Raw genomic sequence first — 112,600 nt, forward strand, 5'->3', positions numbered from 1 at the left:
CGTGGTCTCGTGCGCTTCCGCTTCCGCCATCGGGTGGATGAACTTGTGACCACCGACGGCCGCGTGACGGGTGCGCGCGGTGCGCTGCTCAAGGACGATCCGGTCGGGCGCGGTGAGCGCAGCTCCCGCGACATCGTCGGCGATTTCGAGATTTCGGCGGGCGCGATCGTCGTCACGTCAGGCGGTATCGGCGGAAACCATGATCTGGTGCGCCGCAACTGGCCGCGCAAGCGGCTCGGCCAGCCGCCGGCGACGATGGTTGCGGGCGTGCCCCACCATGTCGACGGGCGCATGCTGGAGATCGCCAGCCAGGCGCGCGGCGCGGTCATCAATGCGGATCGCATGTGGCACTATACGGAGGGGTTGAAGAACTTCGATCCGATCTGGCCGGACCATGGCATCCGCATCCTTCCGGGCCCTTCGTCCTTCTGGTGCGACGCCGACGGCAACCGTTTTCCGGCGCCGGCCATGCCCGGCTTCGATACGCTCGGCACGTTGAAGGCGATCCGCGACAGCGGTCATGATTACAGCTGGTTCGTGCTGACGCGGGCGATCATCAAAAAGGAGTTCGCGCTTTCCGGTTCGGAGCAGAATCCCGATCTCACCGGCAAGAGCATCGCCCTTCTGTTAAAGCGGCTCGGCAAGAACCCGCCGGGGCCGGTCCAGGCGTTCATGGACAAGGGCGAGGATTTCATCGTGCGCGACCGTCTCGAAGACCTGGTGCCGGCGATGAATGCGCTGACCGGTGAGAACCGGCTGTCGCTGGAGCACTTGCGGCAGCAGATCGTGGCGCGCGACCGGGAAATTACCAACGCATTCTCCAAGGACGCGCAGGTGACCGCGATCCGCGGTGCGCGCGCCTATCGCGGCGACCGGCTGCTGCGCACGGCCAAACCGCATCGGCTGCTCGATCCCAAGGCCGGCCCACTGATTGCCGTTCGGCTGCATATCCTGACGCGCAAGACGCTGGGCGGGCTTCAAACCAACCTGTCAGGCCAGGTGTTGGAGCAATCGGGCGAGCCGGTGCCCGGTCTCTACGCTGCCGGCGAAGTCGCCGGCTTCGGCGGGGGCGGCATGCATGGCTACAACGCACTCGAAGGCACGTTCCTCGGCGGCTGCATCTTTTCCGGCCGGGCCGCGGGGCGGGGTGCTGCCGGGGTGTGATGGCTCCTTGCCGCGTATTTGCCCCTCATCCTAGCCCTCTTCTCGTCAAGCGGGGAGGTGACGGTCGATTGTGCAACGATACCCTCACGTGTAATCGCCGCCGAGGCGGCGCGGTACATCGAGGTTCAGGCAACCGAGTAACATCGTATGTGCTGGCGCATACGCACGGACCGCGCCACAAGTCCCTTCTCCCCGCCTGCGGGGAGAAGGTGGCGGCAGTCGGATGAGGGGCCCCGCTCGTTCTGATCGTCAATCCATCTGCACATTGGCGTCACGAACGACCGGCGTCCACTTCGCCAATTCGGCTTTCACATGGGCTTCCAGCTCTTCCGGCGTCGAGCCGACAATCGTGGCGCTGAATTCCTTCATGCGCTCGACGACAGCGGGATCCTTCAGCGCCTTGTTGGCCGCCTCGTTGAGGCGGGCGACGACCGGCTGAGGCGTGTTGGCCGGGGCGAAGAGCGCGTTCCAGGTGTAGGTCTCGTAGCCCGGAATGCCGGCCTCGGCGACTGTCGGCACATCCGGGAAGGACGGTGCCCGTTCCGCCGTGGTCACCGCAAGCGCCCTCAGCGTTCCCGCCTTGATGTGGCTGGAGGAGGAGGGGAGGTTGTCGAACATGATCGGCACCTGGTTGCCGATGACATCGTTCAGCGCCGGGCCTGCGCCCTTGTAGGGGATGTGCTGCATGCTGACGCCGGCCATCTTCTTGAAGAGTTCGCCGGAGAGGTGCAGCGGCGTGCCGTTGCCGGAAGACGCATAGCTGTACTCGTCGGGCTTGGCCTTCAGGAGTGCCAGCAGTTCCGCAACGTCCTTGGCCGGGAGTTCCGGATTGACGACGAGCACGTTGGGCACGACGACGAGCAGGGAGATCGGCGCGAAATCCTTTTCGGGGTCGTAGGGCTTGGTCTTCAGGATCAGCGGATTGAGCGCGTGGGTGGCGACCGTGCCCATCAGGATCGTATAGCCGTCCGGATCGGCGCGGGCGACATTGTCTGCGCCGAGATTGCCACCGGCGCCGGCAACGTTCTGGACGATCACCTGTTGGCCGAGGTCCTCCGACATTTTCTGCGCGACGATGCGGGCAACCACGTCGGTGGAACCGCCGGCGGCAAAGGGAACGACGAGCGTTATCGGCCGGTCGGGGAAGTCCTGGGCCAGTGCCGTCGAGCCAAGGGGCAGCGCCGTCAGCGCCATCAGGCCCAGCGCCAGAGCGGCACGCCGGGTCAGGTGCGAAAATGCCATGCGGTAGTCCTCCCGATCAATTCAGCAGAAAGCGATGCCGGCCTCCTCGGCCGGCCCCCTAACAATAGGGCTCGGCCTCCCGTCGGCAACCGCTTTACGGCAAATCGGAGGACGCTTTTCGCGCCGTGCGGTGCGTTTAGCTCTGCACGTTGACGAACAGGGCCTCTGCGCCATGGTTGAACTGCAGCCGCGCAAGCTTGGCGTAAAGCCCGCCCTGGCGGATGAGGGAGGCGTGGGTTCCTTCCTCGACAATACGGCCATGATCCAGCACCAGGATACGATCGGCCTTCAGCACGGTCGCCAGCCGATGGGCGATGATGATGGTCGAACGCTCGTGCAGCAGGCCGTCGAGCGCCTTTTGAACCAGCGTCTCGCTCTCGGCGTCGAGGGCCGAGGTTGCTTCGTCGAGAAGCAGCACCGGCGCGTTCTTGAGGATGGCGCGGGCGATGGCGATGCGCTGGCGCTGGCCGCCGGAAAGTGTAACGCCACGTTCGCCGACATAGGTGTCGTAACCCTTGTCGAGCCTGTTGATGAACTCGTCCGCCTGCGCGGCGACGGCGGCGGCACGCACCGCCTCGCGGCTGGCATTCGGCATGCCGAAGGCGATGTTGTCATGCACGGACGAGGCGAACATCGTCACATCCTGCGGCACGATCGCAATGCGGTCGCGCAGATCCTTCGGATCGACGGTGCGAATGTCGACGCCATCAACGCGCACTGCGCCCTTGGCAGGGTCGTAGAAGCGAAGCAGCATGGAGAACACAGTGCTCTTGCCGGCGCCGGACGGTCCGACGATCGCAACAGTCTCGCCGGGCGCGATGTTGAAGCTGAGGCCGTTGAGGCTCTTGTAGTCGGGTCGCGACGGGTAGGCGAAATGAACGTCGTCGAAGGCGATGGCGCCGGTCGCCGGGACCGGCATGGCGACGGGATTTTCCGGAGCCTGGATCTCGGGAATTTCGGTCAGAAGCTCGTTCAGCCGCTCGGCAGCACCCGCTGCCTGCGAGAGTTCGCCCCAGACTTCCGAGAGCGAACCGAGGCTGCCCGCGGCAAAGACCGAATAGAGCAGGAACTGGCTGAGCGTGCCGGCGGAGAGATTACCTGACAGTACGTCGTGCGCGCCAAACCAGAGCACGGCGACGACGCTGCCGAACACCATGGTGATGGCGAAAGCGGTCAGCACCGAGCGCGCCTTGATCGCGGCGCGCGCCGCGCCATAGGCATCCTCGACGGCGGCTCCGAAGTGGCTGTTGGCAAGCCCTTCGCCATTGAAGGCCTGGACTGTGCGCGATGCGGCAATCGCCTCGCCGGCATAGGCCGAGGCGGCAGCGAGCGTGTCCTGCGCCTGGCGCGAGCGGCGGCGGACGGAACGGCCGAAGCCGACGAGCGGGAAGACGATGATCGGGATCGCGATCAGCACCAGGCTCGACAGCTTGGGGCTGGTATAGACCATCATGCCGATGGCCCCGAGACACAGGATCAGGTTGCGCAACGCGACCGACGCGGTGGCTCCGACAGCAGACTTCACCTGGGTGGTGTCGGCGGTCAGTCGCGAGACGATCTCGCCGGACTGGTTGACGTCGAAGAAGGAGGCGGAAAGGCGGGTGACGCGATCGAAGACATTGCGCCTCAAGTCGGCAACGATGCGCTCGCCGAGCGTGATGACGAAGTAGTAGCGCGCCGCACTCGCCAGCGCCAGCACGATGGCGAGCATCATCAGCATCGAGAAGTAGGTGTTGATGAAGCCGCTGTCGGGACTGGAGAAACCGTTGTCGACCATCCGCCTAACAGCGAGCGGCAGCGCCAGCGTGGTCACGGCAGCGAGGATCAGCGAAATGCCGGCGCCGACGACCAGATGTCGGTAGCGGGCGAGATAGGGGAGGAGCGTGGCGAGCGGGCGGATGGACTTGCGCGCAGGCGCCTGGTTTTCTCTTGACGACACTTGACCCCTTTCGCCAGACACGGAGGAAGGGATTGCCCATGAGTCTTCCGTGCGGCACTTGTTATCGCGCAGACCTTGATGTATAGGCACGGCATCGAATTGGGAAGCCGTGGCCGTTCAGCCGGTGCGCGGCTTCATTTACGTGTTCGGTCTCGAAGTCGCAATGCCTTGCGACAATTGGACCCTGGAACTCTAGGAAGATCGTTATGAAGGCAGACATCCATCCCGATTACCACGTCATCAAGGTAGTCATGACCGACGGCACCGAATACGAAACCCGCTCGACCTGGGGTTCTGAAGGCGCCACCATGAACCTGGAAATCGACCCCAAGTCGCACCCGGCCTGGACCGGCGGCAACCAGCAGCTCATGGACCGCGGCGGCCGCGTCTCCAAGTTCAAGAAGCGCTTCGAAGGCCTCGGCCTCTAATCGAGCGCCTCTTCGGCAGATTCAAAAAGCCCGGGTCATTTGGCCCGGGCTTTTTCTGTCTTGGTTCTGGGGGTAGGCCGGGCGAGGCGGTGACATGGCGCCGTGCCATGGACGCGCTGTGGCCACTGGCGCTCCGTCGCTGTTCCAGGCAAGGAGCAGGATGACGGCGTTATGTCGCGGTTCCTGACCCGACCAGCCGGCGCTTTTCGCAAGCAGCAACGCCTCTTCCGTCAGGAGATCGAGATGCCCTTGTGTGGCGTCGATCGGATAGGCGCCCTCGGTGAGGTTTCTCCAGGAGTTTTCGCAGTCGAGGCCAAGGCGCGCCAGTGCCGCCATGTGCTGCCGGTCGCAACGAAAAACCCGCCGGCAAATGCTGTTGCGGCGGGTTTGATTTCTCAGGTCTATTTTCTGCGCGGCGTCAGTTGGTTCCGAAGGCCGTCTGCAGCAGCTTGATCTGCGCCTTGACGCCGTTCTGGTTGTCCGGGACGATCGCGGCCGCTTCGTTAGGGCGATAGATCTCGCGGTCGAGCAGGGCGACGCGGTTCTGCAGGCGCAGCGAGCGCTCGATCAGGTCGCGGAAGGATTCCGGCAGTTCGGCCCAGCCGGGAGCCGCCTTGTCGACGTTGAAGCTGTCGAGGCGAACCTTGCTCTTTTCCGACATCACCTGATCGCGGCTCATCTCGCCGTTGTTGACGGCGCGCTGCAGGAGCAGCCAGGAAGCCATCTGCATCAGGCGGGTGGTGAGCCGCATGGATTCGGCTGCATAGAGAACCGATGCCATGCGCGGCAGGACCTTGGAAGCGGCGCGGCCCGGTCCGTCGAGATAGGTGGCCGTTTCCTCGACCAGTCCCATGCCTTCCGAATAGAGGGTCTTGAATTGTGCCGAGGACGCCGCGTGTCCTGCGAAACTGACCGTATTCAATCCTCTCTCGGACATGACCTGTTTTCCCTGGTTCAAACGCATCACGACAGTCAGGTAGTGGACGGTTATGGGAAATAAATCCTTGCCCGTCTCTATGCTTGAAGAATGATCCGATAGCGCATTTCGCGCAAGGGCATTCTTAAGAAAGGGTTAATCTCCACAGTTCTTTGGATAAACCTATGCCAAAACAAAAAAAGAGCCGCGGAAAGCGGCTCTCAAGGTAAAACAGGGAGAAAAATCAGACCCATTCGCCAGTCGGTGAAATTGTCTGAAACCGGAAAGCTCCGGATGCCCTGACAATCGCAGATAATGCTTAATGCCGCGTTAAACGCGCTTCGTTTTGCTGCGGTGCGACCTTACGCCGCCGGATCAGCGAAACAGGTTCTCGGCGGCCGAGCGGCTGGCGGACTTGCGTGTCCGCTCCGCCTCCAGCCGTGCAATCTCCTCGGTCAGAAGGGTGATGCGTTGCGTCAACTCGTCAACCGACAGCAGCGCGAGATCGCTGCCAATTTCATGGGCCACCTTCTTTTGCGGCCGATCATCGTCAAACAGGCTCATCGGACTGATCCTCCCATTCCGGACCTTTGTCTGGCTCGTTGCGTGTCTCGTCAAACGGCGCCGCGCGCGGCGAAAGCTGCAGGCTTTCCGGCGTCGTCGGCGTGCCGGCGTTGACCGGCGAGAAGGCGTCGCGGTCGGAGACCGGGACCGGTGCGCGCATCCGGCTGCGGATGATGGCGTAGGCGGTGATCAGGATATGGGCGCAGGCGGTGATCATGAACAGGCCGTAGGGGCCCGCCGCCGTCATGACCGGGCCGCCGATCGTCGGGCCGATGATGGTGCCGATTCCGTAGAGCAGCAGCAGGCCGCCGGAGACCTTGACGAAGTCCTCGGCCGTCGCGAAGTCGTTGGCGTGCGACACGGCGATCGGATAGAGCGCGTTGGCCGCCGCACCGTAGATCGCAATCAGCGTCAGCACGATCCAGACCTGGGTCGGCTCGACCAGGAAGATCAGCAAGCCTGCGAGAGCGCCGACCCCGGCAAGCGCTGCCAGGACGTAGCGCCGGTCGATGCGGTCGGATAGCCGCCCGGCCGGCAACTGCATGACGGCGCCGGCAAAGATCGCCACGCTCATCATGGCGGCGACGGTGCTGTCGGAAAGGCCCGCCTGGCGGCCAAAGACGGCGCCGAGCGTGCCGAACGCGCCGTTGGCAATACCGACGAGCAGGATGCCGAGGAAGGAAACCGGCGAGTTGCGGTAAAGGCCGCGCAGGTCGAGGCTCACCTTCTTCAGCGGTTGCGGCGAGGCAGCCTTGGACAGAAGCGTCGGCAGCATGGCGACGCAGTAGAGGATGCCGCAGATCATGAATAAGATGGTGGTGGAGGTATCGCCGAAGGGGATCATCATCTGGCCGCCGACGACGCCGAAGAGCGTGATGGCAATATAGAGCGAGAAGATGACGCCGCGGCTCTCGTTGGTGGCGCGCTCGTTCAGCCAGCTTTCGATGATCATCGAGGTGCCGGCGGTGGAGAAGCCTGTCAGCGCCCTGAGGATCAGCCACCAGGTCGGATCGATCAGGATGCCGGTCAGTAGCGCGACGATGGCGATGAGCGAGGCAAAGACGCTGAAGGCGCGCACGTGGCCGATGCGCTTGACGACCGTGGGCGCAAAGAAGCAGCCGAGAACGAAGCCAGCAGCCCAGGATGTGCCGATCAGCCCGAGGATGGTGGTGGGATAACCTTCAGCGGTGCCGCGCACGGGAAGAAGAAGCCCCTGCAGACCATTGCCCAGAAAGAGAAACAGCGTGCCGAGCAGGAGGGCGGCGACCGGGAGCAGGTTCTTTCTCATCATTCATCCGAAATTCGTTCTGCCGTCAGCAAGTTAGGGCGGTGCCTGGTGAATTGCCAGCCGGTTTCTGATTGCAGCGTCTGGCAGTGCCGCAGGTTTTGTCCTTCGATGGGAGACGAATGACGCAACATGCGGCGGCCGGTCATTGCAAATCGCCCGCGGAAACACTAGCCCTTTTTGCCAAGCGCAACGTATCGCTAGTCCTCGGGGGAGGCGGTGCTGCGTGCGACGAAGAGTGCCGGTGTTGCGAACGCTTCACCGGTCGAGGCGGCCTCCCGGTAGACGAGGGCAACATGCAGAAGGCGATCGCCCTTTTTCTGCTTCTGATCATGGCCATTCAGCTCCTCTGGCCGATCGGCATTCCGGGGCTGCGCCGCCGTCGCGATTTCTGGAAGATCGCGGTCTTCGCCATCGTGATGATGATGGTGACGGTGTTGATCCGTCCCTGACCCGGCCGCCCCGCCGCAACTCCCCGTTACCTTTGGAACTCCATCGCCTCCGGCTCGCCGCTACCTTGGTTGCGAAACCTGTCGTTTCAACCAGAAAAGGGCGCAGGACAGATGGGAAAGAAAGCGCTAAAGTGCGAACCTCATTCGGGAGATGACTTCGAGGGTTTCTTGGAACGCCGGCTTGCTGCCATTCTCGCTGCCGATGTCGTGGGGTACAGTCGCCTGATCGGCGCTGACGAAACCGGCACGCTGGCCGCCATGAAACGGCACAAGAGCGAACTCGTCGATCCGAAGATCACCCGTCACAAGGGACGCATCGTCAAGCTCACCGGCGACGGCATCCTGGTCGAGTTCGCAAGCGTCGTGCACGCGGTCGCCTGCGCCGTCGATATCCAGCGCGGCATGCTGCTGCGCAACGAAAGCGTGTCGCCGCTGAAGCGCATCGAGCTCAGGATCGGCGTGCACCTCGGCGACATCATCGTCGAGGATGGCGACATCTTCGGGGACGGCGTCAATGTCGCGGCGCGTCTCGAAGGCCTCGCAGAGCCGTCGGGCATCGCCGTCTCGGCTTCCGTGCGCGATCATGTCGGGTCGCGCCTGGATGTCGGCTTCGTCGACAAGGGCGAACACACGCTGAAGAACATCGCCGCCGGCGTTCACGTCTATTCGGTGGCGCTCGGCGCCCCGACGAAGGTCGCGTCGGCACCGAACGGATCGTGCCCGGTGGTGCTCGACGATGGCTACGGGCTCTCGGTCGGCGTGCTTCCCTTCACCAATATGAGCCACGATCCGGAGCAGGAATACTTCTCCGACGGCATCACCGAAGACATCATCACCGACCTCTCGAAGATCTCGAAGCTGCACGTCGTCGCCCGCAACACCGTGTTCACCTACAAGGGGCGGTCGGTGAAGGTGAAGCAGGTGGCCCAGGAATTGGGCGTCCGCTACATCCTCGAGGGCAGCGTGCGCAAGGCGGGCGCGCGGGTGCGCATCACCGGCCAGTTGATCGATGCGCTGACCGGCACGCATCTCTGGGCCGACCGCTACGACCGGGACCTGACTGATATCTTCGCGATCCAGGACGAAATCACCCATGCGATCGTCGACCAGTTGAAGATCAAGCTGCTGCCGGCGGAGAGGCGGGCGATCGAAAGCGACCCGACGACAAGCGTCGAGGCCTATACCTACTATCTGCGTGGCCGGCAGTTTTCCCACGCCTGGACGCGCTCCTATCTCCTGCTCGCGCGGCGCATGTTCATGAAGGCGGTGGAGCTCGATCCGGATTTTGCCCGCGCTTATGCCGGCATTGCCGACTGCGAGTCGGCGCTTCGCGATTGGCACGAGGATGAATTTCCGCTGCAAGGCATCCTGTCCATGACCGACAAGGCGCTGGCGCTCGACCCAGACCTCGCGGAGGCCCATGCGTCTCGCGGTCTCGTGCTGCATCAGGACGGCCAATGCGACGAAGCCGTTGCTGCCTTCGAGCAGGCGCTTGCGCTGGATGCCGGGCTCTACGAGGCGAATTTCCATTATGGCCGCTTCCTGTTCATGCAGGGCGCGTTCGAAATGGCGATTCAGTTCTTCAAGCGTGCCGCCGATATCCGGCCGGACGACTACCTGTCACCGATCCACCTGATGAGCGCCTATCGCACGCTCGGCCGGGATACTGAACGCAAGCAGTGGGCGCGCATCGGCATCGCCCGGGCAGAGCGGGCGCTGGAGCTCAACCCGGAAAACTCGGGCCCGGCCCACCGCGGCGCGCTGGCGCTTGCCCATATGGGCGAGGCCGACCGTGCGCGCGAATGGGCAGCGCGGGCGCTGGCAATCGATCCCGATGACGTGGTCGCCCGCTACAACACGGCCTGCGTCTTTTGCATCCTTGGCGATATCGACGCGGCCCTCGATCTTCTCGAAACCTTGCTGCCGCAGAGCTCCTGCTACCAGTTGCTCTGGTTCAAGCAGGATTCCGACCTCGACGCGGTGCGCCACCATGTTCGCTTCCAGGCGATGGTCGAGGCGATCGCGAAATGCGAAGCGGGATTGCGCTGACCGCCGGACAGTCGTTTCCATCCGGCGGCTCGAAGCTTGCTGTTAGTGGTGGCCCGCCTGGCGGGATCCCTGAGGGGCGCTGACGCGCCCAGCCGTCAGCCACCAAATGGCCGCCCCGGTCACGAACAGCATTGCTGTTGCCACCATCACGACCGCGGTAAACGCTCCTTCGAAGGCGAGGCGGGCACGGCTCACCAGTTCGCTCGCCACTTCCGCCGGCAGCTTCTCGGCGAGGAGCAGGGCTTCATCGAGGCTGTCGCGCGCCATCGGCGGGATTGCAGCCCCCTCCGGCAGGACGAGGAAGGCGGTGTAGACGACCGACATGATGGTGCCGAGCACGGCAATGCCGATCGCGCCGCCAAGCTCGAACGAGACCTCCTCGATCGATGCTGCCATGCCGGCCCGTTCCGGCGGGGCGTTGAACATGATGGCGCTGGAGGCGGCGGTCATGGACGCACCGATGCCGAGGCCGAGGACGACGAGGGTGACGATCTGGGCGAGCGCGCCGGTTTCATGGACGAGCAGATAGCCGCCAAGACCGAGAGCCGCCAGGATGAGGCCCGAGCGCAGCACCACTTCGGCGCCCAGGCGCGGCAGCAGGGTGCCGGTCAGCGGGCCGGCGACGAAAGCCGCAAGCGGGATCGGCAGAATGAAGACACCGGCCTCGAGCGGCGAAAAGCCCTCGACCAGCTGCAGCTGCTGGCTCAGCACCAGTTCGATGCCGACGATCGAGGCGGATGCCACGAGCGCTGCGGCAACGCCGGAGGAAAACACCGCATTGCGGAAGAGGCTGAAGTCGATCAGCGGATGCGGGCTGCGGCGCTGGCGGCGCACGAAGAGAAAGAGCGCGATCGCGCCGATCACGGCGGCAGCGAGACCCGCTTCCAACGACGGCTCGCGCTTGCTCGTTTCCTTGACGGCATAGGCAAGGCCGATGAGGCCGACCATGATCTGCAGCGAACCGATCGCGTCCCAGGGGTGTTTCGGATTGCCAGCGTTGTTCGGCAGCACGACGAGGCCGAGCACGAGGGCCATCGCGACGACCGGCACGTTGATGAGGAAGACCGAGCCCCACCAGAAGTATTCGAGCAGGAAACCGCCGAGCACCGGGCCGATCGCGGCACCGCCCGAAGCGATCGCTGCCCAAACGCCGATCGCCAGCGCGCGTTCGCGTTCGTCGGTGAAAGTGAGCCGGATGATCGACAGCGTCGCCGGCATCATGAGGGCAGCGCCGACGGCGAGCAGGACGCGACCACCGATCAGGATCGCCGGTGTCGGCGCATAGGCGGCGATCAGCGAGGCGATGCCGAAGACGGCAAGGCCGACGATGAAGGGCTTCTTTTGGCCGAGCCGGTCGCCGAGCGTGCCGAGGCCGGGTAGAAGACCAGCGACGACGAGAGCATAGGCGTTGACGATCCAGAGCTTCTCCGACGCGGTGGCGCCGAGATCATGGGTCAGGCGGGGCAGGGCGGTATAGAGCACCGTCATGTCGACGACGATCAGAAAGAGCGCGCTCGATACTATGGCCAGAATGAGCCAGCGATTTTGCGGAAGCATGGTACACCTCGGTGGCCGCCACTGGGAAATGGGCGCTGGGCCTTGTTTAAATCAGGGTCGTTGGTTATTTGAATACGTACGTATGGATTTGAAATAGGAAGTCAAGATGGGACGGCGACGAACAATCGATCGGGACAAGGTTCTGGACGCGGCGGAGGCGGTGGTGAATTCCGTCGGCGCGGCCGGCCTGACGATCGATGCCGTCGCCAAGGCTTCCGGCATCACCAAGGGCGGCGTGCAATATTGCTTCGGCAACAAGGACGGCCTGATCGACGCGATGATGCAGCGTTGGTTCGACGAGTTCGATGCCGCGGTAACGGCGGAAGGCGGCGACGACCCTGATCCGATCAAGGCAATGCGCGCCCATGCGGCGGTGACCGCCCGGATGAACACGGCTGACAATGCCCGCACTTCCGGCATGATGGCCGCACTGCTGCAGCGGGAAGAGCACATGGCGAAGAATCGCGCCTGGTACCGCACCCGCCTCGATGGTCTCGACCTCTCGACGGAGGAGGGGCGCAGGGCGCGGATGGTGTTTCTGGCAACGGAAGGCGTCTTCCTGCTGCGCGGCTTCGGTTTCCTCGAGATGGAAGACGCCGAATGGCAGGATATGTTTGCCGATATCTTGAAGCTTCTGCCCGAGCGCGACCGCGCCTGAGGCGTTAAAAAACCGCTAGAGCTCGATCAGCCCGCGCATGGCGCTGACGCACTGGCCGGAAAGGCTGACCTTGCGAACGACACCACCCTGCTTTCGGACATGCGCGCCGATGAGGCTGCGGCGCCCCATCTCCACACCCTGCTCGATGATGATCTCGACATCGATATCCTGCTCCGGGACGAGCGAGACGAGATGGGCGGAAAGTGCTGCCGAGGCGCTGCCGGTTGCCGGGTCCTCGTTGACATTGTCGAGCGGCGCGAACATGCGCGCCCGGATCTGCCATGGCGCCTCTGCCGAGCGAGCGTAGAGGAACAGGCTGAAACTGTCTTCCTCGGGTTTGTAGCGCGCGTTGGCCGCCTGGAAGGCGGTGACATTGGGTTGGGCGGACGACAGCGTCGCGACATCCTTGATTTCGGCGACGGCGAAGGGCAGCCCGACGGAAAGCCGGGTCGGCGCATGCACGCGTCTGCTGACGGCTTCAGGCGCGAGCGACGCGCAGGCGGCGATGGTGTCGGCGTCGATTTCGGGGCCGACGGTCAGGCTGCGCGGTACGACGATGGTGGCGCCCACCACTACACCGCCTTCCCGCAGCAATGTGGCCTCGACAAGGCCGGCCTTTTCCTCGAACCGCAGGATTTCACCGGGCGCGCGGCCGAAGATTTCCTTTTGCCCGCCGAGCACGAAGGCCGTGCCGACATTGGGATGACCGGCAAAGGGAATTTCGGTCGTCGGCGTGAAGATCCGGACCTCGGCGGTGTTGGCCGGGTCGCGGGGCGGCAGCACGAAGGTCGCTTCCGAATAGCCGAACTCGGTCGCGATCGCCTGCATCTGACGATCGCTCAAGCCGCGAGCGTCGGACATGACAGCCAACTGGTTGCCGGCGAAGCGCTCGTCGGTGAAGACGTCGACGGTGACATAGGCAACGGATTTCGGCGCGGTTTCAGAGGTCATGGTCCTGGCTTTCGCTGGTTGGGCGCCGTTGGCGCTCATCGTGTCGGCTCTGAAGCCAAGGCTTAAGGCAGCCGACACACCGCACAAAGACGCGAACTTGTCCGGGTGACAAGTTCCCCGACGACGACGAAGCCGTCACCTCGCAGGCGCGCCAACCCTTTGGCAAAAAAAAGGGGCCGGCGGACGGCCCCTTCTCATCCGGTAGACCTGGCTTAGGCAGCCTTCTCGAGTTCCTTCTTCCACGTACCCTTGGCGGCAAGGCTGCACATCTCGGCGCGATGCGAGAAGGCGCGCTGGCCGGCGCCGATGTTGTCGGCCTTGCCGTGCCAAGCATTGAGCGCCTCCTGCTGCAGCGCGCGGCCATAGGAGAAGGTGAGCTTCCAGGGCAGGGCGTGGCTGGCATTCATTGCCGAGAGGTGGGCGGTCGCTTCCTCGGTCGACTGGCCGCCCGAGAGGAAGGCGATGCCCGGTACCGCCGAAGGCACCGTGCGCTTCAGCACCCGGATGGTGCGCTCGGCCACTTCGGCGACGGAGGCATTGCGGGCCTTCTTGCCGTCGATCACCATGCTCGGTTTCAGGATCATGCCTTCGAGCTTGACGCGCATGGCCGCCAATTCTTCGAAGGTTGTCCGCAGCGTCCACTCGGTCACCTGTTCGGAGCGATCGATCGAGTGATCGCCCGGCGCGCCGTCCATCAGCACTTCCGGCTCGACGATCGGGACGATGCCGGCGTCCTGGCACAGGGCGGCGTAGCGGGCGAGCGCATGGGCATTGGCGCGAACCGCACCGGCGGTGGGCAGCGTATCGGAGATGGAGATCACGCCGCGCCACTTGGCAAAGCGTGCGCCGGCCTCGTGATATCTCGCCAGCCGCTGGGCAAGGCCGTCGAGGCCTTCGGTGATTGTCTCGGCCGGGAAGTTCGTCATCGGCTTGGCGCCCGCATCGACCTTGATGCCGGGGATCGAGCCGGCCGCCCGGATGATGTCGACGAGCTGGGTGCCGTCGACCGCATGCTGGAACAGGGTTTCTTCGTAGAGGATGACGCCGGAGATGTATTTGCGCATCGCCTTTTCGGCGCGCAGCAGCATCTCGCGGTAATCGCGCCTGGAGGTTTCGGTGGATTCGAGACCGATCGTATCGAAGCGCTTCTTGATCGTTGCCGTGGACTCGTCAGCGGCAAGCAGTCCGCGGCCATTGGCGACCATGGCGACGGCGATGTCTTCCAGTTTTTCCGTCATGCTTTTTCTCTCCCTAGACAGCGCCGATCATCAGGATCAGGCGAACACTGAAACAGTTGCAGGGCCGACGGTGCACGGGGCAACCGCCACGCTCCCAACAGGAGCGCGAGTAACAGGTGAAATTGTCCAGGAAAATGGCGGGAAAATCGACTGAAACGATTTAAAATTTTTTAATCGTTTGAATAAATGATGTTTTTTCTTGATGGCCGGCGCGTGAGAGTGCTTCCCACGCGCCGGTTGTATGACTTACTTCTGCTTCAGGATGTCGACGCCCGGAAGCGGCTTGCCTTCCATCCACTCCAGGAATGCGCCGCCGGCGGTCGAGACGTAGCTGAAATCGTCGGCGACTTCGGCATGGTTCAGCGCCGCGACGGTATCACCACCGCCGGCAACCGAGACCAGCGAGCCCTGACGGGTGCGGGCAGCCGCATGCTTGGCAACGGCAACGGTGGCCTTGTCGAAAGGCGCGATTTCGAAGGCGCCGAGCGGACCGTTCCAGACCAGCGTTTCGGCCTTGGAGATCCAGTCATTGACGGCCGCGATCGACTTCGGGCCGACGTCGAGAACCATGGCATCGGCGGGAATGGCGTTGATGTCGACGACTTCGTTGTCGGCGCCGGCCTTGAACTCACGGGCGATCACGCCGTCTTCCGGCAGCACGATGGCGCAGCCGGCTTTGTCGGCAGCGGCGATGATCGCCTTGGCGGTGTCGGCGAGGTCATGCTCGCACAGCGACTTGCCGACATTGATGCCCTTGGCAGCGATGAAGGTGTTGGCCATGCCGCCGCCGATAACGAGCGCATCGACCTTGGTCACGAGGTTCTGCAACAGGTCGATCTTGGTCGAGACCTTGGCGCCGCCGACGATGGCGACGACCGGGCGCTTCGGCTGGCCGAGACCCTTTTCGAGCGCTTCGAGTTCGGCCTGCATGGTGCGGCCAGCATAGGCCGGCAGGTGATGGGCAAGGCCTTCCGTCGAAGCATGGGCGCGGTGCGCTGCCGAGAAGGCGTCGTTGACGTAGATGTCGCCATTGGCGGCGAGCGCCTTGACGAATTCGGCCTCGTTCTTTTCCTCGCCCTTGTGGAAGCGGGTGTTTTCCAAGAGCAGCACGTCGCCGTCGCTCATTTCGGCGATCGCGTTCTTGGCCTTGTCGCCGATGCAGTCGGCGCCGAAATGAACGCGCTGGTCGAGCACGTCTTCGACGGCCGGAGCGATCGTCTTCAGCGACATGTCGGCGACCGGCTCACCCTTCGGACGGCCGAAATGGGCGAGCAGGATGACCTTGGCGCCCTTCTCGGACAATTCGCGGATGGTCGGCGCGACGCGCTCGATGCGGGTCGCGTCGGTGACCACGCCGTCCTTGACCGGCACGTTGAGATCGACGCGCACCAGAACGCGCTTGCCGGCGATGTCGGTCAGATCGTCGAGGGTCTTGAAAGTCATCAGATAGTCTCCGGTGATAGTCTTTGGAAAAGGGTGGGGTAGTCGATGACGAGGCCGTCCTCGTCTACGGGCAGTTCCGCGGCAAAACTGCGGTCCTCGGCCTCGTAGCGATAGAGCCTGAAATCATCGAGGCAGGTGTAGTGCTGGCCGTCCACAACAGGCTGAAACGTGTCGAACGGCACATAGAGCATCTTCAGTCTGGCGGTGCCGGACTGGCTCACAAGGCCGAGGCGGCGGATCGGCAGCGTGTTGGTGAAGGGCGTTCCCGCGAGGTCGATATCGATACAGCCGTCGAATTCGGGGAGGGGCGTGCCGCGTGCCGTCGCCCATTCGCCCGGAACGTCCGAGCGGAGATGCAGGCTGCGGCCATCGGTGGTGTCGACCATCAATTTGCGAACGTGCCAGCTGTCGTCGCAGTCGATCCGGTAGCGCGCGCCATAGGGCGTGCCGCCGCGGCTGCCGATCAGAACGCCGACGGCGCGGATGACCGCGCCGTCGGTGGTGTCGATTTTTGTCAGCGTCAGGTGTTCGAGCCCTTCCCCTTCCAGCGGACGCCAGCGGACCGTCGTTGAGGAGAGGGCGCGAAACATCTGTCTTAGATGAGCTTGGCGAACGCGACCGCCGTGTCGGCCATGCGGTTCGAGAAGCCCCACTCGTTGTCGTACCAGGTGAGGATACGCACGAAGTTGCCTTCGACGACCTTGGTCTGGTCGATCGCGAAGATCGAGGAGTGGCTGTCATGGTTGAAGTCGCGCGAAACGAGCGGCTCTTCCGTGTAGCCGAGAACGCCCTTGAGCGCGCCATTGGAGGCGGCCTTGATGGCGTTGGTGATTTCCTCGACCGAGGTGTTGCGCTTGGCGACGAACTTGAAGTCGACGACGGAGACGTTCGGGGTCGGGACGCGGATCGACGTGCCGTCGAGCTTGCCCTTCAGTTCCGGCAGAACCAGGCCAACGGCCTTGGCGGCACCGGTCGAGGTCGGGATCATCGACAGAGCGGCAGCGCGGGCACGGTACAGATCCTTGTGCATCTGGTCGAGCGACGGCTGGTCGTTGGTGTAGGAGTGGATCGTGGTCATGAAGCCGTGGCTGATGCCGATGGTATCGTTCAGGACCTTGACGACCGGAACCAGGCAGTTCGTCGTGCAGGATGCGTTGGAGATGACCAGGTGGTCCTTGGTCAGCTGGTCGTGGTTGACGCCGTAGACGACCGTCAGGTCGGCGCCGTCGGCCGGAGCCGAGACGATGACGCGCTTGGCGCCGGCAGTCAGGTGGGCTGCAGCCTTGTCGCGGGCGGTGAAGATGCCGGTGCACTCCATCGCGATGTCGATACCGAGTTCCTTGTGCGGCAGCGTTGCCGGATCCTTGATCGCGGTCACCTTGATCGGCTTGCCGCCGTTGATGGTGATCGTGTCGCCTTCGACCTTGACCTCGGCCGGGAAACGACCGTGGATCGAGTCATAGCGCAGCAGGTGAGCGTTGGTCTCAACGGGGCCAAGGTCGTTGATCGCAACGACTTCGATGTCGGTGCGGCCGGATTCGACGATCGCGCGGAGCACGTTGCGGCCGATGCGGCCAAAACCGTTGATGGCGACTTTCACTGTCATGGGTCTCTCCCTGTCTGACTGACGTGGTACGAAAAAAAGCGGGGCGCACCTTTCGGCGCGCCCCGCAGATTGATCAGGCGAGCTTCGTTTCCGCGGCGGCGACCACCGCCTCGGGCGTGATGCCGAAGTGCTTGTAAAGCTCCTTGTAGGGGCCGGAAGCGCCGAAGCTCGACATGCCGATGAAGGTGCCATCGCTGCCGATGAAGTGATCCCAGCCCTGACGGATGCCGGCTTCGACGGCGATCTTGACCGGCGAGTTGCCGATGATCGCCTGCTGGTAGTCTTCGCTCTGCTCGGCGAAAAGCTCGAAGCAGGGAACGGAGACGACACGGGTCGAGATGCCCTTGGCGGTCAGCGTCTGGCAGGCCTTGACGGCGATTTCGACTTCCGAGCCGGTGGCGAAGATCGTGACCTTGGCGTCGGCGGCCGAGATCAGGTCATAGGCGCCGCGGGCGCAGAGGTTTTCTTCCTCATACTCGGTGCGAACGGCCATCAGGTTCTGGCGCGTCAGCGCGATGCCGGACGGACGGTTGTGGCTTTCGAGCGCCAGCTGCCAGCACTCGGCCGTTTCCGTGGCGTCGGCCGGGCGGAACATCAGGAGGTTCGGGATGGCGCGCAGGGCTGCCATATGCTCGACCGGCTGGTGCGTCGGGCCGTCTTCGCCAAGGCCGATGGAATCGTGCGTCAGCACGTGGATGACGCGGATGCCCATCAGAGCGGCAAGGCGGATCGACGGACGGCAATAGTCCGAGAAGATCAGGAAGCCGCCGGAATAGGGGATGACGCCGCCATGCAGCGCCATGCCGTTCATGGCAGCGGCCATGCCGTGCTCGCGAACGCCCCAATGGATGTAGCGGCCGGAGAAGTCGTCAGGGGTGATCGACTTGGTCTGGCTCGTCTTGGTGTTGTTCGAGCCGGTCAGGTCGGCCGAGCCGCCGATGGTTTCGGCCAGAACGCCGTTGATGACTTCGAGCGCGTCTTCGGAAGCCTTGCGGGTTGCCGGTGACGGCTTGGTTTCGGCGAGCTTCTTCTTGTAGTCGTCGATGGCGGAGGACAGACGGCCTTCGAGCTCGCCGGAGAAGCGGCGAACGAACTGGGCCTTCTTCTCGGCCTCGCTCTTTTCAAGACGGTCTTCCCACTCCTTGCGCGCCTTGGTCGAGCGCAGGCCGGCCAGACGCCAGGCGTCGAGAACGTCCGAGGGAACGACGAAAGCTTCGGCTTCCCAGCCGAGTGCCTTGCGGGTGGCGGCGATTTCCTCGGCGCCGAGCGGCGAGCCGTGAACCTTGTGGGTGCCGGCCTTGTTCGGTGCGCCGAAACCGATCGTCGTCTTGCAGGCGATCATCGTCGGCTTGTCGGACTTCTGCGCCTGGTCGATCGCGGCGGCGATCGCTTCCGGATCATGGCCGTCGACGGCAATGGTGTTCCAGTTGGAGGCGCGGAAGCGGGCGTGCTGGTCGGTCGAGTCGGCGATCGAGATCGGGCCGTCGATCGAGATGTTGTTGTCGTCCCAGAAGACGACCAGCTTGTTGAGCTTCAGGTGGCCGGCGAGCGAAATCGCTTCCTGGCTGATGCCTTCCATGAGGCAGCCGTCACCGGCGAGCACGTAGGTGTAGTGCTCCATCAGGTCGGAGCCGAATTCGTCGCGCAGCTTGCGCTCGGCGATCGCCATGCCGACGGCATTGGCAATGCCCTGGCCGAGCGGACCGGTGGTCGTCTCGATGCCGGCGGCGTGGCCGTATTCCGGGTGGCCGGCGGTGCGGGCGCCGAGCTGGCGGAAGTTCTTGATCTCGTCGATGGAGATGTCTTCGTAGCCCGTCAAATAGAGCAGCGAGTAGAGCAGCATCGAGCCGTGGCCGGCCGACAGCACGAAGCGGTCGCGGTTCGGCCAGGAGGGGTTCTTGGGGTCAAAGCTCAGATAGCGCGTGAAGAGGACTGTCGCTATGTCGGCTGCACCCATGGGCAGGCCAGGGTGGCCGGAATTTGCCTTCTCGACGGCATCCATGGAGAGGAAACGGATCGCATTTGCCATCCGGTCGTGTTTTTCGCGAGAGATCATGACTGTTCCGTTTGCGTTCGGTGGTCAGGGAACGGTCTCTATCCTCCAAAGACCGCGCAAGAAGCGGCTGACACATAGCAGGTGCGCCGTGCGAGTCAATAAATACGGGGCTTCCGCGGCCATTTGACGGCAGCTTGCTTCGGTCCCTGCCCGAGTGCTTGTTCCGCAATGCAATAAGCCTGCTGCACTGCCGTTGAAGAAAGCCGGCTACGCAATCCATCCACAGCTTCCGCTGTTGTTTGCTGTACTTGGCATTGTTGAGACTTACGTAATAGGTTTAAAAAAGATCGAGCCGAAGCGGCGGACGGGATTCGGGCGATTCGGCCTCATGGGCGAGGTATTCGGAACACATGCCGGCAAAGACTGTCAAAGCGGCGATCGACGAACTGCGAAACGCAGTGCAATCCCTGGAGAATGCGATCGACGGTCGGTTTGACAGGGAGCGGGACTTCAGCGAGTTCGAGGGCGAGGTGCGACGCGTCAACACCGACCGGTCGCGGCTGGCGCAGGAACTCGATCAGTCGCAGTTCCGGGCAAACCGGCTCGAGGAGGTCAACCGTGAGGTTTCCCGTCGCCTCGTGACGGCGATGGAAACCATTCGGGCGGTGCTCGACCGCTAGGAACAAGCGACATGGCGCAGGTGACAGTTTCGATCGATGGCAAGGCCTATCGCATGGCCTGCGAGGAAGGGCAGGAAGATCATCTGATCGAGCTTGCCACCAATTTCGATCAGTATGTCGGACACCTCAAGACCCAGTTTGGCGAGATCGGCGATCTGCGCCTGACCGTCATGGCCGGCATCATGGTCATGGACGAGCTCAGCGAGGTCAATCGCCGGCTGAAGAACCTCGAAGCCGAGGTCGGCAACCTGACCAACGGGCGCGACGCCGCGCTTTCGGATCAGCTGAAGAACGAGGAGGCGCTGGCCTCGGCACTCAGCGAAGTGACCCAGCAGATCCACGGTATCGCCGCCAAGCTGAACGGCCGCCCCACGACGCCGTCGAGCTGACAAGGTTTCGTCGGCGAGCCACTGGCGCGAAGCACCGAGACACTTTATATATCGAATGCGGTCTGCGCTCCCCGACAGGAACCACAATCCCCGGGGCCATACTCGATCCTAAGGGAGCTGTCCCTGTCCGGACCCGTGGGTTCGGACACATGGCGCCCACCTACTTTGTAGGCACCCGGGATCGTAAAATATCCATCGGTTGTGTGGATCGCACTTCTCCCTCTTTCCGTTGCTCATTCACTCCCCGGCAAAGGCCCGGCGGATGGCGTCGGCCATGGCCTCGACGATCCGGTCCTTGCCGTTTCCGGCCTTTGAAATCCGCAGCACGACATTCGAGTGATCGATCACGGTGTAGCCGTCATCGGCGGTCAGTTCGCGGCAGCCGGCCGGAATGCTGCTGCGGGCAAGCGGCGCGATGGCGAGGCCGGATACCACCGCCGCCATCAGGCCGCCGCTGGTGCGGCTGACATAGGCGACGCGGTTGTCGATGCGGCATTTCCTCAAGTTGCGCTGAGCGAGGTCGTCGCACCAACCGCCTTCGAGATAGGTATAGGTCGCGATCGGTACCGGGCGGCGCTCGTCGGTCCGGTGCTGCTCCGACGTCACCCAGACGGTCGGATCCATCATCAGCACTTCGTTTCTCGTCTTTCCGCCGGGCTCGAAGACGACGGCAAGGTCGATCTCGCCCGCTTCCAGCGCTGCGACATTGGTCATCGACGCGCCCTGCTGCACGGTCACTTCGACGCCCGGGTGGATGGCGGCGAAACTGCCAAGCGCCTTCGGCAAGGTCGAGTTGATGTATTCCTCCGGCAATCCGATCCGGACCGCGCCGTCGAGCGCGGGTTGGCGGAGCGCGGCGGCCGTGTCGTCGAGCAGGGTAACGATGCGCCTGGCATTGTCGACGAGCCGCAGTCCCTGCGGCGTCAGCACCACACCGCGCGAATGGCGCTCGAACAGGGCGTCGCCGAGCACATCCTCGAGCTTCCTGATCTGCATGCTGACCGCCGACTGGGTGCGCCCGACGATGTCTGCGGCGCGCGTGACGCTGCTGGTATCGACAACCGCAAGAAAGGTTCTGAGCAGATCGCTATCGAGGGGAAGGGGCATGGCTTCAACCATCAGATTTTCTGATGACAGTCATGCTTGCAATTCGTTTGTCAGATGTCAATGCGAGGACGAAGATCGTCCCGTCAGATCATCTTGCGCCCGAGTCCTTGCCATGAGCGTGCTTGCCGTTCTCGCCTTTTCTGAAACGTTCGTTACCGCCCGACGCAGGGCAAGGCAATGGACTGTCGATTTGCTGTTTGTCGAGGCGCCCGTCGAGGTGCCGGCAGACAAGCCGTTGCTGCTGCGTGACGTCGGGATCTCGGCAGGCGACCCCGACCTTCGGCAGCGGGAGCGGATCTTGGGGCAGGCGGTCTATCGGTCGCACTGGATGCTCTAGCCCGTCCCCGCGCCAATCCTTACGAGATGAGATCGAGCCTTGCGGCACGAAAGACGGCTTCGGCCAGATTGCCGGCCTGCAGCTTGCGCATGGCGTCTTCCAGCGCGCGGTCGATCCGGTCGAGCGGAATGTCGGTTTCGCGCATCATGTCCTGGCGCGTGCGGCCGCGGGCTGCAAGTGTCAGGCAACGCAGTTCCAACGGTTCGAGTTCTTTCATTTGGTCCTTCATGGACGTCGGCTTTTCCACTGCTGCCTGCAGGAGCGCGTCCATACATCGAACACGGGCATTAGTTCCTGCTAATTATTTGAAATCGCGTCTTTATTTGCATGCGCTCGCCAATGCGCGAAAGCGGAACCGTCGTCCATGATGAACGGAACGCTAATGCTGTGCCGAACCGGGAAGGCGCTGGCAGTGCTGTCGCAAACCGCGGCAAAAGCGGCGATGCGGGTGAATGTGCACGGGCGACATCGGGTATATAGGCTGGTGATTGAGCCGGGAATCGGCGAGAAAGTGACGGGTTGTGCCATTTCGGGAGGAGAATTCGTCCGCGACGATGGCATGAGGCAGGAGAGGGCACGATGTCACCGAAAGACCTGAAGGCGGCGCTGCGCAACGAGCGGCTGGCATTGCGCGATGCGATGCCCGCGGAGATACGGATCGAGGCGAGCCTGACCATGGCCGACCATGCCGGCGACGTCATTGCGCTCGATCCGGGCCACATCGTTTCCGGCTTCTGGCCCATCCGCTCCGAGGTCGATATCCGGCCGCTGATGGCGCGGCTGAAGAGTCGCGGCGCCCGGCTCTGCCTGCCTGTGATCATGGACAAGAAGACGATCGTCTTTCGCGAACTGCTCGATGGCGTCGACATCATCTCAACCGGCTTCGGCACGACGGGGCCTGGCCCGGATGCTCCGGTGCTCGACCCGGATATCATGCTCGTGCCGCTTTCTGCCTTTGACGCGACCGGTCACCGGATCGGCTACGGTGCCGGTTATTACGACCGGGCCATCGACCGGTTGCGCAACAAGGGGCATCTGCCGAAACTGATCGGCATCGCGTTCGACTGCCAGGAGGTGGCTGCCGTGCCGGCCGAACCGCACGATGTGGCGCTGGATGCCGTTCTCACCGAGAGCGGATTCCGGCATTTCTAGGTCATTGACGAAGCCGAGCGACGGCCCGGCGCGTTGAAATCGCGCGGGCCGAGGCGGAAGATTGGTTCGCGATCCCACGCGGAATCGATCTTGGGCGTTTCCTGTCGGCCCAGGATCGTGTAGACGCTCTACCTCTTTGTTTTACGCAGGTCCGGCCGCCACAACCGCTGACGCGCTTCCGCCGGAACTGCCCTGGTGGGATTTGAGCGAGCATGAGGCTTCTGTTTCTGGGAGATATGGTGGGCAAGACGGGCCGCACGGCGGTCTGGGAGCGGCTTCCGGGACTGATCGGCGACCTTAAGCTCGATTTCGTCATCGTCAACGGCGAGAACGCCGCGGGCGGCTTCGGGATCACCGAAGACATCTTCCTCGAGACGATCAACGCCGGCGCCGACGTGGTGACCACCGGCAACCACGTCTGGGACCAGAAGGAAGCGGTGGTCTTCTGCGAGCGGCACGACCAGTTCCTGCGCCCGGCCAACTATCCGGCCGGCACGCCCGGCCGCGGATCCAACCTGTTCTTTGCCCGCAATGGCGCGCGCGTGCTGGTCGCCAACGTCATGGGCCGCGTCTTCATGCATCCCGAACTCGACGACCCCTTCAAGTCGGCCGAGGCCATCCTCGATGCCTGCCCGCTCGGCGAGCAGGCGGATGCGATCGTGTTCGACTTCCATGCGGAGGCGACCAGCGAGAAGCAGTGCTTCGGCCATTTCGTCGACGGTCGCGCCAGCCTCGTCGTCGGAACGCATACGCACGTGCCGACCGCCGACCACCAGATCCTCAACGGCGGCACCGCCTATATGAGCGATGCCGGCATGTGCGGCGACTACGATTCCTCGCTCGGCATGGACAAGGAGGAGCCGCTCAACCGCTTCATCTCGAAGATGCCGAAGGGGCGCTTCGAGGCGGCCTCGGGTCCGGCCACCATCTGCGGTCTCGGGGTCGAGATCTCCGATCGCACCGGGCTCGCCGAGAAGATCGCGCCGCTGCGACTTGGGCCGAGACTGGCGGAAACGATCCCGGATTTCTGGTCTTAAGGCCAAGTCAGGCGGCATTCTGAACGCAGCGCGAAGCTGCGCGCGGGCACCTTTGGTTGTCCCGTATCGCCTTATTGGAATTGATTTTTTTCAAGGTGACAACCCCATCAAATGATGGCAGGTTATCGCGAAATCACGCCGGGCCGGGGCGTGATGTATTCGTGGGTTTTTGCAGAATGAATGGTGTGCGCAGTCCTGGATTGCGGGCATGTGCTGTTGTCGCTGCGCCACGGGCAATTGCTCGCTGCCCAGCGAATTTGACCTGACAGCGTTCGCGGGCCGAAGGGCGCAAGGCCGCTGTATCATTTGATTGCTTGTGTGACTTTGCCTCTCGGATCGCTGCCGATCCGAGGATTTGTGCGGAGCGGGACGGGTAATGCGGCTGTTTTGCGCACAGGCCCCGCTCTGAAATATTCAAAGCGATCGCGGTGGTCTGGTCGATTGGCTGCCCCTCGTGATCCAAGTGCATTCGGAGGGCATGCATGTTGTCTCAGTGGCATTTGCCGATGTTCGTCGGCGCTTCTCTTTCCCTTCTATCCGCAATCGGTGCCCAGGCGCAGGACGCGCAACTGCCCGTGGTGACCGTCGCCAAGCCGGTCGTGCGGGACGTCATCGACAGCGACGAGTTCATCGGCCGTTTCGAGCCCGTCGACGAGGTGCAGGTTCGCGCCCGCATCGGCGGCTATCTCGACGAGGTCAATTTCACCGATGGCGCCCTGGTGAAGAAGGGCGACAAGCTCTTCGTCATCGACCAGCGGCCCTATCGTACGGCTCTCTCCCAGGCCGAATCGACGCTGGAATCGGCGCGCTCGTCGCTGGAATTCGCCGAGGCCCAGTTCAAGCGGACGCAATCGCTGACGGGCACCGGCACGCTTTCGGTCTCGACGCTCGACGATCATCGCCGCGAACTCCTGTCGGCGCAGGCGCTGGTGCGCGGCGCGGAAGCGGCGGTCGAGCGTGCCAAGCTCGACCTTGACTACACCACCATCACCGCGCCGCTCAGCGGCCGCGTCGACCGGCGCCTGCTGTCGACGGGCAATCTCGTCCAGGCTGACCAGACGGTGCTGACGACGATCGTGTCGCTCGACCCGATCGATTTCTACTTCGATGTCGACGAACGGCGGCTGCTTTCCTATGCACGGGTCGCACGCGAGCGCGGCAGTGCGCTGCAGGAAGGCGGCGGCTCGCTCGAAGTGCTGGTCACCATCGCCGACTCGCAAGAGGAGCCGTTCAAGGGCAAGCTCGACTTCGCCGAAAACCGCGTCGATCCGCAGAGCGGTACGATGCGCGTCCGCGCCCGTCTCGATAACCCAAGCCTCGTGCTGCAGCCCGGTCTCTTCGGCCGTGTGCAGATCGAAGGCTCGAACACCTACAAGGCCGTCCTCATTCCGGACGAAGCGATCGGCGCCGACCAGAACGAGCGCATCGTCTACGAGGTGACTGCCGACGGAACCGTGGTGACCAAGCCCGTGCGTCTCGGCCCGAAGCTCCATGGCTACCGTGTCATCCGCTCCGGCATGACCGGCGACGAGACCATTGTCGTCAACGGTCTGATGCGGGCGCGGCCCGGCACCAAGGTGAAGCCTGAGACGGTCCAGCTTCCTCCTGAAGCGCAAGCAGCGGGGGCGGCGCAATGAGGTTTGCTCACTTCTTCGTCGACCGGCCGATCTTCGCGTCGGTGCTGTCGATCGTGCTGCTGATCGTCGGCAGTATCGCCTATTTTCAGCTTCCCGTGGCGCAGTACCCGGAAATCGCCCCGCCGACCATCGTCGTTCGCGCCGCCTATCCGGGTGCTGACGCCGATACCGTTGCCAACACCGTCGCGACGCCGCTCGAACAGGAAATCAACGGCGTCGAGAACATGCTCTATATGTCCTCCTATTCGACCGCCGACGGCTCGATGGCGCTGACGATCACCTTCAAGCTCGGCATCGACCTCGACCAGGCACAAGTGCTGGTACAGAACCGCGTGTCGATCGCGGAGCCCCGGCTGCCGGAAGAAGTCCGGCGTATCGGCATCACCACGGCCAAGAGTTCGCCCGACCTGATGATGGTCGTGCATCTCCTGTCGCCGACCGAACGCTATGACCAACTCTACGTCTCGAACTATGCGCGCACTCGTATCCGCGACCTGCTTGTCCGGCTCGATGGCGTCGGCGACGTCATCCTGTTCGGCGAGCGCGAATATGCGCTGCGTGTCTGGCTCGATCCGGAGAAGCTGTCGGCCTATGGCATGACGGCCGGTGACGTGGTGCAGGCTTTGCGCGAGCAGAACGTGCAGGTCTCCGGCGGTTCGATCGGTGGTCCGCCGGCGCCGGGCGACAGCGCGTTCCAGTACACGGTCACGACGGACGGCCGCTTCAGCGACGCGCGGCAGTTCCGCTATGTCATCGTCAAGGCGACGGAAAGCGGTCGCCTCGTGCAGCTGCAGGACGTCGCGCGTGTCGAGCTCGGTGCTCGCGAATACGTCAACAACAGCTATCTCGACGGCAGCCCGGCGGTGGCGCTCGGCATCTTCTCGCGGCCGGGCACCAATGCGCTCGACGCCGCCGAGCAGATCCAGAAGGTGATGACCGACGTTTCCAAGGACTTCCCTGACGGGCTCGAATACCGCATCGTCTACAACCCGACAGAGTTCATCTCGGAATCGATCAACGAGGTCTACAAGACGATCGCCGAGGCGGCCATTCTCGTTGCCATCGTCGTTCTCGTCTTCCTGCAATCGTGGCGCACGGCGATCATCCCGATCGTCGCAATCCCCGTGTCACTCGTCGGCACCTTCGCCTTCCTCTATGCCTTCGGTTTCTCACTGAACATGCTGACGCTGTTCGGCCTGGTGCTGGCGATCGGTATCGTCGTCGACGATGCGATCGTGGTGGTCGAGAATGTCGAGCGAAATCTCGCGCGAGGGATGACCCCGCGCGAGGCGTCGCATGTGACCATGGACGAGGTGGGGGCGGCCGTCATCGCGATCTCGCTGGTGTTGACCGCGGTGTTCGTGCCGACGGCCTTCATCCCCGGTATCGCCGGCCAGTTCTACCTGCAGTTCGCCGTGACGATCTCGGTCGCAACGGTGATTTCCGCCTTCAACTCGCTGACACTGTCACCGGCGCTGGCGGCTATCCTGTTGAAGCCGCACGAGAACGGCCATCATGAAAGCCGCAATCCGCTGACGCGCTTCGGCAAGGCCTTGGCGAACGGCTTCAACAACGGTTTCGACCGGATGGCGTCGGGCTATGCATGGGTCGTGCGCAAGCTCGTCTCGACGAAGGTGGCGCTGGCCGCGGCCCTTCTCGTCTTCGTCGGGCTGCTGGGGGCCACCTGGTACATGGCGCAGATCGTGCCGCGCGGCTTCGTGCCGACCATGGACCAGGGCTATGCGATCGTCGTCATCCAGCTGCCGGACGGCGCCTCGCTCGACCGGACGGACGCCGTCGTCAAGCGGGCCTCGAAGATCATCCAGGACGTGCCGGGCGTGAAAAGTGCTGTCGCCTTTGCCGGCTTCAACGGTGCGACCTTTACCAACGCGTCCAATTCGGGCGTGGTCTTCGCCTCCTTCGAAAGCTTCGAAGAGCGGCTGAAGAACGGGCAGGGGGCCAACCAGATCATCGGCCAGCTCTATGGCAGCCTGCAGAGCATCCAGGAAGCCTTCATCATCGCCGTGCCGCCGCCCTCGGTGCGCGGCATCGGTAACTCCGGCGGCTTCAAGATGCAGATCATGGACCGGCAGAGCTCCGACATGCGCCGCGCGCTCGGGCTTGCCTACCAGATGATGGGCGCTGCCAACCAGACGGAAGGGTTGACCGGGGTCTTCACCACCTTCTCGGCCTCCAGTCCGCAATACTTCCTGGCGATCGACCGCGACAAGGCGCGCACACTCAACGTGCCGATCCCCAACATCTTCGAGGCGCTGTCGATCAACCTCGGTACGTCCTACGTCAACGACTTCAACGCCTTTGGCCGCGTCTACCAGGTGCGGGCGCAGGCCGACCAGCAGTACCGCGTCGAGCGCGACAACATCCTGGCGCTGAAGGTGCGCTCGGCAACCGGTGCGCTGGTGCCGATGGGTACGCTTGTCGAGATCCAGGATACGGCCGGTCCGACGCTGGTGCAGCGCTACAACATGTACGTCTCGGTGCCGATCCAGGGTAACCCTGCGGTCGGTGTCTCGACCGGTACGGCTCTCGACAAGATGGAGGCGCTCGCCGCCCAGATCCTGCCGCAGGGCACGACCTTCGAGTGGACGGAACTCGCCTACCAGGAGCGCCAGACAGGCAACACCGCGGTGTTCATCTTCGCACTGTCGGTCGTCTTCGTGTTCCTGGCGCTGTCGGCCCAGTACGAAAGCTGGGTTCTGCCGCTGGCGATCATCCTGATCGTGCCGCTCGGCGTGCTGGCCGCATTGGTCGGCGTGTTCATCCGCGGGCTCGACAACAACGTGCTGACCCAGATCGGGCTCATCGTTCTGATCGGTCTTGCAGCCAAGAACGCGATCCTGATCGTCGAGTTCGCTCGGCAGGGCGAAGACGAGGGCAAGACGCCGATCGAGGCGGCGGTGGAAGCGAGCCAGCTGCGCCTGCGCCCGATCCTGATGACCGCCTTTGCCTTCATCCTCGGCGTGGTGCCGCTGATGATCGCGACCGGCCCGGGTGCCGAAATGCGCCAGTCGCTCGGCACGGCGGTGTTTTCGGGCATGCTCGGGGTAACATTCCTCGGCCTGTTCCTGACGCCGGTGTTCTACGTCGCGCTCCGGTCGTTCCGGCGACGCAAGGCGGCGGTGAGCGAACCGGCGCCGCACCCGGCCGAATAGGGCAGGCCCGACGATAATCTGACGAATGCCCCGGCAGCAATGCCGGGGCATTCGGCTTTGACGAGGCTATCGTTACCTTATCGGCCTCAGGGTCGGTGACGTAAACGTGAGCACCGCCTGCCCTTTGTAACTGGACGTGGCCGGGCCCTTGAACAATTCTTTCCGCGCCCCGTGACGCCACCGTTCGGTCGAGCGAAGGCAAAGGCTTCCATTCGCTGTTCAATACCTGCCTGCCGCGTGCCCCCAAGGCCCGAGGTCAGGCGGCAAGTGAGAGAGGTGAAGGCTGATGCTCCGGTACTTTGTCTACACATTCGCCGCCATATGGTTCATCCACGCGTTCTGGCCATCGGTCGCCCATGCGCAGCAACAGCCGCGCCCTGTCAGCCAATGCCAGGCGATCGCCGAAACGCTCCCCCAGGCGACCTTTGCCAGTTTCACGCCCGCGGCTGCCACCAAGGGGCAGACGACGGCCGGCGAGGTGACGATCAGCTATCTCGGCCATTCCACCTTCCTGATCGAGACGCCCGGCGGCGTCTCGATCGCAACCGACTATAGCGGCTGGTATGCACCGTCGATGCCGCCGATGGTCGCGACCATGAACAAGGCGCATTCGAGCCACTACACGCTGACGCCGGATCCGGCGATCAAGACCGTGCTGCATGGCTGGAGCGATAGCGGCCAACCGGCGCGCCACGATCTCGTGGTCGGCGACGCCCACATCCGCAACGTGACGACCGACATCCGCGCCGGCGGCGGCGCCATGGAGCACGACGGGAACTCGATCTTCATCTTCGAGGTGGCGGATCTCTGCATCGGCCATCTGGGCCATCTGCACCATGAACTCGACGACAGCCACTACAGCCAGATTGGCCGGCTGGACGTGCTCATGGTGCCTGTCGATGGCGGCCTGACCATGGGTGCCGAGAGCATGAGCCGGGTGGTCAGCCGGCTGCGCGCCTCGCTGATCCTGCCGATGCACCGCCGTGGCCCGCCGATCGACGCCTTTCTGGACATGTTCGGCGACGACTACGACAAGCGTTACGCCGACAGCGCCAGTATCAAAGTATCCCTGCGTTCCTTGCCAAGCAAACCACTGATTTATATCCTCAAGGGCGTTTGAACATCCTGGGATCGCCCGATGAAGTTGCTCGTGGTTGGCGTATCGTTCTTTCTCTCCTTCTCGACTCTTGCCGAGGCCGGTGGCGCGCCGCCGCCGCGCATGCCGTCTCCCGAGGGGCAACAGCCGCAAAGCCAGCCGGAGACCACGGTCCGACCGGCGGGTGAGCCGGAGATCTTCGCGATGCCCTCGGGCAATATCGGCTGTATCTACACGCCGGCTGGCGGCACGTCCGTCTATCAGCCCGCCGATGGCGGTCCGGAGCTGGCCTGCGATATCGTCGCGCCGCGTTATGTCAGGGCGACCCTTGGCCGGGCGGGAGCCGCCACGCTCAATCACGCCGTCGGCGATCCCAGCTGCTGTTCGACTGGGACTGTGCTCGACTATGGGCAAAGCTGGTCGCGAGGGCCGTTCTCCTGCGTGTCGGAACGCACTGGCCTTTCCTGCCGCCGTGACGACGGACACAGCTTCCTCTTGAGCCGCGCGCAGGTCTCGGCCAACTGAAAAACCGCCCCCCGGCTGGACGGAAAGCGGCAATAAAACTATAAGGCGCCCCATTCCATTCAAATTAATGCATGCAGAGGGTGCCATGGCTGGCCATTCACAGTTCAAGAACATCATGCACCGCAAGGGCCGTCAGGATGCGGTGCGCTCGAAAATGTTTTCCAAGCTCGCGCGCGAAATCACGGTTGCCGCCAAGTCGGGCATGCCCGATCCCGCGATGAACGCGCGCCTGCGCCTGGCGATCCAGAACGCCAAGGCGCAGTCGATGCCGAAGGACAACATCGAACGGGCGATCAAGAAGGCCTCTGGCGGCGACGCGGAGAACTACGAAGAAGTCCGCTACGAGGGTTATGGCCCGGGCGGCGTTGCCGTCATCGTCGAAGCCTTGACCGACAACCGCAACCGCACCGCCTCGAACGTGCGCTCGACCTTCACCAAGGCCGGCGGCGCGCTCGGCGAAACCGGCTCGGTTTCCTTCTCCTTCGATCGCGTCGGCGAGATCACCTACAAGCTCTCCGTCGGTGACGCCGACAAGGTGATGGATGCGGCGATCGAAGCGGGTGCCGACGACGTCACCACCGACGAGGACGGCCACACGATCATCTGCGGTTTCGAAGCGATCGGCGAAGTGTCCAAGGCGCTCGAAGACACGCTCGGCGAAGCCGAAACGGTCAAGGCGATCTGGAAGGCACAGAACACCGTTCCGGTCGATGAAGAAAAGGCGCAGTCGCTGATGAAGCTCATCGACATCCTTGAAGACGACGACGACGTCCAGAACGTCTATTCGAACTTCGAAGTCTCGGACGAGATCCTGGCGAAGCTGTCGGCCTGATTGGGACGACCGTCGCTCGCAGAATTTTCACCCGCGTCCGAAAGGCCGCGGGTTTTTCTTTGGATGGCTCGATGACCTATGAATTCGCGATCTTCGATTTCGACGGCACGCTTGCCGATACGGCGGCGAGTTTCATGACGGCGTGCAACGCGGCTGCACGGCGCTACGGCTTCCGCGAACTCTCGGTCGAGGAGTTCCAGTCGTTGCGCACCATGGGCAGCCGCGAGATCATCGCGCATCTCGGCGTGCCCGTTTGGAAACTGCCGCAGATCGCCACCTTCATGCGCCGTGCTATGGCGACTGAAGCGGCAAGCGTCCGGCTGTTTCCGGGCGCCGCTGAGCTTCTCTGGAAATTGAAGGCGGCGGGCATCGGCATTGCGATCGTGAGTTCGAACGCGGAGCAGGGTATTCGCGCCGCACTCGGCGAAGCGGCAGCGACGATTGATCTCTTCGAATGCGGTGCCGCGCTTTTCGGCAAGGCACAGCACTTCAAGCGTGCGATCCGGCACTCCGGCCTCGATGCGGCTCGCATCCTGGCGATCGGCGACGAGGCGCGCGATATCGATGCGGCGCGAAAGGCGGGCGTGGCGGCCGGTGCGGTTGCCTGGGGCTATGCCGACCCGGTCTTCCTGCAAGGGCTCGGGCCGGATCGGTTCTTTGCCAATCTGGAAGAGATCGCACCCGCTTTCGGGGCGATCTGATCGGCCGGCTTTACGCCGCCTTGGCGAGATCGCGCTGGGCGTCGGCGAAGAGGCGAAGCGAATTCAGCCGCGCCTGCATGTCGAAGATCGGCATGGAGATGATCAGTTCGTCGGCCTTTGTCTGCTCGAGGAACGCCCCGATCTTGCGCCGGATCGTCTCTGGCCCTCCGACCACCGCATACATCATCGAATGGTCGACGAAGATCTTCTCGTCATAGCTCCAAAGCCCATCCATCGACTGGACCGGCGGCGGAAACTGCCCGCGCGCGTTGCGGCGCAGGGCCACGAAGGATTGCTGCATGGAGGTGAAGAGGTAGTTCGCCTCCTCGTCCGTATCGGCGGCAACCCCCATGACGCCGACCATCACCTGCGGCTTGGCAAGGGTCTCGGAGGGGGTAAAGCGCTCGCGGTAGATCTCCAGCGCCGAGAGCAGCATGTCCGGCGCGAAATGCGAGGCGAAGGCGAAGGGCAGGCCGAGCATGCCGGCGAGATGGGCGCTGAAATGGCTTGAGCCGAGCAGCCAGATCGGCACATTGGTGTCGGCGCCGGGCACGGCGATGATCTTCTGGTCCTCGGCGACGGGGCCGAGCAGTGCCTGCAGTTCGACGACGTCGTTCGGGAAGTTGTTGCCGCTCGCCTCCATGTTGCGTCGGAGGGCCTGGGCGGTGCGCATGTCGGTTCCGGGCGCACGGCCGAGGCCGAGGTCGATGCGGCCGGGGTAGAGGGCGGCGAGCGTTCCGAACTGTTCGGCGATGACAAGCGGCGAGTGGTTCGGCAGCATGATGCCGCCGGAGCCGACACGGATCGTCTTCGTCGCTGCCGCCACGTGCGAGATCACGATCGAGGTCGCCGCACTGGCGATGCCCTTCATGCCGTGATGTTCGGCCAGCCAGAAGCGGGTGTAGCCGTTCTCCTCGGCCGCCTGGGCCAGACGGCGCGAATTCTCCAGCGATTGGGCGACGCTGCCGCCTTCAGTGATCGGGGAAAGATCGAGGACGGAGAAAGTCGCCATGGTAAAGGCCTTTATTGAGAGAAATTGATGCAAGGCTATGTAAGCTCAATTTTCCTCAATCCAAGGGCGGTGCCGAAGAAAACCTGAGGCCGCGCCTCAACTGTGCGTATGTTTTTGTTTTGTTCACTTTTTGCTGGCAGCGTCCGGACTGACATCATAGGGTGAAATTCATGCAGACCACGATTCGCATCATCGGCATCGATCCGGGGCTCCGTCGTACCGGCTGGGGCATCATCGAGACGCTCGGCAATTCGTTGCGTTTCGTCGCCTCGGGCACGGTGACGTCGGATGGCGACATGGACCTCGCCTCCAGACTTTGCCAGCTGCATGACGGCCTTGCCGAGGTGGTGCACAGCTATCAGCCACACGAGGCGGCGGTGGAGCAGACCTTCGTCAACAAGGACGCGACAGCGACGCTGAAACTCGGCCAGGCGCGCGGCATCGCCATGCTGGTACCGGCACGCGCAGGCCTCAGGGTCGCCGAATATGCGCCGAACGCGGTCAAGAAGGCGGTGATCGGTGTCGGCCATGGCGAGAAGCAGCAGATCCACATGATGCTGAAGGTTCTGATGCCGAAGGCCGAGTTCAAGGGCAACGATGCGGCGGACGCACTGGCGATCGCTATCTGCCATGCCCACAACCGGCAATCGGTGACGAGCCGGCTTGCCGCATTGATGGCGTAGTTGCGCCCGACACGATAATTTCCGATGGTCCGATGACCATCCAGAACCCACCGCGAGAGACGCCACATGATCGGCAAATTGAAGGGTACCATCGACGAGATCGCCGAGGATCACGTCGTGCTCGATGTGCATGGCGTCGGCTACGTTGCCTTTTGTTCGGCGCGCACGCTGTCCAGGCTCGGATCGGCGGGCGAGGCGGCGGTGCTCTTCATCGAGACGTATGTGCGCGAAGACCAGTTGAAGCTGTTCGGCTTCCTGACGGCGCTGGAGCGGGAATGGTTCCGGCTGTTGCAGAGCGTGCAGGGGGTCGGCTCGAAAGTGGCGCTGGCCGTGCTTTCCACCCTGACGCCGGGGGAATTGGCCAATGCGATCGCGCTGCAGGACAAGACCTCCGTCTCCCGTGCGCCCGGTGTCGGGCCCAAGGTGGCGGTGCGCATCGTCACGGAACTGAAGAACAAGGCGCCGTCCTTCGCCGGCGAGATGTCGGCCTCGATCGGCCTCAAGCAGGAGCTTGGCGAAGGCGTCGCCTCCGCGCCGGTTTCCGATGCGGTTTCGGCGCTCACCAATCTCGGCTACTCGCGCGACCAGGCGGCCAATGCCGTTGCGGCGGCCTTGAAGAACGGCGGCGAAGGCGGCGACAGCGCCAAGCTCATTCGCCTTGGCCTGAAAGAACTGGCGCGATGAACGCTTGCCTTGGCTGGGCACAGAAGGCAGAACGCATCGTGCCCGGCATGATGACGGGTTGCAGCGCTCAGCTGCCCGACCGAATGGAACGAACGCATGACTGACGCCGCACGCCTGATAACGCCGGAAAAGCGCGGTGAAGACCTCGATGCGACCATGCGCCCGCAGACGCTGGATGACTTCACCGGCCAGGCGGAAGCGCGCGCCAACCTGAAGATCTTCATCGAGGCGGCAAAAAATCGCGGCGAGGCGCTGGACCACGTGCTCTTCGTCGGCCCTCCCGGGCTCGGCAAGACGACGCTGGCGCAGATCATGGCCAAGGAGCTCGGCGTCAATTTCCGCTCGACCTCCGGCCCTGTGATCGCCAAGGCCGGCGATCTCGCGGCCCTGCTCACCAATCTCGAAGAGCGCGACGTGCTCTTCATCGACGAAATCCACCGGCTCAATCCGGCCGTCGAGGAAATCCTCTATCCTGCGATGGAGGACTTCCAGCTCGACCTCATCATCGGCGAAGGCCCGGCGGCGCGGTCGGTGAAGATCGACCTGTCGAAGTTCACGCTGGTGGCGGCAACCACCCGCCTCGGGCTTCTGACGACGCCGCTTCGCGACCGTTTCGGCATTCCGGTGCGGCTCAATTTCTACACGGTCGAAGAGCTGGAATCGATCGTCCGGCGTGGCGCCCGGCTGATGGGCCTCGGCATGACCGACGACGGCGCCCGCGAGATCGCCCGCCGCGCCCGCGGTACGCCGCGCATCGCCGGCCGGCTGTTGCGCCGGGTGCGCGACTTCGCCGAAGTGGCGCGTGCCGAAGCCGTGACCAAGGAGCTCGCGGACGAGGCGCTGACGCGGCTGCTCGTCGACAATATGGGCCTCGACCAGCTCGACCGGCGCTACCTCTTCATGATCGCGCAGAACTTCGGCGGCGGTCCCGTCGGCATCGAAACCATAGCTGCGGGCCTTTCGGAGCCGCGTGATGCGATTGAAGACATCATCGAGCCTTATCTGATCCAGCAGGGCTTCATCCAACGCACGCCGCGCGGCCGTATTTTGACCGCCAATGCCTGGAAACATATCGGCCTTAATCCCCCCAAGGAGATGGAGGCGACCCAGTTTCGCCTGACATTAGAGGACGACGACTAGATGATCAGCCGCCGCGGATTGTTGAAACTGATCGGCGGCGGTATCGTCAGCATGGCGGCACTGGGCGGCTACGCCTTTGCCGTCGAACCTCTGGCCCGGCTGAACGTCACCCGATACAAATTGACGCCACCCAATTGGACACCGGGCCTCAAGCTGCGCGCCGTCGTGCTCACCGACATCCACGCGTGCGAGCCCTGGATGCCGGCAAGCCGTATCGCTTCGATCTGCCGGCAGGCCAACAGCCTTGGCGGCGATATCACGCTGCTGCTCGGCGACTATGTGGCCGGCATGAACCTCGTCACCAGCTATGTGCATTCCAGCGAATGGTCGAAGGCGCTGGCCACACTCGAGGCGCCGCTCGGCGTCCACGCGGTCATGGGCAATCATGACTGGTGGGAAGACCGGACCGCGCAGAAGAACGGCGGCGGGCCGACCTTCGGGCATAAGGCGCTGCAGGACGTCGGCATCAACGTCTATAGCAACCGGGCGGTGAGACTGGAGAAGGAGGGGCAGGGCTTCTGGATCGCTGGCCTCGAAGATCAGCTTGCCTTGGTGCCCGGCAAGAAGTGGCAACGCAAGCGCATGAGCGGTCTCGACGATCTCGACGGTACGCTCGCCCAGGTGAGCGATACTGATCCGGTCATCCTCATGGCGCATGAGCCGGATGTGTTCCCGCGTGTTCCGTCGCGTGTCGCGCTGACACTGTCGGGCCATACCCATGGCGGCCAGGTGCGGTTTCTCGGCTATGCGCCGGTCGTGCCCTCGCGTTTCGGCGAGCGTTACGCCTACGGCCATGTGACCGAGAACGATTGCAATCTGATCGTTTCCGGCGGTCTCGGCTGCTCGCTTGCGCCGGTTCGCTTCGGCATGCCGCCGGAGATCGTGGTGATCGATCTCGGCTGAGCGACAAATTCCGGGTTCGTCCGGTCTTGCGCTGAAAGAGCCTGGCATCGAGACGACGCCAGGCCTGTTTGCTTCCGCCCGCCCGCTCTGTTGAGCCGAGCAGCGCCCGTTTGTCACGGTGCGTCAGGCGGCCCTGATGGCTCCGCTTCGCACTGCGCCCCGCAGGCCGGACGCCACCTCATAGGTGCCGGTGACCAGTAGCAGGCCGTCCGCGCACTGGTACCATTCCCCCTCGCTCATGCTCTTTATCGACGCACTGAGTGTTGCCAGTTCAACAGAGCCGGGCGGTGTGCTGATGATCCGTTCGGCGACCCAGCTATCGAGCCAGGCCTGGTTTGCCGGCGAAACGGCCTCGAGCGCGATTTGCGGGTGCTGGTCGAAGTAGGTCTGGACGGCCAGGTTGGTTGGCGCGATGACGATCTGGTCAAGATTGCTGTCGCCGAGCGCATCGATCACACGAGAGTTTTCCAGCGCTGCCAGGAAGGTGTCGGTCTTGCCGTCCCGACCGGTCGAAGAGGCGAGGGAGCGCAATGTCTCCAGTATCGTCGGCAGCGGCGGAATAACCTCGATGTCGCTGGTGCCCGTCCTGGTAAGGGACTGGTAGACGAGATCGATCTCGGGCGTGAACGACCGCTTGCGAATGCCGCGGGTCCAATTGAACTCGAAGTCCACTTCGAAGCGCCCTTTGAAGTTGGGCGTCGCGCCTTGCGGGACCTCGATGATCGCGGCCGCATTCCAGATGTAACCGGCATAGGACGGGCGACCGGGATTTGCCGGCACTCCCGCCGAAACCCAGCCGACATGGGGCAATCTCGCCTGCCACTCGATCGATTGCGTTGCGGGGCGTGCCGCAAACGAAACCTCGGAGGCCGTGAAGCTGACACCGACATTGGCGCTGAGCGAGGCGCCGCCCTTCGGGCCTTCCTTGCTGTATTCGGCGCTGAGCTCGCCGCCGATCGAGAAACTGATCGTCGCTTGCTCGACGGTGCTGTTCGGCCCGAACGTTACGAGCCGCGCCTGCTGCGAGTTCGTCTCGAGGCGCAGCTTCATGTGATTGGCGTAAAAGCCGACCGATACCCAGTTGGACGACGGAGTGGATGGCGAACCCTGGATGCCGTGATAGACATCCCCGACGACGAGGTAGTAGTCGCGCGTCAGATTCTGGTTGCCGCGCATCAGTTTGTAGACCGAAAGCAAGGCGTTTGCAGTCAAGGTTTGCGATGAGGTCTTGACCGTGCCCCAGCCGAAATCCTTGCCGCCATTCGTTTTCCATTCACCGTTCAAAGTGCCGACAAGCTTCCAGACTTCAGGATTCAACGTCTCGATAGGCATGATTGATTTCCTTCGAAGCGCCGTCGATCGACGGGAGGGTTGAGCTTTTTGCACGGACCGGAACCGTTCCGCGCAGCCAACATAGCTCGGAATTTCGGCGGCAACCTTGGGTATTAAATTGTAAATTAATACTCCTTAAAGGAGTCCTTGATCGACACAGAACGGCTCTACGCAGCGTCTCAGCCGAGCAGCTTTTCGATCGTCTCGTGCAGCCGCGGGAGCCCGCCCGGCGTCCAGCCGAGCGCGCGCAGACGGCCACAGTCCATCGCGTTGAATTCGGTCAATGCGGCCGGTTCGGGCAGGTCGTTCATACAACCGGTGATTTGGCGAACGATTTCCAGAATGATGCTGTTGTCGACGAGGATATCGGAGACGTTGAAGACCGAAACCGGTGAGCGGCGCGTTTCCGCTTCGAGCACGAGGCGCACGGCGGCTGCGACATCGTCGCCATGCACTTCCGTGCCGGCCCGCGGTGCAACCGGGCGGCCCTGCAGATAGTCGTCGAACAGGGCCTGCCATTTGTGCGACGCCCCGTTGCCCGGTGCTCCGTAGACGCCGGTGACGCGTAGGCTTGCTGTCCTGAAGTCGTCCGTGCCCAGCAGTTCTAATTGCCGCTCCGCCGCAAGCTTGAGCGCGCCATAGAGGCTCTCGGGATGGCAGGTCGATCCCTCCGACAGCACGGCGCCTGCTGGGTGCGTTCCGTAGACCGCGCGGCTCGACAGGAAGATGCAGCGACCTACGCCCTGTTCGCGTGCCGTTTCGAAAAGCCGGACCGAACCATCGAGATTGGCGCGGCGGAAGCTCTCGGGATCATCGCCTTCGCCGCCTCGATATCGGCCAGGGATGTGCTGGAAGGCGGCATGGACGAAACACTGGACATTGCCGAAGGCCGCGCTGTGATCGATCGTCGGATCGAGCGACAGGGGCACGAAACCAACAGGCCCGCTGAAGAAGGTGTTTGGGGCCCGCGTGCGACCGCCGATCACAACCTCGTACCCCGCCAGAAGCAGATGCTCGACGATGAAGCGGCCGACGAAGCCCGTGCCGCCGGAGACAAGCGCGCGGGTCATCGGCGGACCGGGTTGGTGAGCGATGCGATGTCCGGAATATCGTCTCCTGTCAGGTAGCCATGCCAGAGATCGATAAGCGGCTGCAGGGTCTCCCGGCGCGGATGATCCGTCTCCCAGGGCTTTTCATACTGGTAATGCAGCACGCCGATTGAGCCCCAGTCCCAGAGTTCGGGCAGGTTGAACCAGACATATTGCAGCATGTTCATCGTCACTGGCAGACCGTGCCAGTCCGGGAAGAAGGCTTGCAGGAAGGTCTGGTCGGTGCGCGGCCAGAAGGCGTCCGGCGCATCAAGCTGGGTGATCATCCTGTCGAAGGTCGCCATTGACGGTTCGGCGACGAAGACGCCGGAATTCAGCCGATGAAAGTCCGCAAGGCTTTCGTAGACATTGGGGGCAGCGGAGAATTCCGGATAGGCAAACAGCCGGTCGATGTTCCGGAGCACGACCGCATCGGCGTCGATGAAGACGCAGCGCCGATATTCGGTAAGCTGCCAGAGCCGGAGCTTGCAGAAGTTGTCGAGCGGCGAGTGGAAGTCGGGCTTTCGGCCTTTCGTGAAGGGCGCCTTATCATGCACGTTCCGGCGCTGGTGGCGCGCGTTGAAGGCGTCGGAAAGCGGCAGAAGGTCGGTCTCCACCAGCCGGCAGCCGAATTCGGCAAGCGGCGCCAGTACATCGACAGAAACGCCGCCCGTGTGCAGCACGACGATATCGGCCCTCGTGCCCGTCCGTGTTATGGAGCGCGCCAGTGCGCGGGCGCCAAGCGCATAATCGGCATTGGTGACGAGCGTCACATAGGCATGGTCGGCTTGGGGAGGCGAGGAGGGGCGGAGCCCCTCCGAAGGATCGTTCGATGTCATGAAACGGATTTCAGCCGCTTGCCCTCTGGGTCGTGGTTGATCAGCGGCGCGATGTCCTTGGTCCAGGCGGAGACGGCGGGCACGCGCGTTCTGTCGACACGATAGGCGAATTTCTTGGCGACATCGACGATTTCCGAAAGCAATCCGTCCTGCAGCCGCGTCGGGTTGAGACCGAGGCTCAGGAATTTCTCGTTGTGCACGACGAGTTCGTTCTCGGCAGCTTCCTTGCGCGGGTTCGGCAACCGGGCGATCTCAGCCCCCGATATCGAGGCGATCATTTCGGCGAGATCGCGCACCCGGTGGGTCTCGGTCATCTGGTTGAAGATCTCGACACGGCTGCCGCGCGCCGGTGGGTTCGTGAGCGCCAGCTCGATGCATCGCACCGAATCCTGGATGTGAATGAAGGCGCGGGTCTGGCCGCCGGTGCCGTGCACGGTCAGCGGATAACCGATTGCCGCCTGGATGAGGAAACGATTGAGCACGGTGCCATAGTCGCCGTCATAGTCGAAGCGGTTGATGAGCTGGGCGTGGCGGCGCGTCTGCTCGGTATGCGTACCCCAGACGATGCCCTGGTGCAGGTCGGTGATCCGAAGCCCGTCGTTCTTGGCATAGAACTGGAAGAGCAACTGATCCAGGCACTTGGTCATGTGGTAGATCGAGCCGGGATTGGAGGGGTAGAGGATCTCCTGGCTGACGGTCTCGCCGCCCATCGTTTCGATGCCGACAGGCAGATAGCCCTCGGGGATCGCCGCGCCGATGGTGGAGTAGCCGTAGACGCCCATGGTGCCGAGATGCACGAGGTGGGCGTCGAGGCTGAGTTCGACCAGCGCGTTCAGAAGATTGTGCGTGGCGTTGACGTTGTTGTTGACCGTGTAGTTCTTGTGGCGGTCGCTCTTCATCGAATAGGGCGCGGCACGCTGTTCGGCAAAATGCACGATGGCGTCAGGGCGATGGTCGGCGAGCCAGTTCTTCAGGAGTTCGTAGTCGCGGGCGAGATCGATCAGGTTGAAATGGATGCGCCGGCCGGTTTCGGCATGCCAGATACGCGTGCGTTCCTGGATCGAATCCATCGGCGTCAGCGATTGTACGCCCAGTTCCGTGTCGATCCAGCGGCGGGAGAGATTGTCGAGGATATGAACGTCGTGACCGGCATCGGACAAATGAAGGGCCGTGGGCCAACCGACGAAACCGTCGCCGCCGAGAATCGCAATCTTCATGCACGTTCTCCTGATCGCAAAGGAAGTCCGTCACGTGATAGGATAGGATTGTGACAAGGCTGCAATGCTTGCAAACGGCTTTTTGTTCCTGCACAGGAAACGGGAAATTCTTTCGGAGAAAAGTATGTCCCTGATTTCGCTCGCAGGCGAACTGACCGAAAACGGCCATCAGCTGATCCAGCGCGTCTATTACGAAGACACCGACTTTTCCGGCGTCGTCTATCACGCCCGCTACCTGCATTTCATGGAGCGCGCCCGCACCGATTTCCTGCGGCTGCTCGGCGTCGAGCAGGCAACGCTGGCGATCGAGGGCGACAGCGAAGGCCTCGTCTTCGTCGTCCATCGCATGGAGATCGATTTCAAGCTGCCGGCGCGCATGGATGACATCCTGACGATTACCACCGTCACCGAGAAGGCCGGCGGCGCCAAGATGGTGCTGCAGCAGGAGATCCGCCGCGGCGAGCAGTTGCTGATCGCCGCCAAGGTGATCATCGCCGTGATCAACGGCCAGGGTCGGCCACGGCGGCTGCCCGAGGCGCTCGCCTACAGATTCCATCATGCGAAGGAGAGCGCGAGCTAGGGCTCTCCTTCGGTCGAACGGAGACACGGCGCCCCTTCCAGGGGCGTTTTTCGTTGGTGGACGCGCGCTTTCACTGCATTCGATTCAGTGCATTGACAATAATACGTACGTACGTATTATTTCGCCATGTCCAGAAAATCGATACGTGAAAATCTTCTGAAGGCGGGCGATCAGCTCGTATGGAACACAGGCTACGCCGGGACCGGCGTACGCGACATCGTCGAGGCTGCGGGCGCCCGTCCTGGGTCCTTCACCAATCACTTCACGTCCAAGGAAGACTTCGTCATCGAGGTGCTCGATCGCTACTTCGCCTATGTCTCGGGCCTCGTGGAAGAGGCGCTTGGCGACAGAAGCGTGCGCCCCGTCGACCGGTTGCGTCGCTACATCGACCTCATCACCGGCAAGCTGGCTGACGCCGACTACAGCCGCGGCTGCATGATCGGCAATCTCAGCCTCGAAGCCTCCTTCGACAATGAACGGCTCAGGGCGCATCTGTCGAAACTCTTTGCGACGTGGCGCGGTCCCTTCGAGGCCTGCATCGCCGAAGGGCTGGAGAAGGGCGAAATCGCTCCGCTCGGCTCGGCGGCCGAGCTTGCCGACTTCCTGCTCAGCGCCTGGCAGGGGGCCATGCTGCGCATGAAGGTCGATCGCAGCCCGGCGCCGCTTGCAACGTTCAGGACGATCGTTTTTTCAACCGTGTTTGATGGAGGGAAGCATGCGTGAAGAGGCATTCGCAGCGGGCAAGTCATTCGTCGACATTTTCGGATCGTCGATGGCCTATATCGAAAAAGGCACGGGACCGACGGTCCTGTTTCTCCACGGCAACCCGACGTCGTCCTATATCTGGCGGAACATCTTGCCGCATGTGACACCGGTCGGGCGCTGCGTTGCACCGGATCTGATCGGCTATGGCCAATCCGACAAGCCCGACATCGACTACACCTTCCTCGACCAGTTCCGCTATCTCGAAGCCTTCATCGAAAAGGTGGTCCCCGGTCCACTTTTCCTGGTCGCGCAGGATTGGGGAACAGCGCTTGCCTTCCACTTTGCCGCACTCAATCGGGAGAAGGTGCTCGGCCTCGCCTTCATGGAATATATCCGTCCGGCTGAAACTTATGAGGCGTTTCATCAAAAGCCGCAGGCCCGCGAACTGTTCAGGGCGTTCCGAACTGAAGGCGTCGGCGAGCGGCTGATCCTGGAGGAAAACGTCTTCATCGAACGGGTCGTACCGAACGCGATCCTGCGTCAATTGAACGACGAGGAAATGACTGCTTATCGGGCACCGTTTCCGAATCCATCTTCCCGCCGCCCCGTGCTGCGCCTGCCGCGTGAACTGCCGATCGAGGGCGCGCCTTCTGAGTTCTACGCTATCAGTACGGCAGATCACGCCACGCTTCGCGCCTCAGGATATCCCAAGCTGTTGTTCTCGGGCGACCCTGGTGCGCTCATCTCGCCGGCGGAGGCGGAAGCTTATGCCGACGAGCTTGCGAATTGCCGCCTGGTGAAACTCGGCGCGGGCGCGCACTACCTGCAGGAGGATCATCCGCACGCGATCGGGACGGCATTGCGCTCGTGGATCGAGGGATTGCGCGGGGCGTCGGCGGCCTAGTCCGCCTCGTTCACGCCGATCTTGCCCAGGATCGTCTTGGTCAGGGATTGCCTGATCTTGGCCACATCCTGCCAGGGGTCTGCGCCATTTTCGATCCGCTCGAGGATGTCCGGGATGTGGAAGCTGTTGGCCGACTTGAGATCGTCCAGTTCATCCCAGTTGATGGGCGTCGCCACCGGTCCGTCAGCGCGCGCCCGGGTCGAGTAGGGGGCAATGGCGGTCGCGCCGCGCTCATTCCTCAGCCAGTCGATGAAGATGCGTCCTTTGCGCTTTTCCTTCGACATGGTGGCGATGAACCGGTCCGGTTCGCGATCGGCGAAACCTTGAGCAAAGGTCTTGGCGAAGGCCTTGGCTTCCGGCCAGCTGGCGCGGGCCGTCAGCGGCACGATGACATGGACGCCCTTGCCCCCCGTGACCATCGGAGCCGATTTCAGCCCGATCTCGCCGAGCGCATCGCGCAAGGCCACGGCCGCACCTTTGACCATCTCGAAGTCGAGACCCTCGTCAGGATCAAGGTCGAAGACCAGTCGATCGGGGATCTCCAGCTTGTCGACATGCGATCCCCAGATATGGAACTCCAGCGTGCCCATCTGGACCGCAGCGACCAGCCCCTTGGCGTCGCGCACATACATGTAGTTTTCCGTTTCGCCGGAGCTTTCCTCGACGGGGACTTCCTTGATCTCGTCGGGAAAACCGTCGCTCGCATGTTTCTGGTAGAAGCGCGGACCCTTCACGCCCTGCGGCGCACGCACGAGCGAGAGGAGACGCTCGGCCGCATGGGGCAATATGCGATCGGCGACGACGGCGTAGTAGCGGGCGAGATCGAGCTTGCTGATGCCCTGGTCGGCAAACAGGACGCGATCCGGATGGGTGATGCGCACCCCAAGCACGGTTTCGTCCGATATGGCTTGCTTCGCCTTTGCCGGCTTTGCTGCTTTGTCCTTGGGCTTCGTTGCGGTTTTGGATGTTTTGACTGTCACGGCCTTCGCCTCCTTGTCCTCCCCCTTGGAGGTCCAGACATGCTTCTTGCGTTCGCCCTTCCCATCGGCAATCTCGGCCATGGTGCGGCCGGTGCTGACGCTCGTCAGATGGTCCTCCAGCAGAACGTCGCCATCCTCGGCGGCAATTTCGTCACCCTCCTTGATCAGCAGCCAGTTCTCGCGCTTTTCGCCGGGGCGTGACCGCATCCGCACCAATGCCCACCCGCCTTGCATCCGCTGACCGTGAAGATGGAATGTCAGCTTGCCGTTGCGCAAGCCCTCGTCCGGATCGTTTTCCGGCTCCCACCAGCCGCTGTCCCATAACATGACGGTGCCGCCGCCATATTGCTTTTCGGGGATTGTGCCTTCGAAATCGCCATAGGCCAGCGGATGATCCTCGGTTCTCACGGCAAGTCGTCTGTCTTCCGGATTGAGGCTTGGTCCGCGGGTGACCGCCCAGCTCTTCAAGACACCGTCCCATTCCAGCCGCAAGTCGTAGTGGAGCCGGGTGGCGTCATGCTTCTGCACGAGAAAGCGCATGCGGCCGGACCGGCCGCGACCAAGCTTGCCCTTTGGTTCGCGCGTCTCGCCGAAGTTGCGGCGTTTGTTGTATTCGGCAAGCGGGCTGCGAAGGGACGCCATCACCCGCCTCCACGGAGACCCCGGAGGGTCGGCGCGTCCTTAGCCAGAATTGCGGACCGGGCCGCATCGAGGGCGAGGACCCGTTCGATGCGAACAATGTCCTCCTCGGTCACCACGGGAACCGGATCGGAGATGATGGCCTGGAGGATTTCCAGCGATACGACGCCGTGGGCGAGTGCGTCCTCCAGGGCGGCGCGGGTTTCCCGCTCGGCCTTGAGCTCGGCGTAAAGGGCGAGGATCAATCGGTCCCGGGGATCAAAGTCCGGTGAGGACTTTCCTTCGCTTCGTTGTCCTGTCGTTCGTTGGGCCATCCCTAGGAACGTACTCGGCAACGCTAAGTTCCGACTGCCGGGTGATACTGCAAAGACACACGACGGTAACGGTCTCTTAACCATAATGGTGTCTTAATCATCGCATCAGGATTTGTGCAGTGCACGTCATCCTTTGACCAAAATTGACGGCAAGAAGGCAACCTAAAGCTAATTAAGGTCGCGATGGTGCGATCTGCGGCGGTGCCGGGCACTCTTGCAAACAGGACGTTTGGGCTACCCGGTCACGAGCATGAACCGCTCTTGCCGGGTGTTTGGATTCGGGGACTGAAGACGATGGAACAGGTTGGATTGGCCGCGGCAACACACGATGTGAGCCTTTGGTCGCTATTCATGCAAGCGGGCTTCGTCGTGAAGCTGGTCATGCTGGGGCTCGTCGCAGCCTCCGTCTGGACCTGGGCGATCGTCGTCGACAAGACGCTGAACTACGGCCGCGTCCGCCGCCAGCTCGACAGCTTCGAGCAGGTGTTCTGGTCCGGCCAGTCGCTGGAAGAACTCTACCGCACGCTCGCCGACCGCCAGACGGCCGGCATGGGTGCGATCTTCGTGTCCGCCATGCGCGAATGGAAGAAGAGCTTCGAGCGCGGCGCCCGTTCGCCGATCGGCCTGCAGATGCGTATCGACCGCGCTATGGACGTGACGCTCGCCCGGGAATCGGAATCGCTGGAGGCCCGTCTCGGCTCGCTCGCGACCATCGGTTCGGCCGCCCCGTTCATCGGCCTTTTCGGTACGGTCGTCGGTATCATGACCTCGTTCCAGGCGATCGCCGGTTCGAAGTCGACCAACCTTGCGGTCGTGGCGCCCGGTATCGCCGAAGCACTGCTCGCCACCGCGATCGGCCTGCTCGCCGCTATCCCCGCGGTTATCGCCTACAACAAGTTCTCGGCCGACGCCGGCAAGCTGTCGGCACGCATGGAAGCTTTCGCCGACGAATTCTCCGCCATCCTGTCGCGGCAGATCGACGAGAAGCTGCAGAACCCGCGCCAGGCCGCGCAGTAATCGCCAGAGAGTACGGAGACCACGCTGATGGGTATGTCGGTTGGCGGAGCCAAGGGTTCGGGTGGCGGACGTCGTCGCCGCGGCGGCAAGAAAGCCATGATGAGCGAGATCAACGTGACGCCGTTCGTCGACGTCATGCTCGTGCTCCTGATCATCTTCATGGTGGCAGCACCGATGATGACGGTCGGCGTGCCGATCGATCTGCCGGAAACGCAGGCAAAGGCGCTCAATTCCGATACGCAGCCGATCACTGTCTCGGTCAACCCGGCAGGCGAGATCTACCTGCAGGAAACCGCGATCGCCATCGACGAAGTGGTGCCGAAGCTCGAGGCGATCGCCACCACCGGCTACAACGAGCGCATCTATGTGCGCGGTGACACCAATGCCGACTACGGCACGGTCATGAAGGTCATGGCCCGCATCTCGGCCGCCGGTTTCAAGAACCTCGGCCTTGTCACGCTGCAAGAACAGGAAAAGTGATCGTCCACGATGAAGGGCAGTCTCGCTACATCTGCTGTCCTCCACGCCATGGTCTTGACCTGGGCGCTGGTGTCGCTTGGCAGCCCGGCTGACTTCCAGGTCGCCGACGTCGAGGCTTTGCCTGTCGACATCGTTCCCTATTCGGAGATGACGCAGGTTCAGCAGGGCGACAAGAAGGCGCCGAAGAAGGAGACCTCGTCGCCGGTTCCGACCAAGCGGCCGGAGACCAACCAGCCTGCCGAAAACATCGGCGACAACGATACCGACCTGAAGACGCCGCCGACGCCGAACGCCAAGCCGTCGAAGAGCGAAGCCACGGCCTCTCCGGAAAAGAACGAGAAGCCCGAGCCGACGCCCGATCCGGTCGAGCAAGAGATCAAGAAGGTCGAGGAATCCAAGCCCGCCTCCGAACCTGCGACCGAAGTTGCCGCTCTGCCCGAACCGAAGCAGGAAGTGAAGCCGGAGACGAAGCCGGAGCCGGCACCCGCCGAGGAAAAGCCGGCCGAGAACCCGGAAGCCGAAGCGCTGCCTGAGAAGGTGCCGACGCCGGCGGCAAAGCCGAAGGTCGAAAAGCCCGCCCAGAGCGCCAAGACGCCTGACCGCAAGAACGAGGCAACGCCGAAGGAACAGAAGAAAGCTGCCTCCACCGAGGAAAGCAAGTTCAACGCCGACGAGATCGCCGCCCTTCTCAACCGGCAGGATCCCTCCGCCGGTGGTGCCAAGCGCTCGACACAGGAAGCGGCGCTCGGCGGCAAGAAAACCATTGGTGTGGGCTTGAGCGCCAACGAGATCGATGGCGTCAAGGGCCAGATCCAGGGCAACTGGTCACTGACGCCAGGCCTGACCGGCGTCGAGGAAGTGCGTGTCACGGTGCGCGTGCAGCTGGATCCCGCCGGCAATATCGTCGGCACACCCGAGGTTACCGCAACCGGCGGTCCGGAAGGTACGCGCCGTGCCGTTGAAAGCAGCACCTTGCGCGCGATCCGCCGTTCGGCCCCGCTACAGAACCTCCCGCCTGAAAAATATGAGGGCGAAAAAGGATGGAATACCCTCGTGCTGAATTTCGACCCCTCGGAATTCGCACTCTAGAGCTGCCGGGATTGGAACCCATGCCGGATAGCAAACCACCCCTGCAAACCCTTCGTACGAAGCTGAAAGGCTTGTCCCTATGATCAAGGTCTCTCTTTTCCGCGCCCTGATGGTGGCCGCGGGCATGTTAGCCGCCGTCGTGGCGGCGGTGACACCGGCAAATGCTGAAGTTGAAATCAACATCAACAAGGGCAACGTCGAACCGCTGCCGATCGCTGTCACGGACTTTCTCCAGGGCGAACTCGGCCAGAAGATTTCGGACGTGGTTGCGGCGGACCTGAAGCGTTCGGGCCTGTTCGCGCCGATCAACAAGGGCGCGTTCATCGAGAAGATCAGCAATCCGGATGCGACGCCGCGTTTCGAGGACTGGAAGGTCATCAACGCGCAGGCGCTCGTCACCGGCCGCGTGACGCAGGAAGGCGACGGCAGGCTGAAGGCCGAGTTCCGCCTGTGGGATACGTTCGGTAACAAGCAGATGACCGGCCAGCAGTTCTTCACCCAGCCGGAAAACTGGCGCCGCGTGGCCCACATCATCGCCGACGCCATCTATCAGAGCGTCACCGGTGAAAAGGGCTACTTCGACACCCGCATCGTCTATGTCGCCGAAAGCGGCCCGAAGACGGCACGCAAGCGTCAGCTCGCCATCATGGACCAGGACGGCTTCAACGCCCGTGCGCTCACCAATTCCAACGACATCGTTCTGACGCCGCGCTTCTCGCCGAACCGCCAGGAAGTCACCTACATGTCGTTCGAAAACCAACAGCCGCGCGTCTACCTGCTGCAGCTGGAAACCGGACAGCGCGAGGTCGTCGGCAACTTCCCCGGGATGACCTTCTCGCCGCGCTTCTCGCCGGATGGCCAGCGGGTCATCATGAGCCTGCAGCAGGACGGCAACGCCAACATCTACACAATGGACCTGCGCTCGCGGACCACGACGCGCCTGACCAACACCGCCGCGATCGATACCGCCCCGTCCTATTCGCCGGATGGCAGCCAGATCGCCTTTGAAAGCGACCGCGGTGGCCGCCAGCAGATCTACGTCATGGGTGCCGACGGCTCCGGCCAGCGCCGCATCTCCTTCGGCGACGGCTCCTATTCGACGCCGGTCTGGTCTCCGCGTGGCGACCTCATCGCCTTCACCAAGCAGTCGGGCGGCAAGTTCTCGATCGGCGTGATGAAGACCGACGGTTCGGGCGAACGTATCCTGACCACCGGCTTCCACAACGAAGGCCCGACCTGGGCGCCGAACGGCCGTGTCCTGATGTTCTTCCGCCAGGGTGCCGGTTCCGGCGGACCGCAGCTCTATTCGATCGATCTGTCGGGTTACAACGAGCAACTGATCCAGACGCAGGGCTTCGCATCCGACCCGGCCTGGTCGCCGCTGCTCGAGTAGTTCACGTGGCTTTGGGTCGCCCGATCCAAAGCCAGTAACGTGATCGCCCTCTCGTCCGCTTAAGGGCGTGAGGCCGGCGGAAAGCCGCCTCCTTTTTTCCTGATCCCGCTGCAGGCTGATCCGATTTGCGGCGGGAAAATGTGGCAATGATGCCGCTTTCTCGCCGCAAAGTGCTGGTCTAGCAGGGCCCGAGCCGAAATTATCGATTTGTTAACCATAACTGTTGAATAGCGATTAACCGCTTCCGGTTACAGTCTGGCAACCGTGAATTCAGACACTTCTCAAGGAGACCGGCGTATGAGCCGAATTGACACCCCGGCCGCAGGCCGCATGCAGACCATCGCTCGCAACCCGGTCATGATCGCCCTGGTCATGACGCTTGCCCTGGCTGGCTGTGCATCGAAGAAGAACCTGCCGGGCAGCGCTGGCGAACTCGGTCTCGGTGGCGCCGGTTCGGCAACGCCGGGCTCGCAGCAGGACTTCACCGTCAATGTCGGCGACCGCATCTTCTTTGACACCGACTCCACCTCGATCCGCGCCGACGCGCAGCAGACGCTCGCTCGTCAGGCCCAGTGGCTTGCCAAGTACCCGAACTACGCGATCACCATCGAAGGCCATGCCGACGAACGCGGCACGCGCGAGTACAACCTGGCGCTCGGCGCCCGCCGTGCGGCCTCGACCCGCGACTACCTGATCAGCCAGGGCGTTCCGTCGAACCGCATGAAGACGATCTCCTACGGCAAGGAAAAGCCGGTCGCCGTTTGCGACGACATTTCCTGCTGGTCGCAGAACCGCCGCGCCGTTACCGTTCTCGGTGGCGCCGGCATGTAATGATGCCGCGGCCGCGCGCATCGCGTGGCCCGGAATCACGACTTGATCTCAGGAGGCGTTGCGTGTTCCGGAGATCACAGATCGCTAAATTAAAAGGGCGGCCCTTGGCCGCCCTTTGCTTTTTTACCACACTTTGGCCGAACTCCGTTGCTTTTTCAGGGCAATTGGAAAACTGTGCGGCAATCACCCAGATGACTCGGCGAGATGTATTGCGGGCCCCTGGTCAAGGGTGGGACAACCGGTATTCGAACAGGACAAATGAAATGAAGAAATTTGTCGTGGCGGGCCTGATCGGTCTTGCGACCCTTGCGGGTCTCGGCCAGACGGCGAACGCCATGCCTCTTTCAGGGCTGCTGGCCCGAACGACTGAGACCAACAGCGGCGCGCAGAACCTGCCCGTCGTAAAGGTGCAGTCGGCCGAAACCGCACGGATTGGCCAGCTCGAAGAACAGATCCGCTCGCTTAACGGGCGTATCGAGGAAATGAGCTTCCAGCTCTTGCAGATGCAGGAGCAGATCCGGAAGTTCCAGGAGGACAACGAGTTCCGCTTCCAGGATCTGGAAAGCGGCAAGGCCTCCCCCAAGAAGAGCGGCGCTCTGCAGACGCCGAAAACCAGCGATCAGGCGTCCGTCACCCCGGGGGTGACGGATAGCCAGACCATGGCGCCCGCAGCCGGCGGCAACGACATGGCGTCTTCGGGCGTTTCGCCCGGAGCAAGCCAGGGCGGCAACGGCGCGGCCCCGCCGTCGACACTCGGACAGATCGTGTTCGACGAGAACGGCAATCCGGTCGCAGCGACGACGGATGGGCGGCCGGGCGCAAACGCCACGCTTCCCGGCGTCGATTCCGGCGCACCGGCCGACGGCGGCTTGAACAGCAATCCCGGCAGCCAGCAGACTGCATCGCTCGACAATCCCGGCGACCTCTACCAGTCGGCCTACGGTCATGTCCTTTCGGGCGACTACAGCACTGCCGAGCAGGAATTCGGCGACTACCTGGCCGCGTTTCCGAAGGGCGACAAGGCAGCCGATGCCAGCTTCTGGCTGGGTGAAGCCCAATATTCGCAAGGCAAATACAGCGACGCCGCCAAGACCTTCCTGAACGCGCATCAGGCCCACGGCAAATCGCCGAAGGCGCCCGAAATGCTCTTGAAGCTCGGCATGTCGCTCGGTGCGCTCGACAACAAGGAAACCGCCTGCGCGACGCTGGGCGAGGTCAACAAGCGCTATCCCAAGGCCTCGCCTGCGGTGAAGGCGAAGGTGACGAGCGAGCAGAGCCGCTTTGGCTGCTGAGGCTCCAGCGCCGACAGCCGTTGTCGAAACGGCAAAACGATTTCTCGCCTCCTTTCTTCGCCCGATGCGTATCCTCGTTGCCGTCTCCGGCGGGAGCGATTCCAAGGGTTTGCTTCTCGCCCTGAACGAGGCGATCGAGGCAAGCGACCCCAACAGATTTTCCCTGGCCGCATGTACGGTCGATCACGCCCTGCGGCCGGAATCGGCTGCGGAAGCGAAAGGCGTTGCCGCCTTCTGCGCAAGCATCGGCGTTCCGCACCTCATCAAGCGTTGGAATGGCCCCAAACCGCTGACCGGCATTCAGGCGGCGGCGCGCGAGGCGCGCTATCGGCTACTGGCGGATGCCGCCGAGCGGCTTGGGGCCGGCTGTATCGTCACCGGCCACACCAGCGACGACCAGCGCGAAACGATCCTGATGCGGATGCAAAGGGCGCAGGGGCCGGGCGCTTCCGGCATGGCGAGTGCCACCCTTTACGACCGCCGGATCTGGGTGCTGCGGCCGTTCCTCGACCTAGACCGAGCGTCGATCCGCGCCTATCTCGCGACGCGCGACGTGACCTGGTTCGATGATCCGAGCAACGCCAACCCGACCTTCGAGCGGGTCCGCGTCCGGGCCGAACTGGCGCAATCACCGCGGGCGGAAGAGGGGGTATGGGATGCTGGAGCCAGGGCCCGGTCGTCGGCAAGGGCTGCCGCCTTCATCACCCGCCATGTGCGCGTGCATGCAGGCCTGGTGGTGGAGATCCCGCTTGCTCTCGGCGACCATCGGGACAACGTCGATTGGCAGCGGGCGCTGCTCGCGCTGGTGGCCGTGGTCGGCGGCCGCGCGCATATCCCCGCCGCAGATACGGTGAAGCGGGTGGCGGCGTTTCTGCGAGAGACAACGCTCGGTAGGATGACGGCCGGAAGATGCGTGTTCGACCGCCGCGCAAGCGGGCTTTACCTCTATCGCGAGGCGCGGGGCCTGACGACTTTGACGCTTGCAGGCGGCGAGACCGCAACATGGGATGGCCGCTTCCATGTGCGAAATGGCGGAAGCGCGCCCATCTCCGTCGCGGCAGAGGGCCGAGGCGGGCCACAACAGCAGAGACTTATTGCCGCAGGCTTGCCACCGGGCGTTGCCGGTCGTGCAACGCTTACGGCGCCGAGGGTCCGGTCTGAGAACGGCGAAAGTGTCGCATCCATCACAATCGAGCCGCGGATCGGGCTCTACGACACCTTTTTGCCGGGTTTCGACCGGATCATGGCCGATCGGATCGCCGGATTGTTCGGACGAGAGCCTTATCCTCCGCCGCCGGTTCACGATCTATTGACAGAAATGGAACGGTAGCCGGCGGTTTGCCTTGGCAATACGTCACCAGAACCCTATGTTAGGGAGCAAGACAGCGGCTCGCGAAATGCGCGGGTCGTGACAGGTTCCGGGGAGTTCGATGAACCCTAATTTTCGTAATCTTGCCCTTTGGGCAATCATAGCGCTTCTGCTGATCGCGCTGTTCAGCATGTTCCAACAGCCGACGGAGCGCACCGGCTCGCGCGAGATTCCGTTCTCGCAATTCCTCAAGGACGTGGATGCGAGCCGCGTCAAGGAAGTCGTGATCACCGGCTCGAAAGTGATCGGCAGCTATTCCGAAAGCGGCGCAACCTTCCAGACCTACGCGCCTTCGGTCGATACGGCGCTGACCGAGCGCCTCGAAGCCAAGGACGTGACGGTCACGGTTCGCCCGGAAACCGACGGTTCGTCCGGGTTCCTCAGCTATATCGGTACCCTGCTTCCGATGCTTCTGATCCTCGGCGTCTGGCTGTTCTTCATGCGCCAGATGCAGGGCGGCTCGCGTGGAGCGATGGGTTTTGGCAAGTCCAAGGCCAAGCTTCTGACCGAAGCGCATGGCCGTGTTACCTTTGACGACGTCGCCGGCGTCGACGAAGCCAAGCAGGACCTGGAAGAAATCGTCGAATTCCTGCGCGACCCGCAGAAGTTCCAGCGCCTCGGCGGTCGCATTCCGCGCGGCGTGCTGCTCGTCGGTCCTCCCGGTACCGGTAAGACGCTGCTAGCCCGCTCGGTTGCCGGCGAAGCCAACGTGCCGTTCTTCACGATCTCCGGTTCGGACTTCGTTGAAATGTTCGTCGGCGTCGGCGCCAGCCGTGTGCGCGACATGTTCGAACAGGCCAAGAAGAATGCGCCCTGCATCATCTTCATCGACGAAATCGACGCTGTCGGTCGTCATCGCGGCGCCGGTCTCGGCGGCGGCAACGACGAGCGCGAACAGACGCTCAACCAGCTGCTGGTCGAGATGGACGGCTTTGAAGCCAACGAAGGCATCATCCTGATCGCCGCGACCAACCGTCCTGACGTTCTCGACCCGGCCCTTCTGCGCCCGGGCCGCTTCGACCGCCAGGTCGTCGTGCCGAACCCGGATATCAACGGCCGCGAACGCATCCTCAAGGTTCATGTGCGCAACGTGCCGCTGGCGCCGAACGTCGACCTCAAGGTGCTCGCACGTGGTACGCCCGGCTTCTCCGGTGCCGACCTCATGAACCTCGTCAACGAGGCCGCCCTGATGGCCGCCCGTCGCAACAAGCGTCTTGTCACCATGCTCGAGTTCGAGGATGCCAAGGACAAGATCATGATGGGCGCGGAGCGTCGTTCGTCGGCGATGACCGAGGCCGAGAAGAAGCTGACCGCCTATCACGAAGCCGGTCACGCGATCCTCGCGCTCAACGTTCCCTCGGCCGATCCGCTGCACAAGGCGACGATCATCCCGCGCGGTCGCGCGCTCGGCATGGTCATGCAGCTGCCGGAAGGCGACCGCTACTCGATGAGCTACAAGTGGATGGTCTCGCGTCTTGCCATCATGATGGGTGGACGCGTCGCCGAAGAACTGACCTTCGGCAAAGAGAACATCACTTCGGGCGCATCCTCGGATATCGAGCAGGCCACCAAGCTTGCCCGTGCGATGGTGACGCAATGGGGCTTCTCCGACCAGCTCGGCCAGGTTTCCTATGGCGAGAACCAGCAGGAAGTCTTCCTCGGCCACTCCGTTGCTCAGCAGAAGAACGTGTCGGAAGCGACCGCCCAGAAGATCGACAACGAAATCCGTCGTCTGATCGATGAGGCCTACGAGACCGCCCGCAAAATCCTGACGGAGAAGAACCACGAGTTCGTGGCGCTTGCCGAAGGGTTGCTCGAATACGAAACGCTGACTGGCGAAGAAATCAAGGCGCTGATCCGCGGGGAGAAGCCGGCACGTGATCTCGGCGACGACACGCCGCCGCATCGTGGCTCGGCCGTTCCCTCGGCCGGTGCCAAGAAGGAAGGCTCGGCGGGCAAGGGCGAAGAGTCCGAAGGCGGGTTCGAGCCGCAGCCGCAATAACCGACACCTGTCGGCCATGTATTGAAGCCGCCGTTCCTTGAGTGGAGCGGCGGTTTTTCGTTGGCGATTTTGCACCTGGCATTTGGTAACGGGATGTAATGATTTCTGATGCTAGGCTCGCTGCCGTTTGCTGCACTTTTGTGTCAAAGAAGACTCATGTGTCGCGATCGCATGGCCATTGGTGGGCACGACGATCGGAGGCGTACGGCAACCGCCGATATGAAATGAGGTCCGGTCAATGAAACCCAGTCGCGCACCCCGCAGACAGGCGAAACTGGCAAAGCCAGCGCTGACCCGGCAGAACGATGGAGCTCTTATGAAGCGCAAGTATTTCGGCACCGACGGTATTCGCGGCCAGTCCAATATGTTTCCGATGACACCGGATCTGGCGATGCGGGTCGGCATCGCCGTCGGTACGATCTTTCGCAATGGCGCCCATCGCCACCGGGTGGTGATCGGCAAGGACACGCGTCTTTCCGGCTACATGCTCGAAAACGCGATGGTGGCAGGCTTCACCGCGGCCGGTCTCGACGTCTTCCTGCTCGGGCCGATCCCGACGCCGGGTGTGGCCATGCTCACCCGCTCGCTGCGCGCCGATATCGGCGTGATGATTTCGGCGTCCCACAATCCCTTCCAGGACAACGGCATCAAGCTGTTCGGCCCCGATGGCTACAAGCTCTCCGACGACATCGAACAGAAGATCGAGGCGTTGCTCGACCAGGATCTCTCGGGCCAGCTGGCGAAGTCGGAAGACATCGGCCGCGCGAAGCGCGTCGATGGCGACATCTATCGCTATCTCGAACATGCCAAGCGCACGCTGCCGCGCGATGTCACGCTGCAGGGCCTGAGGATCGCCGTCGATTGCGCCAATGGCGCGGCCTACAAGGTGGCGCCGACCGCCCTTTGGGAACTGGGTGCCGAAGTCGTTACCATCGGTACGGAGCCGAACGGCCTCAACATCAACCTCGACTGCGGCTCGACGCATCCGGCTGCTCTGTCCAAGAAGGTCCATGAAGTGCGCGCCGATATCGGCATCGCGCTCGACGGCGACGCCGACCGCGTGCTGATCGTCGACGAGAACGGTACCGTCATCGATGGCGATCAACTGATGGCCGTCATTGCCGACAGCTGGGCCGAGGACGGCATGCTGCGCGGCGGTGCCGTTGCGGCGACCGTGATGTCCAATCTCGGTCTCGAGCGTTACCTTAAAGGGCGCGGCATCGACCTGCGCCGCACCAAGGTCGGCGACCGCTATGTCGTCGAGCAGATGCGCCAGGACGGGCTGAACGTCGGCGGCGAACAGTCGGGCCATATCGTGCTTTCCGATTTCGGCACCACCGGCGACGGTCTTGTTGCGGCCTTGCAGATCCTTGCGGTGATCAAGCGTCAGGGCAAGACGGTGAGCGAGGTCTGCCACCGCTTCGAGCCAGTGCCGCAGGTGCTGAAGAACGTGCGCATTTCGGCCGGCAAGCCGCTTGAAGACGCGACCGTGCGCCAGGCGATTGCGGACGCGGAAGCGGAGCTTGCGAAATCCGGTCGTCTGCTGATCCGCCCGTCCGGCACGGAGCCGCTTATCCGCGTGATGGCGGAAGGCGACGATCGCGGCCAGGTCGAGCGCATCGTCGACGAACTGGTCAATGTCATCGGCAGCGTGCGCAACGCCGCCTAAGCCGGTACCAATCGACTTCCCTCCAGGGCCGGTGCGAAGCGCCGGCCTCTTTTTTTCCCGTTGCCTGTTGCTTTTGCCCGGTAGTGTCGCCGCGGTCCGGGCCATTTTCCCGTTAGAACTCCGCTGGGGAACAGAACCTGCAACCATCACGACAAAAGAGAGTGTTGTTCTGCCGTTCTATTTAGCTCTACCTTATGTGATCTCGGGCAGCAGGCAGTAAACTGCACGACAACTACAAGAATATGCCGATTCCTTAACAAACGCGGTAAACGTTTGTAGTTAATCGGAACTTAACCTTTGCTCCTCATTATCCACAACAACAACGGGATTTGGGCACCGCTTTCACGGTGATCCAAGCAACGGAATCTATTGGAGTGGGCCATGAAGAGAATTTTGAGTGGCGTTGTTGCGATCTTGCTCAGCGGCACGGCAGCTCTTGCTGCGGATGTCTATCAACCGCCTATCGAGCCGGTGCCGGAACAGCCGGTCGAAGTCATCCAGACCAGCGGCTGGTACCTGCGCGGCGATGTCGGTTACGCCTGGAACAACCTGCGCGGCGCGAATTTCTACCAGGGTGGGCCGGGCGGCTCCATCGCCAATTTCGAAACCGCCGATATCGATGACTCCTGGGTCGCCGGCGTCGGTGTCGGTTATCAGTTCAACAACTACTTCCGTGCCGACGTCACGGCCGACTATTGGGGCAGCGCCGATTTCAACGGCTCGACCGTGGGTGGCTGCGGCAACTTCCCGGGCCCGTGCCGGTCGCGCGACGTCACATCGGTTTCCGCCTGGAGCCTGATGGCCAACGCCTATGTCGATATCGGCACCTACGGCGCCTTCACGCCTTACGTCGGTGCCGGTATCGGTGCGACGCACGTCAAGTGGGACAAGCTGCGCAACACCAGTTGCGAAATCGGCAACCCCGGCAATTGCGACCCGACGACGAGCCATGACGGTGAGAGCAAGTGGCGCTTTACCTACGCGCTGATGGCCGGTACTGCCATCGACCTCACCTGCAATCTCAAGGCCGACGTCGGCTACCGCTTCCGCCAGGTCGACGATGGCGACATGTTCGGCTACGCCAACGGTGGCGGTCCGGGCTCCGACGAGGGCTTCTACATCCACGAGGCGCGCGCTGGTCTGCGCTACTCGTTCGGCAGTGTCTGCGAAGTGCCCTACGAGCCGGAGCCGATCGTCTACAAGTGATCGGCCAGACCAGATGATACAAAAGGCCACCTTCGGGTGGCCTTTTTCGTTGCCGCCATTCTTTGCTTGTTTCCTAACAGGCATGGTTAACCGGGGGTTAACCAGTCGCTGCCAATAGTTAACGCTGAACGAAGCGGTGACGGCAGTGCGCCATCCCGCACCGATAGCAGTGGTGAAAGGGCATGGGCATGGATTGGCGAAACGGGTTCTGCGGGGCCGCTTTTGGTGCCGGCCTGCTCCTTTCCGGCGCGGCATTCGCTGCCGATGAGGATCTCCTGAATGCGCCGGAGATCACCATCGAAAAAGAATCGGCTGGCGCGAGTGCGATCTATCTGCGCGGCGATATCGGCTATGCGCCTTGGCGTAGCGAAGGCGATCCCTATTACCGGACCTTCGATGCGGGCACGTCGACCTACGACAGCACCACCTTCGACAACGCCCGTTTCGACAAGCCGTTTTCCGGGTCGCTTGGCGTCGGCTACCAGTTTACCGACACGTTCCGCGCTGACCTGACGGCGGAGTATTTCGAGGGCCGGTTCAACGGTTCATCCTCATCGGCAAGCCCGTGCGCGGGGCAAGGGGCGGGAACATCCTGCGCGTTTTCGACCGGGGCCGACTATTCCGCTCTCGGCCTGATGGCGAACGCCTATGTCGACTTCGGCACGCTCGCCGGCTTTACCCCCTACGTTGGCGCCGGTCTCGGCGCGACGCGTCTCAATTGGGATACGGCGGTTGAAAAGGCGACCTGCGTTGCCGGTGGCGGCGCCTGCGCCGGAGCGGCCGGCTCCACCTCTTACGAGGGGCGCGACAGTTGGCGGTTCACCTATGCGCTGATGGCCGGCGTTTCCTACGACCTCAGCGATCAGCTGAAGCTCGATGTCGGCTACCGCTACTCCCATATCGCCGACGGCGAGATGTTCGGCTTCGGCACTGAGGCGCTTGCGGGCGCACGTGGCGGCAACGGCTTTGACGATGGTCTTTCCCGTCACGAAATCCGAGCGGGCCTGCGCTTCTCGTTCTAGCGCCATCGGCCGCGGGAAAGTCGAGCAGGTTCGCTGCGTTCTTTCCCCAAGTGATTCAACCTGTTGCTCACATGAAGGCGTTGTCTGGCAACAATCGTTCGGCGGTGGCCGCCTGTCTTTTCATATGTTGCCCGCGACGCCATTAATTTTGTCGATTGCGACAAAGCGCTTGACTTCCGATCCCGCCGCCAATATCGACGACGGCGGGACACCCTTCCCCAACGAAGGGCTATCTATCTGGAAGGATAGCACATGGCAAAGCCTGCACAGCCGGACCTCCGTCCGAACAATACCCATTTCTCTTCTGGCCCTTGCTCGAAGCGCCCCGGTTGGACGCTCGACGCTCTCTCCGATGCTCCGCTCGGTCGTTCGCACCGCGCCAAGATCGGCAAGACGAAGCTGAAGCAGGCCATCGATCTTACCCGTGACATTCTTGAAGTGCCGGCCGACTACCGTATCGGTATCGTGCCCGCTTCCGACACCGGCGCCGTCGAAATGGCGCTCTGGTCGCTGCTCGGTCCGCGCGGCGTCGACATGGTCGCCTGGGAAAGCTTTGGCGCCGGCTGGGTGACCGACGTGGTCAAGCAGCTGAAGCTCGCCGACGTACGCAAGTTCGAAGCCGGTTACGGCGAACTTCCCGACCTTTCGAAGGTCGATTTCGACCGCGACGTGGTCTTCACCTGGAACGGCACGACCTCGGGCGTGCGTGTGCCCAACGGCGACTTCATCCCGGCTGACCGCAAGGGCCTGACGATCTGCGATGCGACCTCTGCCGCGTTTGCGCAGAACCTCGATTTCGCCAAGCTCGACGTCGTCACTTTCTCCTGGCAGAAGGTTCTTGGCGGCGAGGGCGCCCATGGCGTCATCATCCTGTCGCCGCGCGCCGTCGAACGGCTGCTGACCTACGTGCCGGCCTGGCCGCTGCCGAAGATCTTCCGCATGACCTCGGGCGGAAAGCTGATTGAAGGCATCTTTACCGGCGAAACCATCAACACGCCGTCGATGCTTTGCGTCGAAGATTACATCGATGCGCTGCTTTGGGCGCAGCAGGTCGGCGGGCTCAAGGGCCTGATGGCCCGGGCTGATGCCAATGCGCAGGCAATCTTCGATTTCGTCGCCGCCAACGATTGGATCGCAAACCTGGCGGTCAAGGACGAGACCCGCTCCAACACTTCGGTCTGCTTGAAGATCGTCGACAAGGACGTGCTCGCGCTCGACGCCGACGGACAGGCGGCCTTTGCCAAGGGCGTGGTTGCGCTCCTCGAAAAGGAAGGCGTCGCCTTCGACATCGGCCATTACCGCGATGCCCCGTCCGGTCTTCGCATCTGGGCCGGCGCCACGATCGAGGCCGCCGACATGAAGGCGCTGATGCCATGGCTGACCTGGGCTTTCGAGAGCCAGAAGGCAACGCTGGCACAGGCCGCGGCCTGATCGGACAATGGGTGAGGACAATGAACTTCGCCCGCATCTCACACTGATTTGAGTGATCCGCTTCGCTCCCGATGGGAGCGAGGCCTGGCTACCCGCATTCCCATTCAGACCTGATCTTTAAGGAGGCCTCCCATGGCACCTCGTGTTCTCGTATCCGACGAACTGTCGGAAACCGCCGTCCAGATCTTCCGCGACCGCGGCGTCGAAGTCGATTTCCAGCCGAAGCTCGGCAAGCACAAGGACAAGCTCGCCGAAATCATCGGTAACTATGACGGTCTTGCCATCCGTTCCGCCACCAAGGCGACGGAAAAGCTGATCGCCGCTGCGACCAACCTCAAGGTCATCGGCCGCGCCGGCATCGGCGTCGACAATGTCGACATCCCGGCCGCTTCGCGCCGCGGTATCATCGTGATGAACACGCCCTTCGGCAACTCGATCACGACCGCCGAACATGCGATTGCGCTGCTCTTTGCCGTTGCCCGCCAGCTTCCGGCCGCCGACACCTCGACGCAGGCCGGCAAGTGGGAGAAGTCCCGCTTCATGGGTGTCGAAATCACCGGCAAGACGCTCGGCGTCATCGGCGCCGGCAACATCGGCTCGATCGTCTGCTCGCGCGCCATCGGCCTGAAGATGCATGTGCTTGCCTACGACCCGTTCCTCTCCAAGGAGCGTGCCGAAGAAATGGGCGTCACCAAGGTCGAACTCGACGAACTGCTCGCCCAGGCTGACTTCATCACCCTGCACGTGCCCCTGACCGACAAGACCCGCAACATCCTGAGCGCCGAAGCGCTTGCCAAGGCCAAGCCGGGCGTGCGCATCGTCAACTGCGCCCGTGGTGGTCTGGTCGACGAGAAGGCGCTTGCCGAAGCGATCAAGTCGGGCCATGTCGCCGGCGCCGGTTTCGACGTTTTCGAGGTCGAACCCGCAACCGAAAGCCCACTCTTCGGCCTGCCGAACGTCGTCTGCACGCCGCATCTCGGCGCTTCGACCACGGAAGCTCAGGAGAACGTCGCGCTGCAGGTGGCCGAACAGATGTCGGACTATCTGGTCAAGGGTGCGGTCTCCAACGCCATCAACATGCCGTCGATCACCGCTGAGGAAGCACCGATCCTGAAGCCGTTCATCCGGCTTGCCGATGTTCTCGGCGCCTTCGTCGGTCAGGTGACCGAAAGCGCGATCAAGGAAATCGAGATCCTCTATGACGGCTCGACCGCCGGCATGAACACCAAGGCGCTGACGAGTGCCGTGCTTGCCGGTCTGATCCGGCCGCAGGTCGCCGACGTCAACATGGTTTCGGCGCCGGTCATGATCAAGGAAAAGGGCATCATCCTGTCCGAGGTCAAGCGTGACAAGACCGGCGTCTTCGACGGCTACATCAAGCTGACGGTGAAGACGGCGAACCAGACACGTTCGGTCGCCGGCACGGTGTTCTCGGACGGCAAGCCGCGTTTCATCCAGATCAAGGGCATCAACCTCGATGCGGATGTCGGCAACCACATGGTCTACATCACCAACACCGACGTTCCCGGCATGATCGGCTTCATCGGCATGACGCTCGGCGATGCGGGCGTCAACATCGCGAACTTCCAGCTCGGCCGCGAGAAGGAAGCCGGTGACGCGATCGCGCTGCTCTACGTCGATGGCGCTGTTTCCGAGGCCGTGCTTGACAAGCTGCGTGCCAATCCGGCAATTCGCCAGGCAAAGCCGCTGGTCTTCAACATCGATTGATGCCAGCCCAGCAAGTGGCAGCACGGTCTGCCACTTTGCCGACCCACTCACGGGACATATCGAGGACGCACCGGCCGACCGCCGGTGCGTTTTCCTGTTTCGAACGCATGTGACGAGAAATGACCGAAATGACATTCCGCTGGCGTGAGGCAAGCCTGCCCGACCTCGCATCCGTATCGGAGATCCAGCTCGTGGTTCACCAGGCCTTTCCCGAGGATGACGCCGTGCTCGCCGACCGCATCGCGCTCAGCCCTGCCGGTTGTTTCATGCTGGACTCAAAGGGCCTGTCGCGCGGCTATGTGTTGAGCCACCCCTGGCTTCGCGGTGCGCCGCCGTCGCTGAACAGCATGCTTGGCGAAATCCCTGAGGCTGCCGATACCTGGTACATCCATGACCTCGCCCTTCTGCCCGAAATGCGTGGCTCCGGGGCAGGGGGCGGCGTGTTGCCGATGCTTGCCGATGTTGCACGGACGGAAGGGTTCCGGTCGATGTCGCTCGTTTCCGTCAACGGATCCCGCCGCTTCTGGGAGCGACAGGGCTTCGAGGTTCGCATGGACGAACGGCTGGTGCAGAAGCTTTCAAGTTATGGCGATGATGCGCTCTATATGGAGCGGCATCTCGTCTGAATGAAAATGGCGCCGATTGGCGCCATTTTCGTTTTGTGCTGGATCAGGCCGCCCGCTGCGTCGAGGGCCGCCACGCTTTCTCCTCGACCGTGAACTGGGCAAGCCGGCCGGATAGCACGTTGCTTTCGCCGGCGAGCGCCTGGCTTGCGGCCGAGGTCTGCTCGACCATGGCGGCGTTCTGCTGGGTCATCTGGTCCATCTGGTTGACGGCAGTGTTGATCTCCCGCAGCCCGACCGACTGTTCGCGGGCGGCCGTCGCAATGGCGACGATGCGGTCGTTGATCTCGTTGACCCGGCGCTCGATGTCGCCGAGCGCCGAGCCGGTCGCCTCGACCAGACGCACGCCGGCCGAAACCTCGACGCCCGACGCGGTAATGAGCCCCTTGATCTCCTTGGCCGCCGTTGCCGAACGCTGCGCCAGTTCCCGCACCTCCTGCGCGACGACGGCAAAGCCCTTGCCGGCATCACCGGCGCGTGCCGCCTCGACACCGGCGTTCAGCGCCAGGAGGTTCGTCTGGAAGGCGATGTCGTCGATGACGCCGATGATCTCGCCGATCTTCGAAGACGAGTTTTCGATGCGGCCCATGGCGGTGATTGCGTCGCGAACGACCTCGCTCGAGGTGGCCGCACCCTTGCGGGCCTCGGCGACCATGCGGGTCGCCTCCTCGGCGCGGTTGGTGGAGTTCTGAACCGCTGAGGTGATCTCGTCGAGGGCGGCTGCGGTTTCTTCGAGCGACGCTGCCTGCTGCTCGGTGCGCTGCGACAGGTCGTTGGCTGCCCTGCTGATCTCATTGGCATTGCCGGTGACAACTGAGGTGGAATCGGCGATCGCGCTCACCGTCGAGCGAAGTGCGGCGACGGCGGTGTTGAAGTCCTGGCGCAGCTTTTCGTAGTCGGCGCCGAGATCGGGGACATGGGTCGTCAGGTCGCCGCTCGCGAGCCGCTCGAGCGCACCGCCGATCGTGCTGACGACATGGGCTTGCACGCGGGCGGTCGCCTGCTGCATTTCCTCGTTGGCGCTGCGCTCGCCGTCGAGCGCCATCTGCTGTTCGCGCTGGCGAACTTCGAGCGCGTTGCGCTCGATCACCGAGGCGCGCAGCACGACGAGGGCATCGGCCATGTGGCCGATCTCGTCGCGGCGGTCGGTATCCGGAACTTCCGAACGGGTGTCGTTGTTCGATACTTCGAGCATCACGTCTTTCAGCCGGTTGATCGGCCGGCTGATCGAGCGGCCGATCGCCATGGCGGCAGCCAGCGTCGCGATCGCGGCGATCGCCGTGGTGATGATCGTCATCAGCAGAGACGCATTGTACTTGGCGGCGAGATCGTCGGCATAGACACCGGTGCCGACGCCCCAACCCCAGGGCTTGAAGCCCTGAATGTAGGAGTACTTCTCGACCGGCTCCTCATGGCCGGGCTTGTCCCAATAGTAGTTGACGATACCGCTGCCCGGGTTCTGCGCCAACGCGATGAGCTCGACGTTAAAGGCTTTGCCGTTGGTATCCTTGAGGCCGCGCACGTCGGTGCCGACGAGCTTCTTGGCGAGCGGGTGGGCGATCATCATGCCGTCGAAGCCGTTGATGAAGAAGTAGCCGTCCTGGCCGAAGCGCATGGCCATAACGGCGGAAATAGCGCGGCTCTGGGCTTCCTCATGCGAGAGCGTGCCATTGCGCTCCTGCTCCTCGAAGCTTGCGATCGTCGAGATCGCCGCTTCGGTGACGTTGCGCAGCATCTGCCGGCGCTCGTCGCTGACTTCCGAGTTGGCGACTTGAGTCTTGTAGGCCATGGCGGCTGCCATGAAGACCAGCGCCATCGCCGTCAATAAGTAGATACGTGTCGAAATTCTAATATTTTTCACTGCCTTAGCCCCAAGGAAAATCCTGGCGGCGACAGAAACACCCATCTGCTAATCAAGCCTTAAGTCGCCTCCCGAGTTCTAGCGATTGCATCGCCCGAAACTTGCCCGGCAGGCGCGAGACTTCTCTAGCGCGGGCGACCTTTTTCGGCGATCGCGATCCCGCCGAGCACCAAGAGCAGGGCGACGAGGTGGAAGAGGTGGAAGGTCTCGCCGATCAGCATCACCGACAGCAGCGTGCCGAAAACGGGAATGGCGTTGATGAACAGGCCGGCGCGGTTGGCGCCGATCATCTCGACACCGCGCACATAAAGCACCTGCGACATCAGCGACGGGAAGATCGCGGCATAGAGAACGATGACCCAGCCCGTGGTATCTGGGACTATCGCCGTGCCTGTGCCGATCTCCCAGAACAACAGCGGGATGGCGCTCAACAGCGCGCCGAAGGCGGGGGCGGCGATGAAGCTCTGCCAGTGCATGGTCGGCTTGTAGCGCAGCGCCACGGTGTAGCCGGCATAAACGATGCAGGCCGCGATCATCAGCGCATCGCCGAAGTTGAATTCGAGCGACAGCAGGCTGGTGACGTCGCCATGGGCCGCCGTCACCAGCACGCCGACGAGGGTGACGGTAAAGCCGATCACTTGGGCGATCGACGCCTTGGTGCGGAAGAGCACGAAGTTGAAGAGAAAGATCAGCATCGGGATGCCGGCCTGCAGAATGACGGCATTGATGGCGCTCGTATATTTGAGCGCCGAGTAGAGCAGGGCATTGAAGGTGGTGAAGCCGATCGCGCCATAGGCAAGAAGTTGCAGCCAGTGCTTGCGGATCTTGTCCCAGTCGCGGCGGATCTGCGGCGTCATCAGCACCAGGATGACGATGAGCGCGAAGACCCAGCGCAGGGTCGTCAGCATCATTGGGCTCACATGGCCAACGGCCATCTTTCCGGCGACGGAGTTGCCGCCCCAGAAGAGAGCGGTGATGCACAGATAGAAGTAGGCCCTGGAATTCACGATGGTCAGACCTGCATGGGGATGGCGACCGGCTGTCGCGATGGCGGGAGAGCGGAAGATATAGGCTCTATATCCCGGCCTTGTCATGCAAAAAGGGCGGAACGCCCGACATAACGGGGTCGCTTTCCAGATGACAACACAGTATAGATGCGCGGGTTTGAGAACAGCGCAGCCTCGGTTGCGCGCCTGAACAGGAAGAGAATTATGACGAATGTCGTAGTGGTCGGCTCCCAATGGGGTGACGAAGGCAAAGGCAAGATTGTGGATTGGCTCTCCGAGCGCGCGGATATCGTCGTGCGCTTTCAGGGCGGTCACAATGCCGGCCATACCCTGGTGATCGACGGCGTCAGCTACAAGCTGTCGCTCCTGCCCTCCGGCGTCGTGCGTCCCGGCAAGCTTGCCGTCATCGGCAACGGCGTCGTGATCGATCCGCACGCGCTGATCGCCGAAATCGACAAGCTCGGCAAGCAGGGCATTGCGATCACGCCGGACAATCTGCGCATCGCCGACAATGCCACCCTGATCCTGTCGCTGCACCGCGAGCTCGACGGCATCCGCGAGGACGCCGCCTCCAACAGCGGTACGAAGATCGGCACCACGCGCCGCGGCATCGGTCCGGCTTACGAAGACAAGGTCGGCCGTCGCGCCATTCGCGTCATGGATCTTGCCGACCTTGACACGCTGCCGGCCAAGGTCGATCGCCTGCTGACGCACCACAACGCGCTGCGCCGCGGCCTCGGCGAAGCCGAGATCAGCCATGACGCGATCATGCAGGAGCTTTCGTCGGTCGCCGCCAAGGTGCTGCCGTTCATGGACACCGTCTGGGTGCTGCTCGACAAGGCTCGCCGCAAGGGCGCCCGCATCCTGTTCGAAGGCGCGCAGGGCACGCTGCTCGACATCGACCACGGCACCTATCCGTTCGTCACCTCGTCGAACACGGTCGCCGGCCAGGCTGCCGCCGGCTCGGGCATGGGCCCGGGTTCGCTCGGCTATATCCTCGGCATCACCAAGGCCTATACGACGCGCGTCGGCGAAGGTCCGTTCCCGACTGAGCTTACCGATGAAATCGGCCAGTTCCTCGGTGAAAAAGGTCATGAGTTCGGCACGGTCACGGGTCGCAAGCGTCGCTGCGGCTGGTTCGATGCGGCTCTGGTGCGCCAGTCGGTCGCCGCCAACGGCATCACCGGCATCGCGCTTACCAAGCTCGACGTTCTCGATGGTCTCGACGAACTGAAGATCTGCATCGGCTATACTCTGGATGGGCAGCAGATCGACCATCTGCCGGCAAGCCAGGCGCAGCAAGCTTCGGCAAAGCCAGTGTATGTTACGCTTGAAGGATGGAAAGAATCGACGGTTGGCGCGCGCAGCTGGGCAGATCTTCCGGCGCAAGCGATCAAGTATGTCCGCCAGGTGGAAGAACTGATCGGTGCACCGGTTGCTCTTCTTTCGACCAGCCCGGAGCGGGACGACACAATACTTGTGACGGACCCCTTTGAGGACTAGTGTCGGCGAACTGACATTGCGTCGTGATCGCAAAGACATACCTGGGCGTATGAGAAAGTACTAATGGCGGACTTTGTTGCAGTTATTCGCAGGACCGTTGACGGCCTGTCGGAAAACACACCTGAAATGCGGGACAGGGTATACGAGAAGGCGCGCGCGGCCGTGCGCCGCCAACTCGAAAACATGAACCCGCGTCCGTCGGACGACATGATCAATCGCCAGCTGGCGAAGCTCGAAAATGCGATCGCCGAGGTCGACAGCGAACATGCCGAGGCCCTGCCGGCGCTCGATGAGCCGGAGGTAGCCGAGGCGGAGACCGTCGAACCGGTTGCCTCGGACGCTGCCGTAGACGAGCCCGTTCCGGAACCGGAACCGGAACCGGAACCGGAACCGGAACCGGAACCGGAACCGGAACCGGAACCGGAACCGGAACCGGAAGCTCAGTCTGCGCCGGTTGCCGAAAGCGAACCGGTGGCTGTTGCCGAGCAGGTCGAACAGCCGGCCGCGGAACCGGAAAGCGCCGCCGAGCCCTACCACCATGTCGAGGCTTATGAGGAACCGACGCATGTCGTCGAGCCTCATGCTGAACTGGCCGAGGAAACTCCGGTCGAGCCGGTAGAATACGAACCGGTCGTTGAGCCTGCCGAAGCCGTTGCGGCGCCGCTGGACGAAAGTCCCGTCGTGGCTCAGCCGCAAGAAGACGCGCCAGCCTACGAAGCGCCCGAGTATTCGGAGCCGGTGGCAGAAACGCAGGACACATCGGAGCCTTCCCCGTCGGTCGAGGCGCTGCACCATGCCGCGCATGAGCCGGCCTGGGAGGAAGCGCCGGCGGCAAACGCCGAGCAGAAGCCGGCACTCTCGGAGTGGGACCTGCCCGAGTGGGAGACCGTTGGTCCGACTTCGACCGTCGCTCCGGTTGCCGAACACCTCAGCGACGAGCGTGCCGCCGAGGCCCACGAACCGGATAACGCGCCCGAGCTCCTGGGGATGCATCCGGTCGCCGAGCCGGACCAACATGCGCCTGAGGCGACGCCCAAGGCGGACCCGGTGCGCGGCTGGTCGTTCGACGACAATGACCCCTTCGCGGCGATCGAAGAGCGGCGGGCCGAGAAGACTTCCGAACCGGAGATCAGCGACTGGTCATGGCCGGTCGAAAAGCCTGTTCAGGCTACTGCCGCACCGGCGGCACAGAACCAGCAGGAACGCGCTGGTACCGCTTGGGATCATATCGACGACCTGCTCGGTTTCGAGGACGCGGCCAATGCTGCTGCGGCGGGAGCCGGAGCTGCGGCCGCAGCACGCGAGCCGGAACGGGCTGGCGAAGCAACCCCGGCGGCGCCGAGGCCGACATCTTACCGGGCCACGCCGAAGCCGTCGCGCTTCAGCATTAAGCGTCTCGCAATTGCGGGCGTCGCCCTGCTGGCGCTTGGCGGCGGCGGGTTTGCCTACTGGCAGAACCGCGAAGCCGGCAATGCCTGGATCTCCGGCATGGTGGCGTCGATAACCTCGGTGGTGTCAAACATCGGCGGAGCGCCGGCAGAACAAAGCACGCCGCCGCAGCCCGCTGGCGAAACCGCCACGCAGGAACCGGCTGCGCACGACGATACCGTCGCTCCGGACAACAGCTCGACCAAGTTCACGCAGCGCCTGATGGCGGACGGATCGGAGACCGACGACGGCCCGGCCAACCCAACCGGCGAGAGCGCGGCGCAGGAAGGCAAGTCCGTGGCGCCGCAGACCGAGGCAGGCAAGCCTGTCGAAGCGGCCGCCGGGCAGGGCGGCACGACCGGCCAGGCCGGAGCGCCGGCGACAGGACAGCCGTCGGGCCAGCCGAACCAGCCTGAAGTCGCGCTTGCGACCGGCGAGAAGATGTTCCTCTACGAGGAGCGCCTTGGCCAGTCTTCGCCCACGGCCGTTCCGGGGACCGTGGCATGGACGGTGAAGGAGGAGTCGCCTGGCGGCGACGCCAAGCCCGAACCGGCAATCCAGGCCCAGATCACCGTTCCCGACCGTGGCCTCACCGCGCTGATGACGATCAAGCGGAATGCGGATCCGTCGCTGCCGGCAAGTCACGTCATCGAATTCGTGTTCTCGCTGCCGTCGAACTTCGAAGGCGGCGCTATCGACAGCGTCCAGCGCGTATCGATGAAGCGGACCGAGCAGGACCGGGGAGACGCCTTGATCGCGGTTCCGGCCAAGATCACCGACGATTTCCACATGATCGCGCTGAACGATGCGACGGACGCCATCGGCAACAACACCGAACTGCTGCGTAGCCGCAGCTGGATCGATATTCCGCTCACCTATCGCAACGGCCGCCGCGCGCTGCTGACGCTTGAAAAGGGGCAGAGCGGTACGGATGCCTTCAACCAGGCGATGCGCGCCTGGTCGACGACGGGAACGGCTGCCGAAAGCAACAGCCAGTAAGCTCGATAAGAGCGGTAGATACAGAAAACCCGGCGGAAGCAACCGCCGGGTTTTTTGTTGGTTTTCGCGCTCTTGAAGCAGAACCTTTGTTGAAGTGCTGCAGTCGCCTCAGGCGCCTTCGACGACGCGCAAGGAATTGGCGCGCTCCAGCGCTGCCTTGCGCACGGCATCCTGAACCTTTTCGAAGGCGCGAACCTCGATCTGTCGGACGCGCTCGCGGCTGATGTCGAACTCGGCCGAAAGATCCTCAAGCGTCAGCGGATCTTCGGTCAGACGGCGTGCTTCGAAGATGCGACGCTCACGGTCGTTGAGCACCTTCATCGCGTTCGCCAGCAGCGCCCTGCGGCTTTCGAGCTCGTCCTGCTCGATCAGGATTTCTTCCTGGTTGTCGTGATCGTCGACGAGCCAGTCCTGCCATTGGCCGGAATCGCCTTCGCTCGCCTTGATCGGCGCATTGAGCGAGGCGTCGCCGGACAGGCGGCGGTTCATCGACACGACTTCGTCCTCGCTCACCTTGAGCGTGGTGGCGATTTCCTTGACCTGCTCCGGCTTCAGGTCACCCTCATCGAGTGCCTGGATCTTGCCCTTGAGGCGGCGCAGGTTGAAGAACAGCCGCTTCTGGTTGGCGGTCGTGCCCATCTTGACCAGCGACCACGAGCGCAGGATGTACTCCTGGATCGCCGCCTTGATCCACCACATTGCGTAGGTGGCGAGACGGAAGCCGCGATCGGGTTCGAACTTCTTCACGGCCTGCATCAGGCCGACGTTGCCCTCCGACACGACTTCGCCGATCGGCAGGCCGTAGCCGCGATAACCCATCGCGATCTTGGCGACGAGGCGAAGGTGGCTTGTGACGAGCTTGTGTGCCGCTTTGCGGTCGTCATGTTCCTGGTACCGCTTGGCGAGCATGTACTCTTCCTGCGGCTCCAGCATCGGGAACTTGCGAATTTCGTCGAGGTAACGATTGAGGCCGCCTTCTCCAGCGGCAATGGACGGCAAATTGTTTCGGGCCATATGAAGCACCCCCCTTTTTAGTCTCCGGCCTCCGGTCGGCAAGCCGGGCATGTGGGTCTTCGTCAAGACCCCACGAACGTAGAAAATAAGTACGGCGAAAGCATGATTCAAGGAGTCCGGTTCACAAGCATGTGACGCCGGAGCGACGGAAATGTCACGAATAGAGGCTCGCCTTAGATCGGAATTCTTTCGCCGGATTTCAAGGGGCGGTCACTCCCCGCTGCGCAGCGCGTCGATCAGCGCTGCCATGTCGGCCGGCATCGGTGCTTCGAAATGCATGGTCTCGCCGGTCGAGGGATGTTCGAACTGCAGCATGAAGGCATGCAGCGCCTGGCGGTGAAACTGATTGACCACGGTCTTGGCGGCCTCCGGCAGAAGGTTCGCCTTGGTTCTGAAGGCGGCGCCGTATTCGGGATCGCCGATCAGCGGGTGGCCGATATGAGCCATGTGCACGCGGATCTGGTGGGTCCGGCCCGTTTCCAGGTGGCATTCGATGGTCGAGGCGAGCGAGGTGCCGTCGGGCTTTTCGAGATAGCGCTCGACCACCTCGTAATGGGTAATCGCCTCGCGGGCGTCGTCGCTGCCCTCGCGCTTGACCGCGCGCTTCGTCCGGTCGCCGGCGCGGCCGAGCGGCGCGTCGATCGTACCCTTCAGTTGCCGTGGCCGCCCCCAGACGACCGCCCGGTAGGCGCGCTCGAGCGGGCCGGTGCGGCCGTGGTCGGCAAACTGGTCCGAGAGATGGCGATGGGCCGCATCGTTCTTGGCGACGACCATGACGCCGCTCGTCTCCTTGTCGAGGCGATGGACGATGCCGGGGCGCTTGACGCCGCCGATGCCCGACAGGCTGCTGCCGCAATGGTGGATCAGGGCGTTGACCAGCGTGCCGGTCCAGTTGCCGGCGCCCGGATGCACGACAAGGCCGGCCGGCTTGCACAGCACGATCAGGTCGCTGTCCTCATAGAGCACGTCGAGGGGAATGTTCTCGCCCTTCGGCTCGGGATCTTCCGGCTCGGGCAGGTCGATCTCGAAAACGTCGCCCGGTTGTACCTTCTTTTTCGGTTCGCTCACCGGCTTGCCGTTGACCGACACCGCACCCTGTTCGATCAGGGCCTTGATGCGGTTGCGGGAGAATTCACCCGAAAGTGCGTCCGTCAGGAAGGAATCGAGCCGCCCTGCGGCATCCTCGCCCGCCGTCAGGACTTTCCTATTGGCCGTTGCTTGTTTAAAGGGGTCGTTCATTCCGCTAAAAATCCGAAAAAAGGCCAGCCATGACCGCAATCGAGCCCGACGACCAGGAAGACAAGCCGCTAGATCCGGCGATGGAAAATGTCCGCCGCAAGATGGTGAAGCTGCAGCTCGTCTCGGCCGGCGTCATGTTGGTCATGCTTATGGCTGTCCTTGGAACGATTGTCTACAAGCTGACACGCACGGATGAGAAAGCGCCGGCCCAGACGTCCGCTGCCGTCGTCCCGAGCGAGGCACCGCTCAACGCCGTTGCCGCGCTGCCCGCAGGCTTCACCGTGACGAATGTCGCGCTTTCGGGCTCGCAGGTGCTGTTCTACGGCAACCTGCCCGGCGCCGAGCCGCGCGCCATCGTCTTCGACATCGGCACCGGCCGCATCGTTGCGGATATTACCGTTCGGACGAACTGACGGCATGCCAGGCGCCCTCCCGCCCGTCTTGCGCATCGACGATCCCGCCGATCCCCGGATCGCCGGTTTCGTCTCGATCAAGGAGCGCGATCTGACGGGGCGGCAGGGTCGCTTCATCGCCGAAGGCACCGTGGTGCTGCGCATGCTGGCTGCCGCGCACGAGACCGGCCGTGGCTTTGCGGCCGAGGCCCTCCTGCTTCTGGAAAACCGTCTGGAGGGCGTTGGCGACATTCTTCGGCGTTTCCCGCCTGACGTGCCGGTCTATGTGGCGAATGCGCAGGTGTTCGACGCGATCGCCGGCTTCAACATGCATCGCGGCGTGCTGGCACTCGGGCGCCGCGAAGGCGAGCCGGATCGCGACGCGCTGATCGCGTCGCTACCCGCGTCGAGCCTGGTGCTGGCGGCGTGCGGCATCTCCAACCACGACAATATGGGTGCGCTTTTCCGAAACGCCGCGGCCTTCGGGGTCGATGCGGTGCTGATGGACGAGACGAGCTGCGATCCGATGTACCGCAAGGCGATCCGCGTTTCCGTCGGTTCCGTGCTGACGGTGCCTTTTGCCCGCGAAGGGTCCGTTGCCGTCATGCTGCAGCAGCTGCAGGATGCGGGCTTTGCAATCTGGGGCCTGTCGCCGGCGGGAACGATCGACATCGGGGCGATCCCGGCGGCACAGCGCACGGCGCTTCTGATGGGGACCGAGGGCGAGGGGCTGCCGCAATCGGTGATGACGGCGATCCAGACGGCGCGCATCCGCCAGCGTCCTGGGCTCGACAGCCTCAATGTGTCGACCGCGGCGGGCATCGCATTGCACCAGGTGGCATTGATCAACGGCCGGATCTGACGGTTCGCACTGGTGTAAGGGCAGATGATTCCGACCGCTGCGCGCACTACTCGCGCGGCAGGATGTCCTTGACGCGCTTTGCCAGGCTTTTCCTGTTACCGGTGCCTTCTTCCTCGCCCGAGAGCAGGCCGAGGATGGGGGAGGCGGCGCCTTCGTTCGTCGCCGTCAGTGCGACCATGCCCGCGGCGATTGCTGCGACTTCATCACGAAGCGCCTCGTCATGGGCTGCGGACTTGGAGTTGGTTAGGCGCTCCGAAAGGGCGGTGGCGCGATTGCGCAGGTCGTCGGCGGCGACGATGGAGCCGGGCTCCCCTCCTACGGATTGGGCCGGTTCCGCGGCGCCGTTGGCGGCCGGTTCGGATGCCGGCTTGCGGTCGCGGCGCAGGGGAAAGGCGACGCCCGCGGCGCGGAGAGCCTTGGCGGCGTCACGCATTTCCTGGTTGGTGTCCTTGACCTTGGCTTTCAATCTCTCGATTTCCCCGGCGCGCCTTTCGAGCGCGCTCTCGCGATCGGCGCTGGTCGCCATTTCGCGCGCAAGCTTGTCTTCCAGCCGGTGAAGGCGGGTCCCGTCGCGCGACAGGCGGAGCTCCATTTCCTTTGCATGGGTGGTCTCGGTCTTCAAGTCGCTGCGCAGGGCTTCGCGCTCGTCGCGCAGCGTGGCAATCCGGCTCTTCAGATGCTCGACCTCGGTCTCGCGCGCAGCCAGATCGATCCGCAGATTGTCGGTCTGGGCCGCATCCTGGGCGAGCTGGGCGTCGCGCTTTCTGATCTCGTCAGCCTTGCCGGCGTTGTCCCGCTCGACGCTGTCGAGGGTCGCCTTCATGCGTTCCAGCCGCTGTTCGAACTGGCGGATGGCCGAGCGCATGTCTGCCGCCTCAACGTTCATGTCGGCCAGCTGGGCGTGCAGATCGGCGTTTTCGCCACTGAGGCGACGGGCTTCCTGCAGGCTCTTCTCGTTGGTCAGCATCAGCGACACGCCCTTGTCCCGTTCGCGCTTCAGGGCCTGAAGCGTGCGGGCATTCTCGGCGGCAAAGGCGGCGCGGGCAGCATCCTTTTGCGCGCGCACCTCCTGAGGGCTGAGCGGCATCGTCGCTTTCAGCCGGTCCTCGGCGAAACGCACGATCCGGCGGTGGATCGCCGGTGCGACCAGGAGACCGATGATGATCGCCGTCAGAAAGCCCAGGGCAAAGAGAAGCGAGAATTGGATCACGAGCTGGCCGTTTCGAAACTGGACCGGAAACCGAACCGCCTGCCCGGCCACAAAGGGCACGGCAGGCGCTCCATCTTCCGCTTCCTTGCACTAAACATGACGTTTCGTGCGCTGCAAGTCTATGGTGCCGGATTTTGCGACAGGCAGGTCCGGCAACGGTCTTAGAAGGGATTCCAGGTGGGGGTCTGGGTCATCTTGAGGTAGCCGACATTGACGCCGAGGCGCGCGCCGATGCCAGTGCGGATCGGCACCACGACGATGTTCTCGTCGGTCAGCACCGTCATGCCGACGCCGGCAACCACATAGGCCGAGCCGGAGACGCCGCCGAAGCGCTTGTAGAGCGCCGGCACGCTCGGCAGATTGTAGACGAGCATCATCGCGCGGCTGCCTTGGCCACCCCAGTCGATGCCGAGCGACGGACCCTGCCAGAAGACGCTGTGCTGTCCGGCATTCTTGGTGTTGAGCTCGCCTTCGCCATAGGTGAGGCCGGCGATGAACGCGCCTGAGCCTTCCTGCCCGAGAATGTAGCCGTTCGGCAGGCCGTAGCGTTCAAAGGCACGTTCGACGACCTTGGCAAGGCCGCCCGAAGTTTCGCCGAAGAAGCCGTGACCGGCATCGACGATTTCCTGCATGGTGTATTGGCTGTTGTTGTTCGCCGACTGGGCGTGCGCAGCGGACAGGGCGCCGGCGACCAGAAACATCGTGGCCAGGACAACACGGCGAGCCGATGTGGCTGCCTTCATGATCTGATGCATCATATCCTCCGTCAGGCGCGAAAATTGCTCGCTTGCGGGTTTGCAGTGGCCGACAGTCAGATCACTGCTCGGCCAGTTGGGGTCTGGACCAATGCCATGCAATTTGAACTGATGGTCTTAACAATCGGTTTACCAAATGTGGTGTCATTATGTTCCACTGATGAACGGCTGCGCCGGGCAGCTCATGACTTGCGTCTTCACGCGTGAGGCTTTACCGGCGTGACCACGGCGCGTGCTCCAGGCGACGGCCGATGGCACCAAACAAGGAACTAAGATGGCAACGAATCCGAACCTGACATTGACGGGACCCGATCTGGCCGCGCTTCTGTGCAGCCGGGTTTGCCACGACATCATTTCCCCGGTCGGCGCCATCAACAACGGCCTGGAACTGCTCGACGAGGGCGGCGCCGATGCCGATGCGATGGACCTCATCCGCACGAGCGCGCTCAACGCCTCTGTCCGGCTGAAGTTTGCGCGCCTTGCCTTCGGTGCCTCGGGTTCGGTCGGCGCGTCGATCGACACTGGCGAAGCGGAAAAGGCCGCCAAGGATTTTGCCGCTGCCGAGAAGAAGACCGAGGTCAATTGGCACGGCCCGCGGGCGATCATCGCCAAGAACCGGGTCAAGCTGCTTCTGAACCTCTTCCTGATTGCCTACGGCGCCATTCCGCGCGGCGGCTCGATCGACGTGACGCTCGAGAATCCGGAATTCGACGCCGCGTTCACGCTCGTTGCGAAGGGCCGGATGATGCGGGTACCGCCGAGGCTGGTGGAACTCCTGTCCGGCACGCCGGAAGAGGCGGTCGATGCCCATTCGATCCAGCCCTATTACACCGTGCTTCTCGGCGAGGAGGCGCGCATGGACATCGCCGTTACCTCGACCGGCGAGGAAATCATCTTTACGGCCAAAATGCAGCCTGAGGTTTAATTCGACGGCGCCAGGTATTCCGATTTCTTGACTTCTCGACAGCCGCCGGGTGCCATCGCATCCGGCGGAAACGTATCTGCCATATGCGTTTCGATCTCGCTCGCATTCTGGAAAATTTAATGTTTTCAGAGTGTTGATCCCGCATGAAAAAGCTTCGTTAAGCAAACTCCGTAACGAAATCTTTCCCAAATTTGTATAGAGTTGTTTCAGGAATGCCGATACGCGTATAGGTAAGTGGCGAAGGGAGTTGGACATGCGACGTTTGATGATTGCCGACGGCTCGGATGTCGTGCGGAAAGTTGGAAAACGTATCCTCTCCGGCATGGGCTTCATGGTTTACGAGGCGTCGAACAGCCTCGAGGCGCTTGTGCGCTGCGAAGCGGAACTCCCGAACATCCTGATCATCGACGCGGGTCTCGAAGGCGCGCTCGAGCTCATCGGCAATATTCGCCGGTTGCCGAACGGCCCTTCGGTGCGGATCTATTACTGCGTCGTCGAGGCAGACCTGAAGAAGATGATGGCCGGCAAGCGCGCTGGCGCGGACGACTTCCTGCTGAAGCCTTTCGACCGCAAGATCCTGACCAGCGTTTTCGCGAGCCAGTCGATGGCGGCCTGAGCCGCCTTATCCTGATCTGTTTGCAGCAAAATCAAGCCGTGGCGTTTGCCGCGGCTTTTTGTTGTGTGCGGAGCGGGCGAGCGGATCAGATTTTCGAGCGTCGGGGAAGGGGAGGGTGCAGGCGCGCGCAACCCTGGCATCCGCCGGGCATTGCAGGACCGGCAAGCGTGGTCGTTTGCGCGCAAAACAAAACCCGCCTCATAGGCGGGTTTTGCGAAACTCTTGAATGTCGGGCCCGCATCATGCGGGGATCGATGCAAGCCCTGGCGGGGAATCAGGCAGTTTCGGCGTATTCGGCACCATCCGGCTCGCGCAGCACATAGCCGCGGCCCCAGACGGTTTCGATGTAGTTGGCGCCGCCGGCGGCGTTTGCAAGCTTCTTGCGCAGCTTGCAGATGAAGACGTCGATGATCTTCAGTTCCGGCTCGTCCATGCCGCCGTAGAGGTGGTTCAGGAACATTTCCTTGGTGAGCGTCGTGCCCTTGCGCAGCGAGAGCAGCTCGAGCATCTGGTATTCCTTGCCGGTCAGGTGGACGCGCTGTCCGCCGACTTCAACCGTCTTGGCATCCAGGTTGACGATGAGCTCGCCGGTGGAGATGACCGACTGGGCGTGGCCCTTGGAGCGGCGGACGATCGCATGAATGCGAGCGACCAGTTCGTCCTTGTGGAACGGCTTGGTCATGTAGTCGTCTGCGCCGAAGCCCAGGCCGCGAACCTTGTCTTCGATGCCGGCCATACCCGAAAGAATCAGGATGGGTGTCTTCACCTTGGAAAGACGCAGCGTTCTCAAGACTTCGTAGCCGGACATGTCCGGCAGATTGAGGTCGAGAAGGATGATGTCGTAGTCATAAAGTTTGCCGAGATCGACGCCTTCTTCACCGAGATCGGTGGTGTAGACGTTGAAACTCTCGGACTTGAGCATCAGCTCAATGCTCTGAGCCGTTGCACTGTCGTCTTCAATTAATAGAACCCGCATATTCTTCCCCTTTTCCGCCGCCCAAGGTTGTCGTGGCACCCTTACGCGATACGGATCCAGTCGTTGCCTGATTTGGAGGCTGCCACCAAATGGTTAACAAATTCTGATTCCCTCTGGCAAGGTGTATCGAGTTTGTTAAATATTTTTAGCAGTCTCCTGATTTCAAACGTGAATCCAGAACGGCTAATCTCATGTGAAACATGAGGAAATGCCGTTATCTGACTCTTCTGACTCGTTAATGCCGGGGCGGTCACATTTCGTGCCTCAGCATTTACGGAGCCTTAAATCATCACGCCTATGATTAACGATGCCCGTAAACGAAAGGTTACCAGCGGTAGGCTTTTGTTAATATCGCTGAAGATTTTTCGTTTCCGGCCCTGTTCGGGCCGGCTCGCGGGCAAATCAGTAACCGGGGTCTCGTTATCCACGGGAGTATTGCGTATGAAAGCACGTGAGAGCCTTGTCCGCCTGAAGGAATTTCAGGTCCGGGAGAAGCAGCGTCAGCTGAACCAGCTTCAGATGATGATGGCTGAGTTCGAACGGATGACCAAGGATCTGGAAAATCAGATTATTTTCGAGGAGAAGAAGTCGGGTATCTCCGATCCCCAGCACTTCGCCTATCCCACCTTCGCCAAGGCCGCACGTCAAAGAGCCGACAATCTTCAGGTTTCCATTCGCGAACTGAAGACGCAGCAGGATGCTGCCGAACTCGCGCTCGAAGAAGTGCAGGCTGAATACGCGAAGGCGGCGGCCCTCGAAGAGCGGGACACGTCGACCCGCCTGCGGGCATAGCTGCGGCTCCTGCGCCAAAATCCGGCGCAGCGGGCCGTAACGCCTTGTTCCAAAGGGTGATTTGAACCCCGAGCCGGATCCGGCAAGGGGGATTTGTCCGTTGGACGGGCCGATTGCCCGTTTCGGAGCAGATGGTTCCATCCTTGACGGATCATGCGGCTGGCATGATCCGATCTGGCACGATCGTGACAAGACAAAAAGACCCGCCCGATGCCTCGGCATCCGGGCGGGTCTTCTCATTTTGAGGCCTGCAGGGCCGCGCCTCTTTCAAGACGCGCCAAGGTCGCGATTTCGATTTAAGATTTGTGCCGTGGCTGCCGCGGTTGTCTCAACCCTGGATGACATCCTGCCATTCGGGATGCCGCATCGCCTGGGCCTTCATGAAAGGGCAGAGCGGAATGATCTTCCAGCCGCCCTTGCGGGCTTCCTCGATCGCATGCTTGGCCAGCGCCTGGCCGACACCCTTGCCGCGCAGAGCATCCGGAACGAGCGTATGATCGACGATGATCAGTTGAGGCGAGGTGCGCGAATAGGTCATTTCACCGGTATGGCCTTCGACTGATGTCGAGTAGCGGCCGTGCGATCCGGTTTCCTCGTGCATAATTTCCATGGCAGCCTTCCTTGATGAACGGGTTTGTCTGCGTGGAAGCTAGCGCAGTTTTCCGCAAATCGGAATCGCCTGCCCCGCCATCGCCGGAGGACAGAGCGTTCGTTAAACGCAACCAATGCCGGTGCGCGCGGGACCTGGAAAAACGACGGCGGCGGCCCCGGGAAACCCGGAGCCGCCGCGCGACCTATGGCCCTGTGATGGGCGAACTAGTGGCGATACTGCTGGATGCGAGTGGTGCGCAGGCCGGCGAGACCGTGATCGTTGATCGAGGACTGCCAGGACAGGAACTCCTCGACGGTAAGGGTATAGCGTTCGCACGCCTCTTCCAGGCTCAACAGGCCACCGCGCACGGCGGCAACAACCTCAGCCTTCCTGCGGATCACCCAGCGCCGGGTATTAGCCGGCGGCAGATCCGCAATCGTCAGAGGGCTGCCATCGGGGCCGATGACATATTTCACGCGTGGTCGCATCATTTCGGTCATGGGACTCTCTACACAAACTCAAGACCATATGACCGTGACCTTAGCCTGCCACATTTAACATTTGCCTAAGCGTCAAGTAACAATTTGCTCATAATTTGAGACACTTCCGGTGGGCTTTTATCCGCGTGTGGCGCCCCTTAGATCTTGGGGCAATATTTCCCCGACTTGTGGAAACGCTTGAGAACAATCCGGATTCTCGCGGAATTGACATGGGAGCCATGCAAATACCACATTTCACTTTAACTAAAATTTTTGGTAACGAAGCCCCGAAATAAGGATGAGCGTCGTATGTACGCTCCCGCATTCATTCTTGGTGCATCGTCATAGTTTTCACAACCGGGCGCGTTTCTTTCGCGGGCAGGCCGGGAGCGGCAGTTTTATTTCGCCTGTCGGGTGAATTTCATGCTCCTGAAGATGTGGGGCGTTGTTTGTATTTCTCTCGACCGGTGCGGTGGCGCCGGGGATGTGGTGATCGCAGATGAAGGAATCGCATGAACCGGCCTTGCTGCGCGAGGCTGAAACGGTGGAGATGTTTTCGGACATCGATACGGCCACCGTCCGCACCGAGTACGAACTTCTGCATCTCATGCGGCGGTTGATCGCGCGCTATGGCTTCGGCCATTTCATGATCGCGCGCATGCCGCTGGCCGAACAGCAGCGCTTTTCCGAGCGGCTAGTGCTCAGCAACTGGCCGTCCGAACTGGTGCGCCAGTACGACGCCTGCGAGACTTTCCAGTCGAGCGGGCTGGTCGAAAAGTTGCGGTTCACCAAGCTGCCGGTGACCGGCGGGGCCGAGCTGCTCGATGTTGCGGCCAAGCCCGCGGACGAGGCCATGGTGCACCGCCTGCTGGCCCATCCGGAGATGGCGCGCCATTTCGCGGTGCTGCTGCACACGAGTGGCGGCGATCCCTTCATCGCCATGCTTTCGGGCCGTCGCGAGGCACCTGCCGGCGTCGAGCGGGCGACGCTGTATCTCACGCTGGTCCAGCTTTTCGAATGCCTGGAGCGCACCTTCGACACCGGCAATACGGCACGTGAAAAACTCTCGAGCCGCGAGTTGGAATGTCTGCGCTGGGCGGCTGCCGGCAAGAGCAGCGACGAGATCGGCATCATCCTGGGGATCTCGACCTACACGGTCAGCAGCTACTTCAAGAGCGCGACCCGCAAGCTCGATGCCGTCAACCGCATGCAGGCGATTGCCCGCGCCATGCGATTGAAGCTGATCTGACGCCTTTAAGGCCGGGCAGCGGCAGCGGCCGGCCTTGCCGCCGGACGGACAAGTTTCTATATGTCGCGGAACTGAAAGTACTGCGGCGCGCTCTATGCATCCGATTGATGCCGGCCGCCGCGGAGCCGAAGATGCCGTGGGCCGAGAGTTCCTCGGCAAAGCATCGCATGAAGCGTGAAACAGGGCAGGCGCAAGGTTGCCGCCCGAAGGCCGGATTGGATCCCGTGAACAGTCTCGATTTTGACCGCAAGCCCGAAGATACGCGTGTCGTCGTTGCCATGTCCGGTGGCGTCGATAGTTCCGTCGTTGCCGGCCTGCTCAAACGCGAGGGCTACGACGTTCTCGGCATCACGCTGCAACTCTACGATCACGGCGCCGCCGTGCACCGTGCCGGCTCCTGCTGTGCCGGCCAGGACATCGACGATGCACGCCGCGTTTGCGAAACCCTCGGCATTCCCCACTACGTGCTCGACTACGAAGCGCGCTTCCGCGAAACGGTGATCAATCCCTTCGCCGAAAGCTATATCGCCGGCGAAACGCCGATCCCTTGCGTTGCCTGCAACCAGACGGTCAAGTTTGCCGACCTGCTTTTAACCGCCAAGGAGCTTGGCGCCGATGCGCTGGCGACCGGCCACTACATCCGCTCGCGCCCGAGCCCGAAACCGCGCTATGCCGGCCAGCGGGCGCTCTACCGGCCGACGGATGCCGATCGCGACCAGAGCTACTTCCTCTTTGCAACGACGCAGGAGCAGATCGACTATCTGCGCTTCCCCTTGGGGCATCTCTCCAAGGCCGAGACCCGCAAGCTCGCCGAGGAGATGGGCCTCGTCGTCGCCCAGAAGGCAGACAGCCAGGACATCTGTTTCGTGCCCCAGGGCAAGTACAGCGACATCGTGTCGAAGCTGAAGCCGAATGCAGCGCTTTCCGGCGAGATCGTGCATCTCGACGGCCGCGTGCTCGGCACGCATGAGGGCATCCTGCACTACACGATCGGCCAGCGCCGCGGCATCGGCGTTGCGACCGGCGAGCCGCTCTACGTCGTCTATCTCGACGCCCGCTCGCGCCGCGTCATCGTCGGCCCCAAGGAGGCGCTGGAAACGCGCCGCGTCTACCTGCGCGACGTCAACTGGCTGGGTGATGAGGACGTCGAAGTGGCCGCTGCGCGGGGCTTTGAATGTTTCGCCAAGGTGCGCTCCACCCGCCAGCCGGCGCCTGCCGTGCTCGCGATGGACGAAGAGGGCATCTATGTGGAGCTTGCGGAAGGCGAAGCCGGTATTGCACCCGGCCAAGCCTGCGCACTCTATTCCGGCGTCGGCGAGGATGCGCGCGTTTATGGCGGCGGATTTATTCGCAAATCGGAACGCGAAGCCGGCGCAGAAGCCGCGCTGAAGGCGCTGCTTTCGGCGCAGGCAGCCGCCTGAAGCCCTTGATTTCCGGGCTGTTGTGAAAACTTCACATTTTCCCGGAGACTTGGGTTGACAGTGGGCGGAAGCGGGCCGTATAAGCCGCCCGTCCAGTCAAGACGGCTTCCACTTCGAAGCCCTGACGCGGTACCCGGCGGAGTAGCTCAGTAGGTTAGAGCAGAGGAATCATAATCCTTGTGTCGGGGGTTCGAATCCCTCCTCCGCTACCATTTGTTCCCGAGTGAATCGATAATAGTTTGCTTGTACGGCATGCGTTACCACCTCGGGGCGAATGAGGTGGTCGATTCATTACGCGCGCTGGATGAGTTGCTGAAAAGGCGCCAAGCGGGCACTCTGTTTGAATGCTCTTAGCCATCCGCAGTGTGCAAATGTACACGTGCTGCGGTGTTCGGCAGGAAATCGATGACGGGTACCCTCAGCCTAAAATCAATCGGTCTTTCCGTACCGTCTTCATATTGTCCGTTTACAATGATCTCAGCGATCGTTGTAGTGCTAAGACCCCCAATGAGTTCGATGAAGTCTTCAACTTCTTCCTGGAAGAGCAGTTGGAAGTCGAAGATATCTGGACGACCTTGTCTGTCTATCCAGCCTTCTACGCCAGGCACTGTGTTGAGCCATCCTGCCGCATTGATCCCGCAGTCGTTGACGACTCCGCCGGGCGTGAATTGGTCCTCAGACCAGCGAAACTTGATCGGCATGGGAATTGCGACATCCGCGCACCGGATCCTGATCCGGTGAATGGCGAGGGTACGCCTGTTCCAATTGATGAAGCGCAGAACCGCACGTGTGTGGTCGAAAGCGTAGACGTGGACCTGAAAGACGGGATCGCCATCTCCGAGCGCGAATGCAGTTGTCGCCTTTGTTCCGCCAATTGGTGATAAACGAAGTATGCGCCGACCGCGGCTGCGAGAAATCCCACCCGCCGGCCGTCGCTGCCAGCCAATCCTGTACGGTGCATCTCGACGCTTCGCAGAGCTCCCAGTTCGTCACATCTGGAAAGAAGCGAATAAGCAGTACAAAGGCGGCCAAGGTCAGCGCGCTTAGAACCGGAATGTAGAAGCCTCTGTCGTTCATAGGCATATCCCCATCCTACGCATGGTAAGCGGGGACGGTTCCATTCCGCAATCTGGAGATGACTGCTCGTGGCTGGCCGGTTACGGCATCAATCTCTAACGATTTTAAGATTGCAATGATTGATGAGGGAGATCTGGCACGAAAGCGCTCGTCTGAGGCACGCACAATCGCCGTCAATGGTGCGGCGGCTTCAAGGGCAATGTCAGCGCCGGTCCGCTCTTGACCCCGAACTGTCTGCGGAACTGCCTTGACGCGCTGCCGTCAAAGAGCGATTGCGGCAGCGGGGCGCCGATGGCCCATTTGTATTTGGCGTCCTGATCGTTGCTCAGCGCCTGATGCGCCACGGCGCTCAGGGGCAGGACGTATTCCGGCTTGCGCAGGCCTCTTTCGGAATTGCCGAGCCAGGTCAGTACCACCAGGATTTCGCCGCCGAGTTCCAACACATCGAGTGCGAGCGGTTTTCCGCCGACGGAGGCGCGGACGGCCTGCTCGTGGAACTTGAACGCGCTGAGTTTCAGTTCGTTTTGCGGATCCGTCATTTCGGGCCTTCCTGGATATGCTGCTAATGCTGTCTTGAGCGGCGATTCGTTCAGTCAGCGTTCCCTATCATAATCCCTCTGGCCATACATGGAGCCGATGATCGATGCAAAAGGCGCCGCCATCATCGATGGCAGCGCCTGCAGATGCGGCTTGAGAGGGTGTGCGTAGAAACCAGTCGGGCATGCTGCCCGGCTGCCGCCGCGGGGTAGGTCGCCTCAGCGATGAATCGACGAAGTGATCGTCGTGTAGTCCGGCAGGTCGATGTTGGCGATTTCGGCTGCGCGATATTGGGACAGGGCGAAGTGCATGATGGCGATCACGGTGATCGAGAAGACCAGTACGGTGACGTTGACGCCGAAAGCGGTTTTGATCATGTCCTTGTCCTCCAGTCCCTGCGTTCGTTGATGTGTGACTAAGAACCGTGACATGGAGACTATCGTGTGGCGTCAATCGTGCTGTTCCCCGGGGAACATGGAATATGGTTGCTGAATTCTTAACCGGCGTGGCCTGAAAACCGCAGGTGCGGAGATCGCTTGCGATCGTCGGGGCTGCGGATAAGGTGCGCGGTCCGGGACCGGATCAGGACCGGACATCTTCACAGGCTGACGCCCTCGCAAAGTCGCGTTGGCCACAGCCGGACGCGCGGCACGCCTCGCGCTGCCGCATTTTCAGAAGCGATTGCATCATGACCATCTCCATCCGCCCCTCCCGTCCATCCGATTTTCCGCGCACCTTCGAGATCTGGCGCAGCGCCGTTGTCGCCACCCATGATTTCCTGACGCCGGAGGATTTTGCTGCGATCGAGGTGCTGGTGCGCGACCAGTATCTGCCGGCCGCCGAGTTCTGGATTGCCGCGGATGAAAATGACCTGGCGCTCGGTTTCATGGGCATGAGTGGGGCGCAGATCGACTCGCTCTTCGTCCACGCCGAGGCGCGCGGCGCTGGCGTCGGTCGGCGGCTTGTCGAGCATGCGATGAGCCTGCATCCGGTGCTGACGGTTGACGTCAACGAGCAGAATGTGTCCGGCGCCGGTTTCTATCGGCGAATGGGTTTTGAGGTGGTCGGGCGTTCGCCTGTCGACGATGCAGGCCGGCCCTATCCCCTGCTGCATCTGAGGCGCGGCTGAACGACGCGAGACGGCGCCCGATCAGGCGGCCGGCTTGTCGATGGTGATCAGGAAGAGGACGGCAGAGGCCGCCGGTTCGATGGTTAAGGAGGCTGCGCCCGTCAGCACGGCCGTGTCGCCCGCTGCCAGGTCGGCCGTGGCGTCACTTGCGGTCAACCGCACGGCGCCGCCGTGGCATAGCACGAGGGTCGTGCCCCCCAGGTTTTCTGCCCTGCGCGGATGATCGAGTGCCAGTCGCTGAACCGAGTGCGTGAGCCTGCCGCGCCGTGTCATGACGTTGAGGTCGACGATCGGACCGTCGACGAGGGTCGCTGATGTTGCGACGTCGGCCGGGAAGGGGAGCGGCGCCGTCTCGCCGGTCATCAAAGCGGGCCTGCGACCCTCGATCATCAGCCGCATACCCTTGCCCTGAAGGATCGACAGCGTGCGGTCGATACCGGGGAAGCTGGAGAAGGGGCCATCGGTGGCGACGGTCGCCATGCTGACGCGCCAGTCGAAATCGGCAAGCGACGCCTTCTCGGGGAAAATGGCGATCTCCACCGTCTCACCGCCGCCGTTCTTCCAGGGCATGCGCTTGTAGTCTTTCGCGCGCAGCACCTTCATGGCGTGCCTCCTTCGATCAGTGTGCGCATGCGGGCGAAGTCGCCGTTGAGCGGCCGGTCGTCGGCATAGGTGGGGATTTCCGAGCGAATGCGCCGGTAAAGCGCGTCGGTGCGTGCGGCGCGGCCACGCGGCTGCAGGTCATAGGCCTGCGACGCCGCAAGCAGTTCGATCGAAAGGATCGTTTCGAGGTTGTCGGCGATGGCAAGTGCCTTCCAGGCGGCCGGCGTCGCATGCGTCAGGATGTCCTCCTGCAGCGCCGAGGTGATGCCGCCATCGAGGCTGGCGGGGGCCGCGAGGCGCCGGTTTTCAGCGGAAAGGGAAGCGGCGGTGTACTGGGCGATCATCAAGCCGGAGGCAACACCGCTATCGCCGGCGAGGAAGGCCGGCAGGCGGCTCACCAGCGGATTGACGAGCCGGTCGATGCGGCGCTCGGAGATGGCAGCGACTTCGGCAACGGCGACGGCCAGGCTGTCCATGGCAAGGCCGAGGGCAGCCCCGACCGCATGGGCCTGCGAATGCACCTCCGGCGCTTCGGGCGTGCCCGACACGGCCGGGTTGTCGGTGAGGCTTGCAAGCTCGCGGTCAACGACGTCGGCGACGTGGGCCAGTGCATCGCGGGCAGCGCCATGGACATGCGGCACGGCACGAAGGCTTAAAGGATCCTGCGTGCGGGTGCCCGCGGTCTCGGCGAGCATCGGGCTGCCGGCAAGAAAATCGCGCAGGGATGCTCCGACCTCATCCAGCCCCTTGGAGCGGCGAAGCGCCAATGGACCGGCGGCAAAGGCATTCGCCTGGCTGCCGAGGTTTTCATAGGTCATCGCGGCGGCGGCATCCGCCCAGTCGAAGAGGTGCGTAGCGCGCGACAGTGCCAATGCCGCAAGGCCGGTGGCGCAGGGCGTGCCGTTGACAAGGCTCAGGCCCTCCTTGGCTTCGAGCCTGAGCGGCTTGAGGCCGATCCGCGCGAGCGCCTCGACGCCGCTGATCTTGCCCTTGCCGTCATCGACGGTGCCGTGGCCGATCAGCACGAGGCCGATTGCGGCCGCATGGGTGAGATAGCCGACCGAGCCGCGCGAGGGGATGTCGGGGATGAGGTTGGCGTTGAGCAGTGCCAGCAGCGGCTCGACCGTCTCGATGCGCACGCCGGAATAGCCGTGGGCGAAGTTGGCGATCTGGGCGGCCATCACCGCCCGGGCTTCGGGCCGGGCGAGCGGTTCGCCAACGCCGCAGGAATGGCTGAGGATGATGTTGCGCGATAGCGCCTGCTGGTTCTCGCGGTCGATGACGACGTCGCAGAGCGCGCCGACACCGGTGTTGATGCCGTAGCCGCGGATGCCGCGCTCGACCAGAGCGTCGACGACCCGGCGAGCGTGGACGATGCGCTGGCGTGCTGCATCGGAAAGCGCGAGCGGTGCGCCATTGGCGACCGCTGCGATTTGCTTCCAGGTCAGTGGTGCATCGAGGACTACATTCTCACTCATGGGCTTCCGGTCGTCCCTGTCGGCGTTGCACGAAGCGGGCAACGTAATCGTTGGCCGGCCGTTCCAGAATATCGTCCGGCGTGCCGACCTGCACCACCTGGCCGTCCTTGAGGATGGCGATTTCCGAACCGATGCGCAGCGCCTCGTCGAGATCATGGGTGATGAAGACGATGGTCTTTGAAAGGTTCTGCTGCAACTGCAGCAACTGGTCCTGCATGTCGGCGCGGATCAAGGGGTCGAGTGCCGAGAAGGCCTCGTCCATCAGGATCACATCGGTATCGGCGGCCAGCGCCCTAGCCAAGCCGACGCGCTGCTTCATGCCGCCGGAAAGCTGATGCGGGTACTTGGCGTCGTAGCCGGCAAGGCCGACGGTCTCGATCCATTTCATGCCGATGTCGCGGGCCTCGGCCTTGGGCAGGCCGCGCACGCGCTGGCCGTAGACGACGTTCTGCAGCACGGTGCGATGCGGCATCAGCGCGAAACTCTGGAACACCATGCTGACGCGGTGCATCCGGAAGGTGCGCAGCGCTTTGGCGTCGAGGTCCAGGATGTTGCTGCCGTCGAACGCCACTTCGCCGCTGGTCGGCTCGATCAGCCGGTTGATGTGGCGCACGAGGGTCGACTTGCCGGAGCCGGAAAGCCCCATGATTACGAAGATCTTGCCGGCGCCGATCGTCAGGCTGACATTGTTGAGGCCGACGCTGCAGCCGGAGCGGGCGAGGATTTCGGACTTGTTGAGCCCTTCCTTGGCCATGGCGAGCGCGGCTTTCGCGTCCTGCCCGAAGATCTTGTAGACGTTTCGGATCTCGATATCAGCCATTGCGGGGATCCTCCGTCCGGCTCTTGCCGAAGCCTTGCGTGATGCGGTCGAGAACGATCGCGAGAATGACGATGCCGATACCGGCTTCCAGCCCCTTGCCGACGTCGAGCGTCTGGATGCCGTTCAGCACCTGCTCGCCGAGGCCGCGGGCGCCGATCATCGAGGCGACGACCACCATCGACAGCGCCATCATGATCGTCTGGTTGAGGCCGGCCATGATTGTCGGCGTGGCGAGTGGCAGCTCGACACCGAAGAGGATCTGGTTGGGGCTGCCGCCGAAAGCGGTCGCTGCTTCCACCACTTCATGGTCGACCTGGCGGATGCCAAGATCGGTAAGGCGAATGAGTGGCGGCACGGCATAGATGATGGTGGCGAGGATCGCCGGGACCTTGCCGAGGCCGAAGAGCATCAAGGCCGGGATCAGGTAGACGAAGCTCGGCATGGTCTGCATGACGTCGAGCACCGGCAGGGTGATGCTGCGCACGGTCCGGCTCTTGGCGACGAAGATGCCCATCGGCACACCGATGACGACGGAGACGATCGTTGCCATCAGCATCAGGGCGAGCGTCTGCATCGTCAGGTCCCAGAGGCCGAGCACGCCGACGAAGAACAGCAGCACGCCGACGGCGACCGTCAGGGTCCAGCGCTTCGAGCTTTGCCAGGCGAGCGCCATGAAGATCAGGATGACGACCCACCAGGGCAGGCCGCGCAGGATCCATTCGATGAATAGAACGGCTTTCAGAATGACGGCGCTGATCGCCTTGAAGACCCAGCCATAACCGCTGACCAGCGCCTGGATGAAATCGTTCACCGGCCCGCGAATGGAGAGATTGAGAGAATCCGGAAACATCGGATGCGTTCCTTGCTCGGGCTGCCAGCGGACACAGATCGGCCGCCGGCGGCACTTGCCACGGGTATGTGGCCGGCCGCCGGATCGGGCTTCATCGCCGCGCTAGACGCGGCGATGAAGCCCAAGTCAGCGGCTGGTCGCGATTACTTGAGGCTGGCTTCGATCTTGCCGCGGGCTTCGTCGGAAACCCACTTGCCCCAGACATCGGCCTTGGTTTTCAGGAACTCGGCGGCCGCTGCCGTCGCGTCGACCTTGTTGTCGGCCATGTAGGCGAGACTGCCGTTGACGGCGTCGAGCGGGAAAGTCGCCTTTTCGAGGATGGCGATGATTTCAGGGGCTTCCTGCGCGAAGGTGCTGTTGACGCCGTAGGAGACGTCGACCGACGGGAACGCGCAGCCCTGCTCGCGCTTGCCGTTGGCACTCGAAAGCTCCTTCCAGCACTCCTCGCTATAGGCCGGCTCCTCGAGTTGCACGAGCTTGAACTTGCCCATGATCGCCGTCGGCGACCAGTAGTAGAAGAGGATCGGTTCGCCCTGGAGGTAAGCGGACGTGATGGCGGAATCGAGCGCCGTGCCGGTGCCCGGGCGGAAGTTCACATAGGTTTCGCCGAGCTTGTAGGCTTCGAGCTTGGCGGAGCTGACGCCCTCGCAGGTCCAGCCCGAAGGGCAGTTGAGGAAGCGGCCCTTGCTGGGCTCTTCCGGATCGGCGAAGAGCTCGACGATCTTCGGATCGGAGAGCTGCGACACGCTCTTCAGATCCGGCGCCTTGGCTTCAAGGCTGCGCGACGCATCGCCCTTGATGACGTATTCCGGCACGAACCAGCCTTCGCTGGCGCCGACGAAGGTCTTGCCGACGGCGACGACCTTCTTTTCCTCGACCGCCTTGTTCCAGACGTCCGAACGGCCGAGCCATTCCTCGGCGAAGATCTGGACGTCGTTGTTGGCGGTTGCCTGTTCCAGCGTCACCGAGTTGCCGGGGATCGAATCCACCTGGCAGTCGTAGCCCTTGGCAAGAATGGTCTTCATCACTTCGGTGATGAAGGCGCCGCTTTCCCAATCGATGCCGGCGAACATGACGGTCTTGCCGTCGCCGCAATACGAAGCGCTGGCGCTGCCGGTGGAGGCCGCGAGCACGAGGCCGGTTGCGGCCAGGGTGAGTTTCAATTTGTTGATCGACATTAAGCTGTTCCCTGATTTGATTTTTGGCTTTGACGATTACTTCAGTTTCATCAGCACCCGCGCAAAGGCGCGGTCGATATCGTCCTCCCGGTCGTGGCGTCCGTTCCGGATCTTCCACGCGCCCGCGACCATGACGTCGCGGACAGTCTCGCCGCCGAGTGCAAAGAGCCAGCGGTCGAGGATCTGGTTGTCGGTGGCGGCGGCGATGTAGGGATTGCTGCCGTCAAGCACGACGAAATCGGCGCGCGCGCCGACGGTGATGCCGGCCGCCTTCTGACCGGCGGCCTGGGCGCCGCCCTTGAGCGCCGCGTCGAAGATGGTTCGGCCGATCGAGGCGCCCGGCCCGGTGGCCAGCCGGTTGCGGCGGCGGTCGCGCAGGCGCTGGCCGTATTCGAGCAGCCGCAACTCCTCGGCGACGCTGGTCGCCACGTGGCTGTCGGTGCCGACGCCGATGACGCCGCCTTCGGCCATGAAATCGACCGCCGGGAAAATGCCGTCGCCGAGATTGGCCTCGGTCGCCGGGCAGAGACCGGCAACGGCGCCCGAACGCGCCAGACGCTGCCGTTCGCTTTCCGTCAGATGCGTTGCGTGGATTGCGCACCAGCGTGCGTCGACGGGCATTTCATCGAGCAGCCACTCGACCGGGCGGCGGCCACTCCAGGCGAGGCTGTCGTCGACTTCCTTGGTCTGCTCGGCCACATGGATGTGGATCGGACCGGCAACGGGTGCGGCATCGAGGATGATGCGCATCTCCTCGGGCGTTGCGGCGCGCAGCGAATGGATGGCGTAGCCGAGCGTATGGCCGGCGTCGCGGCAGAGCGGCGCGAGCCGCTCAAGCAGTGCGAGGAAATGATCAGGATCGTGCAGGAACGGCCGCTGGCCGGGGTTGGGCGCGACGCCGCCGAAATTGGCGTGGGCGTAGAAGACAGGCAAATGCGTGAGGCCGATGCCGGTCGTGCGGGCGGCAGCGAGAATGCGCAGCGACATTTCGGCCGGGTCGGCATAGGGGGTGCCGTCGGCCTGGTGGTGCAGATAGTGAAACTCGGCGACGTGGCCGAAACCGCCCTTCAGCATTTCCATATAGAGCTTGGCGGCGATCGCCTCGACGTCGTCAGGGGTTACCAGCCCGACGGTGCGATACATTTCCTCGCGCCAGGTCCAGAAGCTGTCGTCACCGCTGCCCGCCACTTCGGCAAGGCCGGCCATGGCGCGCTGGAAGGCGTGGGAGTGAAGGTTGGCGATCGCCGGGATCAGCGGGCCGGCCGTGCGCTCGTCGCCGCTAGCGGCGGTGGTGCCGGTTTCGATCGTTGCGGTGCGACCGGAAGCGTCGAGCGAAATCGCGACGTTTTCGGCCCAGCCGCCGGGCAGGAGAGCCCGTTCTGCAAAGATCCGGTTGACGGGAAAACTAGCCATGTGCATTTTCCTGTACGTAGTTGTATATGGAACTATAGATATTTTACGCTGGCGCGCAAGCGTGAAATGAACGAAAAGATTCGAGGGCGAATGCGCATGATTTGTTCGGCGGCGCGGAAAGGCGGGGCTTGAGTTGATGACGGCACTGGGAAAACGGAACGAGACAATCGCTTTCGAAGACGGCCCGATGCCGCGCTACGAGGCGGTCAAGCAGTTCATCCGCAGCCGCATCGAGAGCGGCGAATGGCCCGCCCATCATCGCATCCCCTCGGAAAACGAGATCGTTGCCGACCTCGGCGTCAGCCGCATGACCGCCAACCGGGCGCTGAGGGAACTGGCAACCGAAGGCGCGATCACGCGGGTGCAGGGCGTCGGTTCTTTCGTCGCCGCGCACAAGGGCAGCACCGCGCTGCTTGAAGTCCGCAACATTGCCGACGAGATCCATGAACGTGGCCACGCCCATACGTCGTTGATGACGCTGCTCAAGGAAGAGGTCGCGACGCCTGACATCGGCTATGCACTCGGGCTTGCCACCGGCGCCCGCGTCTTCCATTCGATCATGGTGCACTCGGAAAACGGCCTGCCGATCCAGATCGAGGATCGTTTCGTCAATCCGGCGATCTGCCCGCGCTATCTGGAGCAGGATTTCCAGGCGATGACGCCGAACGCCTATCTGACGGCGATGGCGCCGATCACCCGCACCGAGCAGATCGTCGAAGCGGTCGCACCGCAGCTCTGGGAATGCAAGTTGCTCGGCATCGACCGCAACGAACCGTGCCTGATGATCCGGCGCCGCACGTGGTCGGACGCAGGCAATGTGACGACAGCGCGGCTGCTCTATCCCGGCACGCGCTATCGGCTCGAAGGCATGTCGCAGTAGGTTGCGGGTGGGTGTAATCGGGAAGCCGCACATCTTTTCCTTGATCCCGCTCTATTCTCGACAACATTCCGGTCGATTCGGAGGATCGACCGCCTAAGGGGAGGATGACGAGATCATGGTTGAGGACCCGCTGAAGCTTCGCACCGAGCTCCCGAGACCCGATGTCGGAGCCGAGGAGGCGCGTTCGCTGCTCGCCGAACACTATGGCCTGTCGGGCACGATCAGCGAACTCGGCAGCCAGCAGGACCGCAACTACCGTCTCGACACCGGCGAGCGGCGCTATGTGCTGAAGATATGCCGGGCGGAATACGAGCCGCTGGAACTGGAAGCGCAGAATGCGGCCTTGCGGCACCTTGGCAAACGTCTGCCGACGGCACGCGTTGCGGAGGTCGTGCCCTCTCTCAAGGGCGAGGCGATCGAGAGCGTTGCCGTCCGCGGCGCGGATTATCGCATCCGCTTGCTCACCTATCTCGAAGGCGAACCGCTCACCCGGCGCAAACATCTGTCGCGCGAAGCCGTGGCTGCTCTCGGCGGCCTGGCGGGTCAGCTCGCGTCGGCATTGGAGGACTTCGAGCATCCGGGGCTCGAGCGGGAACTGCAATGGGATCTGAGGCGCGCCGGCCCCGTCGTCCTGCATCTGCTTACCGATATGGCGGACCAGCAGCGCAAGAAGCGCATCGCTGAAGTGATGGTCGGCGCCATGCGGCGGTTGCAGCCGCTTACCCCTGAACTCAGGACCCAGGCGATCCACCATGACGTCACCGACGACAATGTGGTCAGCCGGCTCGACGCCGCCGGCCGGGCGATGCCGGACGGCGTCATCGATTTCGGCGATATCCTCAATGGCTGGCTGGCTGCCGAACTCGCTGTCACCTGCGCCTCGCTGCTGCATCATGCGGATGGAGACCCGTGGTTCATCCTACCCGCGGTCAAGGCGTTTCATGCGGCATGCCCGTTGACCGAGGTGGAACTGAAGGCGCTTTGGCCGCTGATCGTCGCGCGCGCTGCGGTGCTGGTCGCAAGCTCCGAACACCAGCTCTCCCGCGAGCCCGACAATGCTTACGTCGAGGGCAATGCCGCGCATGAGCGGGAGATCTTCGAGGTCGCGTCGTCGGTGCCTTCTGCGCTGATGGAGCACGCCATTCTTTCGGCCGTCGGCTTTGCGCCGGTATCGGCCCAGGTGACCGGGGAGAGCCTCATCCAGGGGCTCGGCCCCACTGACGTGCGCCAGATCGACCTCTCGATCCTGAGCCCGCTGTTGCCAGAGGAGCGCTGGCAGCACCAGGGATTGCCGATCTCGCTGCTGCAACACGCCGCCCATGCAATCGGCATCGCGACGACGCGCTATGGCGAATACCGGATGACGGAGACCCAGTTGCGGTCACCGAAGCCCGATGCCACCTTCGCACTGCATGTCGACATTTGCCTGGAGGCCGGTCGCGAGATTGTCGCTCCCTTTGCCGCCCGTATCGTCCGGCGGGACGGGCTGCTGGTGCTCGAAGGGGCCGAAGCCAGCCTGTTTCTCGAGGGCGTGGAAGCCGGTGCCGACCTCGAGGAGACGATCGTTGCTGGTGCCGTGCTGGGCGTCGTCTCCGGTGAACAGCACTCCTACGGCCTGATCCGCGTCCAGCTTTGCCGCGAGCATGGTCTCGTGCCTCCGCTTTTCGTCGTGCCGCGTCAGGCGGCGGCGTGGAAGCACCTGTGCCCGTCGCCGGCCGGCGTCCTCGGCTTCGAATGCGATGGGCCGGAGCCGCACAGCGAAACACTGCTTGCCCGCCGCCAGCAGCACTTCGCCAAGCCGCAGAAGAACTACTACCTGAAACCACCGCAGATCGAGCGCGGCTGGAAGGACCATTTGTTCGACATCGAGGGCCGCAGCTATCTCGACATGGTCAACAACGTTACCATTCTCGGCCATGGGCATCCGCGGCTTGCAGCCGCGGTGGGGCGGCAATGGTCGCTGCTCAACACCAATTCGCGTTTTCACTATGCCTCCGTCGCCGAATTCTCGACGCGGCTTGCAGCGCTCGCGCCGGATGGGCTTGACACGGTGTTTCTGGTCAACAGCGGCTCGGAGGCGAACGATCTGGCACTGCGGCTCGCCTGGGCCTATTCCGGCGCGCGCAACATCGTGAGCCTGCTCGAGGCCTATCACGGCTGGACGGTCGCGAGCGACGCAGTGTCGACCTCGATCGCCGACAATCCGCAGGCGCTCGAAACCCGCCCGGCCTGGGTACATCCGGTCACCGCGCCCAACACCTATCGCGGCGAGTTCCGCGGCGCCGACACGACCGACAGCTATGTGCGCTCCGTCGTCAAGAAACTGACCGAGCTGGACGCGGCGGACGAGAAGCTCGCGGGCTTCATCTGCGAACCGGTCTACGGCAATGCCGGCGGTATTCCGCTGCCGAAGGGCTATCTCGACGCGGTCTATGCCATGGTGCGGGCCCGCGGCGGCGTCTGCATCGCCGACGAGGTGCAGGTCGGTTATGGTCGCCTCGGAGACTATTTTTGGGGCTTCGAGGAGCAGGGCGTCGTGCCCGATATCATTACCGTCGCCAAGGGCATGGGCAACGGCCATCCGCTCGGCGCCGTCATCACCCGCCGCGAGATCGCCGATGCGCTGGAGAAGGAGGGGTACTTCTTCTCGTCCTCGGGCGGCAGCCCGGTGAGCTCCGTCGTCGGGCAGGTGGTCCTGGATATCCTGACCGAAGAACGGTTGCCGGAAAACGCACAGGTGGTCGGCGGCTATCTGAAGGCGCGGCTCGAAGCGCTAGGGCAGCACTTCCCGCTGATCGGCGCGGTGCATGGCATGGGACTCTATCTCGGCGTCGAATTCGTGCGCGATCGGGAGACCCTGTCGCCGGCGACCGAGGAGACGGCGGCGATCTGCGACCGCCTGCTCGATCTCGGCGTCATCATGCAGCCGACCGGCGACCACCTGAACGTGCTGAAGATCAAGCCGCCGCTCTGCCTATCCCGCGAGAGCGCCGACTTTTTCGCCGACATGCTGGGCCGGGTGCTGGAGGAGGGCTGGTAAAGGCGAAAACGCCGCGGGGAGGGCCGCGGCGTCTCGTTGGCGCTTTTCCTTGGATGAGCAATTCCAAACGGGAGACTTTGCCGGAACTGCTCCTGGGGATCAGCGTGCCGGCGGGGCGTACATCAGGCCGCCCTGGCTCCAGAGTTTGTTGAGACCGCGATCGATCTTCAGCGGGCTGTCCTTGCCGAGGTGGCGTTCAAAGACTTCGCCATAGTTGCCGACGGCGGAAACCACCTGGTAGGCCCACTTCGGGTCGAGCCCCAGCGACTTGCCGGCTTCGTTCTCGATGCCGAGGAAGCGCTTCTGGGCGTTCGTGCCGCTTTCGAGAAGCTTTGCGGCATTGTCCTTGGTGATGCCGAGTTCTTCGGCTTCGGTCAGCGCGAACAGCGTCCAGCGCACGATCTTGAACCACTGATCGTCACCCTGGCGGACGGCCGGACCGAGCGGCTCCTTGGAGATGACTTCAGGCAGCACGACGAAACGATCGGGGTCGTTCAGCGTCAGGCGCTGGGCATAAAGCGCAGAAGCGTCGGTCGAATAGACGTCGCAGCGGGCGGTGTTGAAGGCTTGGATCGTTTGGTCGGCCTTTTCGAAGGCGACGACCTGGTACTGGATGTTGTTGGCGCCGAAATAGTCGGCCATGTTCTGTTCGGTCGTCGTGCCGGTCTCGGTGCAGACGGAGGCGCCCGAGAGTTCCTTGACGCTCTTCACGCCGAGGTCGTTGCGCACCATGAAGGCCTGGCCGTCATAGTAGTTGACGCCGACGAAGCTCATGCCGAGATCGGTGTCGCGCGACAGCGTCCAGGTGGTCTGGCGCGACAGAAGGTCGGCCTCGCCCGACTGCAGCGCGGTGAACCGCTCCTTGGTCGACAGCGGTACGTATTTCACCTTGTCGGGATTACCGAGCGCTGCGGCAGCCACCGCACGGCAGAAATCGATGTCGAAACCGGTCCATTCGCCCTTGTCGTTGGGGGCGGAAAAGCCGAGCACGCCCTGGCTGACACCGCAGCGAAGTTCGCCGCGTTCCTTGATGACGTCGAGCATGCCGGCGTTGGCGGCGGTGCCGGCAAGAAACGCCGTGCTCGCCAGTGCCAGAACTCCAAATTTCACTCCAAGTTTCATTGTCCTGTTCTCCTCATTGATGTTTTTAGGGCATGCGTCTTCGTGCCGGGATGCGTGTCGGGCACCCCGGTCATTGCGTTTGGTTTTTCTGCTGTTCGACCCGGCCTTAACCGAGCGTCCTTGCGACGTCCGCAAAAGTCTCTTCGAGCACGGCGAGCAGGTGATCGGCATCGCGTTTCGAGAAGATCATCGGCGGGCGCATCTTCAAGATGTTGTCATGCGGGCCTTCGGTGCCCATCAGCACGCCGCGGCGGCGGGCGCCGTTGGAGACGGCGCGGGCGAATTCGGTTGCCGGTGCCTTGGTCTTGCGGTCGGTGACAAGTTCGATGCCGAGGAAGAGACCCATGCCGCGCACATCGCCGATCACCTCGTAGCGGGTCTGCATGGCGCGGAAGGCATCTATCAGATAGTTGCCGACCGAAAGCGCATTGCCGCGCAGATCCTGCCCTTCGATCACGTCAAGCACCGCGAGACCGACGGCGCAGGAGACCGGGTTGCCGCCGAAGGTATTGAAATACTCCATGCCGTTGTTGAAGCTGTCGGTCACCTCGCGGGTGGTGACGACGGCTGCGAGCGGATGGCCGTCGCCGATCGGTTTGCCCATGGTGACGACGTCAGGCACGACGCCTTGGGTCTCGAAGGCCCACCAATGGCTGCCGACGCGGCCGAAACCGACCTGCACTTCGTCTGCGATGCAGACGCCGCCGGCCTCGCGTACGAGGCGATAGACTTCCTTCAGGTAGCCCTCCGGCAGGAACACCTGGCCGGCGACGCTCGGGATCGATTCCGCGATGAAGAAGCCCGGGCCTTCGCCCTTGGCCTTCATCGTCGCGATCAGTTCGGCGACGCTTTCGGCAAACCGCTTGCCGTGTTCCTCGACCGGCCAGTCGGCCGGTGCATGGTAGCTGTCGGGAATGGTGGCCACATGCACATGCGGCTTCGGTCCCTTGCCGCCCTTGCGGCGGAACTTGTAGGGGCTGATATCGATCAGCTCCTGCGTCGTGCCGTGATAGGACCAGTCGAGCGTGATCGCATTCTCGCGGCCCGTATGGACGCGCATCAACCTCAGCGCCAGGCTGTTGGCCTCGGAACCGCTGTTGACGAAGCCGGCGACCGTCAATTCCTTCGGCAGCGTTGCCGTCAGCCGCTCGGCATAGGCGACGATGTTGTCGTGCAGGTAGCGGGTGTTGGTGTTGAGGATCGCCGCTTGCTTTGCCATCGCCTCGACCACTGCCGGATGGGCGTGACCGATGTGGCAGACGTTGTTGAAGCAATCGAGATAGGCGCGGCCGCTGTCGTCGATCAGCCAGACGCCTTCGCCGCGCACGAACTTGATCGGCTTGTCGTAGGAGATCGAAAGGTTCGGCAGGAGCAATTCCTTGCGGCGCTTGACGATCTCGTCGTGCGAGCGGCCTTTCTTCTCGTAGAACTCCTCGGCGATCCCGGCGAAGGTGCGCGCATCGGGGAAGAGTTCGGCCCAGACGTCGAGGAACTGCGGCTCGCCGACGCCGAGGATTTCGGTCGCCGACAGAGCGATGTCGGTCGAAAGCTGCAGGTGCAGATGCGGCGCCCAGCCGCCATTTTCCTTCGGCGCTCCCATCTCGCCGACAAGCGCGCCGGCCGCAAGCTGGTCGCCGGCCTTGATGCGTCCCATGGCTTCGTGCGCCATATGACCCCAGAGCGTGACGAAGGGCGGGCATCCCTCGGGCTCATGGCGAAGTGCTATCAGGCAGCCATAACCGAGCGGGTCCTTCTCGATCTCGACGCTGACGACGGTTGCGGCAAGCGGGGTGTAGAGCCTGGTGCCGGCGGCCATGAACAGGTCGAGCCCGAGATGGCGAGTGCGGCGGGTGTGGTCGATGAAGCGCGATACGAACATCTCGCCGGCATAGACGGTGCGTTCCTCGCCAAAAGGTCCGATGCCGAGTTCGACGCCATGCGCGCGACAATAGTCTTCCCAGATCGCCTGGGCTTCATCCGGCTGTTCGCCAGCGGATTTTACCGTCATCGGGTGGGTGGGGTCGCCATAGGGGACGAGCGCTGCCGGATAGGTGGCGGCGGGGCGTTCGAGCAGTGGCTTCAGCGACTTGCGGTTCGCGTTGATCCAGGCGGCAACCTTGCGGGCGCCGGATGTTGCCTCGAAGCCGCAGGCATGCCGCAGGATGGCGGTGGCGAAACGCGGGTTCATCCGGTCGAGCTTGCGCAAAAGCGTCCAGGCCGGCCGTTCGCTGATGGCGAGATAGGGATTGTCGTCGGTATGGGCGCGGCGGGACGCCGAGATCGTGACCGACGTGACGAGGCGCATCGCGATGAGATCGAAGAGCAGATCGACCTCTTCTTCCGCCAGCGGATACTCCGCATGGAAGCCACGGGCGATTGCCGCAGCGGCGCCGATCGGATCGGGATGGTCGAGCCCGGCATAGGCGGCGGCGATCGCCACCTCTGCAATCACGGGCGCATGCAGGGCGTCGCCGAAATCGATGAGGCCGGAAATGGTGTCGTGATCGACTTTATCGACCAGCACGTTCCAATCGTTGGCGTCGTTGTGAATGACGGCGGCACGAAGGGTTGCAAGTCGTGGTGCCACGGTCTTTTCGAAGCGGACAAGGAAGCGTTCGAGCAAGGCACGGTCTTCGGCCGAGGTGACGTGGTGCAGCCGGTCGGCCGAACGGCCGGCATGGCGGATATCCCAGTCGAGATCGCGCAGCGCGCCCGGATGCATGAAGCCCTTGAGCGAGGCATCGAAGCGGCCGAGCATCCGTCCGAGCGACTGTAGCGCCGCATCGTTGCGCCCGGTTTCGGCAAGCGGCAGGCCCTCGACCCAGCTGACGAGCCGCAGGCGGTGGGTGACGCCGCGCGTGCTCGTGGTCGAAGCAAGGCTCGTGCCTGACAGCGTCGGGCGGATATGCGGCACCGGCAGGTCGGCGGCATGGGCGCCGACGTGGCTGAGCAGTGCGGTCTGGAAATCGCTTTCGACCTCGGGCTCGGCACCATTGATGATCTTCAGAATGGAGATGCTGCCGTCCTCAGCCTCGACCTTGAAGTTCTGATCGCGTTCGCTGGCAAGCAGCGAGAGTGCGCCGGAGAGGCCGTAATGCTCCTTCAGCAAGGCGGCTGCCGCTTCGGTCGAAAAGTCGGGCGTGGTCTTCAGCATATCGTTCATGGGGATCCTCATCTCGATGACGAGATTTGCATGGGCTGTGCTCCGATGCATCCGGCAATATGCCGGTTGCACCGGCACTATGTTTATAATAACCGTCATCTTGTCGGCGGGCACGGAGGAGGGGACATGCAGGACATCGACGCGATCGACCGCACCATCCTCAGCATTCTGTCGCAGGAGGCGCGGATCCCGATGAAGTCGCTGGCGGGCCGGATCGGGCTCTCCAGAAGTGCGACGACCGAGAGGGTCACGCGACTGGAAAAGGCCGGCGTCATTCGCGGCTATCGCGCCGATATCGGCCAGCTGGACGAGGGCACCATTCAGGCCTTTCTGCTGGTGACGCTGAAGCGCACGCCATCGATCGGCGTGCTCGACCGGCTTGCCGGTTTCTCTGCGGTCCGCAAGGTGTCCTCCGTCAGCGGCCAGCTGGATCTCGTCGTCGAGGTCGAGGTCGGCTCGATCAATGCGCTCAACGAGCTGCGCAACGAGGTGGCGACGATGGACAATGTCGAGGATCTGACCACCTCGATCGTGCTTAGGCGGGATATCGAGCGAAGCTGATACGCCGCCAGCGGAACCGAGGGCGCCTCGTCAGCCCTCGCTCAGCAGCTCCGCCTGCGGAGCAAGCCGTTCGAGCAGCGAGCGGCGCACGCGGCCGATGTCGCGCATCGGTGGCTCGCCGAAATGGCGGGCATATTCGCGACTGAACTGCGACTGGCTTTCATAACCCACCTGATGGCCGGCATCGCCGGCGTCGAGACTCTCCTCCAGCATCAGCCGCCGGGCCTCCTGCAACCGAAGCTGTTTCTGGTATTGCAGGGGGCTCATCGCGGTGATCGCCTTGAAGTGATGGTGTAGCGACGAGACGCTCATGGAAACACGGTTAGCGAGATCGTCGATCCGCAAGGGCCGCGAATAGTGTTCCTTCAGCCAGGCGACTGCGCGGCCGACCTGATGCGGCTGGCTGTCGGTCGTCGCCATCTGTCTGAGGCGATGGCCGTGCGGCCCGGTCAAAAGCCGGTAGAGGATTTCCTGCTCGATCAGTGGCAGCAGCGCAGGGATATCGTCCGGCCGCTCGAGCAGACGCAGCAAGCGAAGTGCGGCATCTTCGAGTTCGACAGTGATCTTGCTAACGCTCATGCCGCGCACGGAGGCGGCGGGTGCCGGCAGCTGCGACAGGGACGCAAGCAGCGCCTGGATCTTACCCGGATCGAGCGTGAAGGCCATGCTGAGATAGGGCTCGTCTGCAGAGGCCTGGCAGACTTGGGACAGAACCGGCAGGTCGATCGACGTCAGCAGATAATCCGAGGCGCCGTAGATCAGCGTCTCTTCGCCGAGAACCACGCGCTTTGCTCCTTGCACGATGATCGCCAAACTCGGCCTGTAGGCGGAGCAGTTAACCGGGGCGTCGCCGCCGTGGCGGTGCAGGCTCAGGCCGGCAATCTGCGTCATGTGATCACCGTCGGTTTTGGCAAACCGGGCAATGACGTCGATCATCTCGGGACGGGCAGTCTGTCGCGTGGCTGTCATAATCTCAGGTCTTTCCAGCGGCTTAGCGTTGTGTGAGGCAACGCTCAGATAGGGTCTCGACGTGCCATCTCCAGGATGTCGCTGTCAATCTTGTAGGATCGTGCAAAAACTTTGCAGGATCGCTCTAACGCTTGCAGCGTGCGCACCCTCATAGTCCTGATGCGTCAGGCCGGGCTCCCTCCGGACCTGCACCCTTTCCCAAAATGAGGACAGACTGATGGCCATTGCAAGAGGATATGCGGCGACCGATGCGTCGAAGCCGCTGACGCCCTTCACCTTCGAACGCCGCGAACCGCGCGACGACGACGTGGTGATCGAGATCAAATATTGCGGCGTCTGCCACTCGGACATCCACCAGGCCCGCAACGAATGGGGCAACTCGGCGTTCCCGATGGTTCCGGGCCACGAGATCGTCGGCATCGTCACGGCGGTCGGCTCCAAGGTGACCAAGTTCAAGGTCGGCGACCGCGCCGGCGTCGGCTGCTTCGTCGATTCCTGCACCACCTGCGCTACCCGCGATCTGGATCTGGAACACTACATGCCCGGCCTGGTCGTGACCTATAACGGCGTCGAAGCCGACGGCAAGACACCGACCCAGGGCGGCTACTCCGACAGCATCGTCGTCAAGGAAGGCTACGTTCTGTCGATCCCCGAGAACCTGCCGCTCGACGCTGCGGCACCGCTGCTTTGCGCCGGCATCACGCTCTATTCGCCGCTGCGCCACTGGAAGGCCGGCCCCGGCAAGAAGGTCGCGATCGTCGGCATGGGCGGTCTCGGACATATGGGCGTCAAGCTGGCGCATGCCATGGGCGCAGACGTGACCGTTCTCAGCCAGACGCTTTCCAAAAAGGAAGACGGGCTGAAGCTCGGCGCCGATCACTACTATGCCACCAACGACCCCGAGACCTTCACGGCGCTGGCGGGCACGTTTGACCTGATCATCTGCACGGTTGCCGCCGAGATCGACTGGAACGCCTACCTCAACCTGCTCAAGGTCGATGGCGATCTGGTGCTGGTCGGTATTCCGGAGAACGCCGTGCCGGTGCATGCCTTCTCGCTGGTGCCGGCGCGCCGCAGCATTTCCGGCTCGATGATCGGCTCGATCAAGGAGACCCAGGAAATGCTCGACTTCTGCGGCGAACACGACATCGTTTCGGAAATCGAAACGATCCGCATCCAAGAGATCAACGAAGCCTATGAACGCGTCGTCAAGAGCGACGTGCGTTATCGGTTTGTCATCGACATGGCATCGCTGCAGGACGCCGCCTAAGCTGAAAGCAGACGGCCCGGGATCTGTGTAGATCCCGGGCCGTTCTCCTATTTTTCTGCGACAGAGGCTCACACCAGCGGCAGCGGCCCGTCGTTCTTGATCTCTTCCATGACAGCATAGGTGCGGGTCTCCTTGACGCCCGGGAGCGTCCAGAGAACCTGGCCGAGGAAGTTGCGGTAGGCCGCCATGTCCTCGAACCGCGTCTTGACCAGATAGTCGAAGCCGCCTGCCACCATGTGACATTCGAGCACGGCCGGCGCCTGTTTGACGGCGGCGGCGAACTGGTCGAAGACGTCGGGCGTCGTCTTGTCGAGCATGACCTCGATGAAGACCAGCAGCCCAAAGCCGAGCTTCTGCGGGTCCAATCGCGCGCCGAAGCCCGAGACGTATCCCTCCTTCAACAGCCGGCGCAGGCGTTCGCTGGTCGCGGTCGGCGACAGGCCGATGCGATCGGCAAGCTCCAGATTGGTGATGCGGCCGTCCGCCTGGAGAATGTTGAGAATTCGTCGGTCAATCTTGTCGATCTGATGCATCGTGCCTCCCAACCGTGCCTCAGGCGGCAAGTCGCGTTTCCGCGAGCTTCACCCAGTAGGAAATGCCGTGCGGGATCGCCTCGTCGTTGAAGTCATAGGCCGGGTGATGCAGCCCGGCGGTGTCACCGTTGCCCATGAAGATAAAGGCGCCGGGGCGGGCAAGCAGCATGTAGGAGAAATCCTCACCGCCCATCATCGGATCGAGCGACGGCTGGACATTGCCGGCACCGGCAATCTCGGCTGCCGCCTGCAAGGCATAACCGGTCTCGTCGGCATGGTTCACCGTTACCGGATAGTTGCGGTTGTAGGAGACCTGGACGGTCGCGCCGTAGATCTGGGCAACACCCTCGGCAATCGTGCGGATGCGGCTTTCGCCGATCTCGCGCACCTCAGGCATGAGGGTGCGCACGGTGCCGCCAAGCACGGCTTCCTGCGGAATGACGTTGTGGGCGAAACCGGCATTGAACTTGGTGACGGAGACGACGACGGAGGCGAGCGGATCGACTGTGCGCGACGCAATCGTCTGCAAGGCGGTCACGATCTGCGTTCCGACGATGATCGGATCGATCGTCTTGTGCGGCTGGGCCGCATGGCCGCCGCGGCCCTTGATGGTGATGGTGAACTCGTCGGTCGAGGCCATGATCGGGCCGACGCGGCTGCCGAACTGGCCGACGGGCATGCCCGGCATGTTGTGCATGCCGTAGACTTCGGCAATGGCGAAGCGCTCCATCATGCCGTCCTTGACCATCTCGTTGCCGCCGCCGCCGCCTTCTTCTGCAGGCTGGAAGATCACCGCGACTTGGCCGGCGAAGTTGCGGGTCTCGGCGAGATACTTCGCCGCCCCGAGAAGCATGGCCGTGTGGCCGTCGTGGCCGCAGGCATGCATCTTGCCGGATGTCTCAGAGGCCCAGTCCTTGCCGCTCGTCTCGGTGATCGGCAGCGCGTCCATGTCGGCGCGCAGACCGATGGTGCGGCCCGCGCCGAGATTGCCGCGGATGAGGCCGACGACGCCGGTGCGGCCAAGCCCCGTCACGATTTCGTCAACGCCGAACTCCTTCAGTTTCTTTTCGACGAAGGCTGCCGTATTTTCGACCGCGAACAGGAGCTCCGGATTCCTGTGCAGGTGGCGCCGCCATTCGGTGACTTCATTCTGGAGCTCGGCGGCACGGTTAAGTATCGGCATCGTTTCGTCCTGTCGGTCTGTTCGATCACTAATTGTATCTGCGTATCGGTGTGGATTGGCACGACTGCCCGTGAATGGGCTTTGCCATCTCCTCGCCATATAGGCTAAATAGCCGGACGAGACGAGGCAACAGCGGATTTTCGAGGTCCTATCGTGGTGACAGCAGGATTTTTCACGCGTGGCAAGATGAAGGCGCTCGGAGTGACGGCGGCGACATGCGCCACGCTTCTTGCGGCGCTGCCGGCTGCGGCCAATCCAAGGCTGGTCGTCGACGTCAATTCGCTGAAGGTTTACGAGCACCAGGATATCTTCCAGAAATGGTATCCGGCGTCGCTGACCAAGCTGATGACGGCCTACACGGCCTTCCGCGCCATCAAGTCCGGTCAGCTCACGCTCGAGAGCCCGGTCATCATGACCAAGAACGCCGCCGCCGAGCCGCCGAGCAAGATGTTCTACAAGCCCGGCCAGGCGATGACGCTCGACAGCGCGCTGAAGATGATGCTGGTGAAGTCGGCAAACGATGTTGCGGTCGCGATCGCCGAAACGGTCGCCGGTTCGGAGCCCGCCTTCATCGAGCGGATGAATGCAGAGGCCCGCCGCATCGGCATGACCTCCTCGAACTTCATCAATCCCAACGGTCTGCCTGGTCCCGGCCAGTACACGACCGCCCGCGACCTTGCGGTACTCGCGATCACGCTCAAGCGCGAGTTTCCGCAATACGCCTCCTATTTCTCGCTGGAAGGTTTCACCACCGGCAAGAAGGATTATCCGAACTACAACATGCTGATCGGCCGCTTCGAAGGGGCTGACGGCATGAAAACCGGCTTCATCTGCGCCTCCGGCTTCAACCAGGTTTCATCCGCCACCCGCGAGGGGCGCAGCGTCGTCTCGGTCGTGCTCGGCGAGGACAGCCTCGGTGCGCGTGCGGATGAGTCCGCACGGCTCCTGCAGATGGCACTGACGACGAACGGCAACGGCAAGCCGTCGCTGGTGCAGATCCCGGCCTATGGCGAGACGCGCGACATGGTGGCCGATGTCAGCAAGCAGATCTGCTCGAAGGCGGCCGCGAAGGTTCGCAGCGAGGGCCGCGACGAAGCCGGCCGCCAGAAGCTGCTCTCGCCCTATATCCACGAAATCAACCGGCCGCTGAAGCTTGCCTTCGCCGGGCTGATCGCCGGCAGCGGCGAAAAAGCGCCGAAGCTTGCCGGCGACCCGGCCGGCCAGGGCGATGTCGCCAATGTGCCGATCCCGGTGCCGCGGCCGACCTTCTGATCGGAGTGCATGATGGTTAGTCCCTTGTCGGCGGTGCCGGTCTCGATCCTTACCGGCTTCCTCGGTGCGGGCAAGACGACGCTGCTCAACCGGCTGCTGAAGGATCCTGATCTCTCGGATACGGCCGTTATCATCAACGAGTTCGGCGACGTGTCGATCGATCATCTGCTGGTGGAAGCCTCCGGCGACGGGGTCATCGAGCTTTCCGACGGCTGCCTCTGCTGTACCGTGCGTGGCGAACTGGTCGATACGCTTGCCGATCTCATGGACCGCATGCAGACTGGCAAGATCAAGCCGCTGAAGCGCGTCGTTATCGAAACCACCGGCCTTGCCGACCCGGCGCCAGTGCTGCAATCGGTGATCGGCAATCCGGTCATTGCGCAGAACTTCCGGCTGGATGGCGTGGTCACCGTCGTCGACGCCGTCAACGGCCTGCAGACGATCGCCAATCACGAAGAAGCGCTGAAGCAGATTGCCGTTGCCGATCGCATCGTCATCAGCAAGACCGGCCTTGCCGAAACGTCGGAGCGTGATGCGCTGACGGCGCGGATCCGCGGGCTCAATCCGCGCGCGCCGCTGATCGATGGCGACAGCGCCGAAGCCGGGCGCGCAGAGCTGTTCGATTGTGGCCTCTACGACCCGTCGTCGAAGATCGCCGATGTCGGCCGCTGGCTGCAGGACGAGGCGCACCACGACCACGATGATCATGATCATGATCATGACCATGACCATGACCACGGTCACGATCATCACGACCACGATCACCACCATGATCATGGGCACGATCATCATCACCATCACGATGTGACGCGACATGGCGGCGACATCCGCTCCTTCAGCATCGTGCACGACCGGCCGATCGAGCCTATGGCGCTCGACATGTTCATCGATCTCCTGCGCTCGGCGCATGGCGAGAAGCTGCTCCGGATGAAGGCGATCGTCGCGGTTGCCGACAGGCCGGACCGGCCGCTGGTGCTGCATGGCGTGCAGAACGTCTTCCACACGCCGGAGCGGCTCGCCGCCTGGCCGGACCCGAACGACCGTCGCACGCGCATGGTGCTGATCACCAAGGGGTTGGAAGAGGCCTTCGTCCGCGACCTCTTCGACGCCTTCACCGGCAAGCCGCGCATCGACCGGCCAGACGCCCAAGCGTTGTCTGACAATCCGCTCGCCGTGCCAGGCATGCGGTTCTAAATCACCTCAGTAATCGAAGCGTTGCCGCGCGGCAGACGTGGCGTCTTACGAGCCCTTGCGGATGAGGAACCGGTGGCCGCCGTCGGCGGGTGCGGCCTCTACAAGCTTGTGGCCGTCCTCGTTGCAGAAATGCGGAATGTCGATCACCGCCAGCGGATCGGTGGTCTCAATCTCCAGCAAGGCGCCCGGCGCCAGCGAAGTCATGCGTTTACGCGTCTTCAAAACGGGAAGGGGGCATTTAAGCCCCCTCAGGTCATAGACGATCTTCTGTTCGTCCGGCATCAATTGCCCCAGATCTTCCAGAACGGCCGCTTCTTCGGCGGCTCTTCCGTCATAACAGGCGCTTCGGCGGCCGCATCGGCTGACGGTGTCGTTGCCGTGGTCACGGCAGCGGCCTGCTGCTGGGCGGCAGGGGCCGGCGCCTTCGCCTGCTTTGCGGTCGTTGCCGGGGCGGCTTGTGTCTGCGGTGCGGCAGTAGCCTGCTGTTCAGGCGTGATGACGACCGGGGCCGGCATCTGCAACTCCGGCTCGCTCTTGGAGAACAGGCTCCAGAAGGATTTCTTCGGCTGCTCGACGGCCGCCTGCATCACTGGCTGCGGAATGGGATTGGCGGCCGGGACCGGGACGTGCTTGCCGCCATCGGTCGCCTTTTCGAGTTCCTTCTTCTGGATCTCGACGGCCTGCTTGGTTTCTTCCGCTTCCTTCTGCAAGGCGATCTTCTTTTCGAGATCGCTCGCCTTCATCATCTTGCCGGCGTCAAGCGAGTTTCCGGTCGGCGCATAGGCGAGTTCGCGGCCGACGCGCTGCTTGGCGACGATCGCCTTGCGCTCGGCTTCGCTTGGCTCGTACCAGACCATGCCGTCATACTTCTTCATCGCCTTGTCGTAGTCGGTCTGGTAGCTCTTTTCGAAGCTCGCCATCGCCACCTGCAGGGCCGGCGGCGTCGACATGGCGGGGCACTGGCCACCCGGATTGAACGGGCCGGAGGCCTGCTGGTTGAAGACGTATTTCTTCTCGCAGACATTGACTTCCGGCGGACGCTTGGTGACTTCAAACTGGTCGTAGCCGACCTTCAGCATCTTCCAGAAGTCGATATTCGGATTGTCGCGGTGCCGCGCCATGTTCTCCGCGGTCATGCGGAAGGGGAAGGCCTGCAGCTGAACGCTTTCCTGGCCGCCCTTGAAGCTATCGCGGGCGAGCGCAAAGATCTCGATCATCTGCTCGTCGGTCATCGAGTAGCAGCCCGACGACGAGCAGGCGCCGTGGATCATCAGGTGTGTGCCCTGGCGACCGTTCGCCTTGTCGTAGGCGTTGGGATAGCCGGTGTTGATCGCCAGATAGTAGTTGGAATTGGGGTTCATCTGGCGCGGGAAGAGCGGGTAGAAGCCTTCCGGCGCCTGCCGGTCGCCTTCCTTCACCTTGGGCCCAAGCTTGCCGGACCAGGCGCAGATCTTGTAGGTCTTCAAAAGCTGGAAGCGGTTGGCGGTATTGGCCTTCCAGACCTCGAGCGTGCCTTCTTCCTTGAAGATGCGCAGCGCGATCGGGGCTTGCTTCTGCATCCCGAGCTCGCTCATCTTTTTGACCATCGGGGCAGAGACCTGATACTCGGTCTTGTTCCTGACGGACTTGATATCGACCGATGTCGTCGCATCCAGCGTTTCGTTGGTGCAGCCGGCAAGCGCGGCGACAATGGCGGCGGAAGCTAAAAGGTTCCAGAAACGCATCAGCAGAGGCCCGTTCAAACCCAAACTCGACTAGGAAAGCCCAAGTCCGCGAGGGTGGGCCTTTTAGAGAATCACTAAGCGATTATACTTCACGAATTCTTAACCCTGCAGGGTGGCCCTGCCGATGCGCTGTTCATGACCTCATGAATATGGCCAAGATTTGGCCACACTCCGCTTTGCAGTTGCGAAATCCGCTTCCGCAATCGCGGGCCATCAGATCGGGCGAGGGGAAGGTCGTGGGATTTCCGCCCCGCTCCCGCTTAAGGACTGCCGATCCGGCTTAGAGGTTACGGCCGATATTCAGATATTTTTGTCGGCGATCGGTGCGCAACTGGTCGCCATCGCGTCCGGAAAGTTCCTTGAGCGCGTCGGCGATCACGGTTCCGGTGCGGCCGATGACCGCGTTCGGGTCGCGGTGCGCGCCGCCGACCGGTTCCTGAATGATGCCGTCGATGACGCCGAGCGCTTTCAGATCCTCGGACGTGATCTTCATGTTGCTGGCCGCTTCCTTGGCGCGGGTGGAATCGCGCCACAGGATCGAGGCTGCACCTTCCGGCGAGATGACGCTGTAGATCGCATGCTCGAGCATGTAGACGCGGTTGCCGGTGGCGATCGCAATCGCACCGCCGGAGCCGCCTTCGCCGATGACGACGGTGACGATCGGCACGCGAACGTTCAGGCACATCTCGGTGGAGCGGGCAATCGCTTCCGCCTGGCCGCGCTCTTCGGCGTTAACGCCCGGGTAGGCGCCTGCGGTATCGACCAGCGTGATCAGCGGCAGGCCGAAGCGGTCAGCCATTTCCATGACGCGGATCGCCTTGCGGTAGCCTTCCGGACGGGGGCTGCCGAAATTGTGCTTGATGCGCGACTTGGTGTCGTTGCCCTTTTCCTGGCCGAGAACGGCGACCGGCATGCCGCGGAAGCGCGCAAGACCGGCCTGAATGGCGTCGTCGTTGGCGAAGTTGCGGTCGCCGGCAAGCGGCGTGAACTCGGTGAAGAGTTCGGCGGCATAATCCAGGAAGTGCGGGCGCGAGGGGTGGCGGGCGACCTGGGTCTTCTGCCACGGCGTCAGCTTGGAATAGATCTCGACCATCGCGTCGCGGACGCGCGTCTCCAGGCGTTCGATCTCATCCGAAGTGTTCACACTCTCGTCTTCGCCGGCGAGCTTCTTCAATTCGAGAATCTTGCCTTCGAGGTCGGAGATGGGTTTTTCGAAATCGAGATAGTTGTGCATGAGATGCGTTTCCGATCATTTTGCGACAAGGGTCTGCGGGCCGAAACCAGCCTGCCCGGCGGTCCTAATCCTGTTTTTTCGCCTGTTTGGCAAGAGGGTGATGGTTTTGCACCAGGTTGTGCAGCCGTTCTTCCAGAACATGTGTATAGATTTGTGTCGTTGAAATGTCCGAGTGACCGAGCAGTTCCTGCACCGCGCGAAGGTCGGCGCCATTGGCCAGCAGGTGGCTGGCGAAGGCATGTCTAAGCACGTGCGGGGAGATCGTGGCGACGCGAATGCTGGCGCGCGCGGCCAGCGATTTCAGATCGCGGGCAAAAACCTGGCGCGGCAGGAACCCCTGCTTGCCCGAGGAGGGGAAGAGCCACGGGCTCTCTCGGTTGCCACTTTCCTCGCGCGCAATCTCCTCGGCGAGCGCCTCGCCATAGGCCCGCATGGCCCGGATCGCTGCCTGCGATAGTGGAACGAGGCGGTCCTTGTTGCCCTTGCCGCGGATGACGAGGAAGCGGCCGTTCTGGGCGAGCACGCTTGCCGGCAGCGACACCAGTTCGCTGACGCGCATGCCGGTCGCATAGAGCAGTTCGATCAGCGCATGCATGCGCAATTTGGCGAGGTGGTCGGTACCGCCGGCTGCCGCCTCGGTCTCCGCCTGGCCGATCAGGCGCGAGACGTCGTCGACGCTCAGCGTCTTCGGCAGGCTACGTCCCTTCTTCGGGGCGTCGAGGATCCCGGTGGGGTCGTCGCCGCGCATGCCTTCGGCGTAGAGGAATTTGTAGAACTGCCTGAGCGCCGAAAGCCGCCGCGCTTGCGAGGAAGCCTTGAAGCCCTGACCGGCGAGATGGGCGAGATACCCGCGAAGGTCATCTGGTGTCGCCCCGGTCAGCCCGGTTCCGAGCGTGCGCAGATGCGAGGAGGCATCTTCGAGGTCACGCTCGTAGGATTGCAGCGTGTTGACCGCTGCACCCCGCTCGGCGCTCATCATTTCGAGGAAAGCCTCGACATGGGCGGCGGAAAGATCGCTCATTGGGTCTTGTTCACCCGTTCGGACGGGATCTTCACGGTGACGTCGCGCTCCGTCGGCTCGACGAAGGTGACGAGAGAGATCATCGTGCCGTACACTATCCCGGCAATTACGGCGCAGAAGAACAGGAACCGGAAGAGGGTCGGCATTTCAATCTCCTCTGCATGTGCCTTTCGATCGAAGCGGACGTAAGGTTACATGCAGGCGTTCAAACGGCCAGTGCGTTTCAGGCGCTCGGAATGAGCGCGCGACGCTGTGGCGGGTGCCAGACCTATATGAACGCCGCTTCCGCCGAGTTCAAGAACCGTGAGCGGACGCGCGCGACGACTTGACGCTACACCCCGATTTGTCGATACCGAAAGGGAATGGGGAATAAGAAGTCCAATGAACGACGTGATCGAACCGGTTTCCGCAACGCTTGCCGAGCGGGCGAAGCTTGTACTCGGTAAACGTAATCTCGTGTTCATCGGCCTGATGGGCGCCGGCAAATCGGCAATCGGTCGTTTGACGGCTCAGGCGCTTGGCATTCCCTTCGTCGATTCCGACCATGAGATCGAGCGCGTCTCGCGCATGACGATCAGCGATCTCTTTGCCCGCTATGGCGAAGACGAGTTCCGGGCGCTTGAAACGCGGGTGCTGAAGCGGCTCTTGCGCAGCGGTCCGCGCGTGGTCTCGACCGGCGGCGGCGCCTATATCAACGAGCGCTCGCGCCGCCAGATCAAGAAGGGTGGCCTGACGGTCTGGCTGAACGCCGAGCTCGACGTGCTCTGGGAGCGGGTCAACAAGCGCGACACCCGGCCGCTGCTGAAGACCGAGAACCCGAAGCAGACGCTCGAAAACCTGATGAATGCGCGTTACCCGATCTACGCCGAAGCGGACCTGACGGTGCTGTCGCGCGATGTGAAGAAAGAGACGATGGTCGAGGATGTCCTCACCGCCGTCATCGAGTACCAGGACAAGAAGACCCATGAATAGCCATGCGATGCCTGCCGCCGAACGCAAGGTCCGTGTCGACCTCGGTGACCGTTCCTACGACATCCTGATCGGTCCCGGGCTGATTGCGGCGGCCGGTGAGGAAATCGCCGCCCGCCTCAAGGGGCGCAAGATGGCCGTCATCACCGATGAGAACGTCGCGCCGCGCTACCTTGAGCCGCTGATGGCGAGCCTTGGGGAGTGCGACATCGACGCCGTGTCGCTGGTGCTTCCCGCCGGCGAAAAGACCAAGAGCTTCGAACATCTGATTCCGGTCTGCGAAACGGTGCTTGGCGCCCGGATCGAGCGCAACGATGCGGTGATCGCGCTTGGCGGCGGCGTCATCGGTGATCTCACCGGCTTTGCCGCCGGCATCGTGCGCCGCGGCTCGCGCTTCATCCAGATACCGACCTCGCTCTTGGCGCAGGTGGATTCCTCCGTCGGCGGCAAGACCGGCATCAATTCGCCGCACGGCAAGAACCTGATCGGTGTCTTCCACCAGCCGGATCTGGTGCTGGCCGACACCGACGTGCTCGACACCTTGAGCGAGCGCGAATTCCGCGCCGGTTATGCCGAGGTCGCAAAATACGGGCTGATCGACAAGCCGGACTTCTTTGCCTGGCTCGAAAACAACTGGCAGGCGGTCTTTGCGGGGGGTAGCGCCCGCATTGAGGCGATCGCAGTCAGCTGCCAGGCCAAGGCGGACGTCGTGGCGGCGGACGAACGCGAAAATGGCCTGCGCGCGCTGCTCAATCTCGGCCACACCTTCGGCCATGCACTGGAGGCGGCGACCGAATACGACAGCGCCCGGCTGGTGCACGGTGAGGGCGTTTCGATCGGCATGGTGCTGGCGCATCAGTTCTCGACGCGCATGAACCTTGCGAGCGCCGACGATGCAACCCGTGTCGAGGCGCATCTGAGGGCCGTCGGCCTGCCGACGCGCATGTCGGAAATTCCCGGTACACTGCCTCCGGCAGATCGGCTGATGGACGCGATTGCCCAGGACAAGAAGGTCAAGGGCGGCAAGCTCACCTTCATCCTGACGAAGGGTATTGGCCAGTCCTTCGTCGCTGATGACGTCCCATCCTCCGAGGTTCTGAGCTTCCTGAGGGAAAAGCACCCGCAATGACCGGCGAAGCCTTCATTGCCTTCCTGGCGGAGTACTGGCTGTCGATCCTGTCAGTCTTCTGCCTGCTTGTGCTTTCGGGCTTCTTTTCGGGTTCGGAGACGGCGCTGACCGCCGCGTCGCGCTCGCGTATGCATACGCTGGAAAACAACGGCGAAGAGCGCGCCGGCATCGTCAACCGGCTGATCGAGCGTCGCGACCGGCTGATCGGCGCGCTGCTGATCGGTAACAATCTCGTCAACATTCTTGCCTCGTCACTGACGACGAGCCTGCTGATCGGTCTCTTCGGCGACAGCGGCGTGGCGATCGCCACACTCGCCATGACCGTGCTGCTCGTCATCTTCTCGGAAGTACTGCCGAAGAGCTGGGCGATTGCCTCGCCGGATCGTTTCGCGATTGCCGTGGCACCGCTCGTCCGTCTCTTCGTCGCCGTCGTCGGCCCGGTTTCGAGCCTCGTCAACGGCATCGTCCGGCGCCTGCTTAACATCTTCGGCATCAACCTGGCCTCCGACATGTCTATGCTGTCGGCGCATGAGGAACTGCGCGGCGCCGTGGACCTGCTGCACCGTGAGGGCTCGGTGATCAAGGCCGACCGCGATCGGCTCGGC

105 protein-coding genes, 1 tRNA gene and 1 other RNA gene (2 of these 107 cut by a window edge) are annotated in these 112,600 nt (G+C 63.0%); 58 read left to right on the top strand and 49 right to left on the bottom strand.

What is annotated here, in order from left to right; all coding sequences use genetic code 11:
• Nucleotides 1-1,164 carry the 3' portion of an FAD-binding dehydrogenase gene (locus tag IB277_RS18340; protein ID WP_034806137.1) on the top strand. It extends 483 nt beyond the left edge of the window, so 1,164 of the gene's 1,647 nt are visible here — the last part of the coding sequence; its start codon lies beyond the left edge, outside the window; the stop codon is at nt 1,162-1,164.
• 249 nt (nt 1,165-1,413) lie between these two features.
• On the opposite strand, the gene IB277_RS18345 is transcribed toward IB277_RS18340, so the two are convergent.
• Both IB277_RS18345 and IB277_RS18350 read right to left on the bottom strand, forming a co-directional pair.
• Nucleotides 1,414-2,406, bottom strand: a complete 993-nt coding sequence (locus IB277_RS18345) for a tripartite tricarboxylate transporter substrate binding protein (RefSeq protein WP_090299720.1) — start codon at nt 2,404-2,406, stop codon at nt 1,414-1,416.
• Nucleotides 2,407-2,542: 136 nt separating this feature from the next.
• A complete protein-coding gene (locus IB277_RS18350; RefSeq protein WP_034806139.1) occupies nt 2,543-4,345 on the bottom strand; it encodes an ABC transporter transmembrane domain-containing protein in 1,803 nt (600 codons plus the stop codon).
• A gap of 206 nt (nt 4,346-4,551) precedes the next feature.
• On the opposite strand from IB277_RS18350, the gene rpmE reads away from it, so the two are divergent.
• Nucleotides 4,552-4,773 carry a 50S ribosomal protein L31 gene (rpmE, locus tag IB277_RS18355; protein ID WP_034806140.1) on the top strand — a complete coding sequence of 74 codons (222 nt, stop codon included), beginning with the start codon at nt 4,552-4,554 and terminating at the stop codon, nt 4,771-4,773.
• A 418-nt stretch (nt 4,774-5,191) separates the two neighbouring features.
• Here rpmE and IB277_RS18360 read toward each other — a convergent pair whose 3' ends face one another.
• The 3 genes from IB277_RS18360 to IB277_RS18370 form a co-directional block, all read right to left on the bottom strand.
• The gene (locus tag IB277_RS18360; RefSeq protein ID WP_034806141.1) at nt 5,192-5,710 is read right to left on the bottom strand and encodes a DUF1465 family protein; all 519 of its coding nucleotides are present in this window, start codon (nt 5,708-5,710) and stop codon (nt 5,192-5,194) included.
• A 354-nt stretch (nt 5,711-6,064) separates the two neighbouring features.
• Complete coding sequence (locus IB277_RS18365) at nt 6,065-6,253, bottom strand: DUF1192 domain-containing protein (protein ID WP_034806142.1); 189 nt, start codon at nt 6,251-6,253, stop codon at nt 6,065-6,067.
• Nucleotides 6,240-7,541, bottom strand: coding sequence for an MFS transporter (locus IB277_RS18370; RefSeq protein WP_090299727.1), 1,302 nt, complete (start codon nt 7,539-7,541; stop codon nt 6,240-6,242). The genes IB277_RS18365 and IB277_RS18370 overlap by 14 nt, the downstream gene beginning before the upstream one ends.
• A 293-nt stretch (nt 7,542-7,834) precedes the next feature.
• Here IB277_RS18370 and IB277_RS18375 point away from each other — a divergent pair, with 293 nt between their 5' ends.
• Together IB277_RS18375 and IB277_RS18380 are read left to right on the top strand one after the other, a co-directional pair.
• A complete protein-coding gene (locus IB277_RS18375; RefSeq protein ID WP_090299729.1) occupies nt 7,835-7,990 on the top strand; it encodes a hypothetical protein in 156 nt (51 codons plus the stop codon).
• Between the two features lie 168 nt (nt 7,991-8,158).
• On the top strand, nt 8,159-10,039 hold the full coding sequence (locus IB277_RS18380) for a tetratricopeptide repeat protein (RefSeq protein WP_034806145.1): 1,881 nt from the start codon (nt 8,159-8,161) through the stop codon (nt 10,037-10,039).
• A 42-nt stretch (nt 10,040-10,081) separates the two neighbouring features.
• On the opposite strand, the gene IB277_RS18385 is transcribed toward IB277_RS18380, so the two are convergent.
• Nucleotides 10,082-11,596 (bottom strand): MFS transporter, encoded by a 1,515-nt coding sequence (locus IB277_RS18385; protein WP_090299733.1) that lies wholly within the window; start codon nt 11,594-11,596, stop codon nt 10,082-10,084.
• 106 nt (nt 11,597-11,702) lie between these two features.
• Here IB277_RS18385 and IB277_RS18390 point away from each other — a divergent pair, with 106 nt between their 5' ends.
• Nucleotides 11,703-12,254, top strand: coding sequence for a TetR/AcrR family transcriptional regulator (locus IB277_RS18390; protein WP_060605929.1), 552 nt, complete (start codon nt 11,703-11,705; stop codon nt 12,252-12,254).
• A gap of 15 nt (nt 12,255-12,269) precedes the next feature.
• On the opposite strand, the gene IB277_RS18395 is transcribed toward IB277_RS18390, so the two are convergent.
• The 6 genes from IB277_RS18395 to tkt all read right to left on the bottom strand — a co-directional run bounded on the left by IB277_RS18395 (nt 12,270) and on the right by tkt (nt 19,548).
• Nucleotides 12,270-13,205, bottom strand: coding sequence for a PhzF family phenazine biosynthesis protein (locus IB277_RS18395; protein WP_110819205.1), 936 nt, complete (start codon nt 13,203-13,205; stop codon nt 12,270-12,272).
• A 212-nt stretch (nt 13,206-13,417) separates the two neighbouring features.
• Entirely contained in the window at nt 13,418-14,443 is a 1,026-nt protein-coding gene (locus tag IB277_RS18400) for a class I fructose-bisphosphate aldolase (protein WP_192371332.1), read from the bottom strand.
• A gap of 246 nt (nt 14,444-14,689) precedes the next feature.
• On the bottom strand, nt 14,690-15,886 hold the full coding sequence (gene pgk / locus IB277_RS18405; RefSeq protein WP_034806155.1) for a phosphoglycerate kinase: 1,197 nt from the start codon (nt 15,884-15,886) through the stop codon (nt 14,690-14,692).
• Nucleotides 15,886-16,476: a putative glycolipid-binding domain-containing protein gene (locus tag IB277_RS18410; RefSeq protein ID WP_060605923.1), complete on the bottom strand. Its 591-nt coding sequence runs from the start codon at nt 16,474-16,476 to the stop codon at nt 15,886-15,888. The genes pgk and IB277_RS18410 overlap by 1 nt, the downstream gene beginning before the upstream one ends.
• A 5-nt stretch (nt 16,477-16,481) precedes the next feature.
• A complete protein-coding gene (gene gap / locus IB277_RS18415) occupies nt 16,482-17,492 on the bottom strand; it encodes a type I glyceraldehyde-3-phosphate dehydrogenase (RefSeq protein ID WP_034806178.1) in 1,011 nt (336 codons plus the stop codon).
• Between the two features lie 73 nt (nt 17,493-17,565).
• Nucleotides 17,566-19,548 carry a transketolase gene (tkt, locus tag IB277_RS18420; RefSeq protein WP_110819206.1) on the bottom strand — a complete coding sequence of 661 codons (1,983 nt, stop codon included), beginning with the start codon at nt 19,546-19,548 and terminating at the stop codon, nt 17,566-17,568.
• Between the two features lie 350 nt (nt 19,549-19,898).
• Between tkt and IB277_RS18425 the strand changes: the two genes are divergently transcribed.
• The 3 genes from IB277_RS18425 to ssrS all read left to right on the top strand — a co-directional run bounded on the left by IB277_RS18425 (nt 19,899) and on the right by ssrS (nt 20,771).
• A complete protein-coding gene (locus IB277_RS18425) occupies nt 19,899-20,168 on the top strand; it encodes a DUF4164 domain-containing protein (protein WP_034806184.1) in 270 nt (89 codons plus the stop codon).
• Between the two features lie 11 nt (nt 20,169-20,179).
• Nucleotides 20,180-20,557: a cell division protein ZapA gene (locus IB277_RS18430; RefSeq protein ID WP_034806187.1), complete on the top strand. Its 378-nt coding sequence runs from the start codon at nt 20,180-20,182 to the stop codon at nt 20,555-20,557.
• 56 nt (nt 20,558-20,613) lie between these two features.
• A non-coding RNA gene (ssrS, locus tag IB277_RS18435) (6S RNA) lies at nt 20,614-20,771 on the top strand.
• A 23-nt stretch (nt 20,772-20,794) separates the two neighbouring features.
• Here the strand turns inward: ssrS and IB277_RS18440 are convergent.
• Entirely contained in the window at nt 20,795-21,676 is an 882-nt protein-coding gene (locus tag IB277_RS18440) for a LysR family transcriptional regulator (protein ID WP_234798711.1), read from the bottom strand.
• A 100-nt stretch (nt 21,677-21,776) separates the two neighbouring features.
• On the opposite strand from IB277_RS18440, the gene IB277_RS18445 reads away from it, so the two are divergent.
• Complete coding sequence (locus IB277_RS18445) at nt 21,777-22,001, top strand: hypothetical protein (protein WP_034806191.1); 225 nt, start codon at nt 21,777-21,779, stop codon at nt 21,999-22,001.
• 19 nt (nt 22,002-22,020) lie between these two features.
• On the opposite strand, the gene IB277_RS18450 is transcribed toward IB277_RS18445, so the two are convergent.
• On the bottom strand, nt 22,021-22,218 hold the full coding sequence (locus IB277_RS18450) for a transcriptional regulator (RefSeq protein WP_234798710.1): 198 nt from the start codon (nt 22,216-22,218) through the stop codon (nt 22,021-22,023).
• A gap of 362 nt (nt 22,219-22,580) precedes the next feature.
• On the opposite strand from IB277_RS18450, the gene IB277_RS18455 reads away from it, so the two are divergent.
• The 8 genes from IB277_RS18455 (at nt 22,581) to IB277_RS18490 (ending at nt 32,154) form a co-directional block, all read left to right on the top strand.
• Nucleotides 22,581-23,153 carry a 5-formyltetrahydrofolate cyclo-ligase gene (locus IB277_RS18455; RefSeq protein WP_034806194.1) on the top strand — a complete coding sequence of 191 codons (573 nt, stop codon included), beginning with the start codon at nt 22,581-22,583 and terminating at the stop codon, nt 23,151-23,153.
• 212 nt (nt 23,154-23,365) lie between these two features.
• Nucleotides 23,366-24,190 (top strand): YmdB family metallophosphoesterase, encoded by an 825-nt coding sequence (locus IB277_RS18460; RefSeq protein WP_034806196.1) that lies wholly within the window; start codon nt 23,366-23,368, stop codon nt 24,188-24,190.
• A 482-nt stretch (nt 24,191-24,672) separates the two neighbouring features.
• Nucleotides 24,673-25,827, top strand: a complete 1,155-nt coding sequence (locus IB277_RS18465; RefSeq protein WP_090299738.1) for an efflux RND transporter periplasmic adaptor subunit — start codon at nt 24,673-24,675, stop codon at nt 25,825-25,827.
• Nucleotides 25,824-29,000 carry an efflux RND transporter permease subunit gene (locus tag IB277_RS18470; RefSeq protein ID WP_090299740.1) on the top strand — a complete coding sequence of 1,059 codons (3,177 nt, stop codon included), beginning with the start codon at nt 25,824-25,826 and terminating at the stop codon, nt 28,998-29,000. Before IB277_RS18465 ends, IB277_RS18470 begins: the two co-directional genes overlap by 4 nt.
• Before the next feature lie 283 nt (nt 29,001-29,283).
• On the top strand, nt 29,284-30,120 hold the full coding sequence (locus IB277_RS18475; protein ID WP_090299742.1) for an MBL fold metallo-hydrolase: 837 nt from the start codon (nt 29,284-29,286) through the stop codon (nt 30,118-30,120).
• 18 nt (nt 30,121-30,138) lie between these two features.
• Nucleotides 30,139-30,621, top strand: a complete 483-nt coding sequence (locus IB277_RS18480; protein WP_090299744.1) for a hypothetical protein — start codon at nt 30,139-30,141, stop codon at nt 30,619-30,621.
• 85 nt (nt 30,622-30,706) lie between these two features.
• Entirely contained in the window at nt 30,707-31,453 is a 747-nt protein-coding gene (locus IB277_RS18485; RefSeq protein WP_043625539.1) for a YebC/PmpR family DNA-binding transcriptional regulator, read from the top strand.
• A 71-nt stretch (nt 31,454-31,524) separates the two neighbouring features.
• On the top strand, nt 31,525-32,154 hold the full coding sequence (locus tag IB277_RS18490) for an HAD hydrolase-like protein (RefSeq protein ID WP_034806206.1): 630 nt from the start codon (nt 31,525-31,527) through the stop codon (nt 32,152-32,154).
• 10 nt (nt 32,155-32,164) lie between these two features.
• Here IB277_RS18490 and IB277_RS18495 read toward each other — a convergent pair whose 3' ends face one another.
• Entirely contained in the window at nt 32,165-33,166 is a 1,002-nt protein-coding gene (locus IB277_RS18495; RefSeq protein WP_060518594.1) for an LLM class flavin-dependent oxidoreductase, read from the bottom strand.
• Nucleotides 33,167-33,336: 170 nt separating this feature from the next.
• Between IB277_RS18495 and ruvC the strand changes: the two genes are divergently transcribed.
• The 4 genes from ruvC to IB277_RS18515 all read left to right on the top strand — a co-directional run bounded on the left by ruvC (nt 33,337) and on the right by IB277_RS18515 (nt 36,576).
• Complete coding sequence (gene ruvC, locus IB277_RS18500) at nt 33,337-33,849, top strand: crossover junction endodeoxyribonuclease RuvC (protein ID WP_034806209.1); 513 nt, start codon at nt 33,337-33,339, stop codon at nt 33,847-33,849.
• A gap of 66 nt (nt 33,850-33,915) precedes the next feature.
• Nucleotides 33,916-34,533 carry a Holliday junction branch migration protein RuvA gene (gene ruvA / locus IB277_RS18505; RefSeq protein WP_034806211.1) on the top strand — a complete coding sequence of 206 codons (618 nt, stop codon included), beginning with the start codon at nt 33,916-33,918 and terminating at the stop codon, nt 34,531-34,533.
• A 96-nt stretch (nt 34,534-34,629) separates the two neighbouring features.
• Nucleotides 34,630-35,673: a Holliday junction branch migration DNA helicase RuvB gene (gene ruvB, locus IB277_RS18510; RefSeq protein WP_034806214.1), complete on the top strand. Its 1,044-nt coding sequence runs from the start codon at nt 34,630-34,632 to the stop codon at nt 35,671-35,673.
• Nucleotides 35,674-36,576, top strand: coding sequence for a metallophosphoesterase (locus tag IB277_RS18515; RefSeq protein WP_034806217.1), 903 nt, complete (start codon nt 35,674-35,676; stop codon nt 36,574-36,576).
• A gap of 123 nt (nt 36,577-36,699) precedes the next feature.
• Here IB277_RS18515 and IB277_RS18520 read toward each other — a convergent pair whose 3' ends face one another.
• From IB277_RS18520 to IB277_RS18535, 4 genes are all read right to left on the bottom strand, one after another.
• Nucleotides 36,700-37,908, bottom strand: a complete 1,209-nt coding sequence (locus IB277_RS18520) for a hypothetical protein (protein ID WP_110819208.1) — start codon at nt 37,906-37,908, stop codon at nt 36,700-36,702.
• 179 nt (nt 37,909-38,087) lie between these two features.
• Nucleotides 38,088-38,978, bottom strand: coding sequence for an NAD(P)-dependent oxidoreductase (locus IB277_RS18525; protein WP_090299748.1), 891 nt, complete (start codon nt 38,976-38,978; stop codon nt 38,088-38,090).
• A complete protein-coding gene (locus IB277_RS18530) occupies nt 38,975-39,835 on the bottom strand; it encodes a glycosyltransferase (protein ID WP_090299751.1) in 861 nt (286 codons plus the stop codon). Before IB277_RS18530 ends, IB277_RS18525 begins: the two co-directional genes overlap by 4 nt.
• Nucleotides 39,832-41,052: an NAD-dependent epimerase/dehydratase family protein gene (locus IB277_RS18535; RefSeq protein WP_034806229.1), complete on the bottom strand. Its 1,221-nt coding sequence runs from the start codon at nt 41,050-41,052 to the stop codon at nt 39,832-39,834. Before IB277_RS18535 ends, IB277_RS18530 begins: the two co-directional genes overlap by 4 nt.
• 124 nt (nt 41,053-41,176) lie before the next feature.
• Between IB277_RS18535 and ybgC the strand changes: the two genes are divergently transcribed.
• The 3 genes from ybgC to IB277_RS18550 all read left to right on the top strand — a co-directional run bounded on the left by ybgC (nt 41,177) and on the right by IB277_RS18550 (nt 43,241).
• Nucleotides 41,177-41,632: a tol-pal system-associated acyl-CoA thioesterase gene (ybgC, locus tag IB277_RS18540; RefSeq protein ID WP_089044521.1), complete on the top strand. Its 456-nt coding sequence runs from the start codon at nt 41,177-41,179 to the stop codon at nt 41,630-41,632.
• A 126-nt stretch (nt 41,633-41,758) separates the two neighbouring features.
• A complete protein-coding gene (locus tag IB277_RS18545) occupies nt 41,759-42,355 on the top strand; it encodes a TetR/AcrR family transcriptional regulator (protein ID WP_090299753.1) in 597 nt (198 codons plus the stop codon).
• Nucleotides 42,348-43,241 carry a haloalkane dehalogenase gene (locus IB277_RS18550; RefSeq protein WP_090299755.1) on the top strand — a complete coding sequence of 298 codons (894 nt, stop codon included), beginning with the start codon at nt 42,348-42,350 and terminating at the stop codon, nt 43,239-43,241. Before IB277_RS18545 ends, IB277_RS18550 begins: the two co-directional genes overlap by 8 nt.
• On the opposite strand, the gene ligD is transcribed toward IB277_RS18550, so the two are convergent.
• Together ligD and IB277_RS18560 are read right to left on the bottom strand one after the other, a co-directional pair.
• On the bottom strand, nt 43,238-44,863 hold the full coding sequence (gene ligD, locus IB277_RS18555; protein WP_192371333.1) for a non-homologous end-joining DNA ligase: 1,626 nt from the start codon (nt 44,861-44,863) through the stop codon (nt 43,238-43,240). The two genes, IB277_RS18550 and ligD, sit on opposite strands and share 4 nt — an antisense overlap.
• Nucleotides 44,863-45,174 carry a hypothetical protein gene (locus IB277_RS18560; protein ID WP_090299759.1) on the bottom strand — a complete coding sequence of 104 codons (312 nt, stop codon included), beginning with the start codon at nt 45,172-45,174 and terminating at the stop codon, nt 44,863-44,865. The genes ligD and IB277_RS18560 overlap by 1 nt, the downstream gene beginning before the upstream one ends.
• A gap of 294 nt (nt 45,175-45,468) precedes the next feature.
• Here IB277_RS18560 and tolQ point away from each other — a divergent pair, with 294 nt between their 5' ends.
• The 14 genes from tolQ to IB277_RS18630 all read left to right on the top strand — a co-directional run bounded on the left by tolQ (nt 45,469) and on the right by IB277_RS18630 (nt 62,329).
• The gene (gene tolQ, locus IB277_RS18565) at nt 45,469-46,191 is read left to right on the top strand and encodes a protein TolQ (RefSeq protein WP_034806243.1); all 723 of its coding nucleotides are present in this window, start codon (nt 45,469-45,471) and stop codon (nt 46,189-46,191) included.
• Nucleotides 46,192-46,218: 27 nt separating this feature from the next.
• A complete protein-coding gene (gene tolR, locus IB277_RS18570; RefSeq protein ID WP_034806246.1) occupies nt 46,219-46,671 on the top strand; it encodes a protein TolR in 453 nt (150 codons plus the stop codon).
• 9 nt (nt 46,672-46,680) lie between these two features.
• The gene (locus IB277_RS18575) at nt 46,681-47,760 is read left to right on the top strand and encodes a hypothetical protein (protein WP_034806249.1); all 1,080 of its coding nucleotides are present in this window, start codon (nt 46,681-46,683) and stop codon (nt 47,758-47,760) included.
• Nucleotides 47,761-47,839: 79 nt separating this feature from the next.
• Nucleotides 47,840-49,153: a Tol-Pal system beta propeller repeat protein TolB gene (gene tolB / locus IB277_RS18580; protein ID WP_034806253.1), complete on the top strand. Its 1,314-nt coding sequence runs from the start codon at nt 47,840-47,842 to the stop codon at nt 49,151-49,153.
• Nucleotides 49,154-49,450: 297 nt separating this feature from the next.
• Nucleotides 49,451-49,984 (top strand): peptidoglycan-associated lipoprotein Pal, encoded by a 534-nt coding sequence (gene pal, locus IB277_RS18585; RefSeq protein WP_034806256.1) that lies wholly within the window; start codon nt 49,451-49,453, stop codon nt 49,982-49,984.
• A 263-nt stretch (nt 49,985-50,247) separates the two neighbouring features.
• Entirely contained in the window at nt 50,248-51,276 is a 1,029-nt protein-coding gene (ybgF, locus tag IB277_RS18590) for a tol-pal system protein YbgF (RefSeq protein WP_034806258.1), read from the top strand.
• A 64-nt stretch (nt 51,277-51,340) separates the two neighbouring features.
• Nucleotides 51,341-52,606 (top strand): tRNA lysidine(34) synthetase TilS, encoded by a 1,266-nt coding sequence (gene tilS, locus IB277_RS18595; RefSeq protein WP_090299776.1) that lies wholly within the window; start codon nt 51,341-51,343, stop codon nt 52,604-52,606.
• Between the two features lie 100 nt (nt 52,607-52,706).
• A complete protein-coding gene (gene ftsH, locus IB277_RS18600) occupies nt 52,707-54,647 on the top strand; it encodes an ATP-dependent zinc metalloprotease FtsH (RefSeq protein WP_034806263.1) in 1,941 nt (646 codons plus the stop codon).
• 316 nt (nt 54,648-54,963) lie between these two features.
• Nucleotides 54,964-56,316, top strand: a complete 1,353-nt coding sequence (gene glmM, locus IB277_RS18605) for a phosphoglucosamine mutase (protein ID WP_060518576.1) — start codon at nt 54,964-54,966, stop codon at nt 56,314-56,316.
• A 381-nt stretch (nt 56,317-56,697) separates the two neighbouring features.
• Entirely contained in the window at nt 56,698-57,522 is an 825-nt protein-coding gene (locus tag IB277_RS18610) for an outer membrane protein (protein ID WP_060518574.1), read from the top strand.
• A gap of 188 nt (nt 57,523-57,710) precedes the next feature.
• Entirely contained in the window at nt 57,711-58,544 is an 834-nt protein-coding gene (locus IB277_RS18615) for an outer membrane protein (protein ID WP_090299778.1), read from the top strand.
• Between the two features lie 252 nt (nt 58,545-58,796).
• The gene (locus tag IB277_RS18620) at nt 58,797-59,975 is read left to right on the top strand and encodes a phosphoserine transaminase (RefSeq protein ID WP_090299760.1); all 1,179 of its coding nucleotides are present in this window, start codon (nt 58,797-58,799) and stop codon (nt 59,973-59,975) included.
• A gap of 132 nt (nt 59,976-60,107) precedes the next feature.
• Complete coding sequence (serA, locus tag IB277_RS18625) at nt 60,108-61,703, top strand: phosphoglycerate dehydrogenase (protein ID WP_110819211.1); 1,596 nt, start codon at nt 60,108-60,110, stop codon at nt 61,701-61,703.
• Nucleotides 61,704-61,822: 119 nt separating this feature from the next.
• Nucleotides 61,823-62,329: an N-acetyltransferase gene (locus IB277_RS18630; protein ID WP_060518566.1), complete on the top strand. Its 507-nt coding sequence runs from the start codon at nt 61,823-61,825 to the stop codon at nt 62,327-62,329.
• Nucleotides 62,330-62,372: 43 nt separating this feature from the next.
• Here IB277_RS18630 and IB277_RS18635 read toward each other — a convergent pair whose 3' ends face one another.
• Together IB277_RS18635 and IB277_RS18640 are read right to left on the bottom strand one after the other, a co-directional pair.
• Nucleotides 62,373-64,187, bottom strand: a complete 1,815-nt coding sequence (locus IB277_RS18635) for a methyl-accepting chemotaxis protein (protein ID WP_090299762.1) — start codon at nt 64,185-64,187, stop codon at nt 62,373-62,375.
• 125 nt (nt 64,188-64,312) lie between these two features.
• On the bottom strand, nt 64,313-65,194 hold the full coding sequence (locus IB277_RS18640) for a DMT family transporter (RefSeq protein ID WP_034806435.1): 882 nt from the start codon (nt 65,192-65,194) through the stop codon (nt 64,313-64,315).
• Between the two features lie 204 nt (nt 65,195-65,398).
• Between IB277_RS18640 and IB277_RS18645 the strand changes: the two genes are divergently transcribed.
• Both IB277_RS18645 and IB277_RS18650 read left to right on the top strand, forming a co-directional pair.
• Complete coding sequence (locus IB277_RS18645) at nt 65,399-66,697, top strand: adenylosuccinate synthase (protein WP_034806437.1); 1,299 nt, start codon at nt 65,399-65,401, stop codon at nt 66,695-66,697.
• A 63-nt stretch (nt 66,698-66,760) separates the two neighbouring features.
• Nucleotides 66,761-69,124 carry a hypothetical protein gene (locus IB277_RS18650; protein WP_192371334.1) on the top strand — a complete coding sequence of 788 codons (2,364 nt, stop codon included), beginning with the start codon at nt 66,761-66,763 and terminating at the stop codon, nt 69,122-69,124.
• 108 nt (nt 69,125-69,232) lie between these two features.
• Here the strand turns inward: IB277_RS18650 and rpoH are convergent, their stop codons facing one another.
• Nucleotides 69,233-70,138, bottom strand: coding sequence for an RNA polymerase sigma factor RpoH (rpoH, locus tag IB277_RS18655; protein ID WP_034806441.1), 906 nt, complete (start codon nt 70,136-70,138; stop codon nt 69,233-69,235).
• A 210-nt stretch (nt 70,139-70,348) separates the two neighbouring features.
• Nucleotides 70,349-71,377 (bottom strand): RluA family pseudouridine synthase, encoded by a 1,029-nt coding sequence (locus IB277_RS18660; protein WP_090299766.1) that lies wholly within the window; start codon nt 71,375-71,377, stop codon nt 70,349-70,351.
• Nucleotides 71,378-71,406: 29 nt separating this feature from the next.
• On the opposite strand from IB277_RS18660, the gene IB277_RS18665 reads away from it, so the two are divergent.
• A complete protein-coding gene (locus IB277_RS18665; protein ID WP_034806447.1) occupies nt 71,407-71,790 on the top strand; it encodes a hypothetical protein in 384 nt (127 codons plus the stop codon).
• Between the two features lie 4 nt (nt 71,791-71,794).
• On the top strand, nt 71,795-72,631 hold the full coding sequence (locus IB277_RS18670) for an RNA methyltransferase (protein WP_034806450.1): 837 nt from the start codon (nt 71,795-71,797) through the stop codon (nt 72,629-72,631).
• A 46-nt stretch (nt 72,632-72,677) separates the two neighbouring features.
• On the opposite strand, the gene IB277_RS18675 is transcribed toward IB277_RS18670, so the two are convergent.
• Together IB277_RS18675 and IB277_RS18680 are read right to left on the bottom strand one after the other, a co-directional pair.
• Nucleotides 72,678-73,841: a hypothetical protein gene (locus tag IB277_RS18675; protein WP_060518656.1), complete on the bottom strand. Its 1,164-nt coding sequence runs from the start codon at nt 73,839-73,841 to the stop codon at nt 72,678-72,680.
• Between the two features lie 161 nt (nt 73,842-74,002).
• Nucleotides 74,003-74,596 carry a DUF1134 domain-containing protein gene (locus IB277_RS18680; RefSeq protein WP_082566315.1) on the bottom strand — a complete coding sequence of 198 codons (594 nt, stop codon included), beginning with the start codon at nt 74,594-74,596 and terminating at the stop codon, nt 74,003-74,005.
• Nucleotides 74,597-74,870: 274 nt separating this feature from the next.
• Here IB277_RS18680 and chpT point away from each other — a divergent pair, with 274 nt between their 5' ends.
• Nucleotides 74,871-75,521 (top strand): histidine phosphotransferase ChpT, encoded by a 651-nt coding sequence (gene chpT / locus IB277_RS18685; RefSeq protein WP_060518553.1) that lies wholly within the window; start codon nt 74,871-74,873, stop codon nt 75,519-75,521.
• A 253-nt stretch (nt 75,522-75,774) separates the two neighbouring features.
• Nucleotides 75,775-76,137 (top strand): PleD family two-component system response regulator, encoded by a 363-nt coding sequence (locus IB277_RS18690; RefSeq protein WP_034806707.1) that lies wholly within the window; start codon nt 75,775-75,777, stop codon nt 76,135-76,137.
• Between the two features lie 274 nt (nt 76,138-76,411).
• Here IB277_RS18690 and ctrA read toward each other — a convergent pair whose 3' ends face one another.
• Nucleotides 76,412-77,113 carry a response regulator transcription factor CtrA gene (ctrA, locus tag IB277_RS18695; RefSeq protein ID WP_025424706.1) on the bottom strand — a complete coding sequence of 234 codons (702 nt, stop codon included), beginning with the start codon at nt 77,111-77,113 and terminating at the stop codon, nt 76,412-76,414.
• 441 nt (nt 77,114-77,554) lie between these two features.
• Here ctrA and IB277_RS18700 point away from each other — a divergent pair, with 441 nt between their 5' ends.
• Nucleotides 77,555-77,905 (top strand): flagellar export protein FliJ, encoded by a 351-nt coding sequence (locus IB277_RS18700; RefSeq protein ID WP_034806460.1) that lies wholly within the window; start codon nt 77,555-77,557, stop codon nt 77,903-77,905.
• A 328-nt stretch (nt 77,906-78,233) separates the two neighbouring features.
• On the opposite strand, the gene IB277_RS18705 is transcribed toward IB277_RS18700, so the two are convergent.
• Together IB277_RS18705 and IB277_RS18710 are read right to left on the bottom strand one after the other, a co-directional pair.
• Complete coding sequence (locus IB277_RS18705) at nt 78,234-78,515, bottom strand: GNAT family N-acetyltransferase (protein WP_060581188.1); 282 nt, start codon at nt 78,513-78,515, stop codon at nt 78,234-78,236.
• A 206-nt stretch (nt 78,516-78,721) separates the two neighbouring features.
• Nucleotides 78,722-78,997, bottom strand: coding sequence for a DUF1153 domain-containing protein (locus IB277_RS18710; RefSeq protein ID WP_003527546.1), 276 nt, complete (start codon nt 78,995-78,997; stop codon nt 78,722-78,724).
• A 478-nt stretch (nt 78,998-79,475) separates the two neighbouring features.
• On the opposite strand from IB277_RS18710, the gene IB277_RS18715 reads away from it, so the two are divergent.
• The 3 genes from IB277_RS18715 (at nt 79,476) to IB277_RS18725 (ending at nt 81,858) form a co-directional block, all read left to right on the top strand.
• The gene (locus tag IB277_RS18715) at nt 79,476-80,225 is read left to right on the top strand and encodes a LuxR C-terminal-related transcriptional regulator (RefSeq protein ID WP_034806462.1); all 750 of its coding nucleotides are present in this window, start codon (nt 79,476-79,478) and stop codon (nt 80,223-80,225) included.
• A gap of 167 nt (nt 80,226-80,392) precedes the next feature.
• On the top strand, nt 80,393-81,646 hold the full coding sequence (gene mnmA, locus IB277_RS18720) for a tRNA 2-thiouridine(34) synthase MnmA (protein ID WP_051659745.1): 1,254 nt from the start codon (nt 80,393-80,395) through the stop codon (nt 81,644-81,646).
• A 135-nt stretch (nt 81,647-81,781) separates the two neighbouring features.
• Nucleotides 81,782-81,858 (top strand) — tRNA-Met (locus IB277_RS18725).
• Nucleotides 81,859-81,996: 138 nt separating this feature from the next.
• Here the strand turns inward: IB277_RS18725 and IB277_RS18730 are convergent.
• From IB277_RS18730 to IB277_RS18740, 3 genes are all read right to left on the bottom strand, one after another.
• Nucleotides 81,997-82,347 (bottom strand): hypothetical protein, encoded by a 351-nt coding sequence (locus IB277_RS18730; RefSeq protein WP_146243018.1) that lies wholly within the window; start codon nt 82,345-82,347, stop codon nt 81,997-81,999.
• Nucleotides 82,348-82,896: 549 nt separating this feature from the next.
• Complete coding sequence (locus IB277_RS18735) at nt 82,897-83,262, bottom strand: hypothetical protein (RefSeq protein ID WP_090299918.1); 366 nt, start codon at nt 83,260-83,262, stop codon at nt 82,897-82,899.
• A 216-nt stretch (nt 83,263-83,478) separates the two neighbouring features.
• Nucleotides 83,479-83,637 (bottom strand): hypothetical protein, encoded by a 159-nt coding sequence (locus IB277_RS18740; protein WP_156133954.1) that lies wholly within the window; start codon nt 83,635-83,637, stop codon nt 83,479-83,481.
• A gap of 311 nt (nt 83,638-83,948) precedes the next feature.
• Between IB277_RS18740 and IB277_RS18745 the strand changes: the two genes are divergently transcribed.
• Nucleotides 83,949-84,389: an acetyltransferase gene (locus IB277_RS18745; protein ID WP_089044557.1), complete on the top strand. Its 441-nt coding sequence runs from the start codon at nt 83,949-83,951 to the stop codon at nt 84,387-84,389.
• 21 nt (nt 84,390-84,410) lie between these two features.
• On the opposite strand, the gene IB277_RS18750 is transcribed toward IB277_RS18745, so the two are convergent.
• The 6 genes from IB277_RS18750 to hutF form a co-directional block, all read right to left on the bottom strand.
• Nucleotides 84,411-84,992, bottom strand: a complete 582-nt coding sequence (locus IB277_RS18750) for a HutD family protein (RefSeq protein ID WP_090299916.1) — start codon at nt 84,990-84,992, stop codon at nt 84,411-84,413.
• A complete protein-coding gene (gene hutH, locus IB277_RS18755; protein ID WP_090299914.1) occupies nt 84,989-86,470 on the bottom strand; it encodes a histidine ammonia-lyase in 1,482 nt (493 codons plus the stop codon). The genes IB277_RS18750 and hutH overlap by 4 nt, the downstream gene beginning before the upstream one ends.
• Nucleotides 86,463-87,290: a glycine betaine/L-proline ABC transporter ATP-binding protein gene (locus IB277_RS18760; protein WP_060518545.1), complete on the bottom strand. Its 828-nt coding sequence runs from the start codon at nt 87,288-87,290 to the stop codon at nt 86,463-86,465. The genes hutH and IB277_RS18760 overlap by 8 nt, the downstream gene beginning before the upstream one ends.
• Complete coding sequence (locus IB277_RS18765; RefSeq protein WP_034806492.1) at nt 87,283-88,140, bottom strand: proline/glycine betaine ABC transporter permease; 858 nt, start codon at nt 88,138-88,140, stop codon at nt 87,283-87,285. The genes IB277_RS18760 and IB277_RS18765 overlap by 8 nt, the downstream gene beginning before the upstream one ends.
• Nucleotides 88,141-88,283: 143 nt before the next feature.
• Complete coding sequence (locus IB277_RS18770; RefSeq protein WP_034806494.1) at nt 88,284-89,318, bottom strand: ABC transporter substrate-binding protein; 1,035 nt, start codon at nt 89,316-89,318, stop codon at nt 88,284-88,286.
• A 36-nt stretch (nt 89,319-89,354) separates the two neighbouring features.
• Nucleotides 89,355-90,731 (bottom strand): formimidoylglutamate deiminase, encoded by a 1,377-nt coding sequence (gene hutF, locus IB277_RS18775; RefSeq protein ID WP_090299912.1) that lies wholly within the window; start codon nt 90,729-90,731, stop codon nt 89,355-89,357.
• A gap of 136 nt (nt 90,732-90,867) precedes the next feature.
• Between hutF and hutC the strand changes: the two genes are divergently transcribed.
• Both hutC and IB277_RS18785 read left to right on the top strand, forming a co-directional pair.
• A complete protein-coding gene (hutC, locus tag IB277_RS18780) occupies nt 90,868-91,611 on the top strand; it encodes a histidine utilization repressor (RefSeq protein WP_034806500.1) in 744 nt (247 codons plus the stop codon).
• Nucleotides 91,612-91,726: 115 nt separating this feature from the next.
• Nucleotides 91,727-94,651 (top strand): aminotransferase, encoded by a 2,925-nt coding sequence (locus IB277_RS18785; RefSeq protein ID WP_090299910.1) that lies wholly within the window; start codon nt 91,727-91,729, stop codon nt 94,649-94,651.
• Between the two features lie 99 nt (nt 94,652-94,750).
• Here IB277_RS18785 and IB277_RS18790 read toward each other — a convergent pair whose 3' ends face one another.
• Nucleotides 94,751-95,773, bottom strand: coding sequence for an amino acid ABC transporter substrate-binding protein (locus tag IB277_RS18790; protein ID WP_060518536.1), 1,023 nt, complete (start codon nt 95,771-95,773; stop codon nt 94,751-94,753).
• A gap of 106 nt (nt 95,774-95,879) precedes the next feature.
• Nucleotides 95,880-98,936 carry an aminotransferase class III-fold pyridoxal phosphate-dependent enzyme gene (locus tag IB277_RS18795; protein ID WP_110819215.1) on the bottom strand — a complete coding sequence of 1,019 codons (3,057 nt, stop codon included), beginning with the start codon at nt 98,934-98,936 and terminating at the stop codon, nt 95,880-95,882.
• A 126-nt stretch (nt 98,937-99,062) separates the two neighbouring features.
• On the opposite strand from IB277_RS18795, the gene IB277_RS18800 reads away from it, so the two are divergent.
• Nucleotides 99,063-99,497, top strand: coding sequence for an Lrp/AsnC family transcriptional regulator (locus IB277_RS18800; protein ID WP_034806510.1), 435 nt, complete (start codon nt 99,063-99,065; stop codon nt 99,495-99,497).
• Nucleotides 99,498-99,527: 30 nt separating this feature from the next.
• Here IB277_RS18800 and IB277_RS18805 read toward each other — a convergent pair whose 3' ends face one another.
• Nucleotides 99,528-100,466, bottom strand: a complete 939-nt coding sequence (locus IB277_RS18805; protein WP_090299906.1) for an AraC family transcriptional regulator — start codon at nt 100,464-100,466, stop codon at nt 99,528-99,530.
• 217 nt (nt 100,467-100,683) lie between these two features.
• Between IB277_RS18805 and IB277_RS18810 the strand changes: the two genes are divergently transcribed.
• Entirely contained in the window at nt 100,684-101,736 is a 1,053-nt protein-coding gene (locus IB277_RS18810; RefSeq protein ID WP_060518530.1) for an NAD(P)-dependent alcohol dehydrogenase, read from the top strand.
• A 68-nt stretch (nt 101,737-101,804) separates the two neighbouring features.
• On the opposite strand, the gene IB277_RS18815 is transcribed toward IB277_RS18810, so the two are convergent.
• Together IB277_RS18815 and IB277_RS18820 are read right to left on the bottom strand one after the other, a co-directional pair.
• On the bottom strand, nt 101,805-102,269 hold the full coding sequence (locus tag IB277_RS18815; protein ID WP_034806518.1) for an Lrp/AsnC ligand binding domain-containing protein: 465 nt from the start codon (nt 102,267-102,269) through the stop codon (nt 101,805-101,807).
• Between the two features lie 19 nt (nt 102,270-102,288).
• Nucleotides 102,289-103,452, bottom strand: coding sequence for a M20 aminoacylase family protein (locus IB277_RS18820; protein ID WP_034806520.1), 1,164 nt, complete (start codon nt 103,450-103,452; stop codon nt 102,289-102,291).
• A 201-nt stretch (nt 103,453-103,653) separates the two neighbouring features.
• Here IB277_RS18820 and IB277_RS18825 point away from each other — a divergent pair, with 201 nt between their 5' ends.
• On the top strand, nt 103,654-104,724 hold the full coding sequence (locus IB277_RS18825; protein ID WP_034806728.1) for a D-alanyl-D-alanine carboxypeptidase family protein: 1,071 nt from the start codon (nt 103,654-103,656) through the stop codon (nt 104,722-104,724).
• A 12-nt stretch (nt 104,725-104,736) separates the two neighbouring features.
• On the top strand, nt 104,737-105,918 hold the full coding sequence (locus IB277_RS18830) for a GTP-binding protein (RefSeq protein ID WP_110819216.1): 1,182 nt from the start codon (nt 104,737-104,739) through the stop codon (nt 105,916-105,918).
• 45 nt (nt 105,919-105,963) lie between these two features.
• On the opposite strand, the gene IB277_RS18835 is transcribed toward IB277_RS18830, so the two are convergent.
• The 5 genes from IB277_RS18835 to IB277_RS18855 form a co-directional block, all read right to left on the bottom strand.
• Nucleotides 105,964-106,200, bottom strand: coding sequence for a sulfurtransferase TusA family protein (locus IB277_RS18835; protein ID WP_060518528.1), 237 nt, complete (start codon nt 106,198-106,200; stop codon nt 105,964-105,966).
• Nucleotides 106,200-107,642: a murein L,D-transpeptidase family protein gene (locus tag IB277_RS18840; RefSeq protein ID WP_060581198.1), complete on the bottom strand. Its 1,443-nt coding sequence runs from the start codon at nt 107,640-107,642 to the stop codon at nt 106,200-106,202. Before IB277_RS18840 ends, IB277_RS18835 begins: the two co-directional genes overlap by 1 nt.
• Nucleotides 107,643-107,922: 280 nt before the next feature.
• The gene (locus tag IB277_RS18845) at nt 107,923-108,876 is read right to left on the bottom strand and encodes an acetyl-CoA carboxylase carboxyltransferase subunit alpha (RefSeq protein ID WP_034806530.1); all 954 of its coding nucleotides are present in this window, start codon (nt 108,874-108,876) and stop codon (nt 107,923-107,925) included.
• 64 nt (nt 108,877-108,940) lie between these two features.
• Nucleotides 108,941-109,897, bottom strand: a complete 957-nt coding sequence (gene xerD, locus IB277_RS18850) for a site-specific tyrosine recombinase XerD (protein ID WP_060518526.1) — start codon at nt 109,895-109,897, stop codon at nt 108,941-108,943.
• Nucleotides 109,894-110,043: a hypothetical protein gene (locus IB277_RS18855; RefSeq protein ID WP_034806731.1), complete on the bottom strand. Its 150-nt coding sequence runs from the start codon at nt 110,041-110,043 to the stop codon at nt 109,894-109,896. The genes xerD and IB277_RS18855 overlap by 4 nt, the downstream gene beginning before the upstream one ends.
• Nucleotides 110,044-110,278: 235 nt before the next feature.
• Between IB277_RS18855 and IB277_RS18860 the strand changes: the two genes are divergently transcribed.
• The 3 genes in view from IB277_RS18860 to IB277_RS18870 are tightly spaced (each overlapping or abutting the next) and all read left to right on the top strand, a layout consistent with a single transcriptional unit that may run on beyond the window.
• Nucleotides 110,279-110,869 (top strand): shikimate kinase, encoded by a 591-nt coding sequence (locus tag IB277_RS18860; RefSeq protein WP_034806536.1) that lies wholly within the window; start codon nt 110,279-110,281, stop codon nt 110,867-110,869.
• Nucleotides 110,862-111,995: a 3-dehydroquinate synthase gene (gene aroB, locus IB277_RS18865; RefSeq protein WP_090299900.1), complete on the top strand. Its 1,134-nt coding sequence runs from the start codon at nt 110,862-110,864 to the stop codon at nt 111,993-111,995. Before IB277_RS18860 ends, aroB begins: the two co-directional genes overlap by 8 nt.
• A protein-coding gene (locus IB277_RS18870) for an HlyC/CorC family transporter (RefSeq protein WP_060518524.1) crosses the window boundary here: on the top strand, nt 111,992-112,600 show its start. The gene runs 699 nt beyond the window's last position; only the first 609 of its 1,308 coding nucleotides appear in the window; it begins with the start codon at nt 111,992-111,994; its stop codon lies beyond the right edge, outside the window. The genes aroB and IB277_RS18870 overlap by 4 nt, the downstream gene beginning before the upstream one ends.

Origin of the sequence: Ensifer sp. ENS07, assembly GCF_014852185.1 — a bacterium.
Taxonomy (GTDB): domain Bacteria; phylum Pseudomonadota; class Alphaproteobacteria; order Rhizobiales; family Rhizobiaceae; genus Ensifer; species Ensifer adhaerens.

Excerpts from the sequence above, each read along its gene's own strand:
- IB277_RS18345 (WP_090299720.1), bottom strand. The coding sequence starts at position 2,406 with ATGGCATTTTCGCACCTGACCCGGCGTGCCGCTCTGGCGCTGGGCCTG.
- rpmE (WP_034806140.1), top strand. The coding sequence starts at position 4,552 with ATGAAGGCAGACATCCATCCCGATTACCACGTCATCAAGGTAGTCATG.
- IB277_RS18360 (WP_034806141.1), bottom strand. The coding sequence starts at position 5,710 with ATGTCCGAGAGAGGATTGAATACGGTCAGTTTCGCAGGACACGCGGCG.
- IB277_RS18365 (WP_034806142.1), bottom strand. The coding sequence starts at position 6,253 with ATGAGCCTGTTTGACGATGATCGGCCGCAAAAGAAGGTGGCCCATGAA.
- IB277_RS18370 (WP_090299727.1), bottom strand. The coding sequence starts at position 7,541 with ATGAGAAAGAACCTGCTCCCGGTCGCCGCCCTCCTGCTCGGCACGCTG.
- IB277_RS18375 (WP_090299729.1), top strand. The coding sequence starts at position 7,835 with ATGCAGAAGGCGATCGCCCTTTTTCTGCTTCTGATCATGGCCATTCAG.
- IB277_RS18385 (WP_090299733.1), bottom strand. The coding sequence starts at position 11,596 with ATGCTTCCGCAAAATCGCTGGCTCATTCTGGCCATAGTATCGAGCGCG.
- IB277_RS18390 (WP_060605929.1), top strand. The coding sequence starts at position 11,703 with ATGGGACGGCGACGAACAATCGATCGGGACAAGGTTCTGGACGCGGCG.
- IB277_RS18395 (WP_110819205.1), bottom strand. The coding sequence starts at position 13,205 with ATGACCTCTGAAACCGCGCCGAAATCCGTTGCCTATGTCACCGTCGAC.
- IB277_RS18400 (WP_192371332.1), bottom strand. The coding sequence starts at position 14,443 with ATGACGGAAAAACTGGAAGACATCGCCGTCGCCATGGTCGCCAATGGC.
- pgk (WP_034806155.1), bottom strand. The coding sequence starts at position 15,886 with ATGACTTTCAAGACCCTCGACGATCTGACCGACATCGCCGGCAAGCGC.
- IB277_RS18410 (WP_060605923.1), bottom strand. The coding sequence starts at position 16,476 with ATGTTTCGCGCCCTCTCCTCAACGACGGTCCGCTGGCGTCCGCTGGAA.
- gap (WP_034806178.1), bottom strand. The coding sequence starts at position 17,492 with ATGACAGTGAAAGTCGCCATCAACGGTTTTGGCCGCATCGGCCGCAAC.
- tkt (WP_110819206.1), bottom strand. The coding sequence starts at position 19,548 with ATGATCTCTCGCGAAAAACACGACCGGATGGCAAATGCGATCCGTTTC.
- IB277_RS18425 (WP_034806184.1), top strand. The coding sequence starts at position 19,899 with ATGCCGGCAAAGACTGTCAAAGCGGCGATCGACGAACTGCGAAACGCA.
- IB277_RS18430 (WP_034806187.1), top strand. The coding sequence starts at position 20,180 with ATGGCGCAGGTGACAGTTTCGATCGATGGCAAGGCCTATCGCATGGCC.
- IB277_RS18440 (WP_234798711.1), bottom strand. The coding sequence starts at position 21,676 with ATGGTTGAAGCCATGCCCCTTCCCCTCGATAGCGATCTGCTCAGAACC.
- IB277_RS18445 (WP_034806191.1), top strand. The coding sequence starts at position 21,777 with ATGAGCGTGCTTGCCGTTCTCGCCTTTTCTGAAACGTTCGTTACCGCC.
- IB277_RS18450 (WP_234798710.1), bottom strand. The coding sequence starts at position 22,218 with ATGAAAGAACTCGAACCGTTGGAACTGCGTTGCCTGACACTTGCAGCC.
- IB277_RS18455 (WP_034806194.1), top strand. The coding sequence starts at position 22,581 with ATGTCACCGAAAGACCTGAAGGCGGCGCTGCGCAACGAGCGGCTGGCA.
- IB277_RS18460 (WP_034806196.1), top strand. The coding sequence starts at position 23,366 with ATGAGGCTTCTGTTTCTGGGAGATATGGTGGGCAAGACGGGCCGCACG.
- IB277_RS18465 (WP_090299738.1), top strand. The coding sequence starts at position 24,673 with ATGTTGTCTCAGTGGCATTTGCCGATGTTCGTCGGCGCTTCTCTTTCC.
- IB277_RS18470 (WP_090299740.1), top strand. The coding sequence starts at position 25,824 with ATGAGGTTTGCTCACTTCTTCGTCGACCGGCCGATCTTCGCGTCGGTG.
- IB277_RS18480 (WP_090299744.1), top strand. The coding sequence starts at position 30,139 with ATGAAGTTGCTCGTGGTTGGCGTATCGTTCTTTCTCTCCTTCTCGACT.
- IB277_RS18485 (WP_043625539.1), top strand. The coding sequence starts at position 30,707 with ATGGCTGGCCATTCACAGTTCAAGAACATCATGCACCGCAAGGGCCGT.
- IB277_RS18490 (WP_034806206.1), top strand. The coding sequence starts at position 31,525 with ATGACCTATGAATTCGCGATCTTCGATTTCGACGGCACGCTTGCCGAT.
- IB277_RS18495 (WP_060518594.1), bottom strand. The coding sequence starts at position 33,166 with ATGGCGACTTTCTCCGTCCTCGATCTTTCCCCGATCACTGAAGGCGGC.
- ruvC (WP_034806209.1), top strand. The coding sequence starts at position 33,337 with ATGCAGACCACGATTCGCATCATCGGCATCGATCCGGGGCTCCGTCGT.
- ruvA (WP_034806211.1), top strand. The coding sequence starts at position 33,916 with ATGATCGGCAAATTGAAGGGTACCATCGACGAGATCGCCGAGGATCAC.
- ruvB (WP_034806214.1), top strand. The coding sequence starts at position 34,630 with ATGACTGACGCCGCACGCCTGATAACGCCGGAAAAGCGCGGTGAAGAC.
- IB277_RS18515 (WP_034806217.1), top strand. The coding sequence starts at position 35,674 with ATGATCAGCCGCCGCGGATTGTTGAAACTGATCGGCGGCGGTATCGTC.
- IB277_RS18520 (WP_110819208.1), bottom strand. The coding sequence starts at position 37,908 with ATGCCTATCGAGACGTTGAATCCTGAAGTCTGGAAGCTTGTCGGCACT.
- IB277_RS18525 (WP_090299748.1), bottom strand. The coding sequence starts at position 38,978 with ATGACCCGCGCGCTTGTCTCCGGCGGCACGGGCTTCGTCGGCCGCTTC.
- IB277_RS18530 (WP_090299751.1), bottom strand. The coding sequence starts at position 39,835 with ATGACATCGAACGATCCTTCGGAGGGGCTCCGCCCCTCCTCGCCTCCC.
- IB277_RS18535 (WP_034806229.1), bottom strand. The coding sequence starts at position 41,052 with ATGAAGATTGCGATTCTCGGCGGCGACGGTTTCGTCGGTTGGCCCACG.
- ybgC (WP_089044521.1), top strand. The coding sequence starts at position 41,177 with ATGTCCCTGATTTCGCTCGCAGGCGAACTGACCGAAAACGGCCATCAG.
- IB277_RS18545 (WP_090299753.1), top strand. The coding sequence starts at position 41,759 with ATGTCCAGAAAATCGATACGTGAAAATCTTCTGAAGGCGGGCGATCAG.
- IB277_RS18550 (WP_090299755.1), top strand. The coding sequence starts at position 42,348 with ATGCGTGAAGAGGCATTCGCAGCGGGCAAGTCATTCGTCGACATTTTC.
- ligD (WP_192371333.1), bottom strand. The coding sequence starts at position 44,863 with ATGGCGTCCCTTCGCAGCCCGCTTGCCGAATACAACAAACGCCGCAAC.
- IB277_RS18560 (WP_090299759.1), bottom strand. The coding sequence starts at position 45,174 with ATGGCCCAACGAACGACAGGACAACGAAGCGAAGGAAAGTCCTCACCG.
- tolQ (WP_034806243.1), top strand. The coding sequence starts at position 45,469 with ATGGAACAGGTTGGATTGGCCGCGGCAACACACGATGTGAGCCTTTGG.
- tolR (WP_034806246.1), top strand. The coding sequence starts at position 46,219 with ATGGGTATGTCGGTTGGCGGAGCCAAGGGTTCGGGTGGCGGACGTCGT.
- IB277_RS18575 (WP_034806249.1), top strand. The coding sequence starts at position 46,681 with ATGAAGGGCAGTCTCGCTACATCTGCTGTCCTCCACGCCATGGTCTTG.
- tolB (WP_034806253.1), top strand. The coding sequence starts at position 47,840 with ATGATCAAGGTCTCTCTTTTCCGCGCCCTGATGGTGGCCGCGGGCATG.
- pal (WP_034806256.1), top strand. The coding sequence starts at position 49,451 with ATGAGCCGAATTGACACCCCGGCCGCAGGCCGCATGCAGACCATCGCT.
- ybgF (WP_034806258.1), top strand. The coding sequence starts at position 50,248 with ATGAAGAAATTTGTCGTGGCGGGCCTGATCGGTCTTGCGACCCTTGCG.
- tilS (WP_090299776.1), top strand. The coding sequence starts at position 51,341 with ATGCGTATCCTCGTTGCCGTCTCCGGCGGGAGCGATTCCAAGGGTTTG.
- ftsH (WP_034806263.1), top strand. The coding sequence starts at position 52,707 with ATGAACCCTAATTTTCGTAATCTTGCCCTTTGGGCAATCATAGCGCTT.
- glmM (WP_060518576.1), top strand. The coding sequence starts at position 54,964 with ATGAAGCGCAAGTATTTCGGCACCGACGGTATTCGCGGCCAGTCCAAT.
- IB277_RS18610 (WP_060518574.1), top strand. The coding sequence starts at position 56,698 with ATGAAGAGAATTTTGAGTGGCGTTGTTGCGATCTTGCTCAGCGGCACG.
- IB277_RS18615 (WP_090299778.1), top strand. The coding sequence starts at position 57,711 with ATGGATTGGCGAAACGGGTTCTGCGGGGCCGCTTTTGGTGCCGGCCTG.
- IB277_RS18620 (WP_090299760.1), top strand. The coding sequence starts at position 58,797 with ATGGCAAAGCCTGCACAGCCGGACCTCCGTCCGAACAATACCCATTTC.
- serA (WP_110819211.1), top strand. The coding sequence starts at position 60,108 with ATGGCACCTCGTGTTCTCGTATCCGACGAACTGTCGGAAACCGCCGTC.
- IB277_RS18630 (WP_060518566.1), top strand. The coding sequence starts at position 61,823 with ATGACCGAAATGACATTCCGCTGGCGTGAGGCAAGCCTGCCCGACCTC.
- IB277_RS18645 (WP_034806437.1), top strand. The coding sequence starts at position 65,399 with ATGACGAATGTCGTAGTGGTCGGCTCCCAATGGGGTGACGAAGGCAAA.
- IB277_RS18650 (WP_192371334.1), top strand. The coding sequence starts at position 66,761 with ATGGCGGACTTTGTTGCAGTTATTCGCAGGACCGTTGACGGCCTGTCG.
- rpoH (WP_034806441.1), bottom strand. The coding sequence starts at position 70,138 with ATGGCCCGAAACAATTTGCCGTCCATTGCCGCTGGAGAAGGCGGCCTC.
- IB277_RS18660 (WP_090299766.1), bottom strand. The coding sequence starts at position 71,377 with ATGAACGACCCCTTTAAACAAGCAACGGCCAATAGGAAAGTCCTGACG.
- IB277_RS18665 (WP_034806447.1), top strand. The coding sequence starts at position 71,407 with ATGACCGCAATCGAGCCCGACGACCAGGAAGACAAGCCGCTAGATCCG.
- IB277_RS18670 (WP_034806450.1), top strand. The coding sequence starts at position 71,795 with ATGCCAGGCGCCCTCCCGCCCGTCTTGCGCATCGACGATCCCGCCGAT.
- IB277_RS18680 (WP_082566315.1), bottom strand. The coding sequence starts at position 74,596 with ATGCATCAGATCATGAAGGCAGCCACATCGGCTCGCCGTGTTGTCCTG.
- chpT (WP_060518553.1), top strand. The coding sequence starts at position 74,871 with ATGGCAACGAATCCGAACCTGACATTGACGGGACCCGATCTGGCCGCG.
- IB277_RS18690 (WP_034806707.1), top strand. The coding sequence starts at position 75,775 with ATGCGACGTTTGATGATTGCCGACGGCTCGGATGTCGTGCGGAAAGTT.
- ctrA (WP_025424706.1), bottom strand. The coding sequence starts at position 77,113 with ATGCGGGTTCTATTAATTGAAGACGACAGTGCAACGGCTCAGAGCATT.
- IB277_RS18700 (WP_034806460.1), top strand. The coding sequence starts at position 77,555 with ATGAAAGCACGTGAGAGCCTTGTCCGCCTGAAGGAATTTCAGGTCCGG.
- IB277_RS18705 (WP_060581188.1), bottom strand. The coding sequence starts at position 78,515 with ATGGAAATTATGCACGAGGAAACCGGATCGCACGGCCGCTACTCGACA.
- IB277_RS18710 (WP_003527546.1), bottom strand. The coding sequence starts at position 78,997 with ATGACCGAAATGATGCGACCACGCGTGAAATATGTCATCGGCCCCGAT.
- IB277_RS18715 (WP_034806462.1), top strand. The coding sequence starts at position 79,476 with ATGAAGGAATCGCATGAACCGGCCTTGCTGCGCGAGGCTGAAACGGTG.
- mnmA (WP_051659745.1), top strand. The coding sequence starts at position 80,393 with ATGAAGCGTGAAACAGGGCAGGCGCAAGGTTGCCGCCCGAAGGCCGGA.
- IB277_RS18730 (WP_146243018.1), bottom strand. The coding sequence starts at position 82,347 with ATGCCGATCAAGTTTCGCTGGTCTGAGGACCAATTCACGCCCGGCGGA.
- IB277_RS18735 (WP_090299918.1), bottom strand. The coding sequence starts at position 83,262 with ATGACGGATCCGCAAAACGAACTGAAACTCAGCGCGTTCAAGTTCCAC.
- IB277_RS18740 (WP_156133954.1), bottom strand. The coding sequence starts at position 83,637 with ATGATCAAAACCGCTTTCGGCGTCAACGTCACCGTACTGGTCTTCTCG.
- IB277_RS18745 (WP_089044557.1), top strand. The coding sequence starts at position 83,949 with ATGACCATCTCCATCCGCCCCTCCCGTCCATCCGATTTTCCGCGCACC.
- IB277_RS18750 (WP_090299916.1), bottom strand. The coding sequence starts at position 84,992 with ATGAAGGTGCTGCGCGCGAAAGACTACAAGCGCATGCCCTGGAAGAAC.
- hutH (WP_090299914.1), bottom strand. The coding sequence starts at position 86,470 with ATGAGTGAGAATGTAGTCCTCGATGCACCACTGACCTGGAAGCAAATC.
- IB277_RS18760 (WP_060518545.1), bottom strand. The coding sequence starts at position 87,290 with ATGGCTGATATCGAGATCCGAAACGTCTACAAGATCTTCGGGCAGGAC.
- IB277_RS18765 (WP_034806492.1), bottom strand. The coding sequence starts at position 88,140 with ATGTTTCCGGATTCTCTCAATCTCTCCATTCGCGGGCCGGTGAACGAT.
- IB277_RS18770 (WP_034806494.1), bottom strand. The coding sequence starts at position 89,318 with ATGTCGATCAACAAATTGAAACTCACCCTGGCCGCAACCGGCCTCGTG.
- hutF (WP_090299912.1), bottom strand. The coding sequence starts at position 90,731 with ATGGCTAGTTTTCCCGTCAACCGGATCTTTGCAGAACGGGCTCTCCTG.
- hutC (WP_034806500.1), top strand. The coding sequence starts at position 90,868 with ATGACGGCACTGGGAAAACGGAACGAGACAATCGCTTTCGAAGACGGC.
- IB277_RS18785 (WP_090299910.1), top strand. The coding sequence starts at position 91,727 with ATGGTTGAGGACCCGCTGAAGCTTCGCACCGAGCTCCCGAGACCCGAT.
- IB277_RS18790 (WP_060518536.1), bottom strand. The coding sequence starts at position 95,773 with ATGAAACTTGGAGTGAAATTTGGAGTTCTGGCACTGGCGAGCACGGCG.
- IB277_RS18795 (WP_110819215.1), bottom strand. The coding sequence starts at position 98,936 with ATGAACGATATGCTGAAGACCACGCCCGACTTTTCGACCGAAGCGGCA.
- IB277_RS18800 (WP_034806510.1), top strand. The coding sequence starts at position 99,063 with ATGCAGGACATCGACGCGATCGACCGCACCATCCTCAGCATTCTGTCG.
- IB277_RS18805 (WP_090299906.1), bottom strand. The coding sequence starts at position 100,466 with ATGACAGCCACGCGACAGACTGCCCGTCCCGAGATGATCGACGTCATT.
- IB277_RS18810 (WP_060518530.1), top strand. The coding sequence starts at position 100,684 with ATGGCCATTGCAAGAGGATATGCGGCGACCGATGCGTCGAAGCCGCTG.
- IB277_RS18815 (WP_034806518.1), bottom strand. The coding sequence starts at position 102,269 with ATGCATCAGATCGACAAGATTGACCGACGAATTCTCAACATTCTCCAG.
- IB277_RS18820 (WP_034806520.1), bottom strand. The coding sequence starts at position 103,452 with ATGCCGATACTTAACCGTGCCGCCGAGCTCCAGAATGAAGTCACCGAA.
- IB277_RS18830 (WP_110819216.1), top strand. The coding sequence starts at position 104,737 with ATGGTTAGTCCCTTGTCGGCGGTGCCGGTCTCGATCCTTACCGGCTTC.
- IB277_RS18835 (WP_060518528.1), bottom strand. The coding sequence starts at position 106,200 with ATGCCGGACGAACAGAAGATCGTCTATGACCTGAGGGGGCTTAAATGC.
- IB277_RS18840 (WP_060581198.1), bottom strand. The coding sequence starts at position 107,642 with ATGCGTTTCTGGAACCTTTTAGCTTCCGCCGCCATTGTCGCCGCGCTT.
- IB277_RS18845 (WP_034806530.1), bottom strand. The coding sequence starts at position 108,876 with ATGCACAACTATCTCGATTTCGAAAAACCCATCTCCGACCTCGAAGGC.
- xerD (WP_060518526.1), bottom strand. The coding sequence starts at position 109,897 with ATGAGCGATCTTTCCGCCGCCCATGTCGAGGCTTTCCTCGAAATGATG.
- IB277_RS18855 (WP_034806731.1), bottom strand. The coding sequence starts at position 110,043 with ATGCCGACCCTCTTCCGGTTCCTGTTCTTCTGCGCCGTAATTGCCGGG.
- IB277_RS18860 (WP_034806536.1), top strand. The coding sequence starts at position 110,279 with ATGAACGACGTGATCGAACCGGTTTCCGCAACGCTTGCCGAGCGGGCG.
- aroB (WP_090299900.1), top strand. The coding sequence starts at position 110,862 with ATGAATAGCCATGCGATGCCTGCCGCCGAACGCAAGGTCCGTGTCGAC.